Source organism: Niallia taxi (assembly GCF_032818155.1).
Classification (GTDB): domain Bacteria; phylum Bacillota; class Bacilli; order Bacillales; family Cytobacillaceae; genus Niallia; species Niallia taxi_A.
Map to the genome: position 1 here is coordinate 137,672 of NZ_CP102589.1, position 115,343 is coordinate 253,014.

The following is a 115,343-nucleotide window of genomic DNA, read 5'->3' on the forward strand; positions in this document are numbered from 1 at the left end:
CAAAGCCTTTATCAACATCCCCAACAATATCAAGCAATGTCACCGTTCCACCTTCAGAATCTGCTTCGATAGAATGATCGACAGATAAAGCTTGATAGCTTTTGCCCATCTCCATTGCTTCTAGCACTTCTTCTTCAGATACTTCAAGATAATCGGCAATTTCGTTTACCTTTGGCGATCTTTGCAATTCAGTTGTTAAATGTTCTACAGTTTTCTTTATTTTCGGACCAATCTCTTTTATTCTTCTAGGAACATGAACACTCCATGTCTTATCTCGCAGGAATCTCTTTATTTCACCAATGATTGTCGGCACAGCAAATGCTTCAAAGCTTTTGCCAAAACTTTCGTCATATCTTCGGATAGCTCCAAGCAGTCCGATTATACCGACCTGACTTATATCTTCATGGAACATCTTACCCTTCGAGTACTTTCTTGCCAGCACCTCTACTAAGTCTCGATAGTTCATCACCAAAATATTCTGAGCTTCCTCATCCTGATCATTCTGGTATTTCTTAATAAGTTCATTAACTTCTTCTTTAGTTAATTGGCGCTTAGGTTGAGATTGTTTCGGCATCACTCTCCACCTGCTCTCCTTCAAGGTATTTCGTCATCAAGACTGTAACACCGTCATTATGATGAATTTTCACTTCGTCCATTAGTGTTTCAATCAGATAGAGTCCAAGGCCTCCTTCTCGAAGGAACTCAATCGACTCATCTTGATCGTATGGACCAATTTCTTTCGTTGTGCTGTCAAAGTCAAAGCTTTTTCCATTATCCGCAACAATAACCTCCAAACGGTCATTATATAAACGGAAGCCAATCAGCACTTCTCCTGCCTCTTTATTTTTATAGGCATGCTGTACTGCATTCGTACAAGCTTCACTTGTAGCGATTTTTAAATCCTCAATTTCATCATAGCTGAATCCCATTCTGCTAGCGATTCCGGAAAGGGTTAACCGGATTATACCTACATACTCTGGTTTAGAAGGGATTTTCATTTCGATATATTCAAAATGCTGACTCATTTAATCCCACCTTCAATCTTACTGTTTATGTCGATAATATCTGCCAAACCTGTGATTTCAAACAGCCTGATTAATCGTTCAGATAAACCAATTAGCTTAAATTCCCCATCGTGTGAACGGACATTTTTAAAGAGTCCCACAAAAACACCAAGGCCTGTGCTGTCCATATAATTCACATCTGATAAATCTATAGTCATCCTTACACCGTCTTTTTCAGAGAAGGAATAAATTCTTTCTTTTAATTTAGGCGCTGTATATGCGTCAATTTCACCAGCAACTTTAATCTCCACATCTAACTCTTTTTCGTTTACATCTATTACAATATTCATTAACGACCCACCTTTAACATTCTAATGTCTTAGATAAATACCCCATGCGCAGAAGGTTTAAACTTCTCTTTTAAAAATAATTAAAGTAAAATCATCTCTTAGCTGAAAATCCTGTATTTTAACAAGTTCTTTATAGACATTGTCAACAATTTCCTGCGCCTTCAAGTGAATATGTTTTTTTATGTAACCGATTAAAGTTTCCTTTTCTATAAAACCTTCTTCTGTCCTGCACTCAGTTACACCATCTGACATAAGGATAATCATATCGCCTATATCCATTTCTTTTTTGAACTGTTTATATTCGGCTTTTTTATCAACACCTAAAAGAAGGCCTTTTGCCTCTAAATCACTGAATTCCTCAGTTTTCGCCTCAAAAAAAAGTCCTGGCTCATGACCGGCAGAAGCATAATGAAAAATATGCGATTGCATTTCATAAACACCATAAAACATTGTAATGAACATGCTTGGATCAACATTTTGCTCGACTACACGATTCAGATTTCCCAACACCTTGGCAGGAATATTGCGGTTTTCCGGCAGACTGTCCATTGCGTATTTAATCATAGACATGCAAAGTGCTGCAGGGATACCTTTGCCGATAACATCGGCAATCGCAATATTAATATACTTATCCTCATCCTGTACAAAGTGATGATAATCACCATTCATCATTTTCGCAGGAACACTTATTGCACCTATATCAATGCTTTCCACATTCGGTATCTCCGTACTCAACAATGTCTGCTGAACATTAGAGGCAATCTCCATCTCACTTCTTAACTCCTGTTGGACATGACGTAGGCTTTGGTGCTCTCTATAGGCAAGACCATAGCCCATCATGACCTCCAGCAATATATCAAAGGATTTGACTACATGCTCCGGTAAATCCGGATAAAGATCAATCATTAAGTACTTATGTAAGCTAATGATATCTTCTGGTGAAATTTTATGTTCAATTGATTTCCTGCTGAACTTCTGCCCTTGATAAAGGGCTTGCTCAGATTCGTCTTTAATGTAACTGACAAGAAGATCTCGATATTTAGAATCCATCATTTCACGGAAGTCCATGGTCTCCCCCCTTATCTGAGCCACTTAATCGCTTGAATATCTGTTCCCTTTCCGACTTCTGTTTCAATTTGGAACTCATCCATCAGCCTTTTTACTCCAGGCAAACCAGCACCTAAGCCACCTGATGTAGAGAATCCGTCCTGCATGACCTGTCGCAAATCTTTAATGCCGGGACCACTGTCCACTGCACTTAATTTCAGGCCAAGCTTACCACTTTCAGAAAGCTTACTTATACATATTTGCCCCTGGCCGGCATACAAATATATGTTTCTAGCTAGCTCACTAATAGCCGTAGTTATTCTCGCCTGATCTACGGTACCGAACCCTAGCTCTTTTGCTACATTTCTTCCTAATTGACGAGCAGCTACGATGTCCCACTCGTTAACAATCTTTACGCAGGATTGGTCTCCCATAGGTCAATCCCCCAATTCCTGTTGTAATTTCTCCAAACCTTTTTCTAGATCTAGGGCAGTCAATACATCATTTAGACTAATCCCTAGTTCTACTAATGTAATTGCAACAGCAGGTTGAATTCCAGTAAGAACAACCTTAGCACCCATCAGCTTAGACATGCCGATAACGTCACCTAGTACCTTTGCAATAAATGAATCGATAAAATCAATCGAAGTTAAATCGATTACAACACCATTTGCGCTTGTTTCATGGATTTTGTTCAGCAAGTCCTCCTGAAACTGAAGGGCTGTTTGGTCATCTAATTCCCATTGAATAGAAACAAGCAAACAATCATGCAGCTTTAATATTGGTATTCTCACCTTATTCACCAATCCCAACCAACTTTCTGTTTGTATATTCTAAAGCTTTTTCCATGCCTTTTTTTAATGTGTTTTTTGTTTCAATTTGATCTAATTTAATGCCGAGATTAACAATGGTTTGCGCAATCTCTGGTCTTATACCAACAATCATGCTTTTTGCCCCAACTAAACGAACAGCTTGAACTGCTTGAATGATATGATGGGCAACCATCGTATCCACGACAGGAACGCCTGTAATATCTATAAGCACTACCACTGAACGATGCTTTACTACACCGTGGAGCAAATTCTCCATAATTTGTTTTGCTCGCTGTGTATCAATAGTACCAACAAGCGGCATTATCGTAATTCCGTCGAATACAGGGATTAATGGTGCAGACAATTCCTGTAACGCTATTTTTTGCAAGGAAAAGGTCCTCTCCCACGTATCGGAATATACTTCAACAATCCTTTGGCAAAGTGGATGAAGCCATTCATTCAAGACTTCCACCTGCTTATAAACATCTTCTGTACCTGGCGCTTTTATTTTCAGGTGATCCAGAATTACCTGTTCAAGCACCTGTATCCCCCGCACTAAAAAACTAAGCGGCCAATTATAACTGACAGCCTTTTCGATAAAAACAGGAAGATTGACATATCGCTCAGCACTTGGGGAATCCCCAAGAAGCAGGTTAGTAAATTCTTGACCCATTAAAAAAAAATCATTGTCGGAGATGATTTCGTGTAACTTCGTATCACCAGTCACCTGTAACTTGTTCAGCCAGTCAGAATGAATTTCTTTATGATTAGATTTCAAATAATCTATTAGTTCTTTTTTCAAGGTTCATCCTCCATTTTAACATATTTGGACGATAGTAATGGGGGTTTTTGCATATCAATCATTAGCAAATTTTTCATTACTTAATCCCTAGGACTGCAGATGTACCATTTTCATCATACTTTATTTTTTAAAGCGCTAATTACCGCTCCACACATCATTTAAAAAAGTCTATTTGACTTTTTTATTTACCCTTTATGTATTTTTCTAAACCAATTTTCTTAAAATACTTCGATTTTAACACAAAAAAAATACGCTCTTAAAAAAGAGCGCAACTATCCCTATTAAAATTCAATGAGACCCAAGCTTATTTGCAGAGCTTCATCTACTTTTTCCATCATTTCTTCATCAAGATGGGTGATTTTGTCCGTTAACCTCTGTTTATCTATCGTGCGAATTTGTTCTAAAAGAATTACTGAATCTCTCTCAAAACCATAGCGCTTCGCGTCAATTTCCACATGAGTCGGCAATTTAGCCTTTTGTATTTGAGCCGTAATTGCTGCAATAATGACTGTGGGACTGAACCGATTCCCGATGTCGTTTTGAATGACAAGTACAGGACGGACACCGCCTTGCTCTGAGCCAACAACTGGGGATAGGTCTGCAAAATAAACGTCACCACGTTTGACAATCAAAGGATTATCCTCCGCTAACTAGACGTTCTACTGTATGCTCTGCCTCATATTCTGCTAGAAAGCTTTCAGATGCAATGGATAAATTTAATTTTGCCATCTCCATGTAACCTCTTCTCATTGATTCGCGGATATGTCTCTTTTTCCGTTCTCTAAGGTACATTTTCGTTGCTTGATAAATAAATTCACTACGATTCACATTTTCTTGCTTTACGAAGCCGTCCAATTCAGATAATAAATGCTTTGGTAATTTTATCATGATCTCTGTCGTTGCGCTGGATTCAGACACAAACATACACCTCCACCATCACTACACACCATTTTTAGCTCTGTTTTTTTAATCATACCATTAATAACCCAATCTGCAAAGTCCATTCAGCAATTCTAATGTATTATCCGCCAAAAAATATAGGTTTTATGCATCTCTTGCGAATAAAGTTTAGACATTTATATTTTTTGTCACCTGCACATAAGGAAACCCCGGCAGCCTTTATTATCCTATTCTGCCTCAAATCACTACATTACTTTAATTTAGAAGGTTATTCACAATGCTATCCACTGCTCCATCCTTGAGATAGATTCTCGGGACCCTATTCGCAATGGTACAGGTTACTTCATAATTAATCGTATCAAGCTTTTTGGCAATCTCATTAACGGAAATGCACTGTTCCTGCTGCGTCCCTATTAAGGTAACCTTCGTTCCAACCGCTATTTCATGAGGCAGCCTTATCATACACTGGTCCATACAAACTCTTCCTACAATTGGAACCCTGACTCCATTTACCAGAACCTCTTGGCCTTGCAGCTTTCTAAGCCAGCCATCTGCATAACCGATTGGCAATGTCGCTATCCACTCGTCTTCCTTTGCTTCATATGTGGCACCATAGCTTACTTTATCACCTTTATGAAGCTTCTTTACTTGCACGATTTTTGTATGAAGTGAAAATGCTTCTTTTAATGAAAATGGCAGCATTTCTTTAATTTCCATGGAAGGAGTCAGACCATACATGGAAATTCCCAGCCGTACTCCATTGAAAGCAAGTTCTGGGTAAAGCAGCCCTGCCGCACTGTTGCTGCAATGTATAATGGGAGGCTTCGCTTTAAAGGAAGCTAATATGTCCGCAAATTTCTTTGCCTGTTCATTCAAGTAGCTGGAATTTTTCTCATCTGCTGTTGCAAAATGTGTATAAATTCCTTCCAAGATGAATTCTTGATGACACATGAGGAATTCTTCTATTTCTTTGACTTCCTGTTCTTTTCTAATCCCTAACCTCCCCATACCTGAGTCGATTTTAACATGGATTTTTATCTTGTTTCCTTGCAGACGCTCTGTCGCTCTTGTTAACCATTCTACGTCAAAAACGGTTAAAATAATGTCTTGTTTAGCAGCTACGAGAATATCAGCGGGCCTGCTTGCTCCAAGCACCAATATCGGTGCATCGATACCTGCATTTCTTAAAGCAAGTGCCTCATCCAAAAATGCTACGGCCAAATAATCTGCACCTGCAAGAAGAGCAGTGCGAGCTACCTCTACTGCACCATGGCCGTAACCATTAGCCTTCACGACTGCAAATAGCTTGCTGGCTTCCGCCATCCTGCTTCTCATGTTTTTTACATTCTCTTCTATATCGTCTAAATTTATTTCTGCCCAAGTATCACGAAAATACTCATTCTCTAGCATCAATGCTGACCTTCCTTCTCTCTTAACACGAAGTATGATAATTAATTATTCTATTGTTACTTTTGCTTGTCAATAAATCAACAATAGATTAGACCAGACGTAACGAAAAAACAGCCGAGTGTGGTACCACACTCGGCTGTTTTTTCTTATTTAATTGCTTCTCCCTGTACTGAACGAGCTATTTCCGCCATTTCAGCCTCTTCTAGCTCTGTCGAAGCGATAATATAATCTACTCCTTCATAAGTCCAGGAGAGTTTATTATTGGAAAGCGCTCCGATTGCAAAACCTAAATCCACAGGATTTCCTGTCATATTAATTGGTCCTGCAGTTGCTGGTGCTACTTCCGCTTTTTCTTGAATAATGGTGTATGATTTTTGTCCGTCATACGTCAATACTATCCGTTCTCCATCATCAGTTGCGACCTTTTTCTCCTCTACAAGGCTTGCTCCAAGTAAAGTTTCTGGGTATTTGACAGAGAATGAATCATCTCCATCCACTTCAGCCATAACAGGTACTGCAAGCTTTGCTGCAGTCATGCTCTTCTGCAAATCAAAATCAGCTTTGTCAAAGTTAACGTCAAATTTCACGTTGGAGAATTTGACAGTGACAAGTGCTTTCCCATCTGTATCCTTTACCTTCACACTGACAGGTGAAAGATCCTTTTTATTTAAAGTAATTTCCTGTGTAGGAAGCATCTTATTGTTTTGATATCTTGTCTTTGTTTCGAATACATAATATTTATCTGTAGAGGAAAATTTAGCATCCTTGTCTTCCTCAATATCCTTCACTAAGGACTCATAAAGATATGCTTGGCTGCTGTTTTCTGGCCAATCACTTTGAAACTTGAAGCTTTTATTTAATGCCGGTGTTAACACATACACACCTTCATCATTTCTTAAGATCATCTGGCTTTGATCTTTTTTCGCATTTTTTAAGTTCACCCTGTAATACGAGGGATCCTTATGCCAGATTTGAACATCATAGGTTTGAGGCTCTGTCCCCATTTGCAAGGTCATTTCAGCATCTGCCTTATAACCTTTTGTGGCAACCTTCTCGTCCAGATCCTTCAGGACATCTTCCTTAGATTTTGTTCCACAGGCAGTTAACATTACCATGACCGCTAGCCCCACAAATAGCAACCATAACTTCTTGTTCATCTTTTCAACTCCCTTATTCTCATTTCATCGATTAAGGAAAACAAGCCTAAGATTGCTGAACTTGTCTCCTATTGCTCTATGAATATATGAGACAACCTAAGGGATTATGCTTACCAACAGAAACAAGCTCTTCATTTTTTATTCTTCTATCACCACTTGGGCAAATGCATAATTACTGCTATGTGTAATAGAAAGGTGAACACCGTCCGCATAAGGCTTGTTTATATAAGGCTTACCTTTCTCATCTTGTCCAACTTCTATATCTAGAAAGCTAAGCCCTTTGCCAATCCCCGTTCCAACTGCTTTTGAAAAAGCCTCCTTTGCCGCAAATCTTCCAGCCAAAAACTCTAGCTTTCTTTTCCTTTGCAGTTTTTCATATTTTTCCAATTCCCGTTCTGTTAAAATTCTGTCAGCAAAGTGCGGCTTCCGTTCGAGAAGCTCCCCTATTCTGTTTAATTCCACTATATCTATCCCTATCCCCTTTATCATTAGTACACATCCTTCTAAATTCTTTTTTCTTGCATAAATTATTTGTATCTTACCCTGGCCATTAGCTATTATGAAACTAAGTAAAAAGGAGGTTTTTTATTGTTTACAAGAAGAGAAAGCTTTAAAGAGTATATTACTTTCTATCCTATTGTGTCTCTTATCCTGCTGGTTAACTTGCTTGTATACTTAGCAACATTTCTACCTGTTTTGCCAAATCAGCTTATTATGGAATCAATGGTAGGTGTGAATCTCTATATTGTGCAAGGTGAATGGTGGAGACTGATTACACCGATCTTTCTTCATACCGGCTTTTCCCATTTTTTATTTAATAGCTTCAGTATCTTTCTTTTTGGACCAGCCCTAGAGCGAGCCCTCGGTAAACCGAAGTTTCTGGCAGTATATTTGTTCACAGGTGTCCTGGCTAATATCGCCACTCTTGTAACAGAACCGCTCACCTTTTCCCATCTCGGGGCAAGCGGCAGCATTTTCGGCATGTTCGGCTACTATATTGCTTTAATTGTATTCCGCAAGGATATTATATCAAGGAATAATTCACAAGTAATCGGAACAATTGCTGCATTGAGCTTGATTATGACCTTTATCCAGCCCAATATCAACATTGGCGCCCATCTATTTGGCTTCTTATTCGGAGTCGCAGCAGGAAGCCTGCTAGAAGCAAAGGGGAAAAAAATCATCCCTTCCTATAAGGAAGAGTTTCTGCAATTGAGGGGAAGAATTCGTTCAAACAGAAAACCGCCAGCAAAGACGCTGACGATTTGGGCAATTATTATAGCACTTGCTTTAATTGGCCTTTTCCGTTAACTATAAATGCATTGCCCTTTTTCTTATGTAACCAGTACTATACCCTTACCTTAAGGTAAAGGTTGATTGGTCACTAAATTCCGCCCTCCCTGTTTTTTGGAGGTCTTTTGCTAACTGAAAAAGGGCATTGTCCTTCGCTTTTGCTTCTATCATGCAATGAATTTCCGGCAGTGTACCATTTACAGTCTCCAAAAACCGCATAAACATATCAACATCTATATATTCAGCATGTGCCCGAAATTCTGTTTCGGAGCGCGGACTCGAAATATGCATCTTAAGCGGCAGCGGAGAATTCTCCCAAGTAGCAGTCATCCTTGGCCATTGCTCCTCCCATTGATTGTCCTCGTTATTAGCAAAATGATGATGTAAATCAAATACAAACGGTACTCCTAGTTTTTCACATAAATACAGAGTGTCATTGACAGTAAAGGTAGTATCATCATTTTCAAGGATAATCATTTTTTGCAGCTTTTCAGGAACAAATCCCCAGTTGGTAATAAACTGCTCAAGAGCTCCTTCCTTATCGTCATGCGCTCCTCCCACATGTAGCACACATCTGTGTTCTGTATCAATTTTCATCCCCTTAAGCAGCCGCTCATGAACAGACAGGGTTTTAAGAGAGGCTTTCAAAATATCTGCATTCGCATTGTTCAAAACAACAAAGTGATCTGGATGAAAATCTACCCGCATGGAATGTTTTTTCACCCACTCTCCCAACACCAATAAATTTTCCTTTAACGGACGCATAAAGTTCCAGCCCTGAAGCTCCGGATGGTTCGCTAAGGGAATTAACTTAGAGCTGAAACGGAAGAAATGAATATTATTACCTGCATTATGCTTTAAAAGCCTTAAGCAATTTTCCAAATTACTTATAGAAATTCTTTCAAGCTTTCGGATAGCAGCCTCCCTATTTGCAATTTGAGAGAATTGTTTATATGTCATCGTTTGGGACGGAGATGCATTTTGCAGATTTTGACTCATCGCCACATATCCTAATTTAAATATAGTCAATTGGCTAACATCCTTCCTCATAAGCCTTTTACTTAGTATGCACCAGAAAAAACATAAAAAACCCCTATGAAAAGCCTTCATAGGGGGGATTCTATTATCTATATGAGTTGGATTTGGAATAACTGCTGCTGGATTGACCTGATCTTTTATTACTGTAACCTTGTCTTTGGCGGGAATTAGAATTAGAACCTGAGTTACTATAGCTCTTCTTGCCTTTATATCCTCCACCGCTGTTGTTACGATCATTAAACTTACGGTCGCGTCTTTGTGGAAGCGGCTTTTCTTCAGTCAATCTGACAGGAGTTGTATCCGGCTCTTTTGTCAGCATTTTCAAGACAGCAGCTACAACAGTAGAAGCATCCTTCTGTTTTAATAATTCGTCTGCTGTGGACTTATAAGAATCAAGATTATTTTCATCAATAATGTTCATGATTTTTTCCATTACAGCTTTTTGTTGACCTTCAATTGCTTGATCAACAGTAGGCGGGATCAATTTCTCCATCTTTTTATTTGTCACTTTTTCGACAACTTGAAGATATGATCTTTCGCGGTATGTGATAAAGGTAATTGCCATCCCTTCTTTACCAGCTCTTCCTGTTCTTCCGATACGGTGAACATAACTTTCTGGGTCTTGAGGGATATCAAAGTTGTAAACATGCGTAACTCCAGAAATATCCAAACCACGGGCAGCAACATCAGTAGCTACAAGAACATCGATTGTACCTTCTTTAAATTTGCGCAAAACAGACATACGCTTCGCTTGGCTCAAATCACCATGAATGCCTTCTGCTGTATAACCGCGCAGGTTCAAAGCTTCAGACAGCTCATCAACACGGCGTTTTGTGCGGCCGAAAATGATTGCCAATTCAGGGGATTGTATATCCAATAATCTTGTTAGAATGTCAAACTTAGTTTTTTCCTGTGTCTCTACATAAAATTGTTCAATAAGCGGAGTTGTCATTTCTTTTGCTTTTACTTTAACAACCTGTGGCTCCTTCATGAAGCGTTCTGCCATTCTTCTGATTTGCGGAGGCATTGTAGCAGAGAATAATAATGTTTGTCTTTCTTCCGGAATCTTAGAAAGAATTGATTCTATATCATCAATGAATCCCATATTCAGCATTTCATCTGCTTCATCTAAAATAACAGTTGACACATTATCTAATCGAAGTGTTTTTCTGTTGATATGATCAAGTATTCGGCCTGGAGTACCTACAATAATATGCGGGTTCTTCTTAAGTGCACGGATTTGACGATTGATGTCTTGACCACCGAAAATAGACAATACTCTCGTACGCTTCCCGAAACCGATTTTATACAGTTCTTCCGATACTTGAATTGCTAATTCTCTTGTTGGCGCAATGATAATCCCTTGTACGACGTCACTGCTTATATCCACTTTATCCACTAACGGCACACCGAAAGCTGCTGTTTTTCCTGTACCAGTTTGCGCCTGACCAATCAAGTCCTTGTTTTGAAGGCTCAAAGGAATTGTTTCAGCTTGAATAGGAGTTGCTTCCTCAAACCCCATTCTATTTAATGATTTCATCGTCGCAGAACTGATCCCTAAATCTTGAAACTTAACCAATATATTCAAACTCCTTCTAGTCATTAAAAATATCCACGGTATAATGGTCTATCCCATTAATAACCATTGTATGTACCCCATTTTCCCCATCAATGAAACATATATAAATGGTTTGACCCTCCACTTTATCCGTTTTTTCCCCAAACAGTTAATGAATTACACTAAACTACGTATATTATTTTCATGAATGCATAAGTTTTTGTGGATTATAATCATCACTTGAAATTAATAAGGAGAAACTCCGAGGCTATATGCTTTTTTTCTCAAGTTATGAGATACTGTTCAACCAATTTAAATAGGAGAAATATTTCAAATGACTCTATAAATTTTTATAGCTAGCTACAACTGAAAAGTCAGCCAAAGACAGAGAAATTTTGAACACAATATGCGAACATTTCCCGTATATAAAGTGAGCAAAACAAGGAACGTCAAGCTGGATAATTTCTCTCTATTTGACTGCTTTTTATTCTATATAATCATTGTGCCTTTTTCAGTATATCCATTTAACCTTTTTTCATAATGCTTTTAAAAATAATCTTATCACTTACAATATCGGTTTGCAATAATGTGGAAGTTCAAAAGCCAAGTTTCTGTCTCGGTTTTAAAACCCTCCTCAAGGCTTGCTGTTAACAGCTGCAGCAGCATATTTTTATTGAAACCAGTAAAAAAATAGGATATTAATCCTATCATTTTTTCCTGCAGTAAACATACTTAAGATACAGAATAAAACAACTTCATTAAGATAAAAAATTTAATATTTGTGAAAAAAGAGCTTTATTATCCTCACAATGGCAGATTAAATGCTTAGAATTCTTCATATAAACAATTTCTTTCTTTTTTGCTTTAATTGTTTGATATAAGTAATCAGCGCTTTTTAGAGGCACTATACCATCGCAGTCTCCTTGTGCAATAAAGGTTGGAATTGTGACACTTTCCAGAAGCGGCTTAATATGTCGTACAAGTTTTCTAAACTGAATAGTGGCAGAAAGAGGCGTTGTTTTGATTTTATAGGAATAACGGTTAAACAATTCATTTTCAAACAATTTTCCGTTACAAAGATCTCTACACATATTGATTATATCTGCCCTTAATTGTTTAGGATTAATATAAAAGGCTGCAGCGCTCAACAGCACAAGTTTTTTGACAGGATAACGAGCAGCTAAATAGCTTGCAATCATTCCTCCCATTGAAAAGCCAATCACATAGACTTCCTCATGTCTTTCTAACAATTCCTCCAATGCCCTTTCGGCGCAGTGAATCCACTCATTAAAGGAGACCCCTTTTAATTGCAAAAGTTCACCGTGACCTGGTAACACTGGCATGGCACATTCCCAATCCGTATGTTCTCGCAGGTACTCAGCCAGCGGCTCCACCTCTTTTGGAGCTCCAGTAAATCCGTGTATACATAAACAAGCAGTCAATGTTAACACCACCAATAGTTTTTGTTTACATTTTACACTATTAAACTAAAAATTACACTTCCTAACCTAATCATGCTATTAACTCAAAAAAAGGGAACCAGAATCAGAAAGATTCCTCGTTCCCTTTGATGTCCATTAGACCGAAAACTTCATGATTATTGGAGAGCCTTTACGACTTCCTCCAGCCTCATTCCTCTTGAAGCTTTTACAAGAACCGCCGTGTCTGCATCAACAACCTTTTCCAGTTCGTTAATAAGTTCACTTTTGTCTAAGAAAGAGCGGACTCTATTTTCAGCAAGTACTGTTTTTGCTCCTTCAGCAATATGCTCACCCAATTTTCCAAATGTAAATACATAATCAATGGCAGCAGCATCTATCGCCTCACCAATACTGTAATGGAAGATTGCTTCATCTGGACCCAATTCTAGCATGTCTCCAAGAACAAGCACCTTAGATTTAAATCCTGGTAAGCTTTGCAGCACATTAATAGCAGCTCTCATGCTGGTAGGACTGGCATTATAGGCATCATTGATAATTTTCAAACCGCCCTTCCCTTCCACAAGCTCCATTCTCATATTAGTCAGCTTAAGATTCTCAAAGCCTTCATTCATTTGCTCATAGCTGATACCAAAATAATCTGCCACTAGCATACCTGCCAGTGCGTTCAGAATATTGTGTTTACCTAATATCGGCAGACTAAACTCCTGCTCACTAGTGTTGATTTTAAATTCGCTGCCAGTACTGCTTTCCACAATATCAAATGGAAACAGGCTGTTAGTATCTTCTAAACCAAAGGAACAGCTTTCCGAATCAGCCTTCTTCAAGCTTGGGATTTTGCTTAATAATGGTTCATCGCCAAAATAAACAATTCTGCCGCCTTCTTTTAATCCGTTAAGTATCTCCATTTTTGCTTCTGCAATGCCTTCCCTTGAACCAAGGTCCTGCAAATGGGATTCTCCGATATTTGTGATGGCAACAACATCAGGCTCAGCCAGCCTTGTTAAAAAATCAATCTCTCCCCTGCCGCTCATTCCCATTTCCAACACAGCAATATCTGTATCATCCTCTAAACTCAAAACAGTCAACGGAAGACCTAAATGATTATTATAATTTCCTTCTGTTTTCTGGACTTTATATTTCAGTGACAACAGATTTGTCGTAATATCCTTTGTGGATGTCTTTCCATTACTTCCTGTTATGCCGACAACCTTTATATCCAATTCATGTCGGTAACTTTTCGCAAGCTGCTGGATGCTAACAAGTGGGTCACTTACAAAAATTAGCGGCAAATGCTTAGGCGGATTTGGAACATCCTTTTGCCAAAACGCTGCAGCTGCTCCGTTTTGAATTGCAGCCTCCACATATTGGTGCCCGTCTGTCTTATCTCCTTTAAAAGGAATGAAAAGATTGCCTTTTTGTATCTTCCTTGAGTCAATCGTCACCCCGTTAATGACAATTTCTCCGATATCACTTGAACTCAAAGTCGCATCTGGTCCAATCATATGTGCTGCTTGTTGTAAAGAGCGCCGAATCATAGCAGTCTCCTCCTTCATTTATGTACGCTTTAACTCTTTTTATTTATATTGCCAAAAAAAAGAGGCAATTAAGAGATGCCTCTTTTTTTAAGAGTTGGCTCATTTTATCTCAAATATGCCTATACCCATTAAAAAGTATATTTAATGCTTTGTTTTTCTTGGTGTCGTTCCAAAGCCAAATCTACAAGCTTTTCAATAAGTGCTGCATATTCTACATCTGTATGCTTCCATAATAGCGGGAACATACTGAACGGTGTAAACCCAGGCATTGTGTTTACTTCGTTAATATACACCTCTCCTGCACTCGTTAAGAAGAAGTCAGCACGCACAAGACCAGAACAATCTAAAGCTTTAAATGCTTTTATTGCGTCTTCCTTTATAGCTGCATATTCTTGCTCTGAAACCTCTGCAGGGATAATTAGGCCTGTATTTCCGTCCTCATATTTTGCTTTATAGTCATAGAAATCTGTTTTTGGCAGAATTTCTCCAGCAACCGTTACTTCTGGATAGTCATTGCCAAGGACACCTACTTCAATTTCTCTTGCGATGACGCCTTCTTCCACAATGATTTTGCGGTCGAATTGGAAGGCCTCTTCAAATGCAGCATCCAACTCTGCGCGAGATGTACATTTGCTTATACCTACACTTGATCCTAAGTTAGCAGGTTTAACAAAGCATGGGTAACCAAGATTCTCTTCTACTTTAGCGTATGCAGCTTCCTTAGCGCCTTGCCATTCACTTCTGATGAAGGATGTATATTTCACCTGGTTCAATCCAGCTACTTCAAAAATATTTTTCATGACAACCTTATCCATACCAGCTGATGATGCAAGTACACCATTACCTACATAAGGAAGATTCAAAAGCTCAAGCAAACCTTGAACAGTCCCATCTTCTCCATTTGGTCCATGCAGCAATGGGAAGATTACATCCAAAGAGCTGTCATTTGTTTGGAACAAATCAGGAGAAAGTACTGTCGCAGAATGGCCATCCTGTCTTTTAAACTCTAATTCTTTCACTGTTTCTACAGGTCCTGTTAGCTGATTTCCTTTAATCCATTCACCCGTCTCCGTTATGTATATAGGATGAATATCAAATTTATCTGTATCCAAGGCTTTTATAACCGCCAAGGCTGTTTGCATACTAACTTTATGTTCAGCGGATTTTCCACCGTATAATAAACCGATTTTTTTCTTCATCATTCGTACCTCCATATTTTAAAGACACACACTTGTTATTCTACCACTAGAACTTTATCTTCAAAAGAGGAATCATGGACTAGCATTAGGCTTTTTATCAATTTGTAAAGTTTCTACACGATTTGTAATAATTTATGTTCAGAGGCGAGGAAATGCAGCTTATTCACACATTTTTTTTTAGGCATATTCTCCAAAAATTAACGTTCAATTCTATAAGCTAAATGAACCTTAATTATCAGGACCTTTTTCTCCTCGAATTGCTTTATCTACATGAAAAACCTTTGCGCTTCTCACATATTCAATATCACGCACCCCACTGCGAAAGTTCACGACTCGAGCTAATGCAAAGAAATAATCAGATAAACGGTTTAAGTATTTTAATGGCAAATCAGGAACGTTCTCGTCTTCTCTCATTAAAGTAACTACACATCTTTCTGCCCGTCTCGTTACTGTTCTGGCAATATGGATGGCTGCAGCAGCGTTTGTTCCCCCAGGTAAAATAAATCGTTCAAGCGGCGGCGCTTCTTCCGTTAACATATCTATACGCTTTTCTAAAAAAGTAATAGCTTCCTCAGACAATTTTAATTGCCTATCTTTTATTATGCTTGCTAAATCTCCACCACAATCAAATAATTCATGTTGGATTTTCTCCAAGTCTTCCCTTACATCTAAAAAGGTCTCATGCTCCAGCAAGGATATTGCTTGTCCGACAAAGCAATTTGCTTCATCCACTGTGCCATACGCTTCGACTCTGATGTCATCCTTGGCAATTCTTCCGCCAATAATGCTCGTCTTGCCTTTATCACCTGTTTTCGTATAAATCTTCATTTCATCCCTCTTCTCTAGCTTTTATGCTGCTTTCCCTTCTATCCAAAGCCTCTGTTAAACATTCATAAACACCTTTAGCAACTACTTTGCCTAAAGAAGTGATTGTGCCCGCAAACTCATGATGCTCTCCACTTTGGGTAGCTGCAATAAGTAAGCTGTCTGTTGGAGTACCTGTCGCTGTAGTTCCTGTAAGAGGATCAGCAACTTGTCTGTTACGAAGAACACTTGTCTTCGCCTCTGTCGCTGTCATCGCACATTGCAGAAATGCTTGTTCAGAAAGCTCGCCATTAATAAAAATCCACAGATTGATTGTTCCAGGTAAAATGTACGAGGGATGCTGCTCACTCAAAGCTGCATCCACCGCATGTCCTACACTTGCAGTGACAACAATAAAAACAGAGGAAGCACCTGCTTGATAGCTTCCATACGCAGCATCTTCAAGCTCAACTGCAGTCATCATTCCTACCGTCTCACTCGGCAGAAAACCATTGTTCTCAAGATAACTATTCATTTCCGCCTTATAATCATCACAATGATAGTCTTTATTTACATGTCGATTAACAAAGTATTTATGCCAGCCGACTCCAGCTCCTGTCACACCAGAAGACAGTGTTTTCAGTGGAAAGTTAGTGGTAATAGATATGTAGTCATGGGATATGTGCAAATGTTCTTCACCGATTACTTCTTGCCCTGATTTTTCAGCTGATTCAGGAGAAATAACTAGCTGAGCAGCAGGGACTTGCGGATGTAAGGTTCTCATTACATCTGTTTTATATACCTTTTTTATTGTATTCTCTTGCAGAACTTCCCGAGGATTAGCATCTGATTCTATCTGATTGTGATGGAGCAGCAAAAGCCTGTCACAGTACAAGCTAGCTAAATTCAAATCATGAAAAATACAGACGATAGTCAGTCCTTTATCCCTGCTCCACATTTTCAAAGTATCGAGCAGTTCTTTTTGAAAGGATAGATCTAGATGATTAGTAGGTTCGTCAAGAAGAAGAATCTCCGGCTCCTGTGCCAAGCATTGTGCTAAATACACACGCTGCTTTTCTCCTCCTGAAAGCTCTCCTATCAAGGAATCACTGTAATGACTTATACCCGTCTGTTCCATTGCTCTACTGATAATGGCTTTATCCTCTACAGTTAACCCCTGTATCCAGCCTATTTGGTGAGCATATCTGCCCATTGATACTATTTCTTTTACAGTATAAGAAAAGGTCTCTATTGTTTGTTGAGAAAGAGTAGAAATGATTCTCGCAAGTTCTTTTTGTTTATATTGTGTAAGCTTCCTCTCTTTAATGAATAAATCACCAGAATCCGGTTCGAGGATACCACTTATCAGTTTAAATAATGTTGTTTTCCCACTACCATTTGGACCAAGAATGCCAAGCATCTCCCCCTTTTGTACAGAAAAAGTGATATTCTCTAGCACCTTCTTCTTTCCGTAATGAAAGGAAAGTCCTTTTGCTTCAAGCATCGTTCTACCTCCCTTTCCTTCTATGATTTAATAGCAATACAGCAAATACAGGTGCACCTGCAAGTGCAGTAATGACACCAATTGGCAGCTCAGCAGGTGAAATGATTGATCTTGCCAGCAAATCAGCGAGAATTAGAAAACCACTCCCAACAATAATAGACAGCGGCAGCACATGACGATGATCAGGCCCAGTCAGAAGCCTGATTAAATGAGGAATAACAAGACCAACAAAGCCAATTGTCCCTGACACTGCAACAGCAGCTCCAGTCAGCATACTTCCAGCAAGCAGGATTAATATCTTTCTAAACCTTACTTGTACGCCTAAATGCTGTGCGCGCTCTTCTCCGAACGCCAGTATATTGAGTTCCTTTCCTTGCAGCAGCAAAAGCAGACAGCCGACAACAAAAAAAGGAAGAAACATTTGAATATAGACCCAGCCTCTCATCGACACACTTCCGAGCAGCCAGCCAATAATCTGTCTTAGCTCATCACCAGTTAATGCAATGAAAAGCGAGATGAATGCAGCTAGAAACGAACTAAAGATAATACCTGTCAGTATAATCGTTTCTACCTTCATTGCAGGGTCAAGTCTTCTTGCGAACAATAAAACACATAATATCGTTATAAAAGCAGACAGGATACTTAGTACAGGCAACGTGTACCCGCCCAAAACGGGGATTGAAATATGAAAGAACAATGTTGCAACAGCTCCAACCGAAGCGCCTGAAGATACACCTAATGTATAAGGATCTGCTAACGGATTTCGCAACAAACCTTGAAAAGAGCATCCTGCAATAGCAAGACTTGCACCGACAAGCCCAGAAAGAATAACACGTGGAAGGCGGATATTATAAACAATATTTGCCTGCATTTTGTCTACATCAAATATTTCTGTTGGACTGATTAAGTTGGCGAAGATTTTGACAATGGTCAAAAAGGGCACTGAAACGGTTCCAACTGAAATCCCTAGAAAAAGTGCGATGATGAGAAAAAAAGCGGCCAATAAATAAGCCGCTTTTCTATTATTTAAAAACATCCGGATATACTGCCTTCGCAAATTCCTGTATTCCTTGTGCAAGCCTTGGGCCTGAACGGGAAACAAGGTCTTCATCTACTTCTACTATTTGCTTGTCCTTTACTGCCGTTACATTTTCCCAGCCATCTCGCTTCGTTACTTGCCCAACAGGATCTGGTGAAATGCTGCCATATGTTGTAATAACTACATCTGGATCTGCCTCAATGACCGCTTCCTGGTCAACCTGAACCCAGCCAGTTTCCTTAATAACATTCGTTGCATTGATTGTATCAATCATTTCTTGCATGAATGTATCTTTTCCTGTTGTAAATGCATCAGGTGCAGGACTAACCTCTACATAAACATCCTTTTTGTCTTTAGCAGGGATGCTTGCAGCCTTATCTTTAATAGAAGCGATATCATCCTTCATACCTTCAACCACTTCTTCTGCTTTCGCTTCCTCCCCAACTGCTTCACCAATCATCTCAATGCTTTCGTAAACACCATCAAAATCAGACGCATCATTAACAACAAGCACATCTATTCCAGCATCTCTTATCTGTTGTAATCCATCTGCCCATGTACCAGCTACAGACTCATGTGCAAGAACTAAATCAGGATCTAATGAAATAGTTTTCTCCACATTTAGCTCCATACCTGCTACTTTTTCAATATCTGTTGTTTCTTTAGGGTAGTCATCACTTTCAGAAACACCAACTACCTCATCACCTACTCCAAGTGCAAAAGCTACCTCTGTATTACTTGGTATTAATGACACGATCTTTTCTGGCTTGTCATCAATAACAACCTCTTGATTGGCTGCGTCCTTAATAGTGACAGGGAAAGCCGCCTCTGTCTGTTCTGATTTTTTCTGGTCATTATTTTCATTGTCAGAAGCTTGTCCACACCCAGCTAAAACTAAGCACGCAAGTAATGCACCGCAAAATAATGAATAGTACTTTCTCATCTCTCTTCCTCCCTTTCATGTTCGGAAAAATAAAAAGGAGTCAGTCCTTTTGAACACATAAAAAAACACACTTATCAATAGCATAATGCATAAAAAAAGTGTGAGAGCTCATGTTTCCTTTTTTGGACAGACTCCGGGAAGGACCTTCATTATAAAAATCGCGCTCCACACCATCCTATCCTCGTAGGCATTTTAAGGTGCATAGATGAATGGCAGGTCTCCTGACTCATGACTATTGCTTATTTGCGCCTTCCCATACAATTACAGTGGCATATATGCTAAAAAAGCAGTCATTTACAGTGGCGGGACCGCGCTGGATTTCCACCAGCTTCCCTTTTAAGCTTGCTTTACAAACAACAAGCACCATTCTCTATCTTTTTCATTTTTCATCAACGTTGATTATACACTAATTCGAACGTTCACGTTAGCTAATATCAAGCATTTTTTTATCAAGCTGGACGGGAATTGGCCGGGAAAGCTGAATGCCCTCTAAGGACATATCACAAGTATATGCCATCAGCTTTACGCCAGCCTTTTCTGCTTGCTCCAAGCATTGTGCAAAAAACGGATCAATATGCGCTGCAGATGTAACCAGGTCGACATCCTCCCGCTGCACAACAAATAGAATTGCTGTTTGCCACTCTCCCTGCTTCGCAATGGACGCAAGCTCTTGTACATGCTTTGCTCCCCTTGCCGTGACTGCATCTGGAAACATTCCAATTCTGCCATGTGCAAGTGTGACGCTTTTCACCTCTAACAGAAGCCCCTTGCCTCTCTCATCCTCCAACATGAAGTCCCATCTTGAATGCCCATAAACAAACTCTGATTTCTTCCATTCGTATGAAGACAACTCTGGAAGTGCAAAATTTTTCAACACCCTTTCAATAAGCTTATTCGGGTATGTAGTATTTATAGAAACAAAAATTCCTTCATGCTCGACAAGAACAGCAGTCCACTTCGTTTTCCTATTAGGGTTTGTGCTTGGAAGCACATATACTGCTGTATCTTTTAGTAATAATTCCTTCAATCTGCCCGGATCAGCTAAATGAACAACTTCTATTGATTCCTTATATAGACAATGAAGAATAAAGCGGTTGGGCCTTTCTTTAAACACCATTTTGACAAGCTTTTGCGGAAAGGCTTCTGAAATATTCCTATTCAAACTGCTCACCTGTCTTTTTAATTAATGATTACTTCCCATTCCTTCGTCCTTTTATCATAAACAAGCTTTCCGTCCACATTGCCTTGTTTGCTTCTTTTCTCGTATTCCTCATACATGTCGTCCATATTCGCAAAGTCGCCGATAACCCAGATAGGTATTTCAATGCGCATCCTGTTTTGACTTGCCTTTTGAATGGAAAGTACCATTCCTTCCTTCATCATCTCCTTCAACAATAATACTCCTTGTTGACTTAACGGTGTGAAGATGCGTTTTTTCTTGACTCCGAACAGTGTTTTGTCTGCTTTTAGACGGTTTAATTTCTGACTTATTACCTCACCGAAAAAAGAATAAAACATAGGAAGATTTTTGTAATATGTCTTATTAAACCAGCCATCATCATGGGCCAGATATACAAATTGATTGTTGAGATGCTGATAAAAAGGAGCCTTCAAGTGATCTCTTTTATGAGCAAGAAAGAGGAGCTCTGCAATTGTCTGTCCATGAAGAACATCTAACGCCTCCGTTTCTTCAAAATCAATCCACGCAAAATCTCCATAGCCATAAACATCCTCTTTAGCGAGCTTCGCTAATTTCTGTTCGGGAACATAATCGAACATTGTATGTGTATGTAATTCACCATCATCAAACTGATGCTTCAATAGTAAGATAGACGAAATTGATTGAGCTAAAAAATGATAAAATTCATAAAATTCAATCCCATATGAGAGAACAAACCGTTCCTTTTCATGCAAATGGATATACACTACATCCCGGATATCATGATTGCCTTTTTTCATAAAGTACCCCCTAAACACTTTAAGCAATAAATAAATAGATACTTTTTATCCACTTCAGTTTATCAAAAACAAATTAAAATAGCTCCTAAATGATATTTAGCCCTTATGTAAACAAATTCGCAGCTATTATTTCTCCTGTATGCTTTCCAAATATAAGAAGAAAGATACAAACAGATGCCATTTTCCATTACATTATACAAGTTATCTGCAGTGTTTTATATAATTATCGGAACAATATAAAAAATGACATATGGTTGTAATCTTCATAAAAAAAACCGCCTCCTTTTTAAGACGGTTTTAGATCTTTGACAATATGCCAAAGACGAAGAGTTATATACTGTTTCTTTGTAAAAACTTTAAAGTATTCTATATTAGCATAACCCCCTACACGATATTTGTCTTTTTAAGTAATCTTCTAATACTAGTGTCTGCTTCTTTTAATATAATTTGTTTATCAATTGTTCGCATAATCTTGTTTTCCATGATGATTCGGCCATTAATAATGGTTGTAACAACGTCAGCTCTTGTTGCTGAATAGACAATTCTTGAAACTGGATCAACATCATAGGAAGGATACGTATGGAAGTTCTGTAAGTTTAAAATGGCGATATCAGCTTTTTTACCAACCTCTATACTGCCAATTTCCGTTTCTAGTCCAACTGCTTTTGCTCCGCCGATTGTTGCCATCCGAAATACTGTTCTTGCATCCATGGCTGTTGGTCCGTGGATGGGCTTTTGTATTAATGCAGCCAATCTCATTTCGTTGAACATATCGAGGTTATTATTGCAGGGAGCACCATCTGCCCCAAGACTGACAGAGGCATGATTATGCAATAAATGCGGCGTTTCTGCAATGCCTGAAGCAAGCTTTAAATTTGAACCAGGGCAATGACTTACATGAACACCTTTCTCTTTTATGATTCTTTTTTCTTCTTCATCCAACCAAATGCAATGAGCTAAAATAAGGCGATCATTCGCAAGACCCAAGTGGTCGAGATAGACGACATTCCTCATCCCTGTTTCTTGTTGGACGATTTCAATCTCCGTTTTATTCTCAGAGGCATGTGTATGAACAAATGCCTTATATTTATCGGAAAGCACCTTAACTTCCTTTAAAAGCTCCTCTGTACAAGACACGACAAACCTTGGGGAAAAGGCATATTGTATTCTACCGTCATCAAACTGATCCCACTTCTCTAGTAAATCAACACTCTGCTGGATAGAATCTGCTGTTTTTTCCTGAAGAGCTGCTGGCACTTCACTTCCCTTATCCATCATTACTTTTCCAGAAACAGCCCTAATTCCGCTTTCGGCAATAGCCTGAAAAGCAAAATCTGCATGATGAACGGTTTCCATATCAACGATTGTCGTTGTACCACTTTCTACCAGCTCGCCAATGCCAAGCATTGCCGAATAATAGATGGACTCCTGATCATGAGCCGCCTCTAGTGGCCAAATTCTTTTGCGAAGCCAATCCATCAGCTCTAAATCATCTCCTTTGCCTCTGAATAAGGTCTGACATAAATGAATATGTGTTTGTACAAATCCTGGTATTACTGTGTGATTTGCTGCATCAATAATTTTATCTGCACTAGCAGCATTAAGTCCTTGACCGATTTCCTTAATACGGTCATTTTCAATTAAGATATCCCCATTAATTATTGTCTCTTCTGCATTCATTGTAACGATTTGCGCATTTTGAATTAGTATTGTGGACATTGTCCCATTCCCCCTTTTAAACATAAAAAGCTACGAAAAAACAAGCATATAAAGCTTGTTTTTTCGTAGCTAGAAATTTACGGTTTCTAAGTAGAGACCCTTAAACCAATTATTAAGGATATACGAAAGTAACATAATTAAATTAATATTTATAAGATAATATTAACCGAATCTCATTTGACGGCAAGTTAATTGTCAGAAAACTTAACATACTTTTTACAGCAGTGCGTTATAAAAATATCCATTTCATTCTTGGTGTTTATTTCATATAATAGTACAGGGTATTAAACAACTATGACTTCGGCGGAAAGGAGTGGGAAGTATGATACAAAATATGTCAGTTAATCAAATCACACTTCACATCATTAAAACACTGAAAGAAAACAAAAAGGCAGAGTTTGAGACTATTATAGACGAGCTTCAGCCCTATGATATTGCGCAAATTTACGAAACACTCCCCGATAAGCATAGGACCCGCTTTCTCCTTTTTCTTAACACAGATTTATTAGCAAACCTGCTCGAAGAGATTAATAAGGAAGAGCAGCTTGATATATTAAATAAGCTTGGCGTTGAAAAAACTGGTAAGGTTCTTGATTTAATGGACAATGATGACCTTGCGTCACTTCTTAATGAGCTTTCACCAGAAACAACTGAGCAATTGCTTTCCGGCATGAAAAAAGAAGAGTCTATCATCGTCCAAAACTTGATGAATTATCCGGATGAAACAGCCGGTCGCATGATGACAAACCGTTTTGTATGGATACGCGACTATTACACAACAAGGGAAGCAGTTGATAAACTGAAAAGCTTTGCTGATTTCGCAGAAACATTAAGCTACCTTTATGTTATCAATCAAAAAAGACAATTGGTTGGCGTTGTTTCCTATCGAGACTTATTAATTGCTGAACCGCAGGATAAAATCATGGACATTATGTATGAGCGGGTCATCAGTGTTTCTGTTGCGGAGGACCAGGAGCAGGTTGCTCATATTATTCAAAAGTATGACTTTTTAGCCATCCCTGTCGTCGATGAAGAAAATATGCTGATGGGAATTATAACTGTCGATGATATCATTGACGTTGTTATTCAAGAGGCCGATGAAGATATTCAAAAATTATCTGCTGGTGGTAAGGATATAGACTTTGATACGAAAGCACATATTGCAGCATACCGCAGACTGCCATGGCTTATTTTGCTCCTGTTTATCGGCATAGTGTCAGGCAGCATTATCAGTTCTTATGAGGATATTCTCAGTAAAGCAGTGGCATTATCCTTTTTCATGCCGATGATTTCCGGAATGACCGGTAATACTGGAACACAATCACTCGCAGTGATTGTACGTGGATTAATTTCTAATACGATTAATAAGCGGATTGTTACAAAGGTAATTTTTAGAGAATTACTTGTCGGCCTTATAATTGGCGCAACATGTGGCATAATCATTACATTAATAGCATATGTATGGCAAGGAAGCCCTGTCTTAGGATTTGTTGTTGGATGCTCCCTTTTCTTTACACTTATTATCGGAACACTGTCCGGTACAATTATTCCGTTGATTTTATATCGCTTTAAGATTGATCCAGCTGTAGCATCAGGTCCACTTATTACTACATTAAATGATATTTTTTCTTTGTTTATTTATTTCGGTATTGCAAGTGCCTTCCTCAAGCATCTTATGTAAACACAAAAACGTTGTATTAGAATTCGATGAATTTGTTCTAATGCAGCGTTTTTCTTTTTTCCCTTCTACTTAAGTAAAATCTAAAACTTTTTCGATATTATCAAAAAATGGAAACTATTTTTCAAAACTATCCGTCTAAGTAATAGCACTTCATTTTTTAGTTATATAAGGAGTTATCTTATGCGAGGAAGAAGTAACCAATTTTCAGATAGATTCGATTGGACCCTATGTCTGCTAATCATGCTCTTTTGTTTGACAAGCTGTGTATCTATTTATAGTGCCAACAAAGCATACTTACCTACACAGATTATGTGGTATGGAATTGGAGCCATCGCCATTGCTGTTCTCACATACTTTGACAATGAACAATTTAGAAAACTGACTTGGATTTTATATGGGGTAGGTATCGCACTTCTTGTCGGATTAGTATTTGCCCCAATTACTGATTTTACACCACAAAGAAATGGAGCTCAAAGCTGGTATGTAATTCCAGGTATTGGCAGTATCCAGCCATCAGAGTATATGAAGGTATTCACTATTATGGCTTTGTCAAAGGTAATGCATGACCACCACGAAAAGACAATCTACACAACATTCAAAACAGACTTTATCCTTTTGTGCAAAATGGCATTAGCTGGAGGAATTCCAATTGCCCTTGTTATTGTTCAGGATTTAGGAACTACTTTAGTACTTATGGCAATTCTTGCAGGAATGATCCTTGTATCAGGAATCACTTGGAAAATTATCATCCCAATATACGGAACTGCCCTCTCACTTGGGTCCCTTATTTTATATTTAGCCATATACGGCAGAGATTTTCTGCTTAAATACTTACACATCGAAGACTATCAATTTAAAAGAATCGATTCATGGCTCGATCCTGTTGAATCTGGAGATTCAGGCCTTCAACTCGTTTGGTCCCTGCAGGCAATTGGGTCAGGCCTTATTTCTGGAAAAGGTCTTGGTAATATCGAAGTTTATATACCTGAAAGGCATACAGATTTTGTATTCACCATTATTGGGGAAGAATACGGCTTTATTGGCGGAAGCATTATTATTATTCTTTATTTCCTTCTCATCTATCATTTGACTCGAACTGCCTTTATATCAAATGATCCTTATAGCATTTATATATGTGTAGGTGTTATCAGCATGATAGCTTTCCACGTATTCGAAAACGTTGGAATGACAATACAGCTTCTTCCCATTACAGGAATTCCATTGCCTTTTATCAGTTATGGAGGTAGCTCACTAATGACAAACATGATGGCAATGGGACTCATCTTCAGCATTCGTTACCATCATCGTACTTATATGTTTTCTTCCCGTCTTGCTGTTTAATAAGAGAATGGGACATAAATAGGTGAATATCATAAAAAACGAGTTATTTAATCAACCTTCGATTAAATAACTCGTTTTTTTTTCGTTCTTAGTTTTAATACTATAATTAAAATGCTTAGTGGAATGGAGCGAAGGACATTCCATTACTAAGGGATATAGAGGACGAAATGAAACGAACTAATTATATAGTCACAAGCTTCAAATTTAGATGTAATTTTATTATTCGTGTTTAGAAAGGTTATCTTTTGTTTTGTCTCTTCCACTTTTTGATTGTTTAAGTACGACTGTTATCAGGGTATAGTTTTCTAACAGTTGCAGAAAATAACGAAGATATTTGAAAGATTTATGAACATTTGAGCTACTTACTAGTCTTCCATAACTTTCCTGTATATGATAGAAGTAGAAATAATTATCAACAAATTAAAATAAAAACTAAATTAAAATAATTATAAATAAGTATTGATTTTAAATTAAAACTTGTTATAATTAAAATATAAACAACCGAAGGGAGCTAATAATAATGGGATTACAAACTAAAGTAGAATTACAAAAAGAATTGAATGTACAAGTAGCAAACTGGAGCGTACTTTACACAAAACTTCATCAGCATCACTGGTATGTTAAAGGACCTTTCTTCTTTACATTACATGAGAAATTTGAGGAGCTTTACGATGAGGCAGCAGATGTAGTGGATGAAATTGCTGAACGCTTACTTGCAATTGGCGGAAAACCAGTTTCTACTTTGAAAGAATTTTTGGAGACTTCGACACTGGCAGAAAGTACGGAAAAATTATCTGCAACTGAAATGGTGCGATCTCTTGTAGAGGACTATAGCCAAATTAATACACAACTAAGATCTTTAGCTGAGCACGCAGACGAGCTTGGAGATACAGTAACACATGACCTTGCAATTGGATTAACAGAAAAAATCGAAAAACATCTATGGATGTTAACAGCATACTTATCAGAATAAAAAGCAGGCTTCTACCAATAAGAAATAAGGCATCCATTAATGGATGCCTTATTTCATTTATTTAAAAATCAGGTCGAAGCATTTTTATATGACTTGGGAGCACCTTCAGCTCGCTTGGTGTTTTTGTGTACACCTCTCCGTCCATATCGACATCAACAAAATGTTCAGAGCTTATTTTAATATGTTTTCCACTCATATACAGTACCTCTTCTTTAAGCTCTTCATCCGTTTCAAAATCTATTTTACGGAGATCATTAAGCTCCTTTAACAACTGTAGATTGGTATTTTTAACAATAAAAACATCTACTAAACCGTCATTATAGGATATTGTTGAGAATGGAAGTTGTTTTCCACCAATAAACTTGCCGTTCACAACCATTGCCAAAACAGCCTTTTCTCTTATTTCCTTTCCATCTATATTCATGACAAGCTCTTTCGGCTCGGTATTTTGAATAGTTCTGATGGCACTCAGTAAATAGCTGGCCCTGCCAAGGATGTTTTTTTCTTCTTCTCTAATATTGTTTGATGTTTCAGCTACAAGACCTATCCCCCAAAAATTCAGGAAAAAAGCAGAGTCTGTCTGAATAATATCTACAGGCTCCTCAACTCCGTATAAAACTAACTCTTCAGCCGCCCTTTGCAGGTTTTGCTGTATACCTAATGTACGACTGAAATCATTGCATGTCCCTCCAGGGAGAATGGCAAGCACCGGCCTTTTTTGTAAGCCAGCTAAACCGTTGACACATTCGTGGATAGTTCCATCTCCACCAAGTACAATAACAAGTTCTGTCTGTTCTCCATATTTCTCGCAAATCTCAGCAGCATGATTTGGTCCTTTTGTCTTAAATACCTGCAAATGATCAATTTCCTTCGCAAACACATGTAAACAGCTTTGAAGCTGTACGTCTATTTCCTTTTTCCCTGCATTTCCATTATAGATAAAAAGGGCATTTTTGTATTTCATATTGAGATAAACCCTCCTTTTTTTACCCTATACCCATAATTGCAGGAATTTCTAACTTCTTGTCCTTAATTTTGGAAAGATATAACATTGTGTTAGAATTAAATCCATAAATCTCGAAGCGTGGAGGAACCTTTGTGAAAAAACAATTTGTAGTTATCGGTCTCGGCAATTTCGGCGGAAGTCTCGTCAAGGAATTTTTTGATGCAGGTACAGAGGTGTTGGCAATAGACCAATCCTTGGAAAGAGTCGAAAAATACCGCCCGTTTGCAACACACTGTGTACAAGTCAACACCATGAGTGAAGCCACACTCACACAGCTTGGTATCCGCAACATGGATCATGCCTTTGTGGCATTAGGTGACGATATTGAGTCAAGTGTGCTTACAACACTTATTTTGAAAGAAATGGGAATGAAGCAGGTATGGGTAAAGGCCGCCGATGTCTACCATAAAAGAGTGTTAGAGAAAATTGGTGCAGACAAGGTTATTCATCCAGAACGGGATATGGCAAAAAGGATTGCCCATCATGTAATATCAGAAAAAATGATTGATTATATTGAGCTATCGGACAAACACGGTATTGTAGAGCTGGCAGCCTCAGACAAAGTGCATCAGCGATCACTTCTTGAGTTAAATATCCGGGCAAATTACGGCTGTACCATTATTGGAATCCAGCGAAAAGGGGATACAATAGTCTCTCCTGCTGCTGAGGAGAAGATTTTAAAAGGCGATACACTAATTGTCATCGGCAGTAATGAAGATATATATCAATTTGAAAAAGATGGCCTATAAACGGAGAACTATGCGGAGAACCTCCGCTTTTTTTTATGGTGAAAAATACTCAGCAAGATACTGATATGCTCCTATATTTCACCTCCTCCTCTATTCCATCATAAAAATCTTTGCGTTTATTCTTTTTCTTGGCGGGTAATAAGGACAATAAGTCAAGACAAGGAGGAATAATATGATAAATAACAGTGGAAATTGGAATGGATGGAACAACTATTTAGACAGATTGCCAGATTTTCTTTTGGCAGTAGTCGTATTAATCCTCGGTTGGATTATCGCGAAAATTATTGAAAAAGCAATTTATAAAGGACTTCAGAAAACAAAATTAGATGACAAAATATTTCCTGAAGGAGCTTCAAGGAAATACTCTTCCGAAAAAATAATTAGTAAGATTATCTACTTTATTTTACTCGTATATGTATTCAGTTTATTCTTTAACATCCTGAATCTTACTGTCATCACATCACCACTAGTATCCATGCTTTCATCTATTTTTGGGGCAATCCCAAATATCTTAAAAGCTGCAATTATTTTATTGGTTGCATGGCTAGTCGCTTCAGGCTTAAAATTCTTAATCAAAAAATCAGGCAACACATTGAAAGTACATGAAAAGCTAAATAAATGGAAATTATTAGACAATAATCAACAACAGCCTAACTTAATGGACAAGGTAGCTAATATTGCTTTTTACCTTGTGCTGCTTCTTTTCTTGCCTGCAGTATTAGGTGCTCTTAACCTATATGGAGTTTCTGAGCCGTTTGCTAATATGCTTCAAAACATACTAGCGTTCTTGCCTAAGCTTCTTGCAGCAGCAGTAATCATTTTAGTCGGCTGGTTTGCAGCAAAGATTGTCCGCACAATTGTTACAAGCTTCTTACAGAGCATTGGCTTAGAATCATTGGCGAACCGCTTCGGATTAACGAAGCTATTTGAAAATACATCGCTTGCTTCTATTATTGGAAATGTAATTTTCATTTTCATCATGATTCCTGTCGTTATTTCTGCGTTGGAAAAATTAGATATTGAAGGAATCTCACAACCAGCAATTAATATGCTTAATGATGTTTTAACAATGATCCCGAATATTGCAGTTGCCATTTTCCTTGTACTTCTAGGTGTTTGGATTGGTAAATGGATTAAACAAATGGTGACATCATTGCTATCAGGCCTGGGTCTTGACAACTATGTTCATAAAATGGGAATCGCTCCTACAACAAGCATTGCCAACCTTATTGGTTCAATCGCTCAAATATTAGTTGTCTTTTTACTAGCAGTCCAAGCATTAAATCTGCTCGGCCTTGAATTCTTAGTAACATTATCAACTGCTGTAGTAGCATACTTGCCGCAAGTCATTGCAGCTGTAGTGATTATTGGTGTTGGCTTATGGTTAGGAGTTCTTGTCAAAAACACACTTGGCGGCTTGCTTCACGGACCAGCGTTCAGACTTCTGCCGTCAATTGCAAAATACGCTATTATTGCAATAACAATCTTTATGGCTTTAGATCAACTAGGGGTTGCATCGTCTATCGTCACATCTGCCTTTGTTCTTATCCTCGGTGGATTGGCACTTGCCTTCGGACTAGCATTTGGTCTTGGCGGTAAAGATTTCGCAGCAAAAAGACTAGGGAAATTAGATGCAAAAATGGATGAATCTAAAATCAATAAAAATGATGGTAACAGCAGCATCTAAACCATTTCTCTCTCATATAAAGAAAACTCCGCATGAATATGGCGGAGTTTTTTTATTTTTTAGAATAACTGTATTTTTGACCATTATTTATTGATATGAAACCAATTTCATAGTATATGCTTAATGAAACGGTGCAGATATCAGCGTAATATGCTGTCTGGAGGCATAGCGTAATGATACTGCCCGCTGCTTTAACATGTCTTTACGGTAAATCTGTATCAAGCAGTTCATACCCGTCCACCAATGTGGATAATGGTACTATATCTGCGTCCTTTTGATAGACAGGGATATATTGTTTTAACACCGTAACAACCGCAGGACCTGATATACCAACATGGCCTATTGCGATATACTCCTTCTTATTATTAAGATTTTCTACAAGCTTGGTTGCCTGCTTTTGAATATGCTGGTTGGAATATATATGATCAAAAAACATATTGTTCTCTAAATAGGGAACCTGCAATTCCTCCGCAAGTTTTTTTACAACACTTTTCCCGGTCGTTTTACTATCCAAATAAAATAGATCATGCTTTTTACATTCCTCTAAAATAATCCTCATAACTCTTTCATCTTCAGTAGCCTTTGAACCCATATGATGATTCATTCCGACTGCATAAGGAATATTATCAATTGCTGATGACACTCTTTTTCTGATTTCTTCATCACTTAAATTTGTTGTAATAGCTCCGGGACCAAGCCAGCTTTTTTTACCGTGCTTTGGCTCGAGCGGCATATGAACTATTACCTCATGTCCTTTTTTATGTGCTTGGATGGCATCCTCTCTGCTTGTGGACATAAAAGGCATAATCGCAACGGTAATTGGCACAGGCAAATTTAACATTTCCTCTGTCCCTCTCATGTTGTTTCCGAAGTCATCAATAACGATCGCAAGCTCTTTTTTCACCTGATTCTCCTCATTTGCAGCATATACAGGCAAACAGGTAAACGTAAGCAAGCAACATAGAATAAAGGATTTTCCCATAAGCGCACCTCTTTTTTTCTTAGTATTTTCTTCTTAGCCTGACTTCATCCCCAGATTAAACAACAACAAAAAAAGTCGACTCAGCATTATAGCTAAGTCGACATTCATTATTTCCGATGCATTTTAAATTCAAGGAACAAATCATTATACTCAGCAAGCGAACGCTGCCCAAGGTTTTCATACACTTCGAGTTTAGAGATCATTTCCTCATCCAAGTAAAAGCGTTTATCACCGATAATTTCTTCAGGCAAATATTTCATTGCTGCCTTATTCGGTGTTGAATAACCAACATACTCTGTATTTTGCGCGGCGTTTTTTGCATCAAGCATAAAGTTTATAAACTTATGTGCTCCATCAATATTTTTCGCTGTTTTCGGGATAACCATATTATCAAACCAAAGATTAGAACCTTCCTCTGGAACGACATATTCTACATCTTCATTTTCCCACATGACTTCCGCGGCCATGCCTGACCATAATACACCAATGGCCGCTTCTTCATTTTCAATCAGCATTCGGATTTCGTCTCCGACGATTGCTTTGACATTAGGTGTCAAAGTATCAAGCTTCTCTTTTGCTTCTCTTAAATGGTCGTGATCTTTATCATTAAGAGAATAATGTAAGCTATTTAGACTCATCCCCATAATTTCCCTTGCCCCATCGATAAGCATAATTTGATTTTTTAAGTCACTATCCCATAAATCGTTCCAGGAGGTTATCTTTTTCCCTCCAAGCATTTTTGGATTATAAACAATTCCTACCGTTCCCCAAAAATATGGAATGGAATATTTATTATCAGGATCAAACGAAAGATTTAAATATCTATCGTCAATGTTTTTAAGGTTTGAAATTTTTGAATGATCGATTGGAAGCAGGAGATTCTCTTCCTTCATCTTATCAATCATGTATTCAGATGGAATGGCAACATCATAGTTTGTGCCGCCTTGTTCTATCTTTGTCATCATTGCTTCATTAGAGTCAAAGGTTTCATAAATTACCTTTATCCCTGTTTCTTTTTCAAACTTATCAATAAGGTCGGCATCAATGTAATCTCCCCAGTTGTAGACAGTTAACGTATTGCCGCCTGCATACCCTCTGCTGCTGTTTACTTGGTGAACAACTAACATAAGTACAGCTGATAAGATAAAGGCTGCTGCCAAACCTCTTATTAGCCCCTTCATTGGTTCACCCCCGTTTTATGTCTTCTGACTGCTCGCTTGGAAACGAAATAATAACCGATGACAAGTAACAGCGTAATGAAGAACAGCAGGGCTGACAGAGCATTTATGTTAAGGGAAATACCTCTCCTAGCCAGTGAATAAATTTCTACAGACAGAGTAGAGAAACCATTTCCTGTTACGAAAAAAGTAACCGCAAAATCATCCAATGAATATGTCAAAGCCATAAAGAATCCAGCATAAATACCTGGAGCAATATAGGGAAGAATAACTTTAGAAAGGACTTCCCTCCAGCTTGCGCCAAGGTCAAATGCAGCATCCATTAATGTTGGGCTCATTTCCTGAAGCTTCGGAAGCACCATTATAACCACTATCGGTATGCAAAAGGCAATATGCGACAATAGCACAGACACAAAGCCAAGCTTGATTCCCAATATTGTAAAGAAAATTAAAAAGGACGCACCGATGATAACATCAGGACTTACAATCAATACATTGTTTAAAGAAAGGATTGTATTTCTTAGCTGTTTTCTTCTCATCATAGAAATGCTGATGGCTCCAAAAACACCAATGATTGTGGCAATGGATGCTGATAAAAGTGCGATAATAACTGTGTTTAACACAATTACAAGCAGCCTTGTGTCTTGGAACAGCTCTTTATACCATTTCCATGTGAAGTTCTGGAAATTATTCATTGTGCCACCGCTGTTAAAGGAATAAAAAATCAGATAAAAGATCGGGGCATATAAAATGATAAAAACTAAAACTAAATATAGTACAGATATCTTTGACAGTTTCTTCATCTTACTCCCCTCTCCTTCTTACTTCCTGTCAACATCATGATAACAATCATAATAATGATTAGGAATACAGCAATCGTTGAACCCATTCCCCAGTCTTGCGTTATCAGAAAATGCTGCTCTATAGCTGTTCCTAGTGTAATAACCCTGTTTCCTGCAATTAGTCTTGTAATCATGAATAAAGATAGTGCAGGAATAAATACTGCCTGACAGCCTGACTTAACACCGTCAACTGTTAATGGAAAAATGACTTTCGCAAAAGTCGTCCAAGCGGATGCACCAAGATCCTTTGAGGCATCAACAAGAGTAGGATTTAACTTCTCCAGTGCATTAAAGATTGGCAATATCATAAATGGAATAAAGATATATACACTGACAAACAAGAAGCTAAAATCTGTGAACAGGATTTGCTGTTTCCCGATTCCAAGGAATTCAAGCACCTCATTTGTAGCACCATATGTTCCAAATATCCCTAAAAATGCGTAAGCCTTCAAAAGCAGGTTAATCCACGACGGCAAAATAATAAGCAGCAGCCATAATTGCTTATGCTTTGTCTTCGTCAATATATATGCAGTAGGGTAGGCAATGACTAAAGAGAAAAACGTTATTAAAAACGCATACCAGAAGGAATTCAGCGTCATTTTCAAATAGACTGGTGTGAAGAACTTAGCGTAGTTGCTGAGAGTAAGTTTGTCTTCAATATCAAAAAATGAATAATAAACAATTAATAGCACTGGAGCAATTACAAACAGCGCAATCCATAAGTAATAGGGAATCGTATACCATTTTGACTTATTCTTCATCATTTGCACCATCATCATCATATGCCTCAAGGCGTCGATCAAACTCTTCTTCTGTTTCTCCTATTCTCATAACGTGGATTGCTTCCTTTTCAAAATCCAGTCCGATTTCCTCTCCAACAACTACTTTTTTTGTAGAATGAACAAGCCATTCATTCCCTTCCTCATCATATCCGCCTATTTCATAGTGGACTCCTCTAAATAATTGAGAATCTACCTTTACCTTTAGCTTTCCTGCTTCTGGGGAAGTGATGTTTAAATCCTCGGGACGAATCACAACCTCAACCGTTTCATTATCATGGAAGCCTTGGTCAACACATTCAAATGTTTTGCTGGCAAAATGGACGACAAAGTCTTTTTCCATTCTTGCTGAAACGATATTAGACTCTCCGATAAAGTCAGCAACAAATCGGTTTATCGGCTCATCATAAATATCTGTTGGTGTGCCGCTTTGCTCGATTTTCCCTTTATTCAATACAAAAATTTCATCGGACATCGCCAATGCTTCTTCCTGGTCATGTGTAACAAATATAAAGGTAATGCCCAGCCTTTGCTGAAGCTCTCTTAATTCATACTGCATCTCTGTCCGCAGCTTTAAATCCAATGCAGAAAGAGGCTCGTCGAGAAGAATAACTTCCGGCTCATTTACAATTGCTCTTGCGATAGCAACGCGCTGCTTCTGACCACCAGACATTTCACTGATTTCTCTGTTTTCATATGAGTCCAGGTTTACGAAGCGCAAAGCATCTTTTACTCGCTTTTCAATTTCCTGTTTTTTTAGCTTTTTGATGCGCAAGCCAAAGGCTACATTTTCAAAAACATTTAAATGAGGAAATAGCGCATAGTCTTGAAATACTGTATTTACCTGTCTTTTGTTGGCAGGGATTTTATTCATTACTTTTGTATGAAAATAGATATTACCCTCTGTCGGCTCCATGAATCCAGCGATAAGACGCAGGATTGTTGTTTTGCCACAGCCTGATGGACCAAGAAGTGTATAAAATTTGCCTCTTTCTATTTCAAAGCTGACATTTTCAAGTACAGTCGTATTTTGGTCATAGGCTTTCGTTACGTTCTCAAACCTGATTATTGATTCACTTGGCATAATAATCTCCTTTACACTATTTTTAATTTTAAATAACAAGCTTTATAAGTAAGAATCGGTCGCTACAAGTAAAAGCGTTGATATACCGTCTGCAATATTAAAAAACTGGTGTTCATCTGTCGCGTGAAAATAAATGGACTCACCTTTTTTTGCCCTATATTCCTGTTTTCCAAGCTTTAACAAGACTTCTCCCTCTATCACATATGCATATGTTTCTGAAAGGGATGGCTCGAACTTCTTAAATTCTCCTTTTTTGTTAAAGCTGAGCCTAATTGGCTCCATTTCCTTCTCATTAGATTCCGGCACAAGCCATTGAATATGATATCCTTTTTCTTCATCAAAGAAATCAGTGACATCCTCTTCTTTATAAACAACCTTCTGCCTTCTCTCTTCATCATCAAAAAAGTCTTTTGGGGAACAGCCCAATACCTCCAAAATATCAAAAAAGGTTTCAATCGATGGGGAGCTCAAGTCCCTTTCCAGCTGTGATATATAACCTTTGCTTAAATCTGTCCTTTCCCCTAACTCTTCTTGCGTCAAACCCTTTTTCAAACGTAAGTTCTTTATCTTTTTACCAATATCCATATTTTTAACCTACTTTTTAGTTTAGAAATAGTAAACTCAAAGTCATAAAAGTTTATTCAAACTAAACTTTATGTTTAGTTTCGCAACGTCTATTATACATTATTTAAATTCCACTGCAATATTAAAACAAAAAAAAGAAGACCTTGCATATGCAAAATCCTCCTCAGCTAAATCAACTTATTCTTTTTCTAACGGCCTATACTTTCCATTCTCGACTTTTTCTATTTTCCCGAAGTGTATAAGCTTTTTTAATGAAGCATTGCAGTAAGCAGAGGCGTCATAAGAATCCCTACCAACTCTTATCCCTATCTCAGTTGGACCTATGCCAGCTTCCTCGCTCTTTTCCTTATACAAATCACACAAAGCGTTGTATATATTTTGATCTTTTTCGGTAATTCGTAGTTTGGAATATTGTTTCAAAATTTATTCCTCCTAATGCTGCTCCCTTTTTCGATAGTTTGTCAGGCTGACTTATATCCTATTTCTATCTATTATGATATAAAGACAGACCCCTTTAAAATAAGCATACTAATCATTAACGAAAATAACATTCATTTATGCATATTTTTCACAAAAATAGATATTAGGATTGAGAAATGAAATTGTTAATAGGTAAAAACTATCATTTCAATATATAGAACACCAGTAGTAATTACGTATAACAATGGAAAATAAATACATTAAATAACTTTGTATGGAAGTAGTTATACTTCCAAATACTCCCTTTATTAAAAATTTTCCATCTATTTTTCCGTTTCATAGTCCATTTATCATCCAACTGGCTACTGTATAAAAATACAGAGTACATTAAAATACTATGGACACTATAGAGACGCTGCCTGTAAGACAGCGCCCTTTCACTTTAGTTTTCAATTGCTTCTTTTCCTCTTTTATGATGTCCCATCATCGGTCCTTCATGAAATGGCAGCAGCTTTAGCTTTTTTACCTCATCTGGATGGTTGATCATCATTTCCTTCAGCAAATCCTTCGGTGTTTTATCCTTAGTATCTAAACCAAGCTTCTTTGCTGCATTTGTAATTTGCATTTCTCTTACTTCATTTGCAAGTGCTCTTAAATCTTTTCCGTCTGTTTTAATGTTCAATTTTTTTGCTTCTGATAAAATAAGCTGTTCCCTTACTTCTTTGCTGAGCTGTTCCAATGTTTTACCATCTGTCTTAATGTTCAGCTCTTTCGCTTTTTGCATGATTTTCGCTTCGTACAGCTCCTTCATCAAGGTACTTGGATCTTTCCCTTCTGTACTAATTCCAAGTTTTTTTGCTTCTGCCTGTAATCTTTTCTCATGTACCTCTGCAGCAATTTGCTTCATGTCTTTTCCGTCTGTTTTTATACCGAGATTTTTTGCCTCTTTTTTAATTAAAGCTTCATGAATCTCTTTTTTAAGTGCTTCTCCATCTTTTCCATCTGTTTTTATTCCTAAGCTTTCGGCCATCTTCTTAATGAATGCCTGGTCTTCCTCTGGAGCCTGATGATGGCTTGGCGGGTTTTCCGGGGCAGCTTTTGCTGTATGTATAAAGCTAGGCATCGCTAAACCAAGTGTCAATAATCCGACTATCACTATTTTTTTCATAATGAATCCTCCTTTAATATCTATCCCTCCTATCTTTTCCTTCGTTTCATAATTTATGTAATTTTTTTATCTTTAAATGAGACTTATTAGCATTTTTTTTACATGAACACAGTAAATTAGCATTAGACTTCCGGCCGTTCTTTTGCTATTTTACATATATGGTTTTTCGACTTAAAGGACAAAATATGGAGTTGATCATTTAATGAGCAAGTTTAATCAATCTTATGTAATTACTATGAGTGACATCGTAAGGGAAGGCGCAGATATATTAAGAGAAAAAACAAAAGAGCTGACATTGCCGCCATCTGAGGAGGATAAGGAAGAGCTTCTCTGTATGCTACAATATTTAAAAAACAGCCAAGAACCAAGCCTAGCAAAAAAATACAAGCTTCGTCCAGGGGTGGGCATTTCAGCAAACCAAATCGGACTAAACAAGCGAATGTTTGCTGCTTTTATTAAAGGCCAAAATGGCAATAACTTTGAATATATGCTTATTAATCCGAAAATAATAAGCCATTCCACAAGCATGATATACCTTCCTGACAGCGAAGGCTGCCTTTCCATTGATCGCCCTGTTATTGGCTTTGTGCCCCGTTATCAAAGAATAACAGTGAAAGCCTTCGACATTAATGGCAAGGAAGTAAAAATTAAACTAAAAGACTATGAAGCAATCGTATTTCAGCATGAGATCGACCATTTAAACGGGATTTTGTTCCCAGATCATATTAACAGCACTAATCCATTCCAACTGCCTGAAAATATTGATATCAAGCCCTTTAATTAAAAAAAGAGACTTACCTTAAAAAGGTAAGTCTCTCTTTTTTAATTAGCTAGCGCTTGAAGTGGTGTCTGTTTTGCTGCTAGTGTCTAATTTGTTATCGATATCGTATTTTGCTTGGATTTCCGTCAACCATGTGCTGTACTCTGTGTTCATTTGTGTCTCAAATAGTGTATCTTTAATTTCGTCTTTATGGTCGTCCAACTTAGCTTCAACTGCATCTTTATGACCTGTTACTTTAATGATGTGCCAGCCGTTAGTTGTTTCTACAGGGTTGCTAATTTCATCAACATCCATTGAGAATGCAGCTTTTTCGAATTCTTCAACCATTTGTCCAGATGAGAAGTAACCAAGCTCACCGCCGTTTTCTTTTGTTGCTGTATCAGTAGAGTATTCTTTTGCTAGGTCAGCAAAGTCTTCGCCGTCATCCAGCTTTTTCTTCACTTCTTTAGCTGTTTTTTCATCTGCAACAAGAATATGGCTTGCTTCTACTTGCTCAGGAGTATTAAAGCTTGCTTTGTTTTCATCGAAGTATGCTTGAATTTGATCATCAGTGATTTCAATTCTTGGCTCAAGCAACTTCTTGATCTTCAAGTAACGCAATAGTTCCTCTTCAATATCGGCTTTTGATGCGCCGTTTGCTTCTAATGCAGCATTAAAGGCATCCTCGCCGCCTGAAGATTCAATAAGATCATCAAGCTCTGCCTTTTTTTCTTTATCAGTAACCTTAATTTTTTCTTTTTCCGCTTCAAGGTCAACTACTTTATTTGCAATCAATGTTTGAAGGATAGAAGTACCATACTGCTTGTTCAATGCTTCATCCAAATCATTCTGCGTAATTTTTTCTCCCTCGACAGATGCCACTGTGTTACTCTTTTGTACTAGAATAACAGCAACAACGATCAATGCTATTAATACAATTCCTAAAATGGGTAAAATGATCTTTTTGTTTTTCATCCTGTTTCCTCTCTAAACAATATTTTAATCAACTAAAACTATCATAATTGATATGATAATTTTACTATCACATAAAATACATCATACCATAAAAATATTACAAAAATATTAACAAAAATAGAAAATCCCATCTGATTTTTATTATTTTTACCAGATGAGATTTTTAGTATTATTTCTTATGCTGCAAGTTTAGTTGGAGCTGCCGCTATTACTTGTTAAAGTCAGTTCTACAGTTTTCTTGCTTCCATCATGATACACGACTAATTTAACTTTATCGCCGATATCTACCTTTGTGTAAAGATATTTTCTCAAATCAGAGGAGCCATCTAAATCGGTTCCGTTTATAGAGATGATTACATCTTGTACTTCAAGGCCTGCTTTAGCAGCTGCAGAGTTGGAATCAATATTTGTTACCATAACACCTTTTGTGACAGAGTCAGGAAGATCTTGCAGGTACATTTGCGGAACTTCCTCTAAGCTTGCTAAACCGACGCCGATATACGGACGCTCCACTTCACCGCTTTCAATTATTTCATTGACGATTGGAAGCAAGTCATTACTTGGAATCGCAAAGCCAAGCCCCTCTACTCCATCTTCTGAAATCTTCAAGCTGTTGATACCGATAACTTGACCAGCAGAGTTAATTAATGCTCCGCCACTGTTACCAGGGTTGATAGCAGCATCTGTTTGAATAACATTGAACTCCCAATCGCCAGCAGATGTATTAACAGTTATGCTTCTGTCCACTGCACTCACGATTCCCTGTGTTACCGTTCTCGATAAATCAAGTCCAAGCGGGTTACCGATTGCCCAAACTTGGTCACCTGGGCGAAGTGTTGATGAATCTCCGAATTCAATAACATCTGTAGCATATTTCGCATCAATTCTGACAACAGCTAAGTCTGTCAGTGCATCTGCCCCAATCAATTTACCTTCTGTTTTATCACCATTATAAAGGGAGATTTCTAAAGAATTTGCCCCTTCAATAACATGATTGTTTGTAGCAATGTAAGCATATTTATCATCCTTTTTGAAGATGATACCAGATCCTGATCCAGATTCAACTTCAGAATCCGTGGTTGTGCTTTGTGAAAATTGATTTGTCGCCTGCTTTTGCACATTCACAATACCAACAATAGCCTTAGAAGATGTCTCGACCATATCTGCAATAGAGGGAGAGCTGCTGTCAGAGGCTGTCGCTGATGTTGTCTGTGCTGTAATATCGCTTGAGCTGCTATTGCTGCTTACTTTACTGCTCAAATCTTCCACCTGCTGTTCCAGTTTAGTATATTTTCCATCAAGTAAATCTGTATGAGGAATCGCTACAAATGTTAAAGCAGAGCCTACAACACCTGCAGCTAATAAGGAAAAGAAGCCTTTCCATTTAGGATTGCCTGATGATGGTCGTTCCTTGCCTCTTTTACCAGCAGGCTGTTGATCAGCAGTTGCAGCAGCGGCAGTCATCGTCTTATTCTCATGAATCTGTTGTTCAGCAGCCGCGCTCTCATCAGTGCCATCGCTCATTACTCTTTCGTAATCACGAACTAACTCATCTGCCTTATTAAAGCTTGCTGTTTGAGGATATTCGTTTGTAAATTCTTGACCCTCTGCTTTTACTTCTTGTTCTTCTGCTTTTGTCTCTTGCTTTTCTTCTAGCTTATTTATGCCATTTGCTTCGAATGAAGAACTTTCCTCTCTACTTTTTGAAAGGTCCGCACTGTTTAAAGTATCCTTTTCCGTTTCAAACTCATTTAATCCGTTCACATTATCTTTGTTTTTATCAAACTCATTCATCATATATACCTCCTATAATTATTTTCATTGTGTATCATCTATAAGAAGAAGTTAGTTATTTTATTTATCTCATGCTTATATAATAAAACTTATATATGAATAAATTATTAACAAAGTTTTAATAGACATAGAATAATCAGGGACGAAAAGGAGAAATTATAGCCAGTTTGCTGGCAGATAGAAAAAAAAGCTCTGTCATGCTGAGATAATTTATCCAGCATGATCAGAAGCAATTATTATTTATGCTCAATAGGAAAATAAATGGTGAATTTCGTTCCAGTTCCTTTTTGGCTGCTTACTTCAATTGTACCATGGTGGAATTGGACAAGCTGTTTGACAATGGACAAGCCCAACCCAAACTCCCCGTATGGATTATTTGTTCTTGAAATATCAGCCTTATAGAATCTTTTCCAAATGTTTTCGATTTCTGCCGGGTCCATTCCAATACCAGTATCTTCTATTTCTATAATCGTGAAGCCATCATCTGCTCTGCCCCTTAGCCAGATTTCACCTGCATCAGTAAACTGAATACTGTTTTTTGTTATATTCATGAGGATTTGGATTAACCTGTCATAGTCTGCATAAATGTAAACATTATCGGCAACATCCACATTAATAGCCAACTCCTTCTCTATTGCCTGCGTATAGAGCTGCTCCTGAATAATTTCAAGGACTTCGGCAAGCTGAATGGATTCCTTCATGAGCACAATCTGATTAGAACGTATCTTATCATAATCGAGATTTTCATTGACAAGTCTGATCAGTCTTTTTGTTTCCTGGCTTACGAGTGTAATCCCCTTCCCTTTTTCCGCTTCTGGGATCATGTTATTGTTAAGTCCTTCAATGACACCGCTAATGGTTGTTAAAGGTGTCTTCAATTCATGGGAAACATCTGACATGAATTGCCTTCTTCGGTTTTCTAGTGCATCTATTTCTTCCTTCGAAACACGGAGACGGTCAACCATTGAGTTAAAGTCACTCGCCAATTCGCCGATTTCATCAAAATTAGATGAGTGTACCCTAACGCTATAATCTCCAACCGCAACAAGACTTGTCGCTTCTTGAAGCTTCTTAATTCGTCTAACATGAATTCTAGATAATATAACACTGAGTAACAGCGCCACACCAAATGCAATAAATACAGAATACACAAGGTATTTGTTTATTTCATTGATGAGCTGCTTTGAATCACTTAAAGGGGCGGTAAGCAATATTCCACCTGCTACCTCTCCATTAACACTATAAGGAATGGCAACTAATGTAACTTCCTGATTGCCTCGTCTCGTACTGCTTTTAATAACTTTATTGTTTTCTCCATCCTTAATGGCATTCCATTCTTCATCCGTGATATTAATTCTTTTCCCAACAGATGCAATAACATTTTGCTGTGTGTCAAAAATGCCAAATGTCACACCTCTGCTTTTCAGAACATCTGCATAATTCAGCAGTGTGTCCTGAGCAGAAGACTGCATTTGGTTTCCTTGTAAATCTGTGAGAATATTAATGCCATAGTCATACAGCTCTTGTCCTTTAATAGTAAGTACTACCTTCTCAACAAAATGAGTCGAGGCAATGCTTACAACTAAAAATGCAACTACAATGACACTAATATGGCTGATCAGCTGCTGGTATAAGTACTTAATTCTCATTTATGACCACCGTTTCATCGTATTTATAGCCAACTCCCCATACAGTATGGAAGAATGGCTGGTTATCACGGCCAATTTTTCTTCTCAATCTTTTGATATGGACATCTACTGTACGATCATCTCCGTAAAATTGAAAGCCCCATACTCGCTCAAGTATTTGATCCCTTGAAAAGACTTGTTTCGGATGCTGTGCAAAAAAAGACAAAAGGTCGAATTCCTTTGGAGTAAGATTAGAAATGAGTTTATCTGAGATGAATACTTCCCGTGTTTCCTTATTAATCTTAATGATACTCGTTTCTATTGCGTCTTCCAAATTATTTTTTTCCTTTGCTTGTCTTCTTACAATCGCCTTCATTCTCGCAGTCAACGCCAATGGGCTGAAAGGTTTTGTCACGTAATCATCCGCGCCCATTTCTAACCCTAATACTTGGTCGGATTCCGTATCCTTTGCTGTCAGCATGATTATTGGCACATTTTTATCTACTTCTCTTATTTTACGGCATACTGTAATCCCATCCATACTCGGCAGCATCCAATCTAAAATAACCATATCATACTCATTATCTATAAAATGCTTGTATCCTTCTAAACCATCATGCAGGAATACTCCTTTAAAGTCTTCTTTTCCAAAAAACATTTCTAACATGGAGCAAACACCAACATTATCTTCTATTACTAAAACTTGCATATTTGCTGCCCTCCGTCACTTGCTTTTTTATTAATTAAACCTGCTTTCCCGTTTTACTGCAACAGTTCTCTGACATGTTTAAATGAATGTTAATGTTTAAGAAATAGTTTGTTCATAATTTCAAATTTTTTCACAAGCTGTATACTAGAAATAAACAAACAAGGAGAATCTATATGCTTAAAAGTTTACAGCAATCAGATAGATCAATTGCAGCTAAAATTCTTACATTACAAAAACAGTCCTACAATGTGGAAGCAGAAATAATCGGTTATTACGATCTTCCTCCTTTACAAGAGGATGTACACCATATCCAATCAAGTAAGGAAGTGTTTTTAGGATGGATGGTAAATGGAATTCTGACAGGTGTTTTATCCTACGAGGAAACAGACAAAAGCATACTCATCTGCAGACTTGTTGTCCATCCAGACTACTTTCGCCAAGGGATTGCTGCTAATATGCTGAGAAGTCTAATAGTCGATCAAGACAAACCAATTTATGTATGTACCGCAATGAAAAACACACCTGCTGTCAGGCTTTATCAGCAATTCGGGTTCGAAATAACAAACACTTTTACCCCTTGTGACGGACTTTATCTTGTTCAGTTAGAGAAAAAAATAAATAAGCCCCTATGATAGGGGCTTAACGTTTTTATTGGTTATTTACTTTCCTCATAAACTCTTTTCGCCAGCAGTAAACCGCCTGTAATACCAGCATTATCACCTAATCCTGGTCTTACAATATAGCTTCCCATTTCTGTTGATACTTGTGGAAATTCTAAATAGCCATTTAAAAATTCCTTCAGATACGTGTTAATGTATTCTAAAACCTGTTCTTGGTTCATGACTCCTCCACCGAGGATGATTTTTTTCGGGGATAGGATTAATATATATTGCATAAGGGCTTGAGCAATATAATAACCTTCCATTTCCCAAACCTTGTCGTTGTTGCTCAGTTCGGCTGCTTTTGTTCCCCATCTTTCTTCAATCGCAGGACCAGCAGCTAGACCTTCAAGGCAATCACCATGATATGGACATCTTCCTTTATAGCTATCTTCTGGGTGTCTTCTTACAAGGATATGGCCCATCTCAGGGTGCGTTAACCCTTGCAATAGCTCGCCTTGAATATATGCTCCTGCACCAATACCAGTTCCAACCGTTATATACAGGCAGCTGTCAAGACCCTTTGCTGCACCAAGAACTGCTTCACCCATAGCCGCTATATTAACGTCTGTATTAAAGCCGATTGGAATGGAAAACTCCTTCTGCACTGATCTTAATAAAGGGTAATCTCGCCATGCAAGCTTCGGAGTAGTCGTGATGTTTCCATACGTTGGACTATTTTTATCTACGTCAATCGGTCCAAAGGAGCCAATGCCGATCGCTTCTACTTTATGTTTATTAAAAAAAGCAATTACCTCTGGCATTGTTTCTTCAGGTGTTGTTGTAGCAATGGAAACTCTCTCTTTAATTTCCCCTGTTTCCGTACCAGCAGCACAAACAAACTTTGTTCCTCCAGCTTCTATTGCACCAAATAATTTCATGCATTTCTCCCCCATTTCATCTCTAATAAGAACGCTTTCAATTATTTCTCTTAAAACAGCAAAAGCCATTTTAAGTTTTTCCTAGCAACTGTTATTTCTCATCTGCTGGGAACACAATTCCCGTTTGTCTTCTCACTTCATCCATTATTTCAATTACTGCTACTGATAAATCAAGTGAATTTATGGCAGATTCTGACTTGCCAGCAAGAATAGTATCAATGAATTCCTTTGCCTCGTAATACATAGTCTCTTCTTTTTGCTGAATAGAAACATCAACTTTTTCCCCATTACGATAAGCTATTTCTATCTTTTGCGGTGTATTCATTTGATCGATAAGAATATTGCCATCCTCACCTTGAATTTCTGATGGGATAAGAGAATTTGTTATTTTTGAGTACATCAGCACAATATCCATTTCTGCATAGGACATTATGATGCTGCCTTCCCCATCAACGCCGCTGTCCAGCATGTAACTAGATGCTTTAACCGACTCTGGTTTTCCAAACAATGCGACCATTGGATAAATGCAGTAAACACCGATATCCATCAATGCACCGTTAGAGAATTCTGGTTTAAATGCATTAAGGATATTTCCTTCCTTGTAAGCATCATATCTTGATGAATACTGGCAATAGCTCGCAAAAGCTCGCCTAACTTTCCCTATCTTATGTAAATTTTCTTTTATCACCTTAAAGTTTGGCAGCATCGTTGTTTTTAATGCTTCCATTAACAGGACATTATTTTCCTTAGCAGCTTTAACCATTGCTTGAGCTTGCTTTACATTGGATGCAAAAGCTTTTTCAGTTAAAACATGTTTTTTGTTGTTTAGAAATAGGATGGACTGCTCTGCATGCAGTGAGTTGGGACTAGCAATATAAACTGCGTCAATTTTGTCGCTCTCTGCCATTTCAGTCAAACTTGTGAATATTTGTTCCGCATTATATTTTTGCGCAAACGCTGCTGCTTTTTCTTCTGATCTTGAATATACAGCAGCCAAGGTAAACTCCTCCACCATGCTTGCTGCTTGTATGAATGATTCTGTAATCCAGTTTGTTCCTATAATACCAAATCGAACACTCATGACTTTCCTCCTTGTCCATCTTACAACATACTTTATCTATTATATTTTCTATCTAAATTTACGAAAAAGCAACTCTATAGCCGTATTTTCATAAATTGCAAATGAAAAAACCCAATCTGCTTTTTAGCAAATTGGGTTACTTGTTCATAGCTTTTTATTTTGAAATGCCAGCATCGATTTCTTTTGCCATTTCTTCTGTTGACACTAGACCTCCACCTGACAGGTACCAATAGCTAGGATTCAAGTATATGATATGACCTTCTTTAGCAGCATCTGTACCATTAACAAGTTCATTATCTAACACTTTAGCTGCAGATGATTCACCGCCAACAACAGCTCCTCTATCCACTACGAATAGATATTCTGGATTTTTATCTGCAATATACTCAAATGAGATACTTTGTCCATGTGTTGATGCTTCAATCTTTTCATCTGCTTGTGCTAAACCGAATACATCATGGATGATTCCAAATCTTGACCCAGATCCATATGCGCTCACACTGCCGTCATTCACTAATACAACTAAAGACTTGCCTTCTACTGCTTTTGCTTTGTCATTAAGTGCTGTAATTGTTTCATCAATGCTTGCTAATTCTTCCTTCACTGCATCTTCTTTTCCGAAGATTTGTCCAACTAATTCCATGTTTTGCTTAAATGAATCCATATATTTAGTTGTATCAACACCTACATAAACAGTTGGTGCAATTTCGCTTAAGTCTTCATATGCTGCTGATTGTCTGCCAGAAATAAAGATAACATCTGGAGCTAGTTCGCTGATTGCCTCTAAGTCTGGTTCTTTAAGACCACCAACATTTGTATATTTGCTATCTTCATATTTTGATAGATATTCTGGCAGATTTTCCTGAGGTACACCTGCTACTTCTACACCTAATTTGTCTAATGTATCCAAAATACCCATATCAAAAACAACCACTTTTTTTGGATTTGCTTTTACTTTAGCTTCTCCAAGCTCATGTTTAACTGTTATTTCTTCTGCTGCTTTTGCTTCGTCAGATGAATTGCTGCTAGTAGATGTATTACCACATGCTGCCAAAACAGCCATAACTAATGCTAGAAAAAGAATCGTTAATTTTTTCTTCAATTAAGACACCTCTATTTATTATATTTAGATTATTTAAATTAAATTGATTGCAATGATAAACAGAATATCCTATGATTGAGATATTAGTAATTCATAATGACATTTTCCTAGAATGTCACGAAAGAATTACTATACTAATGGTAGTGTTATTATGGATCTTCTGGCGAAGAGACTTAGTGTTAAGTTTTCCATAGAAGCACTGCCTCCTTTCAGCTTTAAATATAACTACCATTAGCCTCGTTTGTTCTTTGCAGCCAACAATTTACAATTTTAAGCAAAATAGACACAGATTTTATGATTATTAATTTCCTCTATCTGCATGTCCATCTCATAAATATCCTTTAAGACAGCTTCATTAATAATGCTGTCTGCAGGTCCATCATTAACAAGTTTGCCATTCTTTAATGCCACGATATTGTCAGAATAGACAGAGGCAAAATTTATATCATGAATAACAATAACCACTGTTTTGCCAAGCTCATTAACAAGCCTTCTGAGAACCTTCATGATTTGCACTGAATGCTTCATATCCAGGTTATTCAGCGGTTCATCAAGCAAGATATATTCAGTATCTTGAGCAATAACCATTGCAATGTATGCTCTTTGCTTTTGGCCGCCGCTCAATTGATCTAAATATTTATGCTGTATCTCATCAAGCTCCATATAAGAAATTGCTTCTGCAACAGCAGCTTTATCCTCTTTCGTCAGTCTTCCTTGAGAATATGGAAACCTCCCGAAGTTAACTAGCTCCTTTACAGTTAACCGAATATTTATGTGGTTGCTCTGCTTGAGAATGGATATTTTTTTTGCTAGCACATTGCTTTTTGTCGTAAAAACACTTTGCCCATCAATTAAGACATCACCGCTGTCACCTTTAATCAGCCTGCTGATAATTGATAACAATGTACTTTTCCCTGCACCGTTCGGACCGATAAAGGAAGTGATTTTTCCTTTTTCAATGGAAAGAGATACATTTTCAAGGACGCTTTTTCCATTGTATTGTTTACTGACATTCTTGACCTCTACCATGCTCTTCTCTCCTTTAACAATAAATAGATGAAATAAACGCCGCCGACAAAGTTGATGATGACACTGATTGTTGTGGAGAATGTAAATACTCTTTCTACAATAAGCAAACCGCCGACGAGGGCTATAATGCTTAGCAGAATAGAACCTGCAATAAGCTGGCTATGTTTGTATGTTTTCAGAAACTCCCTTGCCAGGTTTACAACCAGCAACCCTAGAAAGGTAATTGGTCCGACAAGTGCAGTCGAAACACTGACCAAAATTGCCACGACAACAAGCATATTCCTAACAACACGATCATAATCTATCCCCAAATTGATCGCTTGCTCTTTTCCAAGTGACATTACATCGAAAAATTTACTATACCGCGACACATATAAAGCAACAGCTGCAATAATTACAATGCAAATAGTCAATATATCTGTATTTACGCTATTGAAGCTTGCAAACATTTTATCTTGGACAATCAGAAACTCATTCGGATCTATCAGCATCTGCATAAAGGATGACAGACTTGAGAAGAAGCTGCCAAGAATGATTCCAATAAGCAGAAGCAGCAGGATATTTTGACTTCCTTTCCTGAAAAACAAGTAGTACAGAGCAACTGAGAAAATAATCATCAACCCAACTGATAATAGAAAGTTGACATTACTATTCAGCATCGTTAAGCTTTGTGAGCCGAAAAAGAAAACCACAAATGTTTGGATAAATAAGTACAAAGAATCCAGTCCAAGAATGCTTGGAGTTAAGATTCGGTTATTTGTAATGGTTTGAAAAACCATTGATGAAAATGCAATACATCCGCCTGTCAAGCATATTGCTAATACTTTGGTTGCTCTCCTTGGCATCACATATTCCCAGTTCACACTACTAACCTTTATTAGCATGAATACTGCAATAAGCAGTACAGCTATTATGGAAAGAATTAAAAGTTTAGTCTTAGGCTGATTCATACGTTTTTCTCCTTACCAATAAATAAAGGAAGATAGCACTTCCGATAACCCCAACCATCACACCTATCGAGATTTCATATGGATAAATGATAACCCGTCCAAGTATGTCGCATATAAGAACGAAATTTGCTCCTAATAATGCTGTATGTGTTAAGCTATTCTTCAAGTTATCGCCCTTGTAAAGGGAAACTATATTAGGAATGATGAGACCTAAGAATGGAATCATGCCGACTGTAAGCAAAACAACTGATGATACAAGCGCCACAATGACAAGTCCGATATTAACAACTCTCTTATGGTTTAGACCTAAATTCTTTGAGAATTCCTCACCCATTCCAGCAATTGTGAATTTATTTGCATATAGGTATGCGACAATGACTACTGGAATACTTATGTAAAGTAACTCGTATCTTCCTTCCATAATCAGTGAGAAATCACCTTGGAGCCATGATGACATGTTTTGCACAAGATCATGCTTCATAGAAAAGAATGTTGTAATCGAGCTAATTATGTTTCCAAGCATTAAACCAACAAGTGGAATAAATATAGCATCCTTGAATTTTATCCGATTTAATATTTGCATGAACAAGAATGTACCAAGCAATGCAAAAACGAAGGCAACAAGCATCTTAACAATTGGGGTTGCAGTAGTGAACATCATTAGCGCAATAAGGATGCCAAATCTTGCCCAGTCCATTGTCCCTGCAGTCGTTGGGGACACGAATTTATTTCTAGTGATTTGTTGCATAATTAGTCCGCAAATGCTTAAGCTTATACCTGCAATAATAATACTTATTAGACGAGGAAATCTGCTGATTAATAAAATTTCTTTCTGATCCTCTGTTAATTGAAATATACTTAGAGGATTAATATCAATTACTCCTATAAACAAGGAGGCAATCGATAACAGTACTAACATGATGCTTAAATATCTTATCTTCATTGATGGTAGATTGAGTCAAGAGCCTCTTTCTATTCCCCTCCTTAGACACTGATTGTAGTTTAATAAATTCTCAACTGATTTTCATTATCACTTAGATTTATAAATTGATTTTAACACTTTTTTTATTAACGTCAATGGGATTTATAGAACAAAATCCCAATTTTTTATAGATTTCCTCCGAATTAGTTCCATTGAACTAGCATAAAAACAACAAAAAAACCTCCGATTTCTCGGAGGTTTTTCTTATTAGTAATGAACATGTCCAGATGTCATTACCCAAATTGTTCCTGCAGCGACAACAATCGCACAGAAGAACGCATAGAAAATATTGATTAATTGCATTTTGCCTTCCCCTTCAGTCAAATGCATGAACATGAAAAGTTGAAGCAATGCTTGAATTACTGCTAAAGAACCAATAATCCACATGATTGTCACAAACGGCAAATCTGTATATCTTACAGCACCTACTGTTGCAAAAGTCAGCAATATAGAAACGATGAACCCTGCAACGTGGCCAGTTGGAAAACTGCTATTATGTTTAGCCATAAATTACACCATCCTTGCTAGATAAACGAATGTGAAGATGAAGATCCACACAACGTCTAAGAAGTGCCAATATAAGCTGATAATAAACGTTTTACGCGCAGTCGTAGGTGTCAATCCACGTTTAGCCAATTGGATAATTACCGCAATCGCCCAGCCAATACCGATAGAAACGTGAAGTCCGTGTGTTCCTAACAGAACAAAGAAGCTTGAGAAATATGCGCTTGTCTGCATTTTCGCACCTTCATGAACATAATGGATGAACTCAGTCACCTCGAAGAATACGAACCCAGCACCAAGCAATAAAGTAATGATAAGCCAAATTAACAAGCCTTTCAAATTATTGCGGCGCATATACCAGATAGCAATACCGCATGTGAAACTACTTGTTAATAGTAGCATTGTTTCAATCATAACGTCTTTTAATATAAACAAATCTTTAGGAGTAGGTCCATCTGCAAAAGCATTGTATAGAGAACCGTGTGCGGCGAACAATGATGCAAATAAGACTATTTCAGCACCTAGGAAGATCCAGAAACCAAAGATATTAAGACGGTTCTGTTCCGTTTGGTACTCCAACGGTAAAGAAGTATCTACTTTAGCCATTATTTTTCATCCCTCCATGCACGCTCAATTTTCTTGATGTCGTCGACTTTCACGTGGTAGCCGTCATTATAATCAAATGAACGAACAAGTAAGCCAACAAATATAAATGCAGCCGCAATTGCTGCTAGAGGAATCCACTCGAATACCATGAAGAATCCGGCAGCGCCAAAGATTACACACATGATAAATGGAAGCCCAGAATTGCTCGGCATATGAATTTCTTCTAATTCATTTTCTTTTAGTACTAACGCATCTTTGTCTTTCTTCTTCATGTGCCAGAAAGCATCTAATGTTTTAACTTCAGGCAATTGTGCAAAGTTATAGAATTGTACAGGTGAAGCTGTATGCCATTCTAGAGTTCTTGCATCCCATGGATCTGTAGAAATATTGCGTTTTGCATAACGTGCACTCCAGTAGATGTTGTAAACTAATACTGCGAATCCAGCCGCAAGAATCAATGAACCTACTGCGGAAAGTGCGAATAATGGTGCAAACCCTGACTCTACAGAGAATGTGTAAGAACGTCTTACTGCACCTTTTAAGCCTAGGAAGAACATAGGCATAAATGTTAAGTTGAAACCAATGTTGAACAACCAGAAATGCCATTTTCCAAGACGTTCGTTTAATGCGTGACCGAACATCTTTGGCCACCAGTAATAGAATCCTGCAAATACCGCGTATACTACCCCTGGAATCAACACATAATGGAAGTGAGCTACTAGGAATAAAGTATTATGGTATTGATAGTCAGCTGCAGCCATTGCAAGCATAACCCCTGTTACCCCACCAATAGTGAAGGTCGGAATGAAAGCAAGTGACCATAGCATTGCAGTTGTAAACTGGATGCGGCCTTTTCTCATTGTAAACAGCCAGTTGAAAATCTTAACCCCTGTAGGAACAGCGATTAACATTGTCGTAATAGAAAATACTGAGTTAACGACTGGTCCAGATCCCATTGTGTAGAAATGGTGAACCCAAACAACGAAACTCAAGATTGCAATTCCGACAATAGAAATAATCATAGATTTATATCCATATAATGTTTTTCTTGAGAAAGTCGAAATAATCTCTGAGAACATACCAAATGCAGGCAGAACAACGATATAAACTTCAGGATGTCCCCATAGCCAGAATAGGTTGTTCCAAAGCATTGCATTTCCTCCTCCTGAAACAGTGAAGAAATGTGTACCGAACATACGGTCAAAAGTCATCAATGCTAAAGCAACAGTAAGAATTGGGAATGCAAAAATGATTAAAACGTTTGTCAATAAAGCAGTCCAAGTAAACATAGGCATTTTCATTAATGTCATGCCTTTTGTACGCATTTTCAGGATTGTGACAACAAAGTTAATACCTGTCATCAATGTACCTGCCCCTGCAATCTGCAAGCCTATTGCGTAATAGTTATTACCTACTCCAGGTGTAAATTCTTTACCTGCAAGCGGGAAGTACGATGTCCAACCAGCATCTGGAGAACCACCGACTACGAAAGAAATATTGAAAAGCATTGCTCCTGAGAAAGTTAGCCAGAAGCTCAAAGCGTTCAATTGTGGGAACGCAACGTCACGTGCTCCAATTTGCAATGGAATAACAACGTTCATAAGACCAATTAAAGCAGGCATCGCCATGAACAAGATCATGATAACACCATGTGTTGTAAATACTTCATCATAATGCTGTGCATCCAAGAACTTCATGTCTGGTGCTGCTGTTTGTGCTTTCATCATTAAACCATCAATACCGCCACGGAAGAACATTAATACCGCAACAATAATGTACATTATACCAATACGTTTATGATCGACAGTTGTGATCCATTCATCCCATAGGTAACGCCATTTTTTCAAATACGTGATTAGAACTAAAGCACCAATCATCGTCAATGCGATACCGATTTGGGAGCCAAGGATCAACGGGTCTCCTTTAACAAGGATTTCATTCCACTTAATGTCCATCAATGCTCACCCCCATCAGTTTTCTCTTCGCTGTCTGCATCTTCATGATCGAAGATTTTACCTTGGTAACCATGAACTTTGTACAATTCAGGGTTCAAGTAATAGTTAGAAGTTCCGCCTTTACCATGATCAATCCATTCTAAATGTGTATTAGAGAATGTCATGCGTCCTAAATGCGTAGGCTTCAACAATTCTTTATATTTATCTTCTGTTAACTTAGGAGCAGTATCTTTTACTTCATCTACCCAAGCATTGTAATCATCTTGTGTTTCAGCTTCTACGTTGAATTGCATTTCTGCATATCCTTTACCGTTGAAGTTTGTGTTTTGGCCTAAATATTCACCTGTATGATCTGCAACTAAGTATAGCTCTGTTTCAGCTCCATACATTGTGTATTTTTGACCAGCAAGCTGTGGAACCCAGAAAGATTGCATTGTTCCAGCAGAAGTCAATTTAAATTCAATCGGAACACCAGCAGGGATTTTAACGTAGTTCACAGTTTCAATTCCCTCTTCTGGATAACTGAAAATCCATTTCCAGTCTGCAGATGTGACATTAATCACAACTGGTTCCTGATCTTCGTAATTCTTTGGAATATCTTCTACTGCATAAATTGTTTTGACAGTTGGAATTGTCAAAGCAATAATGATTAAGAAAGGAATAACAGTCCAGACAATTTCAAGCACTGTACTTCCGTGCTCCTCTGGCGGTTCATACCCTTCATTTTCAGGTTTAGCACGGTATTTCCAAACAATGTAACCGAACAAACCAAAAACAACTATTACGATAATTGCCATAAAGATAAGCGACCAGTTAATTAAATCCATAATGCTTTTAGCTACAGGGCCTTTTGGATCAAATACAACCATACTCTCACAGCCGCTAAGTACAAAAATTGGCAAAATCGCTAGAAGTGATAATAATAAGCCTTTTTTTGACTTCATTTAGTGCATCTCCTTCCAATTTAACTTTTAAATGTTAAAATATTCACAGAATGTTCAAGAATTAGACATAGAACATTCATTTTAAATAGGTAAAATACTATTATTACTACCTGTATGATGATATCATATCTCGAAGCATGTAAATGTGACAAAAATCGTAAGGATATTTTTTCCAATTAACACATTTGTTTTGCCATTAATCTAGCAAACATTTTCCAAGAAGATACCAACTCAGTAATTATAGCAGATGTGGCTATGAAAATCTATGTCCATAAACTTGTCACATCTACTTTTTTAAAAGGATATGTAACCATTATTACCCAAACAAAACGCTTCTATTATATATACTTTTTTTTTCATGAAAATCATATATAAAAGGCTGGAACAATTCGTTCCAGCCTTTTGTTTTTATTGACCCATTATTTCGTTCCATTTGTCTTTCAGCTTCCCGCTGATAACGCCTGCATCTTCCTTCATTTCATCTACTACTTGACTCCATTTGGAAGAATTCTCTTCAATCGTTGTTTGAATTTCTTTTGCCTTTTCCTTGATTGCTTCTTTTGTTTCTTCCACTTTCTGTGTACGCTCTTTTTTACCTGCAAGCTGGTCGCTCACAGATATAACAGAAAAGTTCTCTGGCTCCACATACTGAACTGCTTGATCCATGATTGTTTTGAATATTGGTACGACATCTCCTGAGCTTTTACTCTTAAGATAATGCTGATTATCTGTTTTGTCATAGCCGAGCCACATTGCTCCAACTAAGTTTGGCGTATAGCCGACAAACCACTGATCTTTTGTACCAGACAGATTAGCGTTAGCCAATTGTGTCGAACCTGTTTTTCCAGCTATTTCAAAACCGGTTACCTTTGCTCCTTGACCTGTACCTGAATCTATAACATCCAACAGCATGGAGGTCATATTCTCCGCGACAGATTTTGATGTCACTTTAGTCGAATTTGATTGATACTCTGCAATAACATTGCCTGTTGGCCCGACAATCTTAGTAATCAAATGTCCTTCCATCCGAACTCCGTTATTTGGGAATGCAGAATATGCTTCTGCCATCTGCAGCGGGGAAACCCCCTTCGTCATTCCTCCAAGTGCAATCCCTAAGTACTCATCATCCTTTTCATACGGAATTCCGAATCGATCTAAAGCATCGAGTCCTTTATCAAGTCCTATTTTATCCAATAACCAAACTGCAGGAACGTTTAGGGATTTCTCCAGTGCCTCATACATCGGTACATCCCCTTGGTAGGTTTTAGTAAAGTTTTGTGGCTCATAGTCACCTTTTTTAAACGGTTCATCCTTCAGAATAGAGGTAGTCTTATATCCTGCTTCTAGTGCCGGTGTATAAACCGCCAACGGCTTCATTGTTGATCCTGGCTGAACCTTAATTTGTGTTGCACGGTTATATCCTCTGAAAACCTGTTCTCCCCTTCCTCCAACAAGACCTCTAATACCGCCTGTCTCAGGGTCAAGCAACACAGCACCTCCTTGTGAAGATGTTCCATCACTGCTTGATGGAAATAAGGAGTCATTCGCAAATGTTTTTTCAAGTGTTGATTGCAGGTTTTGGTCCATTTCTGTATAAATTTTATAGCCTCTTGTTAAAATCTCTTCTTGGGTGAGCCCATATTGTGATATTGCCTCATCTATTACTGAATCAACAAAGTAAGGATAATCTCTATCAATGAACGAGCCTCCGCCGTCTTCCAGCACAATCTTTTCATCAATCGCTTTTTTATATTCAGCTTCCGAGATTACTTTTTCCTCCTTCATCTTGCCAAGCACTACATTTCGCCGCTTAATCGCACCTTCATAATTTTTATACGGATCAAGAGCAGACGGCGCTTGGAGCAAGCCCGCAGTCAGTGCTGCTTCGCTTATAGAAACATCCTTGATGTTTTTGTTATAGTACTTTTTAGCTGCTTGATCTATTCCCCATGCACCGCTCCCAAAATATACGTGGTTAAGATACATTTGGAGAATTTCATCCTTGCTGTAGTGCTTCTCTATTTCCACAGCTAAAAATAATTCTTCTGCTTTTCGTTTATATGTCTGTTCAGAAGATAACAGGGCATTTTTGGTAAGCTGCTGTGTGATTGTGCTGCCTCCGCCCGTTATACTGCCAGCAAGAAGGTTCTTAAAGAATGCCCGTGTTATTCCTTTTAAATCAAAACCATTATGACTGTAGAATCTTTCATCCTCAATGGAGACTACTGCCCCCGGCACATAGTCTGGCAGATCCTTCAGCTCTATTCCTTCCGTTCTTTCTGTTTTTATTTCCGTCGCCTCATCGCCGTCTTTGTCATAAATGACGGTAGCCTGGCTTAATCCAGCCTTCAACGTACTTACATTTGCTTGGCTTGCCAAATACATGAAATATAATATAGAAACTAGTACAAATAATAGCAATGCTAACAAAAGAATTTGTGTTAAGTGTCTTCTTTTCCAAAACCGCCAGAACATTCCTAGCAGAGATTTGATTTTCTCCATCATTTTACCCTTTCCTTTTCTTCATTCTCTATACTTTCTATTTAGACGTAATATTACCATAAATTGTTGCAGTTCATTCTATAAAAACTATATGCTCTTTCAGCAGCAAATACAATATATATTATAGCCAAAACACTTGACTTTCCCTCTTTTTGGCTTGTTTATCTATTCCTCTGGCTGGGAATAGATAAGAAAAAGGAGTGATTGATATGAAGAAAATGATAAGAACAGCTATTAAATGGGCTCCAGTCATTTATCCTATCGTCAAAAAACTGATGGAAAAGAGAAAGCAGTCTAAAGGCGGCTCTGCTTCACGAATGCCAAACTAAATAAAAAAGGCTGAAACTTAACGGTTTCAGCCTTTTCTAATAGAAAAAAAGCTGATTTTCATCAGCCTTTTTCATTATATGTTTTTTGCACTTGCTTCCTGCTCCAATCCAGATGCAGTCTTTTCTAAGTAATGATAATACGTCTTTTTATATGGATGGACATATCCCTTCAGCCATGGCTTTTCTTCCCCGCAGAAATGAACAATCGCAGGCTTACTGAACGCTTCCTGCTTTTTGATTTCATCAATAAATTCTAATTTCTTTTGTTTTAACAATAAATACGCTTGAGCATTCCACTTCGGATGAAGCTCGAGCCATTTATCACAAAGCAATGTGTTAAGAATATCTTGATCATGGTATTCTAGCTGTTCATCTGTTGCATTTTTTATATAATCAAAGGCTCTGTCTGTTATATTGTTGTCTCTCCAGCTTTTTAAGTCTATTAGCATAATGCCTGCATTAAAATAGTTTGCATCCTCGCTGACGTTAAGTGTTTGAAGTCTGTCATGAAGTCCGCAGTCAATTACTGCAGCAGCAATATTAGGTGAAATATCTTGATCATAGATTTTGGAAACATCATCTAGCACTACAGTGTCGCTGTCGATATAGAGGACCTTTGCAATATCTGGATCAGAAATTAAATCTGGAATGGAAATACGGTAATAGGAGGCTTTTGTGATATGTCTGCTTTCGATTGCGTTCTCATATTGTTTTGGATCAACATCCAAAAATTGTATGGAAGTTTGATATGGAGCTACAGTCTTTTGCAGCCATTGTTTATTCTTCTCTGTTATGCCACCATTCAGCACATATAGCTGCACCTTTCTGTGTTGATGGGTATTTTCTAAGAGAGAAACAAACATCACTCCTAGATGGGGAACATAATTATCATCTGTTGAAGAAACCACATGGATAGTCTTATTAGTATTCATTTTACACTTTCTCTCCTCTCTGTATGCTCCTTATCTACCCTTGTCCAAACCCCACAAAACTTATTGGAAAATAATACAAAAAAGAGCTGCCCTATTAAAGGACAGCTCTTTATACTAAGTTATTGAATTTCTTTGTAAGCAGCAGCTACAGCACTAACTAGCTTGTTGTCTGCTGACAGTCCAGAAACCTCGATGAATGCTTGTTCTGCTCCTTTTGACTGAATCAATTCTTTTAACTCAACTGATTCTTGATCCTCTGATGAGAAGAACAGCATCGCTGAAGCCATTACTTCCACTAATCCTGCAGGAATTTCCTTGAATAGTTCAACATATTCCATTGCTGGTGCAACTAAGCGGTCATTGCGACTTAATTTGCGTAGTGGAGAACGTCCCACCCTTTTCACATCGTCAACGATATGTGGGTTAGAGAATCTTCCGATGATTTTTTGAATATACTTTTGATGCTCTTCCTTGTCGAACTTGTATTTTTCAACAAGCACTTTTCCTGTCTCACCTAAGACTTGCAATACCTTTTCCTCAACAGCTTTATGAGCAATAGTTTCAGAAATTGTTTTATAATCCTTTATGTTACCAAGGTATGCTGTTGTAGCATGACCTGTATTAACAGTGAATAGTTTTCTTTCAATATAAGCAGTTAAGTTTTCAACGAAATGTGCTTCTGGAATCTCAGGCTTATCACCTTTGATTTCCGTTTCATCAATAACCCACTCAAAGAATGGCTCAACAAGTACGTCCAACAGCTTTTCATTTGACTGATTCGGAACAATGCGGTCTACTGCAGAATCAGGGAATCCAATATATTCTTCCGCCCATGTTTTTTCTTCATCATTTAGGTGCTCAAACACGAACTTCTTCAATTCTGTGCTACCGCCAATCATGTTTTCACATGCAATGATATTCAAGAATTGCCCATTTTTTGCTTTTCTTGCTTTCAATCCATCTGCAATTAATGGTGCAATGAACTTAAGGATATTTGGACCAATAGCTGTTGTAACTAAATCAGCAGATGCAATTTCTTCCACTGCCTTTTCCGGATTCGCTTTACTGTTAATACCTTTAATATTAGTTACAGTAAATTGGTCCTTCGCATCATTTGCCAAAAATACATTGTATGTGCCCTCTTGGTTGATTTCATCAATGACTTTTTCATTTACATCTACAAAGTGAACTTCATACTTTGATTGATGTAATAAAAGGCCGATAAAGCCTCTCCCAATATTTCCTGCTCCAAAATGGATAGCTTTCATATTAGTTAACCTCGCTTAGAATTGAAATAATTTCCTCTTCTGATTTTGCTTGAACAAGCTTTTCAACATTTTCTTCTTCTGAACATACGATTGCGATTTGAGACAGAATCTCTAAGTGCTCTCCGTCTTTACCTGCAATACCAACTAGTAATTTCACAATGTTTCCATCACCGAAGTCAACACCGTTTGGAACTTGTACTACTGATAGACCTGATTGTAGAACAGCTGCTTTTGCTTCATCTGTACCATGTGGAATCGCTAGGAAGTTACCCATGTAAGTAGAAGAAAGCTCTTCTCTTTGAAGCATTGCTGGAATATAATCTGCTGAAACATAGCCTTGGTCTACCAAGATTTGACCAGCTAATTTAATAGCCTCTGTTTTTTCAGACACATTACTGTTTAGGATGATGTTTTCTTTTTTTAATATAGACATTTCGTTGCCTCCTGATTTGTATGAATATAGTTTTTTAAGTATTGGTTGCTAATGAAATGCGCTAATTCATCTTTAGTTCCATTTTCAAACAGCTTAATGCTAGTTTGCGACTGAATAATCAAGGAACTAATAAAGCTTAATAATTCCAATGTTGATGAAGTCAGCTCGAATGGTGCCAGCAAAAGTAAAATTCTTGTTACTTTTTCGCTTCCTCCATTCATCGCCTTCAATTCATAAGCAGTTGTTGCATCTATTATATTAAAAGATGGGTATGACACTTTATCACTTCTTGTGTGATAAAGGGCAAGTGTTGTGTCTGGAATAGCTAAGCCGCCTATCTTTTCTCTATTCTGTAGAGAACACAACACTTCGTTAGCGTCTAAGATAGAACCTTTATACAAAAGCCTTTCCAGCCCATCCTGTAATACCTTGTTTAAATCAGCATCGCCTGCTTTCCATACCTCAAAATCCTTCAATAGGTCTGCAAGTACTGTTACTTGTTTGCCTAGTTGATCAAAGTGTTGAAAGCTGAGGGATAATATCTCAACCCCATCATTAGCCGGTTCTGCTTTTTCTGTTAATTGTCCGCCTTTTTTTTGCAAAAAGTTTTTGACAAGTTCGAGTTCATGATTCGTCAAAATTGGACTGACAACAAAATAATCTCTGTTCATATCCTCAATTGGGATTGTTGATAGGATGGCATCATATTCATCAAGAGAAATGTTTTTCATTTCAAAAACAGATGCCGTTTTAATTTCAGATAGACCAGGAATCTCATTGCCAATTTTTGCGGCAAGCATTTTTGATGTACCAATTCCACTTGAGCATATAATTAAAACCCTTAATTTAGTCGTAAGCTGTTTTGAATTTAATGCCGCTCCAAAATGCAAAACCAAATAACCGATTTCCTCTTCCGGTATATCTTGATTGGGCAAGGTAAGCTCTGCTGCCTTTTTTACGACTTTAAACAATTCATAATAGTCATCTTTAATATTACTCAGCAGCGGGTTGGAAATTCTCATTTTTTGCTTTAATCTGTATAACGCTGGCTGAAGATGTGCCAACAGCCCTTGAGATAAGGTTTCATCTAATAGTCTTGTATGGAGAAGATTCTCCACATTTTTGATTAAGCTCTGCACAATGACAGCAACCTCGATATTTTCATCCTTAATCCCTATATCCTTGTCATAGCGGATTTTTGCTCCCCGCAAATGCATCGTGATATAACCAATCTCTTCATCAGGGATGGTGACTTCAAATGTTCTTTCTAAACGAGCAGCAATTTTCCGAGCAAAACTAAACTCTTTTGTCGATTTCAACTCTCGCAAATAGTCTTCTTGAAGAGTAATATTTTCGCCCCTTTGGATTCGTTCCATCGCCAAGGCAATATGGACAACCAACCCAACATAAGAGCTGTCTGCCAGACTGTACGGCAGCTCTTCATTGATTTCCTCAATGATTCCCTCTATCAAGATGATCTTTTCTTTATGGACTAGGCCTAACAGCCTTTCTGAAATAGAATCTATTTTATTGGTGGATTTCTTTTGAATATTGTCTCTGACCATCTTCAAAAATTCTGGCACGTCAAATCTTTCCGAGATAAGACTTGTTATTGCCTTTCTTTTTGCATCCTCTGAACCTTCCAGTTCGATTCCATAACCCCGCTTACGCACAAGCTGCAGATCATATCGTTTAATAATCGGTTCAAGCTTATCCAAATCGTGACTGACAGTTGCTGTTGTTACACCCATATCGTTCGCAAGAGAAAAAAGCTTAACAGGCTCTTTATTATCCAACAGTGTACATAAAGCGACGATAAGCCTTTCATCAGGTGTATATTCTGTAAAATCCTGTTTAAGGATCGTTACTCTTAATTGGTAAATATCACCTTGTGCACCAATTACCTTTACTCCCACTCCTGCTTTTTTTTGAAGCTTTAAGTGGAATGCCTGCAAAACATCTTCAATATTTTTTAGGTCACGGTGGATTGTCCGCTCACTCACATTCACAATATCAGCAAGCTGCTTGATTGTGACATCCTCTTTCATATCTTCAAGCAAAAATTGTAAAATCAGTCTTTCTCTTGCAGAAATAACCATGCCATACCACCTTGTTTTCTTGACATAATTTAATTATAAATAAGAGTTTAACAAGACTCAAACAGTTGTTAAGGCATTTTTTTCACATCTAATGTTGCCATTATTAAATTACCATAGAATGGTTTAGTTGATGGTTTATTTTACCCGCTTTTAAGACTTTTACAACCTAAAAAGGAGCATTACCTAATTAAGGTAAGCTCCTCCCAACATTATTTCAAGTTATTGATAATCTCATCATATTTAGGGCTGTTCATAAAGTTTTCTACAGATACGTGTTGTGCGTTTGGAAGCTTAGCCACTGCACGGTCTGTCAAATCTTTATGTGTGATAACAAGGTCAGCATCATTCGGAAGGTTTGCGATAGATGTATTTGTTACATCAACACCTTCAACACCAGCTTTTTTCACTTTATTACGCATGATGGAAGCACCCATAGCACTTGAACCCATACCTGCGTCACATGCAAAGATAATTTTCTTCACAGTGCTATAGTCAAATTCTGCAGCTTCGTTAGTTGCTTCAGCAGCTTCAACAGATGCATCAGCGCCAGTAACAGCACCTGCAACAGAGCTCTTTTTACCTTTAAGCTCTTGCATTTTTTCAGCAGCAGCATTGATATCTTCTGCTTCGCCTTTGCTTGTTTTCAAAACAATTGCACCAATTACGAAGGAAACAACAGCAGCAACAATTACACCTGCTAATACTCCTAAATGCTCACCTTTAGGAGACAATGCCATAATGGCAATAATGCTTCCTGGTGATGGTGTTGCAACAAGTCCTGCATTGAATACAGTGAATGTGAACACACCACTCATTCCCCCCCCAATAACTGCCAACAGCATTGCAGGCTTCATTAGGATGTAAGGGAAGTAAATTTCATGAATACCACCTAAGAAGTGGATAATCGCTGCACCAGGTGCAGTTTGTTTTGATGTACCTTTACCAAAAATACTATATGCCAATAACACACCAAGACCTGGTCCTGGGTTTGCTTCTAGTAAGAATAGGATTGATTTCCCTACTTCTTTTGCTTGATCTACACCAATTGGTCCAAGAATACCTTGGTTGATCGCATTGTTCAAGAACAAGACTTTAGCTGGTTCAATAAGGATACTTGCAAGTGGCAGAAGGTTTGCATCGACAATAAATTCTACTCCACTTGAAAGCATTTGGCTTAATGCTTCAACAAGAGGTCCTACAAACTTTAATGCAAGAAGTGTAATAATTGCACCTAGAATACCTGCTGAGAAGTTGTTTACTAACATTTCAAAGCCTGCTTTTACTTTACCTCTGAACAGATCGTCGACTTTTTTGATCAAGTAACCGCCGAGAGGACCCATAATCATTGCTCCAAGGAACATCGGAATATCAGAACCGACGATAACACCCATTGTTGCGATGGCACCGACTACGCCCCCGCGGACATCGTAAACCATTTTACCGCCAGTATAACCAATTAATAATGGCAGCAAGTATTTGATCATTGGATCAACTAGTTGTGCAAAACTTTCGTTTGGAAAGTATCCAGATGGTATAAAAAGTGCTGTAATAATTCCCCAAGCGATAAATGCGCCGATATTCGGCATTACCATTCCGCTCAGGTGACTTCCAAAACGCTGTATTTTAACGCGAAAACCTTTATTATTTTCGTTCGACATTAATTGTTCACCCCTTATTCTTTCTACCTTCATGATAAAGCGGTTTCAGCTTCGTTACAATTTAAACTAAGTATAACTTTGACGGACACAATGTTGACATAATTAAATAGAATGATTCTTTTCCAATTATTAGTTTAAAAAAATACCTATTATTGGTTTTTTTGACTTTTTTAAACTATAAACTAGTTTATAAGGCATACCTTCCGTTTATTTTCCACAAAAAAAAGGACTTCATGCACAATGAAGTCCTCTTTTTTTAAATTGTTTCTTTTTTAATGGATGTTTTAAATACTTCGATGAAATGAATATGATGCTCCTCTATGCTTTTTAGTTTAAAAACATAATCTTCTTCTTCAATTTCATCGCCTTCGACAGCTTCAAAATTATTAGTCAAGAACCAACCTCCGATTGTATCCACTTCCTCTTCAGATAGATGGATGCCAAGAAGGTCGTTAACTTCACTAATAAGTACCTTTCCGCTCAAAATATAGTGGTTTTCTTTTATTTTGCGGATTTCCGCTACTTCATCCTCATCGAACTCATCTCGAATATCGCCGACGATTTCTTCCAATATATCCTCTGCAGTCACAATTCCCGATGTTCCGCCATACTCATCAAGCAGGATTGCCATATGGGTACGTTCCTTCTGCATCTTAATAAGCAAGTCACGAATAGGTATTGTTTCAATCACGCGGATAATGGGCTTCATATAATTCTCCAGATCCATCTGTTCCTGCTCTTGGATCCTTGCTGTTAAGAATTCTCTAATGTTGATTAAACCGATAACATTGTCCTTATCACCATTCACTAATGGATAACGGGTATAGTTTTCCTCTTCTAAAATGTCCATAATTTCATCAAAGGTATTGTCTAAACTGATTGTTACCATCTCTGTTCGAGGAACCATAATTTCCTTCGCTATTCTCTCATCAAATTCAAAAATATTGTTTACGTATGCTAATTCATTTTTATTTATTTCACCGCTTTTATAGCTTTCAGACATTAAAATACGGAGTTCCTCTTCTGAGTGGGCAAGCTCATGCTCTGATGCTGGCTTTAGGCCAAACATTCCTGTTAAAACACGAGCAGATCCGTTCAAAAGCCAAATAAATGGATACAACAACCTGTAAAACCAAATAATTGGTGGAGAGAAAAGCAAAGTAATCATTTCAGCTTTTTGGATAGCGACTGTTTTAGGAGCAAGTTCTCCGACAACCACATGGATAAAGGTAACAGACACAAAGGCTATCCCAAAAGATAAAATGGTCGAAACAGACCCCGATACATGAAACTTCTCGAATACCGGATGAAGAATTGCTTCCACCGTAGGTTCACCAATCCACCCTAAACCTAGCGCTGTTACTGTAATACCTAGCTGACAAGCTGACAGATATTCGTCAAGGTGGCTAGTTACTCTTTTCGCAGCTAACGCACCTTTTCTTCCTTCTGCTACAAGCTGATCTATCCTTGAACCCCTTACTTTAACGATTGCAAACTCTGTTGCAACGAAAAAACCTGTAAAAGCTATAAGTATTGCGAATAAAATTATATTAAAAATTTCCAATGAACAGCCTAAAAAGGCTTACACCTCCTGATATTATAAGAAAATTAGCTTAAATTAGCAGCAATGTCTGCAAAGAAGGAAATACTCTCATCTGAAATAGTATTTCTAACTTCCTTCTTTTTATGTTGGCACCCAAATGCATATTCACAGGACAATCCCCCACATATTTCTGGGTTGCTTACTGCGATTTGTAATGGGGGCAATATATCATTACATATCATAATCTCATCCAATTTAAGCCTTTTTTCTATGCATTACTTCATCTATATAATGAAACTTATTGCAGCATCACCGTAACACATAATATGCAGCAGAAATTCTGGATGGATAGACTTTGGTTCGTGTAATGAATATCACTTCGTTTTACCCTGTTTGTAATTTCCTTTAGTTGCACAGCCCCATTTCTTCCACCCCCCATAAAAACGTTTTAATTGAATGAAATAATTATATAGGTGAACACGAATAATATTCAAGAAAAAACCCTTTCTAAGCTAGTCTAAATGTTGGAATACAAGCATTGTTGCATATTGGAACGTTTACATTTGACTCATCTTCGGTAATACCCTATAATTAAGTTATGTTACTCAATACTATTATTTTTATATGTTGAGTTACATTATATCTAAAGGAGCAAAGAATATGGAAGTTGTAGAAGCAATAAAGGACTTAAAGCAGATAAACAGCATGAAGCGTTACTTAAAAAAACAATCTGAACGTGACTACTTGCTGTTTTTGCTTGGCATCAATACTGGTTTGACGATAACGGAGCTATTAGATATCCGTATTTCGGATCTTCTTGAGGGAGATGGAATCTGCGATTTCTACACGATTAAAAAGGATGATCTTCGGGATGAGCGTAAGGTTTATTTAAACCAAAAGGTAAAAAAGGAAATATTGCATTATGTCTCAACATGCAATCATGAACCTGACAGCTATTTATTCCAGTCGAAAAAATCCAAAAACCATCTTAGCAGACAGCAGGCATACAGAATCATTCACCAGGCTGCTGAAGCGTTAGGCATCGGCTCCAATATCGGCACTAATTCGATGCGCAAGACATTTGGCTATCATGCTTATAAGCGAGGTGTTGCTATTTCCTTACTGCAAAAGCATTTCCACCATTCTACAAAGCAAGAGACTTACAAGTTCCTTGGGATTAACAAAGAAGAGGTAACCATTCCTCGCATCGATGTAAATTTATAAAAAATATATTAAGGAGGAAAGAAAGATGAATATCAGAGAGACTGAACTCCCTGGCATTGGAAAAAAATTCGAACTAATAACAAAAAACAACGATAAGGTAGTAATTGTCATTCATGATGATGGCAGACGCGAGGTTTATCATTTTGATGATGATGACCATGAGGAAAGCATCTCAAGCGTTACTTTCAACGATTTAGAATCAAGACAAATTGCAGGTATCCTTGGCGGGATGGCGTACAAACCAAAAGCTCTAGAAAATATCGAAATGGCCTTTAATGATTTAATTATCGAATGGTATAAGGTGGAACGCGACTCTAAAGCTGCGAATCATACGATTGGGGATATGGATATTCGCAACAACTACAAAGTAAATGTTATTGCCATCATGAAAAAAGGCGCTGACAAGATGCTTAGCCCTGGGCCAGACACATTAGTTGAAGCAGGCGACACCCTTGTCATATCAGGAGAAAGGCAGCACTTAAAGAAAATAATACTTGAGCAATTGACTAAAAGCACTGGAGGTGACACTTAATGGATCACTTAGTTTTTGAAGTTGGTACCGCGTTACTTCTAGTTGCCCTTGCAGCCATTTTGGCGGGCAAACTGAAGTTCTCCATTATTCCATTTTTAATCATTGTCGGCATGTTGGTTGGTCCCCATGCACCCCATTTTGGAATCATTGACCTCAGATTCATTGAAAGTGCCGAAATCATTAACTTTATGGGCAGAATCGGTGTGCTATTCCTCCTCTTCTATTTAGGGTTGGAATTCTCCGTTGGCAAACTGATTAAATCAGGCCGCTCTATTGTCACTGCCGGCACAATATATATAATAATTAACTTCTCACTAGGGCTTATATACGGCTTCTTAAATGGCTTTGACGTAATCGAGGTCTTTATTATTTCGGGTATTATTACTATTTCCTCAAGCGCAATAGTAGCAAAAGTACTCGTCGATTTACGTAGAACTGGTAATGCTGAAACTGAGCTAATACTCGGTATTATCATGTTTGAGGATATTTTCCTTGCCGTTTATTTATCAGTCATTTCTGGTCTCGTTTTAGGAGACGCCACATCCATCGGCGGAACACTGCTTAGCATTGGTACTGCTCTCGGATATATGCTACTATTTTTCGTTATTGCCCGAAAAGGTGCACCTCTATTAAATAAACTGCTAGATATCTCTTCTAACGAGATTTTTATTATTGTCATCTTCGCAGCACTGTTTTTTGTTGCAGGCTTCTCAGAAACAATCCATGTTGCAGAAGCTATTGGCGCACTACTACTTGGACTTGTTTTCTCTGAAACAGAGCACAGCCATCGTATCGAACAGCTTGTTGTTCCTTTCCGTGATTTCTTCGGAGCTATTTTCTTCTTCAGCTTCGGATTAACGATTGACCCATTTGAGTTAGGCGGTGCAATCTGGTTTACTCTTGGCGCTGTCATTCTGACCATTCTCGGAAACTTTATCGCAGGTATGATTGCCGGAAGAAGAACAGGCTTGTCACATAAAGCATCCGCAAACATCGGCTTAACCATTGTGTCTCGCGGTGAATTTTCCATCATTGTCGCAAACTTAGGAATCGCTGGCGGTCTCATGCCAATGCTCAAACCATTCTCTGCCCTTTACGTATTAATACTGGCTATTTTAGGTCCTTTGCTGACAAAAGAATCATCAAAAATCTTCTATTTCCTGAATAAAATCTTTAAATGGAAAAAAGTTGACACAAAAAAGAAAAAAACTAGCCAAATATCATAACTTTTTGTTATGATATTTCTCCATTTAAGGTAAAATTAAGGTAAAGATGTATATCAATAAGGGTCAGGAGAAGGAGAATGGAGTTAGTAAATAAATTAATAGCAAATAAAAGTGCAAAACGAATTGTCATTTTCGGATTGCTTATTCTGGGGATTTACTTTTTAAGAAGTATGGTTAACCTAATGCTTTTTACCTTTATCCTTTCATTTTTAATGGATAGGCTAGAAAAAATTATTTCTAAAAAAATCCCAATCAAAAGAAACATTATCGTCAGCCTGCTTTACCTTATAACAATCAGTTTATTGTCGTATGGATTTATTAAGTATTTACCGATGCTCGTTGAGGAAATTACAGCATTGATTAGGCAGCTTATTGATTTTTACTCTCGCCCTCACGATAATGCCGTCTTGAATTATGTAGTAACAGCCATTCAAGCTAGGGACATTAACAGCTATTTGGAACAAGGACTTGGTTTTATTGTCGTATACTTTACGAATATCAGTGCATTTAGCATTCAGTTCTTGCTCGCGATTATATTAAGCTTTTTCTTCTTGCTGGAAAAGCCAAGACTCATTAAATACAAAGAAAATTTTAAAACAAGCAAGATTGCTGCTTTTTATAACGAGATAGCTTTTTTCGGAAAAAAATTCGTTTTAACATTCGGGAAAGTTCTTGAAGCACAGTTTATTATTGCGTTAGTCAATTGTATTTTAACAACGATTGGTTTATGGATTTTAGGATTCCCTCAATTGCTCGGCCTTTCCATCATGGTTTTCCTATTTGGTTTGATACCCGTAGCTGGAGTTATTATTTCTCTAATCCCGCTTTTAACAATTGGTTATACGATTGGCGGTTATATGTATATAATTATCCTCATCGTATTTATCTGCATAATACATGCGCTGGAAGCCTATGTTCTTAACCCAAAATTAATGTCTTCCAAAACAGATTTGCCTGTTTTCTTCACATTCATTGTGCTGATTTTCTCAGAGCATTTCTTTGGAGTTTGGGGCTTAATTCTCGGGATACCTGTATTTGTATTCCTGCTTGATATCCTCCAAGTTCAGAGTATTCATACGGAAGATAAACAAAAAAAGTCGATGGAGTAATTACCATCGACTTTTTTTGTTAGATTTTCATGATTCCGCCAGTACTTGCGGAAGTAACCAATTTAGAGTATCGAGCAAGATAGCCTGTTTTAACTTTTGGCTCAAAGCCTTTCCACTCCGATTTTCTTTGTTCCCATTCTGCTTCGTCAACGATAGCATCCATTGTACGATTTTCGATATCAATAACAATATGATCGCCGTCTTTTACGAATGCAAGCGGACCGCCTTCAGCAGCTTCCGGTGAAGCATGACCGATAGATAAGCCGCGGGAAGCTCCAGAGAATCGTCCGTCTGTTACAAGCGCTACTTTTGGTCCAAGACCCATCCCCACAATTTGCGAAGTCGGTGCAAGCATTTCCGGCATTCCCGGTCCACCCTTTGGACCTTCATAGCGGATGATTACAACATGGCCAGGCTGTACCTTGCCTTTTGAAATTCCTTCAAGGGCATCCTCTTGTGATTCAAAACAAATAGCAGGCCCTTCGTGTTTTGTGATACCATTTTGGACCCCGCCTGTTTTGATGATTGCACCATCTGGAGCCAAATTTCCGAACAATACTGCCAATCCACCTTTTTCTGTATGCGGATTATCAATTGGACGAATAACATCATAGTTCTGTACTTCACAGCCAGCAATATTTTCACCAAGTGTTCTGCCGGTTACAGTCAATGTATCTAAATGAAGGGCATCCTCTTTTTTCGACAGCTCATTAAGTGCTGCTGAAACACCACCAGCTTCATGTAAATCTTCAATATGGACATCAGAGGAAGGAGCCAATTTCGACAGATGAGGAACCCTGCTTGCCACTTCATTAATTCTTTCAAGCGGATAATCAATTCCTGCTTCATTAGCTAATGCCAATGTATGCAAGACAGTATTTGTCGAACCGCCCAATGCCATGTCCAATGCGAATGCATTATCGATCGCTTTTTCTGTTACGATATCTAACGGCTTGATGTCCTTATCAATTAATTCCATTAGTTGTTTTGCTGATTTCTTAACGAAATCTCTGCGCTCTGGAGCAACAGCTAGAATCGTTCCGTTTCCTGGCAAAGCAAGTCCTAAAGCTTCTGCTAAGCAGTTCATGGAATTAGCTGTGAACATACCTGAACATGATCCGCAAGTCGGACAGCCAAATTGCTCTAATTCCAGCAATCCTTTTTCATCAATTTTTCCTGATTGGAAAGCTCCTACACCTTCGAATACAGATGATAAAGAAATCTTTTTACCATCGCTTGTAACCCCAGCCTTCATTGGTCCGCCGCTGACAAATACTGTTGGAATGTTAAGGCGCATCGCTGCCATCATCATCCCTGGTGTGATTTTGTCGCAGTTCGGGATACAAACCATTCCATCAAACCAGTGCGCAGAAACTACTGTTTCAATAGAGTCTGCAATGATTTCTCTACTTGGAAGAGAATATCTCATCCCAATATGACCCATAGCAATCCCATCATCAACACCAATTGTATTCATTTCAAATGGCACTCCGCCCGCTTCTCTAATCGCTTCTTTCACGATTTTTCCGAACTCTTGTAAATGGACATGTCCTGGAACAATATCAATATATGAATTTACCACCGCAATAAATGGTTTATTGAAATCCTCTTCTTTTACCCCTGCTGCTCGCAATAGGCTTCGGTGCGGTGCACGGTCGAAACCTTTTTTGATCATGTTGCTTCTTAACTCTGCCACTTATACCCCTCCATTTTCCGATTAAAAAGAATTATCTGTATATTTAAACTTTAAATCATTGTAACACTATCATAGAAAAATTGGTATAATTTCTTCTCATCGTTTTCAGAAAAAATATATATATCAAATAAAACACGCTTTATCTTTTAAAATAAGGACCATCATCACATTTAACGTTAAGTATTCTAACATAATTCCACTTTTGTTTATTCTTCCCTTCTACTAGACTGTTGCCGATTTATTATTTCAAAATAGCTTTATTCTTATAAAAAAAGCACCCTAGCAAATTAGGGTGCACATCAAACTAATCAGGAAAAGATCCTGCTAATCCTTGCTGTTTCATCATCTGTCAAATCGACATCTAATGTTCTTAAGTTATTTTGCAGCTGTGCGACCGTTTTAGCGCCTGGTATAATTACATCCACTGCAGGCTGCTTTAAAAGCCACGCTAGCGCCAAGTGAGTTGCATCAAAGCCCTTTTCTTTAGCCAATGCTTTTAACTGCTCAACCTTTTCCAAGTTTTGCAGGAATGCATCTCCTTGAAAAAGCGGATCCTTCGCCCGGATATCATCAAATTTAGCATCCTTGGAGAACTTTCCTGTCAGCAAACCTGATGCTAACGGGAAATATGGTACAAAGCTTATGCCGTTTTCCACACAATATGGCAAAAAGGAGTTTTCCGCTTCTCTTTTCAAAAGCGAATATTCTCCTTGAAAGACTTCCAAGTAACCATCCTTGTTAAATTCCTTTAATTGCTCTGCATTTAAGTTAGATGCGCCAACTGCTCCAATTTTCCCTTCGTCCTTTAGCTCCTTAAGCGTACCTGCCACTTCTGCCAATGGAGTGGTACCATCTGGATAATGAACATAAAACAAATCAATATGATCAGTCTGCAGTTTTTTCAAGCTTTCCTCTACAGAGTCTCTTAAGAATTGACGGCTATTATCTAACACAATTTTTCCGTCCACTGGCTTATGCGCTGCTTTGCTGGCAATTACTACTTTATCTCTGTTTCCACGCTCTTTGAGCACTTCCCCGATCAATTCCTCTGACTTTCCAAGCCCATAAATAAAAGCAGTATCTAAAAAGTCTACTCCTGCATCCAAGGCCGCATTGACTACTTCCTTACCAGTTGCATCTTTTAAGTTAGGAAATAAATTATGTCCTCCAACAGAGTTTGCTCCATAACCTAGCTTTGTCACTTGCATTGAGGTTTTTCCAATTTGAACTTTGCTACTCAAAATAATCCATCTCCTTGTTTCCATATTCGGGATTGTAGGAAAATCAAATTCCTGCGAAGAATATTGCCCTTCTCTTCTATTATGGGAATCCTTGGATAAATAGTAAAGTAATCTGCACTTCTGCATTTTCGCCTTCTACTTTAATTTAAGAGACCATATATATATAATGTATTTATAACATGAAAGGATTTTGAGATTTGAAAGTGTACATACCGAAAAAAATCATCCTACTAGCTTTTCTGACTCTTTTATTTATCATATGGATTCAGACGGATATCGAATTGGCTCTCAACTTCCCAATAATCCTCCTTCTGCTTGTCCCAATGTGGGTTTACTACAGAATTTATCGTTCGAAGAAAAAACAAGTTATCAACGCGAAAAGAGAATTTCTCGTTAATATCTTTTTTCTTTATTTATTGATGGTCATGTATGTTACATTGACTCCCTTCCATTTCACTCCTTCTGGCAATAGAGGGAATATCAACTTGGTACCGTATGTGCAAATACTTTATCAATATGAAAATAAGCCTTCTATTTTTTGGATGCTTTATACACTAGGCAATATTATCATGTTTATTCCTTTTGGCTTACTAGTACCCTCCATTTATCGGCGCAGATTCAAATGGCTTGTGACAATCTTTCTAGGGGCCTTTGCTTCGTTAACAATTGAGGTTACTCAGTACTTTTTTACAGTTGGGCGTGCCGCAGATATTGATGACTTTATTTTGAATGTATTTGGAAGTCTATTGGGATATTTTTTATACAAATTTACAAAGATAATAAAAAGTAAATATCCGGAAAATATCCTGACAAACCAAGGACTAACTAAAAAATAATGAAAAAAAAAGCCACATTGCTTTACTAGGCAATGTGGCTTTTCCTTTTACAACTACTTATCTTCCCCAATTATTCTAACTTCTGTTTCCAAGTTAACGTCATAATTCTCTTTGACCGTTTTTTGTACATGTTTGATTAGGGAAATATAATCGTCTGCAGTCGCATTATCTACGTTTACGATAAAGCCGGCATGCTTTGTAGAGACTTGCGCCCCTCCAATTTTTGTTCCTTGAAGATTGCTGTCTTGGATCAATTTTCCGGCAAAGTAACCTGGCGGCCTTTTGAAGACACTGCCGCATGACGGATATTCTAAAGGCTGTTTTGATTCTCGAAGATAGGTTAATTCGTCCATCTTCGCTTTAATCACATCATAGCTTCCAGCTTGAAGCTGAAAGACTGCTTCTATCACTACATAGTTGTTTTTCGCAATATTACTAGTGCGATATCCTAGTTCCAAGTCTTCCTTTTGAACAGAGATAATTTCACCCTCAGCTGTAAGTACAGTGGCGCTTTCTAACACATCTGCAATTTCACCACCATAAGCTCCGGCATTCATGTAAAGAGCACCACCGATTGAGCCTGGAATTCCACACGCAAATTCAAGACCTGTTAAGGATTGCTCCAATGCAAATCTAGATGTGTCAATGAGGGCTGCTCCACTTTGAGCAAATACCTTATCGCCTTCTAGTCGAATATTCGCAAGCTTCGTCAAGTTGAACACAGCACCGCGAATTCCGCCATCCTTGATTAGCACATTTGAACCATTTCCTAAAATCGTAATTGGGATTTCAGCCAGTAGCGCTATTTTATAAGCTTGCTGAAGCTGTTCAAACGTAGTCGGGAACAACAGGTAATCTGCATTTCCGCCGATTTTTGTATACGTATACTGACTTAATGGCTCATCTATTTTCACTTCATCTTCTGTCATTATCTGCAGTAATTTTTCTTTCATATCATTATTTTTCATAATCTCAACCTTCTGTTAATATTTCGGTCTTTAAAAGCACTTTATCATTGTATAACAATCTTACTTATCCTAACGACAACAATTATCTTTTTTATATGAATTTTATATTTTTGTAACATTATATGAGGTAACCAGCTGCTTTATGTCTTTATAACTGGCCGTTATCTCAGCTTGGAGCTAACGATTTTTCTTTTCTAGGTTCCATTCCTACCAAGTCATACGATAAGCAAGCAGGCTTATTTGTTCTTGGGTCTGTCACTATTTCTGCATCCACATGAAAAACATCCTTCAAAACCGCTGCAGTCATTACCTCATTCGGTGTACCTTCTTTTATCAGCTGACCCTTTTTCATTGCAATCATCTTATCAGAAAAACGCGAAGCGTGGTTAAGATCATGGATCACCATCACAATTGTTCTTTGCTCTTCTTCGTTAAGCTTTTTAAGTAACTGAAGCACCTCTAGCTGATGGGCCATATCAAGATAGGTAGTCGGCTCATCCAGTAAAAGAAGCTCCGTCTCTTGAGCAATTGCCATAGCTATCCATGCTCTTTGTCTTTGTCCGCCTGATAAGGTATCTACTTCTTGGTATTTCCATTCAGACAAGCCTGTAACCTCAAGGGCCCATTCAATTACTTCTTTATCTCTTTCCCCTAATCTGCCAAAGCCCTTTTGATGAGGGGAGCGACCATAGGAAACAAGCTCATACGTTGTTAAGCCGTTCGGAGAATCTGGAGATTGGGGCAGCACTGCCATTTTTTTAGCGATATTTTTGGTGGGAATCTTTTGAATGGCTTCGCCATCCAAGTAAATTGCGCCAGCCTTCACTTTATTTAACCTAGCTAAAGCCTTTAATATCGTCGACTTTCCACAACCATTTGGTCCGATAATCGTCGTGATTTTCCCAGTTTCTATTTCCAAACTCAATTGCTCCACAATAATTTTTTCGTCATAGCCTATCTTTACATCTTTTGCTGAAAGGATATTCATTTAGAAGCTTCACTCCTTGCTTTTCCCTGCCTAACGCAATCATGCGCAAATGCTTGTCCTAAAAGTTATTTTACAGAATATATATAGCCTTGTTCTCGAAACTCTTTATTTATTTCGATATACACTCTGTTTCTGCCATTTCGTTTCGCTTCATACAATGCCAGATCTGCCTTTTCGGCTAGAACGCTTAACGCTTCTTCAGGATTACTAATATTCCTTTTAGCTGCAACTCCAAAGCTTGCCGTAATAGTTAGTGCATCTCCTTTTGAATAGAAACTCGACACTTCAAGTTTAGCTCTAATTCGAGCTGCTACTTCTGCCGCTGATTCAAGGGAGTAACCAGGAAGCAGCAGAACAAACTCTTCTCCGCCATATCTGCCAAAAAGCATGTCCTTCTCAAGCAGACCTTGTGTAACAGAGACGATATGTCGTAAAGCATCATCTCCAGCAAAATGTCCATACGTATCGTTAATTCTTTTGAAATGATCTACATCGAATAGAAGCAAGGATGTACAATCCTGAGCTTGGCTATCTTTCATAATTGCTTGCTTGGATTTCTCCATAAAATATGTCCGATTATATATTTTAGTAAGACCATCATTATAGGCCAATTCTCGCAACTGCTTCTGTACTTGCTTTAACTCTGTTATGTCATTGATAACAATTGCAGTTCCTACAACAATATGATTTCGCTTATGAATTGGCGAAATTCTTATTTGATAATATTTGTCTCTATCTTTCCATTCTAGCTCATTAACAGAATTCTCATTCACACTGTTATGAAACGGTAAGATATCACCGTTGTACATCATTATATCATCAATCCGTTTTCCATTCTTCAAAGCCGGAAATAGCTGGGATGCAAGTGGATTATATTCAACCACCTTTTTCGATAAATCCAGAACAATGACCGCGTCCCTCATGCTTTCAAACAAATAATCCTTAGCAACAGGAGCCACTGTCAGCATATGTGTGGACATAATCGCCCATAAATACAACAATCCTGTGATACACATAACAATTGGTACAGGGTCTATGCTATATGGTGTCATTCCTATTAAATACAGCAAGGATGTTGTGATCGGCAACAAAACGCCAATTAATAATGTTAAAATTTGTTTCCAATGCTTTGTCTTTGTCTTAATCCAATACCATATTAGAAAAAGTGCTGCGACAAACAATGTGCCAAATGTGTAGCTTCCGTGGACAACATACCATTGTCCAACTGTCATATCCAGTAATAAGGCCCCATGGTTCTGAACAAAATTAACATGTTTGTAAAATAAATGGTGGTAGTTATTTGTTGATATAAAAAGAAATGTGAGCAAAGGGATAAGATAATAAAGAAACAATGTTTTTTTATTGATATGCTTATCTAGGCCTATATACTGCAAAACAAGAATCAAGGTTGCTGGCGCAGAAAAAGGCATACCTAAGTACTGAAAAACAACCCAAAACATGACGCCTTCCCCTGTTGTACTCGTAAGTTCAAGTGCATGTCCAAAAGCATAAATGGCAGAAAACAGCGACAGCCAAGCAAATGTTTGGGTTCCTGCAAAAACATGCCTATTTGTATAGCCAATAAAAGCCAGTACAAGCTGCAATACGCCGCCTGTAGCCATTATTACAATATATGTCAATATAATTTGGTCCATCATTTTTAATAGCCCCTATTTAGGAATTCTAATGTCTTTTTTTCATTCAGCTTTCATTATAATAAATGTATGAAGTTGCTTTCTACAAAAAAATAAGTATATATTAAATCATTAGTATTGTTCTCCATCAAAGCAAAATCTTTCCTAATATTTTCATCAGATGATTATATGTTTCAGATTTGTGGAATAAGAATGAAAAAAAGGAGGGTTTGAATTGTCCTATCTCATTCTTAGCCTGTTGTTTTATGTGATTATGGTCATAGTAAACGCACTTGCCAATATTATCCCAATCAACGGTCAAACAACTGGTGAAATTTCAAATAAGCTAGAAGTGCTCATAACTCCTGCCTCCTATGCCTTTATGATATGGGGACTAATTTACGTTTTGTTGGCCATCTGGCTCGTACGGGGCTTCATAAAAAAGTACAGGGGAATTTCGTATACGAAAACAAGCAGTATTCTATTCGTGATTACATGTATCCTAAATGCTACCTGGATTCTCGTATGGCACTATGAGCTGTTTGCCATATCGGTAATTGTTATTCTATTATTGCTGTTAACACTGCTTATACTTTATAAAGCAATAAAATCTGCTGCTTATCGCTTTTTCGATGTCTTTCCATTCTCGATTTACATAGGCTGGATATCCGTTGCTTCCATTGTTAATATAAGCTATTTCCTCACATACATCGGATTAGGTCCACCTGAGCCACTTTGGACTGTCTCTTTACTTGCTATCGGCGGAATTTTGGGGATATTCTTCCGTGTTATGGAAAAGGATTGGGCTTATTCCCTCGTAATTATATGGGCATATATTGCAATCGGGATAAAAAATTGGCAGACTGAGCTTGCTGTATCTTACACAGCCTTCTTTATATCCCTGCTGCTGCTAATCCTAGTGTTCATTAGATTTAAGAAGAAGCGGTGATAAGAGAGGTGCTGGTTTACACCAGCACCCTTTCACCTACAGTAAAGGTTTTGCTAATTCAACTGCAATTTCCTCTCCATTTGCGATACATGCAGCAATTCCCACTCCATAATAAGAACTGCCTGCGAGCAGTATATTCGGGTAAAGCTCAGCCATCCCCTTATTTATTGAATCAATTGCAGATTTATGCTGCAGCGAGTAAACAGGCATTAAGTCATTCCATTTTGTCACTTCATAGCTTGTTGGCTTTTCCGTGATTCCGAGACTCTTTTCAACATCCTTAACCGCTACCTTTAACAGTTCCTCTTCTGTTAATGAATTAAGATGCTTGTATGCCGGATTCGACTTTTTATAGAATAATCTCAGTAACAGGCTGCTGCTTTTAGAGGTATGTGTCCACTTTCTACTTGTCCATGTACATGCATTACAGGTTAAATCACTGTCCTCTGCAACTATGAACCCAGTTCCGTCCTTAGGAAGCCGATCGTCTGGAATGTCGTAAGCAAGGTACATCGTAATGTTGGACGAGTTTTGAAGCTTTGCAAACTCCTCTGCAAGACCTTCTGTCGCAAGCAGCTTTTCAGCAACCTGATGCGGTGCAGTTAGCACAATATGATCGGCCTGTAGAATATCACCTGATGCAAGACCAATACTGTAGACCTGCTCCACTTTTCTAATGGATGTAACTGCAGCTTCCTTTTTGATTTCAACATCTTCCAACACTTCCTCAAGACGGTTAATAATTGTCGAGAGTCCATTTTGGAAGGATATAAATTTTTTATTCGAAGCAGACTGAAATTGACTTTTATTTTTTCCTAATCCGTGAATGATGCTGCCGTACTTCTCTTTATAATCAAGCAAATACGGTAAGGTCGAAGCCATCGTCAAATTATATAAGCCTCCAGAATATACTCCTGCCAATACAGGTGTAATTTGTTTTTCGACGATTTCCTTCCCTAAAAAGTATTCCAAGAACTCTCCTATCGAGGTTTCCTTCGTAAAGTGTTTATTTGTTTTAAACAAGTCCTTAAGTGCTTCTAGCTTTCCTTTTGTAGAAATTAACTCACTCGAAAACAAGGATTCTATCGTCATCGGGATACCGAATACAGAGTCCTTTGGTATTTCTAAAAGCTTATCCTTCGTATGAATATAGGAAATTCCAGTTGCATTATATACAAGCTCTTCCTCTAATCCCAACTCTTTGACGAAAGGGAGAACATTCTTGTTTCTCGCTACTATGGAATCCGCTCCGGTTTCCATAATAAAGTTCCCTTTTTGAATCGTATGAATCTTTCCACCTAGAGACTTTTCTGCTTCTATTAATATAAGCTTGATATCCAGTTTATGTTCTCTTTTTATTTTCTGTAAATAGTACATGGCAGATAAACCTGTTATGCCTCCACCAACAACGACTACATTCTTCAAAATAATTACACCGCCTCGCAAGTCTTTCCTGTATATATTATGCCATTATTCCCATTAAAAAAGAGAATATATATAATGACTTTTTTGTTAACAATTTAGTATAGCCGCTTAGAACTATTCATTATTTTAGCATTGTTTACCGAGAATCGCTTTTAACTAGCTTATTAATAAATGAAAGGAAGAGGAGGAACCAAAATAAATAACCCAAACCATTACGCGTAGGCTTAAAGTTCCACATAATGGTTTGGGCTTATAATAGTTGAGTTTTTTCTTTCATAGCTTTGTCATTTGTGCAAAGATACTGTTCCAATCCTTTGTTTTCGCTAGCGATATCCGTCTTTCTTCTATATTCTTTACCGCTTTATTTATCCTTATTTCCTCACAGGCTAATATAAAGCTGTCTGTATCACTGCCTTCTAGGCAAATATATACACCCTTTTCAGCATATCCCTGTGTGGATGGCAGATTCGTTCCAATGGCTGCTTTTCCTGCAGCAAGAAATTCAAAAAGTTTAAGAGGAAATATCGCTTTGTTATAAATGGATGGTTTGTATGGCATTATGCCAATATCGATTAAATTCATATAATGAGAAACTAGTGGCGGAGGTACGCTACCTGTCCATGTCACATTGGGAAGCTTCAACAGTCTTTGAAACTCTTCATTTCCATTCGTTCCGTCAGGCCCGACAAATAGGAACTGCCAATCCGGCCTGCTCTCTGCTGTTGCCTGAATGAGGGCGAAATCCAGCTTCGGCTTTATGCCACCAATATACCCTAACACAGGTCCATTACCCTTACCTATAACATGATCAGCCTTTTCCTTGTGTTGAAAAAGGGAAAAATCCACACCATTCTCATACGTGTAAACCTTTTCTCTGCTTGAGCCTTGCAATCTTTCCTTCACTTGCTCCTCTAAAAACACAGAGGTACATGTGATAATATTGGCCTTATTGATAATTGTGCTCTCGCCACTATGAATTATCTTATGCTTGAGCATTGATACTGCTGATTTACTGCCATTAATTGATTCAGCCCATAGATCACTGCAGTCATATATTATCTTGTTCCAAGAAAACATATTTGCCAAATTTGGAAATGCGGGGTATGTGTACCATAGCTTAATCTCATACATATCCTTTTTATCCCTTAAATATGCAATAAGTGAAGCTAGTTTATTTTTATAGAAAATAGAAATAAACCGACTGAAACGTAATAGTTTACTTTCTCCTAGGTCAGCAATTTTCCATTGTCTAACACCATTTTCCAACAGCTTCTCGGCATTAGTGTCCAGTGATTTCCCAGGACATAACCAAATAACTTCATGTGTATCCTCTTGTTTTTGTAAATATTCTGCCAAACGATGTCTTCTATAGCGCAATTGGTCGTTTTCCCATTCTCCAGTTGCTACAAGTACATGAATTGATTTCATCCAGACCACCTTACATTCTTTTTCTTATCGCATGGTAGGCATAATGCGAAAAACACCAAGCTGCTTTAGCTAGATTAAGTCTCTCAATTTCCCGATAGACAAACCATGTCTTCTGGGCTGACTTCCATTTGTTATTTGAGATAGAGTCATTGCCAACACGGTATTCTGCAAGTATCTCAGTCATTCCATAAGCGTTATGACCTTTTTTTAAGATGCTAAGCCATGTTGCCAAGTCCTGCCGAGTCCGTATGTTCGGCATCTGGAATGGTCCAACAATGCTTCGGTCAACAATAACTGTTAGACAGCCCACGATTGTATTTTTCAGCATATCTTGATAGGAGATGACCTTTGGTGCATGGACCCACTTCTTAAGTGATTCACCATCTCTTGATATATATTCATAGGAAGAGAATGTAAAAGCATAGCTGTTTTCCTGCATAAAGCCAAGCTGCAGCTCCAGCTTATGTGGCTTCCATCTATCATCACTGTCTAAAAAGGCAATATATCTTCCAGAAGCATTATCTATAGCCATGTTTCTTGCCATGGCTGCTCCACCATTTTCTTTTCTGTACTTCACATGTATCCTATTATCTGCTTGTTCCCACTCAGCCAAAAGTGCTTGGGTTCCATCCGTCGAGCAATCATCTACAATAATCAGCTCCCAATTGGAATAGGTCTGACTCATAACAGACTGAATACTATCAGAAATAAAATCCTTGCTGTTGTAAGACGGCATAATTATTGAAACCAGTTCTTTCACAAAGACACCTCATTATTTAGAATGTGCTCGGATGAATTCTGGGGTGATTAGGATTAGAACACTAGCGAGAATACCTAATAACGCACCTAAAACAACTCTATCCTTTGCAGAAGCCTCTTGGATCTGTCCCTTTAAATAAGCTTCCTTGATTAACATAGCTGGTTCTAAGCCAAGCTTTTCTGTTTTCAATTCATACAGAAAACGCTCTTGGTCAACAATCGCATCACTGCTCGCACTTGCTGACTCTAAAGCTTGTATGCTAGATTCAATTATTTCGCTTTTTTCCTCATAGGCAGACTGATCTAGCTTCATGATTGCATTCTCCATTTCAGAAAGTCTGTCTACTGTTTGTTCATCATTCCCTGTTATATTCAACACAACCAATTTACTTGGGGTAACAGAGACAGTTAGCTCTTCCGTAATGCCTTCCTCCCAAACATCTGGCAGAATTTTTTTAAATGATGTTTCATTTGATAACAAGGAAACAAGCTGATCGGCATTAGTTAAATAGCTGTTTTCATAGTTTCCCAGTTTAATTATCGCTTCTGAACTATATTCCGACTGCCCGTTGTTGTTACCTATAGGCATAAACCAGCCGAGAATTGGCATTGCTAGGCATATAATTAAAATTGCCCATCCATATTTCTTCAATCTGCCAACAATACGTTTCAAACTATCTTTCATGAATTTCAATCCCCTTATCCACGGTGTTAAGTCTGTTTTTAAATACTGACAGAACGGAAATGACAAAGCCCATCAATACCCAATGAAAATACAAATTACTGATTGTACTCGGGCTGATACTAGACGCCATAAATGCTGCCAGTCCGACCATACTTGCCTCTAAAAGCATTTTATAAGCCCGGCCGTTAGCCTTTCTGTAGATCCTGTACAATTGGATAAATAATGAAAGGATTAACCCGACATAACCGAGAAGAATAAAAACCCCAAAGTTGCCAGCTATTTCAGCCAGCCAATTATGTACTTGCAGTACACCACCTGTTGAAAAGGCTGGATTGTGCTTTAAATAATATGGAATATTTCCTGCTCCCACGCCTAATCCGAAAGTATCAAGGATATACTGAAGGGTGTTTCGCAGCAAATTTATTCTCGCTAAGTTGGAGGGCATTGTTTCAGTTGCACCATAATAGCTTGCTTGTGTGAAAGCGAGCTGGAGTTTGTCTAATATTCTTCCAGAAAGTAATAGAATAGCAATCCCTGCTACAGAGACAGAACCTATTAAAAGCAGCTTTTTCACTTTGTCACTTACCAGCAGGAAGACATATAAGCACAGCCCAATAATGACTGCAAGTATGCCTGCACGTGATTCAGTCAAATAAAGGACATAAAGGGTTAAAATACTCAAAAAAAGCGCAGGTAACCGTACCTTTAAACTACTGCTGTTTTTGGCTGCTGCCACGTAGAAAAAGAATGTAATGCTTAAAAACGTAGCAAAATCATTCTGGTTCGTAAACACTGCTGTTGGAAAGCCATTCCTATATTCACTAGCACCATATAGACTTGAGCTCGGCAGTTGAATACGAAGAAAATGATTTATTAATCCAAGCACCAACAAAAAGATGGTCATTCCCATCCAAATTCCGTAAAAGATTAATAGACGGGATATTCGCGTAAATATGACATTGGCCAAGTATACGAATAACACCCCCATCCACATGAGAGACATATACTTGAAGTTATCAATAATAGATTTCGACCAAAGCATTGATACTGTCCCATAGGCAAGCCAAATAGCTAAAAACAGCCATATACCTTTAACAGAAATCCCGTCAAAATCTGCTTTTAGGCCTTTTTCTGAAAGTGTATACAGGATATAAGTGGCTACTGCGGCAATGAGTAAAATTCTGTAAAGAAATAAACTAAAAAAACCAATGTTGACGCTTAAAATAGACTGGTTCAAAAAGGTAGTAACGAGGGTTGCATATACTGCTCCCCTCGCCATATCCTCCAAGCCAAACGTCGATTTTAAATATAAAAAAAGGAGCAGCCCCACTAAGCTCACAAGCAGAAGAAGCGCAAGCCCCATATCGGCTTCCCTCATCGCATAAAGAAGGGGGAGTAACACCATGACAACGATTAGCGCTCCAATTGTCTGGCAGACTAGTTGCTTGCTTTCCATTTACTGTTCAGACCCTTTCTTTCCGTTAGTCAATTTGTGCCTTGGAGTAGACTTCTCGTAAAAGCTAATGTATCCTTCAAACCATCCTCCAGGCTTGTTTGCGGGGCCCAATCCAATAGTTCTAACGTTTTTTTATTACATAAGGTACTATGCAAAATATCTCCCGGCCTAGCTTCCTGGTGCTCTGCCTTTAATTGAATATCACCTGCTCTAACCATTGTCTCCCATAACGCATTGACTGTAATTTGCGTCTGAGTAGAAATATTCACACATATATTACCTTGAGCCGTTAAGGCTTTAACATTTGCTTTTGCGACATCCTTTACATAAATGAAGTCCCTTGTCTGCTCTCCATCTCCAAATATAACTGGTGCTTTTCTTTCAGCTATCTTGTCAGCAAAAATAGAGACGACACCACCTTCTCCCTTTGCATCCTGCCTTGGACCGTAAACATTACTGTAACGAAGAATGCTGTATGGCAATTGATAAAACTTATAGGCCATTTGCAAATACCTCTCCACCGTCAGCTTTGTCAAACCATATGGAGATTCTGGCATTGTCGGATGATCTGTTGTAACAGGCAAGAAAACCGGATTTCCATAGACAGCTGCAGACGATGCGAACACGAGCTTTTTAACAGATGCTTTTATAGCTGCTTTAATAACATGCAATGATCCCTTCACATTAACATTTTCATCATGGAGAATATCATGGACTGATTCGGCCACACTCACTTGAGCAGCTTGATGGATAATGTACTCTGGTTCTAAAGAAGAAATGAAATCTATGCTGGAGGAATCGGTAATATCATATTCGTACAATTTAATTGGAAGATGGCTAATATTTCGATAATTACCTGTAGTTAAATTATCTATTACAATCACTTCATAATTATTCGCTAACAACTCTTCTGCAATATGGGAACCAATAAATCCTGCTCCTCCTGTTATAACTACTCTGCTCATCCTTACTCCCCCTTAATGCTTTGTTAAATGACTTTGACCCAATGCCAGTTTTCGATAGCGTTCTTCTAAGATTACGGCATTCCTGCCTACATGAAAGTTGTCTTGTACTGACTTAAACAAGTTTCCTTTAATAGCAGAAAGATCGTATTTACCTGATGTATAGTCCATTACTCTTTCAACAATGCTGTCGACCGATTTCGGCTGTATCAGCAAATGACTGTACTCACCGAAAAGGTCAGGGACACCTCCTACTGCTGTGCAGACAACTGGTACCTTCATAGAAATTGCCTCAATAACAACAGTTGGCATTCCTTCAGAATAGGAAGGCAACGCGAATATATCACTTGCCTGTAAGAAGTCTTTCACCTTATCATTACTAATTTGACCTGGCAGAAACAGCCGTTTTCCATAGTGTTCATGTTTTTTCAAATCATCCCTTGCCGGACCATCTCCGACCAACACAACAGCCATATCGTCTGGCAAACGGTTTAGACTATCCGCAAGCTCGTAAACTCCTTTTTCCTTCACAAGCCTGCCAATAAAGGTAATTAGCTTTTTGTCAGCAGGAAGCTGAAGCTCCTTTCTGACCTTCTCCTTCGGTATTTCTTCATAATTAAATTCAGAGAGATTTATACCAATCGGCAGAACAATGCTTTTCCTCCCCGTCTTTTTCTGGGCTGCTTCAGCGAGATTCCTTCCAATAGCTACTACTTCATCAGCAGCGTGAACAGAGCGCTGAAATGCACGGTTCGCACTCCTGCTGAAGGAGGGATAAACATGTACATCGCTTCCGTGCAGTGTAAGCAGCCATGGTTTTTCCAGCTCTCTTGAAACGATATGGGCAGCACCTCCTGACGGCATAGCAAAATGAGCGTGTATCATATCAAATTGGATTTGCTTATCTTGGATCGTCTCCAAAACTGCCTTAGCAATTCTTTTATCAGGCTGTGCCCATCTGAGTTGCCCTGGAAGTGCTGTGTAGATCGGCCGATAAACCTCCACTCCATTTCGCACTTCAAAGAACGGCAAGCTCTTTTGCTTATATGTTTTCTTTAACGTCCTTATAACGGCGTGATTTTGCGGTGTTGGACAGATTACCGTTATACTAAGCCCAAGTTTTTTTAAAGCTTGAACCTGTGTCTCATGGAATACGCCATTGCCAGGCTGTTCTTTACTTGGATAAACGCTCGTAATCCAAAGAATCTTCATGCTTCTCTTCCTTTTTCGTTTTATTTAAACCAACTGATAACTTCGGAAATAAAGCATACTAATAGGCTGAACATACACAAATGTATTTACAACAGCCAACTATTTTATCCTAATAAAACAGAATTTAACTAGCCCAAAGCGGGTAGACTAAAATCCGAAAATACACTTCCAAATATAAAAATAGGAGGTGCCTTTTTTAGTGAATAAAGCACGTCCTCTAACCACACAATGAGAAAAACCAGCTTGTCTTAAAAAGCAGCACTAACTACAGACTGCTATATGTTGAAAATGCTGATTTCTCCTGCGCGAATGTAAACAATTAACGGGCACCCTCTCCAGTAACCAATACTTTTACTGTCTTCAGCATGATTTTTAACTCCAGCTTAAACGTCAGGTTGGATATGTACTCAAGGTCATACTTAAGCTTTTCACCAGGAGTGATTTCATACCCACCACTTACCTGTGCGAGCCCTGTTAAACCAGGTCTTACTGCAAGCCTTTTTGCAAAGCCAGGTATTTCACTGTCAAACTGAGCTGTAAATACTGGTCTTTCCGGGCGTGGGCCAATAATGGACATGTCACCCTTCAAAACAGATAAAAGCTGTGGAAGCTCGTCTATTCTTGTTTTTCTCATAAAATTCCCAATCTTTGTTACACGTGGATCATTTGCTTCAGCCCATTTAGCGCCTTCCTTTTCCGCGTCATTATGCATCGAGCGAAGCTTTATTAAGTTAAAGTAATTTCCGTTTTTTCCAACTCGCTGCTGGATATAAAATGGTGAGCCAGGGCTCTCTAATACAACTAGGATAGCGAAGACAGCTATGATTGGTATCGCCAAGATTATTCCAATGCTTGCAAGCAGCAGATCTAAACACCTTTTCGTATACAAGTAGTATGCTGCTTCCTTTGGTACGGAGAAGTTTTCCCCTTCGACAATGGAATAATCGTGGTAGATATTCAAGCTCTTTTCACGCATTTATTGTCACCTCGTAGACTGTTTATGTGTATTTTGAACCTTTGTGTCAAGTATAGAATTAGATTGTATGGGAATCGTTTAGCGAAAATTAAATATTGGTAAATGTTTGTAAAGATAGTTTTAATAATGAAGAAAATTAGTGCTTTGGTTTTAGAAAAGCCTTCATAAAAAAGCATATCCAGTAGATTTGTCGACTGTAACTTAGAGAAATCCGTGGTAATTCTACAATTTTTGAAACAAAAAAAGCAGTCTACATAAAGTAGACTGCTTTCTTCTATTATTAATGCTTTGGTTTAACTCTTTTAATAAAGAAACTACAAGCAAATCCAATTGCTGCAACAATCAGTGCAAAAATAAAGGCATTTTGCACACCAGCAGTTAAAGCTGCCGGGATATTAGCTGGATCCGCTGGATTACTTACATCTGCCAAGAAGGTTTTCTGACCTGATGCCAAGATAGAAACACCAATTGCCGTACCAATAGCACCAGCAACCTGTTGTAATGTATTCATGATTGCAGTTCCATCAGGATATAGCTGTGGTGGAAGCTGATTCAACCCATTTGTTTGTGCTGGCATCATGATCATAGAAACTCCAATCATTAAACAGCTGTGCAGCACGATAATTAAAGCAACTGTTGACGTAGTTGTAACACCAGTGAAGAACCAAAGCACTACTGTACACAATGCAAGCCCTGGAAGGACAAGCCACTTAGGTCCATATTTGTCAAACAGCCTTCCCATAACAGGTGATAGGAATCCATTAATTAAGCCACCAGGAAGCAATAATAGACCTGCTGTAAAGCTAGTTAATCCCAAACCGCCCTGCAGGTACATTGGAAGTAGCAGCATGGTAGAAAGAATAATCATCATTGACATAAATACTAATAGAAGTCCTAATACAAACATTGGGTATTTAAATGTGCGCAGATTGATCATAGGCTGTTCCATTTTAAGCTGTCGAATAGAGAATAACAGCAGTGAAAGCACACCTACAATTAATGAGACAATGACAACTGGGCTTTCCCAGCCACCTGAGTGATCTCCACCTTCTCCAGCACTGCTGAAGCCAAACACAATTCCACCAAATCCTAATGTAGAAAGCAGGATTGATAATATATCTATTTTCGGTTTAGTTACAGTTGAGACATTTTCCATATAACGAATTCCGAATAATAAAGCAAATACTAAGAACGGTAAGGAAATCCAGAAAATCCAATGCCATGTAAGATTTTCAATAATCAAACCTGAAATCGTCGGTCCAGTAGCGGGAGCGAACATGATAACAAGCCCGATCATTCCCATAGCTCCTCCTCTTTTTTCTGGAGGGAAGATAAGCAGTATCGTATTAAACATTAAAGGCAGCAGCAATGCAGTACCAACAGCCTGCACGATTCTAGCCACTAACAAAAATTCGAAGGTCGGTGCAAGAGCAGCAATCAACGTTCCGAGAATAGAGAAGGCCAATGAAGCAAAGAATAGCTGTCTTGTTTCAAACCATTGCAATAATAACCCTGAAATCGGAACAAGAATTCCTAATGTCAGCAAAAATCCAGTTGTAAGCCATTGAACCGTTGTCGGCGCAATATTAAAAATTGTAATCAAATCATTTAATGCCATATTTAAGGCTGTTTCACTGAACATACCTATAAAACCGGCAATCAGGAAAGAAGCTACGATAGGCACTGTTCTAAACTGCTTGCCCTCCATTGACTTCCCCTTTACCGCGTCCATATTCATTTCCATTATTTAATCCCCTTCTTTCTTACTTTTCTTGAGACAGCAGCTTTGAAAGCTTTTCGGAAACAATTCTCAATGGTTTGCCTGACTGTTTTGTCAAACACAACACAATTGCTCCCTCTATCATAGAATTAATAACAATGCTTAAATCTGCAGCTTCTTCAGCAGGAAATCCGCTTTCTTTAAGCTTCTCCGTATAAACAGCTTGCCACTTTTCAAATGACACTACACACGCCTTTCTTATCGGCTCACAAGTCGATGCTGTTTCCGATGCGATGAGTCCGATCGGCATGCCCTGTACACTTTCCTTTTTATCAAAATCAGCGGCAATCTCATTTAGATGTAGCTGAAAAGCTACTATTGGATCACTTGTAGAAAACAGCATTTCCTTTGTCTTCTGAAGCAGTAGACTTTCTGTATATTTTATTGCCTCTATTGCTAATTCCTCTTTACCATTAGGGAAATAGTAATAAAGTGATCCTTTCGGCGTTTTGCTCTCTGCAATTATTTGATTCAAGCCAGTACCATAATAGCCCTGTGTCTGGAATAATCGAGAGGCTGTCTCCAGAATCAGCTCACGAGTGTTTCCCTTTTCACCCAAATTAATATCCTCCCTAAAAAAATTATAACGATTGGTCTATATAAAGGTAATCGTGTAAACGTTTACTTGTCAACAGCTTTATTTCATAAAAATTCCCTAAATAAAAAGGCTCCTTTTTCATATAGAAAAGGAGCCCTTTTTTACTAATTTACCTCGATATCACCATTGTTTGTTTTTAGGCTTACTTTCTTTCCGCCATTTCCGAAGATAAGGTTTGAATTGGAATTGTCGAACATTTCAATATCACCGTTTTCCGTTTCTGCCGTTATGCTCGTATTCTCAGGCTCCTTTTCAGTTGTTATCGAAATTTCGCCATTATTTGTTTCTAAGCGAATATCCTCATCCAATGTCTCTGTGTTCAGTTCTATACTTCCGTTCATTGTTTTTCCTTCTATCTCGCCTGAAACATTGTCCAGCTGGATTCGTCCATTGGCAGACCTAGCCTTAACTTTGTCTGCATTAAGATTAGCGAGGTCCAATCGGCCATTGTCAGTATGAACATCAACCTGTTTAGCAGACAGCTCCTGAATGGCAATTTTGCCGTTGCTAATTTCCGCCAATACTTTAGTATATTGTTTATCTGACAAGTATAGCTTCAAGTTAAGCTCACTGCCTTCAAAGAAATTCACTGAAAAAAGCTGACTTCCTTTTTCCTTAGCTGTCACCTTTAATGTGTTTCCATTAACATCAGCAGAAAAGTCCAGCTCTCTTTTCCCTCTTTTCGTTCCTGTTAACTCAGCATATGAAGAAGAATCTTCAGATGGATAAATTTCAATCGTAGCATTATCCGCAGAAACCTCCACATTTTCGAAATTTTCGCTTTCCATTGTCTTGTTTTCATTTATAGCATATTTTGCTGTGCTTTGCTTATAGGTAGCAACACTGCCAAGAAGTCCGATAACAAGCAAAATTGCTCCAGCCCAAAGTAGCTTTCGTTTGTTCATCGCTTAACGCCTCCTTTAACTAATGCTGCATTGTATGAAATATACCGGATAAATCCTCTTGTGAACCATTTTGTAATCCATTGCATTGCAATAAGAAGAAGCAGACCAACACCGCAATATCCTATTGCCATAAACCATTCAAAGGAGTCAAAATACCTGCCAAAAAGATTATTTAGAAGAACAAGAATCGGAGAAGCTATTCCAGCAAAACTAATAATCCATCCTGCAAATATAATCCCAACTAGCCCAATGAATGGGCCTAAAACGAAGACTAGATTAAAGAAGCTTAGCCCAATCACTGCCCATACTGCCCGCACGACATTTCCAGCTGTTTGAGCTCCTTTTGCATTTTCTATATGATAATTAGCGAGTATTTCTTTCGCAAGAATTTTTGGCGACCCTAATGATGCTGCAATTTCGTTCTCTGTTTTCCCTTCATCCATACCAAATTGAAAATGCTCTTCATAATCATTCAGTACCTCTTGTCTTTCTTGTGCACTTAAATCCTTCAATAATACAGACAGTTCTTTTATAAATTGTTCCTTACTCATCACTAGCACCTTCTTTAATTAAAGTATCAACACCGTCTCTGAATTGCTCCCATTCCAGCAGCAATGTTTGGAGGTATTCCCTTCCTTTTTCTGTTAGTGTGTAATATTTTCTTGGAGGGCCTTCTGTGGATTCCTGTAAATAGGTTGTAAAGTACTCTTCTTTTGTTAGTCTTCTTAACAGTGGATAAACAGAGCCTTCCGATATCTCTATCTGATCGGAAATTTTTTGCACAAGCTCGTATCCGTATCTGTCTTTTTTATCGAGCAGGACAAGAACACAAAGCTCAAGGACTCCTTTTTTAAATTGGACGTTCAAACACAAATCACCTTTCTTTCAGTACTGCACAATAAACAGTACTATTCTTTAGTTAATAATATAACACCAGCTATTATTCATTGCAAGGTACTAAATTATATTTTCTTTATTTTTTTTAAAAAAACTCCTCCATCACCACTTGGACGGAGAAGCTATTATTTTATGATGAATTTCTCTTGCTAAGCTTGTCTTTAAATTCCCAGAAGCCTGGGACATTATCTAAGTCATATAGCTGAATACATTTCATTAATAATATCTTCAGCTCCTGTGATAAATCATCCTTTTCATTTGCTGAAGTCTGAGCGATAGCTTTACTGACTTTAGGACCAAACAGTTCAATTACTTCCTCTAAAGCTTCAGGATTATTTTTTGACTCTTTTACTAATGAATACAAGGTAGCCATTATGCATTTTCCTTTCTGTCGTCTTTTGTTTTTTCTGCCAAGTCTTTTTTCAGCATGTCGAGCTTTTTATCTATTCTTAATAAAAGGTATAACGAAACACTGACAGGAAATGCATAATTACTTATAATCGACATCCATTGTGTCAAATCTCCGATACTCATCGGCTACATCCCTCCTTTTTTTCTCGCCATATAGCTGTAAATCTTTTTTAAAGCATTCTGATGTGACTTCGATACATTTTGCTGTGTTTTCTGGATGACTGCTCCTATTTCTGTATCATTTAGCTTTTTAATGTATGCATAATACAGAACAGTTTTTTGAGCATTTGAGAGTGATTGTATGGCAGCATATAAAAGTGGATCAGCAATATATTCTGTTATGCTTTCTCGTATTCCCTCGCTTTCTGCATATGTTTCGAAATTAGATGTTGGGTCTTCCATATACTCCTTATATGACTTGCCTCCATCCTCGGCATCTGAATCAAGCAGCAAAGGAAATCTTTTCTCGCGGAGGTTTATTTTCTTATAAAAATTCAATGCACTGAAATGGATAGAGGAGGAAATATAGGATGTGAAGCGGATTGTGAAATAATACTTCTTAAACGCTTCATCTACTTTGTCCTTGTTTTCCTTTGAAGGATGGCAAACTGCATCTGTAAACAGCTTAAAGTTCCTTTTTTCTTGCAAAAAACCTTGTACAATCACATTTTCCATAAAGTCTTTATTTTCTTCCATAAACCTCGCTACTTCATCAACAGATTCTTCATACATTAATTAAGCACCCCTTAACAAAGGAACATGTGTTCTGTTTTTAGTGTAAAAAAAGGGGCTAACTTTCATTAGCCAGTCTCATTATAGCATATCCTTCCAGGTTCGTATTTAATCAATCTTTCTTTCCTCCCTCTATTTAATAAAGAAAGATTTTCTAGAAAAATAACAACCTGTTTTAAAAGAAATTTATTAAATAACTGGCTTAATCCTCAGCTCAATATTAAACCGCACCTTTCCCTCTGCATGTTCCAATATATTTACGACCCAGTTTCGCGCAATATTTTTCGTTAAGTTCTCATAGTCTTCATGTGATAATATCAAGCCAGCAAGTATTTCACCTCTGTCTTTATAGTCTTTTCCTTCCTGTAAACCAAATTTGAATAATAGAAATCTTTTTAATGTACCCTTCGTTAAGAAGCTGATTTCATATTCTCCTTTTAACAGCTGCTCTAGCTTATTTCGATTGTTTTGATAGAATGTGAACAGCGCTTCCCAATCAGGCAATCCCCTGCCAAACTCTCTGAAAAAGGCAATATTTCCTTTTGCCAATGCCATAAGAATTTCCTCATCGTTAACGTTATTGCTTTTTACTTGTTCAATCATCAGAGCATAATTTAATGCGACCTTTTCTCCCAACTTTTAATCCCCCTCTTTTTTTCAGAAAAATAGTGATTTTCTGAATCCCCCCAGCTACAATAATTATAAAATATTATAGAAGGAGTGGAAATGATAATGTCTAATCCATTTATCCCATTTAGCATTGCAATGATTACCCCTTTCACGGAGGACGGCAATCTTAGCTTAGAAGGCATTCCTTCTTTAGTGGAACATTATCGAAAAAACAAAGTTCCTGCCCTTTTAATTAGCGGCTCTACAGGTGAACAGCACTCCATGACAATACGTGAGCGAGTATCCTTATTTCATGAAGTGAAAAAAGCAGCTTCTGATGATTTTCTATTATATGGAGGTGTTGCTGCCGTTCTAACAAAGGATGCAATAGAGCTTGCAGCTGCTGCAGAAAGTGCCGGACTTAATGGTATTATGCTCGGTTTTCCACCTTATTTAAGAATCAGTCAACAAGAAGCTTTTCATTATGTAGCAAAAATTTGTTCTCATACATCTCTGCCAATCATGCTATATAATAATCCTCCAAGAACGGGATTTAACCTAGAAACAGAGACATTGCTTTCTTTAGCAAGTCAATTTCCGCAAATCATGGCGTTGAAGGAAGCTGGTGATACGGCAGAAATCCTTCATGTTAAACAGCAATTAAGCAATAAATTCCTTGTTTTATCTGGATCCGACCTTACTATTTTTGAAAACAAAGATTACGGCTATGATGGCATTACAAGCATTATTGGCAATATTATTCCTAACGAGATGCAAGCCATATCAAAAGCTATCAGTTTCGGAGAATCAGATAAAGCGAAGGCTATCTTTGACAAGATTAAGACTTTATTGGAAACAATGCTAGAGTTAGGTATATTAAGATCCATAAAACACTTGCTTAACGAGCAAGGTATTCATGCAGGTTATTGTCGTGAGCCTATTTCTACTCTGTCTGTAGATGAAAAAGCTAAATTGGCATCTTCCTATAATACATTCCTCTCCGAAATTAAGAGCTGACTTCAAAACGATAGTTCAAGCATATTGCTTGGCAAAAGCGGCTAAACTATTCTAATCTAAATAGTGAAAATTAGCGTCATTATTAGAAAGCTAAAAAGAGGAGATGGTATGATGAAAATTACATATCACGGACAGTCAACAATTGTAATAGAAGCAAACGGAAAGTCACTTATTATTGACCCTTTCATTAGCGGCAATCCTGCAGCTAAAGTTAGTGTGGAGGATATAAGTGTGGATGCTGTGCTGTTGACACATGCTCATGGAGATCATATTTTGGACGCAGCACCAATCTCTAAAGCAAATAACGCACCAATTGTAGCAATCCCTGAATTGGCCGCATACATGTCCTGGAAGGGCGCAGAGACAATTGGAATGAATATTGGCGGTACATTGGATCTCCAATTTGCAAAAGCGAAAATGACTCATGCCTTCCACAGCTCAGGAATAATTGACGAAGAAAACAAAAACATTCTTTATGGCGGAATGCCTGCTGGATTTGTCATTGAGGCAGAAGGAAAAACAATTCTTCACGCAGGCGATACAGGCCTTTTCGGTGATATGAAGATTATCGGAGATAGACATGATATTGATGTAGCATTCCTTCCAATTGGTGACCACTATACAATGGGACCAGAAGATGCTGTTTTGGCTGCAGAATGGTACAAAGCGAAATTGATTATCCCTATCCACTACAATACTTTCCCTGCTATCGAACAAGATGGAGACGCATTTGTCAAAGCGTTGGAAGAACGCGGCATTAAAGGCAAGGTTCTTCAGCTTGGAGAGAGCATCGAACTGTAACATCCATAAAAAAGCTGTTTTCCTTAATAGGAAAACAGCTTTTTTTTATTATGCTAAGTTGCTTGAATGGTTAGCTTCCCATTCCGCAATTTCTTTCACTCTAGCTTCAACCTGCTCTGGTGTTAGCTCATTTGCTTTCACATATAGGTTTCTTGGATGTGTACGGCACTCATGGCTGCAGCTCTTCATAAATTTCTCTTCACTTTCTGGTGAAGCAAGGATTTTACGGTTACATTCTGGGTTTGCACAGTTCACGTAACGCTCACATGGTTCTCCTGTAAAGTAATCTTTACCAACAACTACATGCTCCACTCTGTTAACTGGGACGCTAATCCGTTGGTCGAATACATAGCATTGCCCATCCCAAAGCTTACCTTGTGCCTCTGGATCTTTACCGTATGTTACGATACCACCGTCAAGCTGTGATACATCATCGAATCCTTCACGCTTAAGCCATCCTGAAAATTTCTCACAACGAACTCCACCTGTACAGTAAGTCAGAATTTTCTTTCCTTCAAGCATTTCACGGTTGTCTTCAATCCATTGTGGCAGCTCACGGAATGTTTCAATGTCAGGCTTGATTGCCCCTCTGAAATGACCTAGGTCAAATTCATAATCATTGCGAGCGTCAATAATAACTGCATTAGGATCTTGCATTTGTTCAAACCACTCAGTTGGTTTCAAGTGCTTACCAGTCAATTCTAATGGATTAACATCATCTTCAAGACTTAAGTTAACCAATTCTTTCTTATGACGTACATGCATTTTTTTGAAGGCATGTCCTTCTTCTTCGTCTATTTTAAAAACAGTATCTGCCAAACGTGGGTCTTGTCTAAATGCTTCCATATATTTATCTGTCTGTTCAACTGTTCCAGAAACCGTTCCATTAATTCCTTCAGAAGATACAAGAATACGTCCTAACAAACCAAGCTCCTTACAAAACGCTAAATGTTCGCTAGTGAATTCTTCTGGATTCTCAATAGTTACATATTTATAGTAAAGAAGTACTCTATATGGTTTTTCACTCATAATTTCAACATCCTGTTCTATCAATTTTTTTTACATTTATATTTAACTATACAACAAAAGCGGAAACAGTAAAAACTCATTGCTCACTTGCTATATTCTATAATAAATTTTTATACAAACAAAAGGAGACTCCAATATATGAAATCCCCCCTTGCTTATGTGTACATATATTATAGTAAATTTCGACTAAAATAGGAAGAACTACTTTTTTCCATGCACGAATATTGTCGAATTCCCCTCTTCTAAATGGACCGAACTATCCTTTAATTGATGATCAGAAATTTTTTTCAGCTTTGTGAATAAGTAACAGCCGGCTATAACAACAATGCTGCCTATGGCCTGCATCCAACTCATTTTTTCATTAAGAAATATAAATGCCAGAATCGCAGTAAATATCGGATTGAAGTTAAGGAATAAACCTGCTTCGGTAGCACCGAGCTTTTGAACTCCAATATTCCAAAGCACCATACATATGACAGTTGAAACAACACCAGTATAGATGATTGATGTTATAAAGGAAGCATTCATATTCGTAATGGAGAAATCAACAGCATTAAACGGTAACAGCAGAATAACACCAATTGCCCCAGAAGCAAATGTTGCCATTAGCGGAGATGTTTTTCTCATTGCCCATCTGCTGCACACAGAATAAATGCCCCATATGCAAACAGCTGCAATCATGTATAGATCTCCTTTATTAAAGCGCAGTTCCAACAACAATCCTAGCCTTCCTTCTGTTAATACGAGCAGAACTCCAAAAAGGGATAACAGCATGGAAGCGACCTGCCAGCGATTAATTTTTTCCTTTAAAAAAAGGAAGGAAAACAAAGCAATTGAAATGGTATTTAATGTGGAGATTAAGCCAACATTGCTGGCTGATGTGTACTCAAGTGCACGAAATTGCAGGAGATTAAAAGCAGCCACTCCTGTTAATCCCATTAAGATTAAAGGTAGTAATGCTTCCTTTGGAGGGATAAGTCGTTTCTCTTGTCTCCAAATGATTGGCATTAAACATATAACAGCAAGCACCCATCTCAAGCTTGTCAGCGTGCCTGGGGATGCATGACCAACAAGTGATTTACCTAAAACAAAATTCCCCCCAAATAAAAAACTCGTAATCAGCAGAAAAACATACGGCATACTAACAGCTCCTTCGCACAAGCAACATGCGTTATTCTTGTTAATATCGTATCACCGCGTCTTCTATAACGGTATAAAATTTTGTATAATACAGTAAATACAAAATTTTATTAAGTATTATATAGGTTAACGTAATTATCTTCATTTTCAGCTACTTTCTGAAGGAGAATACTGAATAAAAGAAAGGTGGATAAATTCGATGGAAACCATTGTTAATAAAGTAATTGATGGAATTGACTTAAATCTATTGGACTTGTTGCAAAAAAACGCACAGCTCTCTAATGCAGAACTGGCTAAGCTTGTTAACTTGTCTCCACCTGCCACACATGCTCGCATTAAACGCTTGGAAAAAGAAGGGTTCATTGACAAGCAGGTTGCCATTCTTAACCATAACAAGCTGGGCTTTGATTTATTATGCTATATCTCTATCTCCACTAATATTCACCAGGAAGAGGCAATCGCAGAGCTTGAAGATGTCTTAAGCAAGATGGAGGAAATTTTGGAATGTCACTGTTTGACAGGCGAATATGATTACCTTTTAAAGGTTGCCAATAAAGACACAAGAGGATTAGAAAGCTTTATTAAAAAACTGAACAAGCTTGGTATTTCAAAAATCAATACTAGCCTTGCACTTAGGGAAATCAAGTCCTCCACTGTATTGCCCATTAAGTAATTTTTTTGGTACACCATGAGCCTTTAGTTTTTTAGCATAGCAAAGAGACCTCTTTATTATAGAGGCCTCTTTGCTTTTATTAAAAGGGATCACCAACAGCTTTTGCCGTAAAATGAAGTGCACAACCAAATTTAGATTGTTTAAAAACATTTTCAAGATGTTTTAACGCTTCCTGTGTAGAAAGCAATGTCTTCACTATGACTAGTACTTTTATTCTGCTGGTTTGCTCCACAGTTGTTGACACATAATTGTCCTCATATTCCGCAAAAAACTCTTTTACAAATCTGATTTGACCACAATAAAACTCAAAAGTATATTCGTTCATTTTATTATGCTGATTTCTCCGAATCACCAGAGCCAATATTGTTGTCAGCAGCAGCTTTGTTTGCTGCCATTACAAACGGAATATAAATGAGTGTCGAAACAGCCAAGCAGACAAATCCAACGACTAGTGCGAGCCAGTTTCCGCCAGTTCCTAGGAATGCAATCAGCGGCCCAGGTGTTGTCCACGGCACTGAATAAGCGATAGGCGGAATCAGTCCTGTAACAATAGCAGCATAGCCGATAATAATGTTTATAGCAGGAACCAATATAAACGGCAGGATTAAGATTGGGTTAAGCACGACAGGTAAACCGAAAATAACTGGTTCATTGATATTGAATAAACCTGGAGCTATGGAAAGCTTGCCAATATCTCGGTAATCCTTCCGTTTTGCGACAATAAATATCGCAATTAATAGACCTAAGGTCATACCCGAACCACCATAGTTAGCGAAGGCATCATTGATTGCCCATGTCACAGGATATGGAGCGCCCCATGCAGAACCATGCTCTGCCACATAGTTTAAATTCTCAAGACCTGCTTCAGCAAACATAGCCTCACGGATAGCAGCAATTGTATTAGGACCATGAATACCGAAAACCCATAAAAGGTTTGAAACAATTGCCAAAATGACAAGTGAAAAGATATTAGTGCCCAAATGCTTTAACGGTGTTTGAATGACAGCATAAATAAATTCATGCAAGCCTTTTGGATAAAAAGTATTAATAATAGCGTTTCCAATTGCGAACGCCACCGTAATAATAATGATCGGAATCAGCACCTTAAATGACCGTGCAACAGCAGGCGGGACAGATGCTGGCATATTTATCTGCAATTTCTTCGACTTGGAAAGCACACTGAAAAATTCCCCAACAAGCAAACCAACAATTATTGCTACGAAAAGCCCTTGTGCTCCCACCCATTGCGTTGTCAAGAAGCTTGTGCCTTCTACCGCAGTGTATGGCGGATAAATAATAAAGAAGGTGGACAATGCCGTTAAACCGCTCAGCAGTTCATCTGATTTAAGTGAGATGGCCATATTTCTTGCTACGAGAAAGACGATGAACATGGACAAAATGTTCGTTGATCCGTTTAGTACCGGAGAAAAAACGGATTGCAGGTCAGCTAAGCCTGGAAATAGCTTATGAAGAAATAATATTTTAGCGATAAATCCGTCTGGCGCCAAAACAGCAAAATTGAGCAAAACGATAAGTGAACCAGCAAGGGTAATCGGAAAAGATAAAATAAATGCATCCCGAATTGCTACAATATGCCGCTGTGAGTTCAATTTAGACGCAACAGGCACCAAAGCCTTCTCAGCAAACTTTTCAAAATTGGCCATAAAGCCCATATGTTACTCCCCCTATTAAATTATAATTCTGCACCCTTTAGATGTAGAATCTGTTTGACAGGCAGATGGATGTTTTTTCATGATGTACAGGAGGTCTTGCCTGACTTATTTTTCTATATTTTTATTCCTACAGCAGTTCAAGTGCTCTGTCTAAAACAGCTTTGCCATTCATCGTTCCATATGCTCTCATATCAATTACCTCTACCGGTACTCTGCCAGCAATAATGGACTCAACCTGTGGCTTTTGGTAACGAACCTGAGGCCCTAATAAAACAACATCGACTTGATCAGCAACACTTTGGCATTCTGATACTGGCAATGCAAAGATTTCAATGCTTATTCCTTTCTCCTCTGCCGCATCCTTCATCTTGTTAACTAACAAACTTGTAGACATTCCTGCTGCACAAACTAATAAAAGCTTTTTCATTATGAACCCCTCCTAATTTTTCTCCTATATATTCTTTGTTAACTCCTCCTTGTATTGTATTGTATACGCTTTCATTAATTTATCAATAACATTTCGTAACTTAGATTTTTGTTTCATTTTAAGGAAATTGTTTCAATTATGGCACATGTTGTTTTATAGTTATAATGTGGTTTGAAATAAATGCTAAAAAGAACAAATCCTAGCTTAGGAGGAGATCAACCTGTTTACAAGAGAGATGGTCCAAACATTTAATGAATTGGAAATGATTCTTTACAACTTCATCACGAAAAACAGCGATAAGGTCATTTATATGCGGATAAGAGAGCTGTCAGATCAAACCCATGTATCCACCTCAAGTATTTTACGTTTTTGCCGAAAGCTTAACTGTGATGGTTTTTCAGAATTTAAAGTGAAGCTCAAGCTGTTTTTGGACAGAAATGAGCAAGAGAATTTAAAATCTACAAAGTACTATCTATCTGAGTTTCTTGAACGGACGATGAAGGGAAATTTCGAATCACATATTCAAAAAATGGCAGAGCTTGTGCTGCGGACAGACAAAATCATTTTTGTAGGTACAGGGAGCTCAGGAATACTCGCTGAGTATGGCGCAAGGTATTTTTCTAGTCTTGGCAAATTTTCCTCTTATATTAAAGACCCTTTTTATCCGATAAACAGTAAAGAATTAAAAAACAGCACTTCCATCATTCTCTCTGTTTCTGGTGAGACAGATTTCACCCTTAATTTAGCTAACCAACTTAAAATGGAAGGCTCCAACATTGTAAGTATCACGAACAACAAAAACTGCCAGCTTGCAAAAATTTCAGACATAAACATTGCCTATTATGTGACAGAAGTGTTTTTGGGAGATTCTAATATCACCTCCCAAATGCCAGTAATGTACATATTAGAAGAAAGCGCTCACATAATTCAACAGCATTTAAAAAACCCTGCTACATAAATAAAGACAAAGCCATCACTTTTTGTGCAGGCTTTGTCTTTATTTTACTTTAATAGAAAGCATTCATGTTTACTCCGATTGCTTCTCTTTAATAAGTTTTTCCCTATCCGCTGTTGCTGGAGGCTGCTCAAGCCAGCTGTTTTTGATCATAATATTTGCCCCAGTCTTTGCATATTGAGCTATTTCGAAGGAAAGACGTTCATAATTGACGGCAATATCACTCCTTTGGCTCGCACCAGCAGCTGTTGCATAATTGCCGATTCCTGATGCGCTCAATAGGGCCATATGAAACATCATTAATTTATCTGAGAATGTTCTGATTGTTGATTGCGTTATTCCAATATCAGATGACATCGGACTCTGAATATTTCCATCAATTAAAGTGTCCGCAAAAATTTTTACATGTTTTTTCGAAATATCCTTACCCCTAACCATGTATTCCTGGACATCTATATTGTCAGAAGTTTGTCCAAAGGCAAGACTGATTTTATAGCCAATATTATTCGTTTGGATATTCATGAATAAATGAGATATCTCGATTGCATTTAATGGACGCTTTTTATGGAAGAAATTTAAACCGCTTAAGTAGCTGTTACTGTCAATATAATCTATATTTGAAGGCGGCAAAATGTAAGGTGACCGGACTAACAAGCCTTTCTTCCTTAACACATCATTGCTGTGTTGATAGAGCTTAACAGTTAATTGCAGGGATAAAATAAAGTGCTCAATGATATCTTCTCTATAGCTCATAGCAGTGAAACCACTATAGGCAAGCATCCCTGCTTTTGCCATATGATTTATATAAATTAAAGAGAAGGTATCTGTAAATAAAGCAGGGGCATCAAGATGAACATCTTTATCTGTAAAACCATATGGCTGTGCAAAATTCTCTTCATGAAAGATATGCTGAAGCTTATCCACTTCCTTGATGGAGATTGAATTCGCACTTTCCACAACCTCGGCTATCTCTTTATCTGTAATATACTGTTTCATATGGCTTAGCACACATTTACTCATCGTGTTATTCATATAAGAGGTCCATAACGAAGCTATCTCAGTCGAGGTAAGCTCTATCTTCTGTTCTGGCATGATTTTCCTCCCGCGCAAAGTTGATATACTTAATATTCTCCTTTTTCCTTTTTTTTATTATTAGTCTAGCTAATAAAATGGAGACTGTATTTGCGGAAGTTTTTAATTTAAGAAGTAGAGGTGTTTTTTTTGCGGTTCGCCCAAGCTAATGCCTTTTGCTCTAGAGCTGCTGTAACTTCATGCTTTCCCATTATATAAGCGTTTATATTATTGGGGTACTTTTGTGCTAATGCTGCTTTTAAATCACCGTATTGTTTAGCATCCTCCTTGTTTACACGCAAATAATCACGAAATGCAAGATGACGGAATATGTCCTTATTATCTTTCTCATAAATATGGAGATGATGTGTGCGTTCATCTCCGCCTTTTTGCAAATATCTTCGGCCGGAAATCCCATTCTCCCCCTTCGCTTCATAGCCCAATTCAGCCATTTCGTTATAGAACTTCTCAACATTATGTATATTTGTAACAACAGGCATTATATCAATAATGGGTTTTGCATTCATGCCATGTATGCTCGTGCTTCCAATATGATGTATTTCCAGTATTACCTCGCCGAAAATATTCTCAAGCTGCCGTTTTTCTTCTTCAAACAGAGAACTCCACTCTTCCTTATATGTGCACACCTCAACTTTTCGCATAAGCTCACCGCCTTTTATTAGTTTTCTAAATAACGGTATAACGTAGATTTGCTTATACCTGTGGCCTCTTTAATTTCATTTAAGCTATATCTTTTACTTTGATACATTTCAATGGCCTTTTTTACATTTTCATCTGCTTTACGGGGTCTTCCTGTCGATATCCCCTTTTTCTTCGCAAATTCCATTCCCTTTTTAGTTCGTTCACTAATGATTTCATTTTGAAATTCAACTAAATGTCCGACCATTTTCTTCAAGGAATATTCTTTTTGCTGCTCCATATCAATATCTTCATGCAATGTTTGCAAATAGGCTCCCTTTTGCTCGAGGATCTCCAGTAATTCAAAAAGATGCCTGCTAGAGTCTGCTAGTGTAAACAATCTGCATACGACAATTTTGTCTCCCTTATTTAACTGCTCTAGCAGCTGGTGAAGCACCGTTCTTTTTTTTGCTGAGGAGTGCCCTTCTTTTACTAACTTTGCGCATAAACCAGTAAGCTCCTGTTCCTGAAGCTTACAATCCGTATCCTCCTGGGCAGGCCGCATATAGCCAAATATCATCTTTATGCCTCCCTTGTTATTTCTACTATTAATTATTATAGATAGGAAAATGCCTTTTGTAAAAATCGTCCCAATATATATTCCCTTTTGGGAAAATTTCTGTTACAATTCTCCTTATTGAAACTTGCCAACTATAATGAGGTGAATAATTTTGATAGAAAAAATAAAACGTGAATGGTTTTTCAATGTCCGAGCCGATATTCTTTCAGGTATCGTCGTTGCATTGGCATTGATCCCAGAAGCAATTGCCTTCTCGATTATTGCAGGTGTTGACCCAATGGTTGGGTTATATGCTTCCTTCTGTATTGCCATAATCATTTCTTTTGCTGGCGGAAGACCTGCGATGATATCTGCGGCAACAGGGGCGATGGCATTGCTGATGGGGCCATTAGTAAGAGATTACGGGCTGGAATATTTGTTTGCAGCAACAATTCTTACAGGAGTTTTCCAGGTGGTTTTTGGCATTTTTAAAATTGCCAAGCTAATGAAGTTCATACCAAGAGCAGTTATGATTGGATTTGTAAATTCCCTTGCCATCTTAATATTTATGGCACAAATGCCCCATTTCCTCGGGATTTCCAATATGACGTATGTTTTCGTAGCAATCACTTTATTGATTGTTTATATTTTGCCTAGATATGTTAAAGTCGTCCCAGCACCTTTAATTGCTATTATATTGTTAACAATTGCATCTATTTTTGGGAATATGCAGCTTGAAACTGTGGGTGATTTAGGCAATATAACAAAAACCTTGCCATCATTTTTGATTCCAGATATTCCTTTCAACTTTGAAACACTTGCCATTATCTTTCCATATAGCATCGCCATGGCAGTTGTAGGGTTATTAGAGTCACTGCTCACAGCGAGTATTCTTGATGATGCAACAGACACAGACAGCAATAAGAACAGAGAAGCTAGAGGACAAGGGATTGCTAACATCATTACCGGCTTCTTCGGTGGTATGGCTGGCTGTGCTATGATTGGCCAATCTGGAATTAATGTAAGATCAGGGGGAAGGGGCAGACTTTCCACCTTTGTCGCAGGAGCTTTTTTAATGTTTTTAATCATTGTGTTAGGAGATCTTGTTGTACAAATACCAATGCCAGTGCTTGTTGGCATTATGATTATGGTTTGTATTGGCACATTTGATTGGTCTTCCTTCAAATACTTAGTAAAAGCTCCGCGAACAGACGCAATTGTCATGCTTGTTACAGTTGTTATTGTAGTTGCTACACATGACTTGTCAAAAGGAGTCATTGCAGGTGTTATTTTGAGTGCTGTCTTTTTTGCAGCGAAGATATCACATGTTAATGTCACGAAGAAATTTACGGAAAATGAGCATAAATTCTTTGTGCAGGGCCAACTGTTTTTTGCATCTGTTGACAGCTTTGTAGCCGCATTTAACAACGCATACCAGAACAAAAATATCGTTATTGATTTTTCTGAATCCCATATTTGGGATGACTCTGCTGTTGGAGCCATTGATAAAGTTGTTCTTAAGCTCCGTGAAAATGACAATACAGTCAATATCATTGGCTTAGATTCTGCCAGCAAAAATCTCGTTGATAAGCTGGCAATCTTCCAAAATCAAAACGCAAAACCATCTGGAAGCTAAAAATAATCAAACAAAAGATTCATGGATACATTACCATGAATCTTTTTTCTCTTTCAAGTGTTTCAGCCGCCAAAATAATTCCCAGGAAATCCTTTCACATCCATCTTGCATTTATAAAGCGCTCCTGCTAACGGGAATTTTTCCAGCTCCTCTGTACTCATACCTGTTCGTGCTGTTGTGATATACAGTTCCTGAGCATTTTCTCCGCCAAATGCACAGGAAGTGACATTTGGTGCTGGCACATTGATTGCCTCTAATTTCTTTCCGCTATTTGGATTCCACCTTGAGACCTGTCCGCCTCCCCAATGGGCAATCCACAGCATTCCTTCTTCATCTATCGTCATTCCATCAGGGAAGCCTTCTTCATCTGAAAAATCAATGATAGCACGCTTATTGTCAATATCACCAGAATCCAAATCAAAATCAAATTGATATACCTTTTGTACAGGTGTATCGATAAGATATAGGTACTTATTGTCTAAGGACCAGGCCAACCCATTAGAAGTGCTTAACTTATCGACCTTCTTCGTAATGGACCCGTCTTTCTCTAAACAATATAATGCTGCTTTCTCCTTCTCATCCTCTGTACTCATTGTTCCTGCCCAGAAACGACCTTGTGTGTCGCATTTTCCGTCATTAAACCTGTTAGCAGGCAAATGCTCCTCTGGATCAAATATAGCCTGCAATTCCCCGCTGTCCAGGTCTAAATAGTGAAAGCCATTTTCTAACGCAACAACTGCTTTATTCCCTTCAGGAGTTGGAATAATGGCACTGACTTTTTGTGAAAGTACTACTTCCTTATTTTCATTTTTGCCCGGATTATGGATACAAACTTTTCTGTTATCAATATCAACCCAATACAGCAGTTCCTTCTTATCATCCCAAAACGGTCCTTCTCCTAATTCTGCATTTGCATCAAACACAAGCTCTAATTTCCGAACCATACAATCTCCTCTTTCTGCAGTTTATTTTCTTTCCATATACCTCAATTCTTGCTCATAAAAACCGCTTCCATTTTTTTCTTTTCCCTTTTCAATCATGATAACCCAGCTAAGCCGCATACCTTAGAAAATAGAATATCGTTACCCGAGGTGATTACTTTGGAAACAGAACTGATTGTTATGGAACAAAAACGGAGAGTAGCTGAACTTGCGAGCCTCCAATTTAAAGACGGCTCCTTTCGCTTTCGTTTTCAAGGCAGTTTAATGACAGATGCCTTCTTTATCATTACATGCAGAGCGCTGGATATGAAAACAGAGGAAGAAAACATTAAGCTACTTGTTGACTCATTAAAAGCCTCACAACAGAAGGAAGGTTATTGGAAAGCATATCAAGATGAACCGAACGGTCATTTATCTGCAACAATCATCGCATATACAGCCCTTTTATATTCTGGTTATGTGAATCGTACTGATGAAAACATGAAAAAAGCAAAGTCCTTTATAGTAAAAAACGGAGGTATTTCTAAAGCACATTTTATGATTAGGTGGATGCTTTCAGTCAATGGGCTTTATCCATGGTCTAAAATGATTTATGTACCCATGACTTTTTTGCTGCTGCCGTCCTTTCAACCAGTAAATTTCTTTCAATTCAGCGCATATGCGCGTATTCATTTCATCCCAATGCTCCTTGCCTCTAATAAAAAATTCACCATCAAAGCCAAAAACAAACCAAACCTAAGTGACCTTCATATTAGAAACGACGAACCCTCCCCTGACATAGAGTATTTAGAAGATGAAAGATCTCCTTTCTCTTTTGTTTGGAAGGAAATGAAAAGGATTGGGAAATGGCCCAGCTACCTTCATCAGCTTGGCTATTACTATGCTGAGAAATATATATTAGACCGGCTCGAGGAGGATGGGACACTATACAGCTATGCAAGTGCAACCTTTTTTATGATTTATGGGCTCCTGTCACTCGGCTATCGTAAAGACTCACCTGTTATTCAAAAGGCTATGTCAGGACTCTCCGCCCTTATTGACAAAACAGGAACACATGCCCATTTAGAGAACTCAACAAGCACAGTATGGGACACAGCATTAATAAGCTATAGCCTTCAAGAGGCAGGCTGTTTGCCGAGCGATGATTTCATCTCCAAATCTGTTGACTATCTGTTAAAAAAGCAGCACACAAAATTAGGAGACTGGCATGTTCATAACAAAGGGACCTCTCCTGGAGGCTGGGGGTTTTCTGACATTAATACAAATAATCCAGATAATGATGACACCTCTGCTGCGTTAAGAGCCTTAACAAGATCAGCTGCCAATAATAAGGTCATTCACGAAGCCTGGCAGCGTGGGACTAACTTTCTTCTGTCCATGCAAAACAAAGATGGCGGTTGGGGAGCATTCGAAAAAAATACAGATTGGGAGCTTCTTCAGCATGTGCCAATTGAAAATGCCAAAGATGCTGCTGTCGATCCATCTACACCAGATTTGACAGGCAGAGTACTCGAATATTTAGGGAATTTTGCCGGTTTAACAGAAAATCACCCTCACTTAAAGGCCTCTGTTCAATGGCTCCTAGACAACCAAGAGAAGAACGGCTCTTGGTACGGGCGCTGGGGTGTTTGCTATATATATGGGACATGGGCAGCAATCACTGGCTTAAGGGCTGCTGGATTTTCCGAAAAACATGCGAGTATCCAAAAAGGTGTCAAGTGGTTGAAAGCCATTCAAAGACAGGACGGAGGCTGGGGTGAATCATGCCGAAGCAGTGAAAAGCGCATGTTTATCGCCCTTCCTTTTAGTACAGATTCGCAGACTGCTTGGGCAATTGATGCCCTGGTTGCCGCAGGTGAATCGAAAAGTGAGGCAGTTACAAGAGGACTAAAATTTCTTTTAACAGCAAACAAGGATACGCTGAGCAGCACCTATCCTACAGGAATTGGGCTGCCTGGACAATTCTATATTCATTACCATAGCTACAGCAAAATCTATCCCTTATTGGCAATTTCCCATTATTTACAGTCACTAAAAAACACTAATTCCGTATAGTATACTACTACAGCTATTATCTCTTGTATAAAGAGATGATAAGTGCTATTATATACAAAACATTCCAGAATTTATAAAAATCGATGAAGAGAACAAGTACGTCTTGGCATGAGTTTACAGCGAGCCGGGTATGGTGGAAGCCGGCAAATGAATCCAGACAGAAACATCATCTCTGAGATGCAAGGCTGAAATATGAGTAAGCCTTGCCGGGACTTCCACCGTTAACAAGGAACACGTATGATGGTACGTTGACTAAGAGCTGACTGCTTTTTGCAGCAGAATTTGGGTGGTAACGCGGGTATACAACACTCGTCCCTTTTTATAGGGACGAGTGTTTTTTATTTACTCAAGCTGTCATGTTCCGGTATTTTCTGGTAAGCATTCACCTTAAAGGAGGTTTTATCATGGAAAAAAGCCAACAGCAAACGCAAGCAGAAAAAGAGAAAAGGATACGCTTATTTTGGGAGCAAGAGCATATTTTTGAAAAATCAGTAACAGCAAGAAAGGATCAAGAATCCTTTGTTTTCTACGAGGGTCCACCTACTGCTAATGGTATGCCCCATGTAGGCCATGCACTTGGCAGAACAATAAAGGATATCATCGCTCGTTTCCAGACAATGGCAGGTAAGCAGGTCGTCCGCAAGGCTGGCTGGGACACACATGGTTTGCCAGTTGAGCTTGGTGTGGAGAAGGCTTTAGGCATCTCTGGTAAGCAAGCAATTGAGGACTATGGAGTAGAGGCATTTATTCAAAAATGCAAGGAGAGCGTCTTTTCCTATGAAAAGCAATGGCGGGATTTCACGAAGGAATTAGGTTATTGGGTGGACATGGAGAATCCTTATATGACAATGAGCAATGAATACATTGAGTCTGTTTGGCATATCCTCGGCACCATTCATGACAAAGGACTGCTATACAAAGGACATAAGGTTTCTCCCTACTGCCCTAGCTGCCAAACATCCTTAAGCTCCCATGAGGTTGCGCAAGGCTATAAAGATGTTAAAGACTTAAGCGCAACTGTAAAATTCAAACTAAAAGACAGAGATAACGAGTTTATCCTCGGCTGGACGACAACTCCTTGGACATTGCCAGCAAATGTTGCACTTGCGGTTAACGCAAAGCTTGAATATGTTCGGATACAGACAGGTACTGAAATCCATATAACAGCTAAAGCTCTTGCCCAAAAGGCTATGTCAGCTGACAGCGTTATTCTCGAAACAATAGAAGGTAGTGCATTACTCGGACTTCGCTATGAAGCACCATTCTCCTTCATCACTGTCGATAAGGGCCATTATGTCGTCAACGGAGACTTTGTTACAGCAGACAGCGGAACAGGCATTGTCCATATCGCACCTGCATACGGGGAAGACGATTATCGTCTTGTCCAAGAAAATGATCTTTCCTTTGTTCAGGTCGTTGATGGGAGCGGTAAATATACAAAAGCAGTCACTCCACTAGCAGGCAGATTTGTTAAAGACTGTGACGTGGATATCATCAAGCTGCTTCATGAAAAAGGCTTATTATTTCATAAAGAAAAATATGAACATTCCTACCCTCATTGCTGGCGGTGTGATTCGCCCCTTCTGTATTATGCACTTGAAAGCTGGTTCATCCAAACAACAGCTGTGAAGGACGCAATGATAGCAAATAACCAGCAGGTAAACTGGTATCCAGACCATATAAAGGATGGTCGCTTCGGGAATTTCCTAGAACAAATGGTAGATTGGAACATCAGCCGCAGCAGGTATTGGGGAACACCTTTGAATGTTTGGGAATGTCCTGCATGCAAGAAACAAACGGCTCCAAAAAGCATCGCTGATTTAGCGAACCTAACAGACAGTAATTTGGATGAGCTTGAGCTTCATAAGCCATATGTTGATAATATAACTTTCCCTTGTCCTTCCTGTAGCACGCTAATGGTGCGCACACCTGAGGTAATCGACGTTTGGTTCGACAGTGGCTCCATGCCTTTTGCACAATATCATGCTCCATTTGAAAACAAGGAACTATGGAAAAGCCAGTATCCAGCAGACGTAGTTGTTGAGGGAATTGACCAAACACGCGGCTGGTTCTATTCCTTATTAGCTGTATCTACACTTTATAATGGAGAACTGCCATATAGAAATGTATTAGCAACAGGCCATGTACTTGATGAAAATGGCCAGAAAATGTCTAAAAGCAAAGGAAATGCACTTGATCCGGTTGAGCTCATCCATGAATACGGAGCTGACTCGCTAAGATGGGCATTGATCGAAGACAGCGCTCCATGGAACCAGAAAAGATTTTCAGTTAAAAATGTCCAAGAAGCAAAGTCTAAATTAGTCGATACATTAACAAGCCTTCATCATTTCTATAAGCTGTACGCTGACATTGATGGATTTAATCCAAAATCATCTATTGAAGCTGGTTCGTTAACATTAATGGACAAATGGGCTAATTCCCGTCTTGCTTCGACTGTATCACAAGTAAACAAGGAAATGGAAAACTTCCAGCTGACAAACGCAGCAAGGCATATCGGCAATCTGCTTGAGGATGTTAGCAACTGGTATATCCGCCGAAACAGAGAGCGGTTCTGGAGTGAAGGAATGACCGCAGACAAAACATGCGCTTACCATACCCTTTATAATCTGCTTGTGCAAATAACAAAGCTGCTTGCACCATTTACACCTTTTACAGCTGAAGATATCCATTATAAGCTGACAGGAAAAAGTGTCCATTTGGAAGATTTCCCAAAAACCGATGAATTGACCATTGATTTAGAGCTTGAGCAAAAAATGAGCGCAGTCAGAGAAATTGTGGAGCTTGGTAGAAGCATTCGTCATCAGACTCAAGTCAAAACAAAACAGCCTTTGGCCATGATGGCAATCGTTTCAAACGAACTAACTTCTGATGTACTGCGAAGCTTTAGTGAAATCATCAAGAGTGAGCTGAATGTGAAACAGATAGATTGGGCCGAATCGAGTAAGGGATATATTCAGCATAGCCTTAAGCTTAACTTTAAAAATGCAGGCAAGCGCCTTGGCAAGCTGGCAAATCCTGTTCATAACGCCCTCTCCACTCTGACACAGAAAGAGATTGAGCAATTTCTTCATAATGGGCAATTAACTTTAAATCTTGATGGGCAGCAAGTAGAGCTTCAAAAGGAAGATGTGCTTGTTTATAAGTCTGCTTCTATGTCAGGCTATAGTGAGGCATCAAACAGAAACTTTACTGTTATAATAGATACGAGCATCACTGCTGAGTTGGCACAGGAAGGTTTCATAAGAGATTTTATTCGCTCTGTTCAAGACTTAAGAAAGCAGAAAAACCTGCCTGTTGAAAAGCGGATTGATTTAAAGCTTGGCGGGTCTCAGGAATTTCTTTCATTAGTAAGGGAACACGAGAGCCTTATCAGCAGTGGCATTCTTTTAAATAACATCTATTATCAGATGTCAGATAATATGGTTGAAATGCAAGTAGGCAACTATCAGGTTTTTGTTTCTTTTGAATGATAGTAAATGAATGACCTAGGTAGCATCCTTAGGTCTTCTCTTTTTATGTTCTAATAAGAAGAATTATTCGAGATAGTTGTTCTATTTTTTCCATATTAGATTATACTATTGGGCAGAGGTGAAAAAAATGTATAAATTATTATCGCATAACGACCTGGATGGAGTTGGCTGCGGAATCATTGCAAAGCTTGCCTTTGGAGAAAGCGTAGAGGTCCGCTATAATTCCGTTTCCAGCCTTAATCTAGAAGTGGAAAGATTCCTTGATCACAAACCTGAGGATACCTTTCTAATTGTGACAGACCTGTCTGTCAGTGAAGAAAATGCCATCAGGCTTGATGATTATTATAAGAAGGGCGGCAAGGTTCAACTTATTGATCACCATAAAACAGCCTTGCATCTTAATGATTTTGAATGGGGACATGTTTTAGTAGAGGATGCAGATGGGATATCCACCTGTGCTACTTCTTTATTGTATGAGTACCTTGTAAAAAACGGGCACCTAACTGCCTCTGACAGCATGGCAGAGTTTGTTGAGCTAGTCAGACAATACGATACTTGGGATTGGGAGAAGAATGAAAACTTTGACGCCCAAAAGCTTAATGCACTTTTTTACTTAATTTCTTTTGATGAATTTGTAGAAAAAATGGTGGAGAGACTAACAAACAGTGATCACTTCTTCTTTGATGAAGTTGAAAAACAGATTCTCGACTTAGAAGAAAAGAAAATTGAACGCTATATTCGCCGGAAAAGGCGCGAGCTAGTTCAAGCACAGGTCGACGGTTATTATGCCGGAGTTGTCTATGCTGAATCCTATCATTCAGAGCTAGGCAATGAGTTAGGCAAGGATTATCCTCATCTGGATTATATTGCAATTCTTAACATCGGCGGAAAAAGGGTCGGCTTCCGCACCATTCATGATCATGTCGATGTTTCCAAGATTGCTGGTACATATGGTGGAGGCGGACATGTTAAGGCATCCGGCTGCACAATGACAAATGAAGCATATAAAAGCTTTGTGACAGATACATTCCCACTTGAACCATTAAGGGAAGACCCAAGAAAGAACGATTATAACAAGAAAAACTCACCATTAGGTACGCTGTATGAAAATAAACACGATGAGTTGTTTTATTTATACCCAGTCGGCAAGCAGCAATGGGTCATTAACAAAAAGAAGACAAAGCTGCCTGAAACATTTTCTTCTTTCCAGGAAGGCGAAAACTTCTTAAAGAGAAATCACGGTGCATGGATGTGCAAGGATGACAAATATGTCCGTTATGTAATGGAATTTGTAAAAACTAAATAATAAACTATAGCCTGCCGCTAGCATATCGGCAGGCTTTTAATCGAAAGCAAAGCAAAAGAACCTCTAACATCCTCTCTTGTTAGAAGTTTTGGAAAATCTTCTGAAATTCCTTTCTTAACAAAGAGGACTGTCTATATTTATTATCTGTAATTTCCTCCAACAAACCTTTTTTATCTGCAGGAGTCAAATTGGCCTTTTTAATCATTTCCCGGGCATTAAACAGAAAATCCAAATATTCCCCCATGTCCTCTTCATACTCTTGTACCCAGCTTTCTTTAATTTTCTTTGCCAAGATCGGGCTTGCCCCCATTGTGGAGACACTTAATGTTAGCCTGCCCCTTTGAAGGCTAGCAGGTACATGACAATTTCCATTTGCTGTTGCTGAAACATCAGTCACCAGCATGCGGTCACTCAGCTTACTTGCAATAGTATGATTTGTTTGCGGATTATTTGTAGCTGCGACAACAAAAAAGGCACCTTCAAAATCCACATCTGTCACTTCTCTTTTTACTGCTGCAATTACTCCCTTTCGCTCAAGCTCCTCAAGCTCTGGGCATATTTCAGGGCTGATGACTGTAATTCTTGCATCTGCTTCCAGAAGTGCGCGCACCTTCCTTAGTGCAATATTGCCTCCTCCGGCAACGACACATTTCTTATCCTTCATATCAACCATTAATGGGAACATATTTATCAGCCTCTGCCGCTTCTTTAATTCTGTCTTTTAAAATGCTTGAGATAGATGGGTGATAGCCTAAGTAGCTGCAAAGCTCATACTTCTTTTCTTTATTCGAAAGGGAATTTATTGTTTTTTTCATCGTATTCATCAAAATTCCAGTGAACAGTAAATATGGGATTACGATAATATTTTCGTAAGAGGATTGGTTTGCAGCCAAAAGGGCATCCTCAAAGCTTGGAGAGGCTGCTGTTAAATAGCAATCCTCCACTTTTATTCCATTAAGTGAGCTCTCCACCATATCTCCTATTTCTCTTAGATCACGTTTGACATCTGGATCACTGCTTCCTCTGCCTACTAAAAGAACAAGAGCATCCTTTGCTTTATATGATTCTGACTGCTTAATTTTATGTGCCACAATCTCTGCCATTTTTTCATGAACACCAATTGGACGCCCATAATGCAATTGAATAGCTGGAAATTCCTTCACAAGCTCATCAAGGACTTCAGGAATATCCACCTTCGCATGTGCAGCTGTCAGTAAAAGAACGGGCACAGCATAAATAGTAGTTGCCCCTTTAGCTACACATGCCTTGAAGCCTTCCTCGATACTAGGCTCAGACAGCTCAAGAAAAGAATATTCCTGGATAGGGTAATTGCTTTCCTTCATACATTCCTTTATGAAGGTTATCGCCTGATCACTTGCTTCCTTTACTCTGCTGCCATGGCATATATATAAAACAGCTTCCATTATAAAACCACTTCTTTCGCCAATGAATCTTCAAAGGAATTCTCAAACCATTGGATTTTTTCTCGCATCCGGACAACCTCACCAATAATAATCATACACGGGTTCTCAATCTTTCCTTTTTCCCCATCCTCTACTACCTTGTCTAAAGTTGTGACAATCGTTTTTTGGCTGCTTGTTGTACCCCAATTAATTAAAGCAACAGGTGTATCTCCGCTTTTTTGGAAGGAAAGCAGCTTTGCTCTTATATTAGGCAGATTTCTCACACCCATATAAATTGCAAGTGTATCAATATGACATAGTGCTTCCCATTTAATGCTATCCTCTTCCCCATTTTTCATATGCCCTGTTACAAATGCAAAGGAAGAACCATAGTTTCTATGCGTTACAGGTATGCCAGCATAGCTTGGTGCAGCAATGCCTGCAGTAATGCCTGGCACAATTTCAAATGGAATTTGGTTTTTAGCTAGTTCTTCCGCTTCTTCTCCACCTCTGCCAAAAACAAATGGGTCTCCCCCTTTGAGCCTTGTTACGATTTTTCCTCTTTTAGCATGTTTCACAAGAGTCTGATTGATTAATTCCTGCTTCATCACATGATGATGCGGCAGCTTCCCGCAGTAAATTAGCTCTGCTTTCGGTTTTGCATAGTGCAGTAGCTCCTCATTGACAAGACGGTCATACACAATGACATCAGCATTTTTAATGCAATTTAGCCCTTTAACTGTAATTAATTCTGGATCTCCAGGTCCTGCTCCTACTAAATATACTTTCCCCACAATTTCACCCTCCCTCTGTTGCTGCAGTAAAGCCCTTAAAAACAGGCGATATTAACAGAAAGGAATTATAGGATTCTCACAAACGAGACACTATAATTCCTTTTTTCTATCATTTATATGTTTCTATAATAGCCTTTTTCTTTCAAAAATTGAACAATTTGTTCTACACAATCTTCAATAGAAGATTTTTCTGTATCTATCACAATTTCCGGATTTGCTGGTTCCTCGTACGGGGAGCTGATTCCTGTGAAGTCTTTAATAATTCCTTGTCTCGCCTTTTCGTAAAGACCTTTAGGATCTCTCGCCTCACAAGCCTCAAGGGAGCACTTCACATATACTTCAACGAACTCATCATCTTCAAGCAATGCTCTTACTTCCTCGCGATCATTTCGGAAAGGAGAAATAAATGCTGTCAGCACGACTTGGCCGCTGTCTACAAACAGCTTGCTGACCTCACCGATTCTGCGAATATTTTCCTTTCTGTCCTCTTCCGAGAAACCAAGGTCCTTATTAATTCCGAATCGGATATTATCACCATCAAGCACATATGTGTGTGTTTCATCCTGAAACAATCGCTCTGCAACTGCATTTGCTACAGACGATTTCCCTGAACCAGAAAGCCCAGTGAACCATAATACATAGCTGTGATGTTTGCTTTTCTCTCTTCTACGTCCTTTTGAAACTGTCTGGTCATGCCAAGTAATATTTGTACTTTTGCCGCTCATTTCCGTATCCCCCTGTATTATGAATGGATCTCTTGGTTCTTTAAGCCTCTTATCAGCACTTCCACTACCTCTTTGCGGCTGAATGTACTTGGCGGAATTTCACCGTTTCTTAGAAGCTCGCGTACCTTTGTTCCAGATAAAATTTCGTGATGTTCTTTGTCATGAGGGCATGTTTTCGTTGATGCCATATTTTCGCACTTTCTGCAATAGAAGCTATGCTCAAAGAACAGCAGGTTAATTCCTAATTCCTCTGATGTAAATTGGTCGAAAATTCTTTGTGCATCATATGTGCCATAGTAATTGCCAACACCAGCATGGTCACGTCCAACAATAAAATGAGTGCAGCCATAATTTTTTCTTACAAGGGCATGAAATACTGCTTCTCTTGGCCCAGCATAACGCATAGCAGCAGGGAAAACAGCAAGAAATACTCGATCCTCAGGATAGTAGTTTTTCA

113 protein-coding genes, 2 riboswitches and 1 other annotated feature (2 of these 116 running past the window's edge) are annotated in these 115,343 nt (G+C 38.2%); of the genes, 23 read left to right on the forward strand and 90 right to left on the reverse strand.

Going from position 1 to position 115,343, the window contains the following annotated elements:
• From sigB to acpS, 12 genes are all read right to left on the reverse strand, one after another.
• A protein-coding gene (gene sigB, locus NQZ71_RS00670) for an RNA polymerase sigma factor SigB (RefSeq protein WP_127740856.1) crosses the window boundary here: on the reverse strand, window positions 1-574 show its 5' portion. 224 nt of this gene lie to the left of the window's left edge; the window shows 574 of its 798 coding nt (coding positions 1-574); the start codon lies at window positions 572-574; the stop codon falls past the left edge of the window.
• Window positions 552-1,025: an anti-sigma B factor RsbW gene (rsbW, locus tag NQZ71_RS00675; protein WP_127740854.1), complete on the reverse strand. Its 474-nt coding sequence runs from the start codon at window positions 1,023-1,025 to the stop codon at window positions 552-554. Before rsbW ends, sigB begins: the two co-directional genes overlap by 23 nt.
• Complete coding sequence (locus tag NQZ71_RS00680) at window positions 1,022-1,354, reverse strand: anti-sigma factor antagonist (protein WP_144457326.1); 333 nt, start codon at window positions 1,352-1,354, stop codon at window positions 1,022-1,024. Before NQZ71_RS00680 ends, rsbW begins: the two co-directional genes overlap by 4 nt.
• 57 nt (window positions 1,355-1,411) lie before the next feature.
• Window positions 1,412-2,422 carry a PP2C family protein-serine/threonine phosphatase gene (locus tag NQZ71_RS00685; protein WP_144457328.1) on the reverse strand — a complete coding sequence of 337 codons (1,011 nt, stop codon included), beginning with the start codon at window positions 2,420-2,422 and terminating at the stop codon, window positions 1,412-1,414.
• 11 nt (window positions 2,423-2,433) lie between these two features.
• On the reverse strand, window positions 2,434-2,835 hold the full coding sequence (locus NQZ71_RS00690; protein WP_127740848.1) for an anti-sigma regulatory factor: 402 nt from the start codon (window positions 2,833-2,835) through the stop codon (window positions 2,434-2,436).
• A 3-nt stretch (window positions 2,836-2,838) separates the two neighbouring features.
• Window positions 2,839-3,195 carry an STAS domain-containing protein gene (locus tag NQZ71_RS00695; RefSeq protein WP_127740846.1) on the reverse strand — a complete coding sequence of 119 codons (357 nt, stop codon included), beginning with the start codon at window positions 3,193-3,195 and terminating at the stop codon, window positions 2,839-2,841.
• Window position 3,196: 1 nt separating this feature from the next.
• Window positions 3,197-4,015 (reverse strand): STAS domain-containing protein, encoded by an 819-nt coding sequence (locus NQZ71_RS00700; RefSeq protein WP_275009624.1) that lies wholly within the window; start codon window positions 4,013-4,015, stop codon window positions 3,197-3,199.
• Between the two features lie 281 nt (window positions 4,016-4,296).
• Window positions 4,297-4,647 carry a type II toxin-antitoxin system endoribonuclease NdoA gene (ndoA, locus tag NQZ71_RS00705; protein ID WP_016201246.1) on the reverse strand — a complete coding sequence of 117 codons (351 nt, stop codon included), beginning with the start codon at window positions 4,645-4,647 and terminating at the stop codon, window positions 4,297-4,299.
• 4 nt (window positions 4,648-4,651) lie between these two features.
• Window positions 4,652-4,933 (reverse strand): CopG family ribbon-helix-helix protein, encoded by a 282-nt coding sequence (locus NQZ71_RS00710; RefSeq protein ID WP_127740842.1) that lies wholly within the window; start codon window positions 4,931-4,933, stop codon window positions 4,652-4,654.
• Window positions 4,934-5,170: 237 nt separating this feature from the next.
• Entirely contained in the window at window positions 5,171-6,325 is a 1,155-nt protein-coding gene (alr, locus tag NQZ71_RS00715; protein WP_317011715.1) for an alanine racemase, read from the reverse strand.
• A 146-nt stretch (window positions 6,326-6,471) separates the two neighbouring features.
• Window positions 6,472-7,482: a LolA family protein gene (locus tag NQZ71_RS00720; protein ID WP_144457332.1), complete on the reverse strand. Its 1,011-nt coding sequence runs from the start codon at window positions 7,480-7,482 to the stop codon at window positions 6,472-6,474.
• 138 nt (window positions 7,483-7,620) lie between these two features.
• Window positions 7,621-7,971, reverse strand: a complete 351-nt coding sequence (gene acpS / locus NQZ71_RS00725) for a holo-ACP synthase (RefSeq protein WP_127740838.1) — start codon at window positions 7,969-7,971, stop codon at window positions 7,621-7,623.
• A gap of 99 nt (window positions 7,972-8,070) precedes the next feature.
• Between acpS and NQZ71_RS00730 the strand changes: the two genes are divergently transcribed.
• The gene (locus tag NQZ71_RS00730) at window positions 8,071-8,793 is read left to right on the forward strand and encodes a rhomboid family intramembrane serine protease (RefSeq protein WP_144457334.1); all 723 of its coding nucleotides are present in this window, start codon (window positions 8,071-8,073) and stop codon (window positions 8,791-8,793) included.
• Between the two features lie 45 nt (window positions 8,794-8,838).
• Here NQZ71_RS00730 and uvsE read toward each other — a convergent pair whose 3' ends face one another.
• The 12 genes from uvsE to NQZ71_RS00790 all read right to left on the reverse strand — a co-directional run bounded on the left by uvsE (window position 8,839) and on the right by NQZ71_RS00790 (window position 23,515).
• Window positions 8,839-9,804, reverse strand: coding sequence for a UV DNA damage repair endonuclease UvsE (uvsE, locus tag NQZ71_RS00735; RefSeq protein WP_275009625.1), 966 nt, complete (start codon window positions 9,802-9,804; stop codon window positions 8,839-8,841).
• Between the two features lie 94 nt (window positions 9,805-9,898).
• The gene (locus NQZ71_RS00740; RefSeq protein WP_317011185.1) at window positions 9,899-11,392 is read right to left on the reverse strand and encodes a degradosome RNA helicase CshA; all 1,494 of its coding nucleotides are present in this window, start codon (window positions 11,390-11,392) and stop codon (window positions 9,899-9,901) included.
• A 737-nt stretch (window positions 11,393-12,129) separates the two neighbouring features.
• Window positions 12,130-12,822 carry an alpha/beta hydrolase gene (locus NQZ71_RS00745; protein WP_317011186.1) on the reverse strand — a complete coding sequence of 231 codons (693 nt, stop codon included), beginning with the start codon at window positions 12,820-12,822 and terminating at the stop codon, window positions 12,130-12,132.
• A 146-nt stretch (window positions 12,823-12,968) separates the two neighbouring features.
• Window positions 12,969-14,348, reverse strand: coding sequence for a UDP-N-acetylmuramoyl-tripeptide--D-alanyl-D-alanine ligase (locus NQZ71_RS00750; protein ID WP_317011187.1), 1,380 nt, complete (start codon window positions 14,346-14,348; stop codon window positions 12,969-12,971).
• A gap of 128 nt (window positions 14,349-14,476) precedes the next feature.
• Entirely contained in the window at window positions 14,477-15,547 is a 1,071-nt protein-coding gene (locus tag NQZ71_RS00755) for a D-alanine--D-alanine ligase (protein WP_260054792.1), read from the reverse strand.
• Between the two features lie 228 nt (window positions 15,548-15,775).
• On the reverse strand, window positions 15,776-16,375 hold the full coding sequence (locus NQZ71_RS00760; protein WP_317011188.1) for a cob(I)yrinic acid a,c-diamide adenosyltransferase: 600 nt from the start codon (window positions 16,373-16,375) through the stop codon (window positions 15,776-15,778).
• 1 nt (window position 16,376) lies between these two features.
• A complete protein-coding gene (locus NQZ71_RS00765) occupies window positions 16,377-17,855 on the reverse strand; it encodes an adenosylcobinamide amidohydrolase (RefSeq protein WP_317011189.1) in 1,479 nt (492 codons plus the stop codon).
• 4 nt (window positions 17,856-17,859) lie between these two features.
• Window positions 17,860-18,912, reverse strand: a complete 1,053-nt coding sequence (locus NQZ71_RS00770) for a FecCD family ABC transporter permease (RefSeq protein ID WP_394374117.1) — start codon at window positions 18,910-18,912, stop codon at window positions 17,860-17,862.
• Window positions 18,878-19,837, reverse strand: coding sequence for an ABC transporter substrate-binding protein (locus tag NQZ71_RS00775; protein ID WP_144457349.1), 960 nt, complete (start codon window positions 19,835-19,837; stop codon window positions 18,878-18,880). The genes NQZ71_RS00770 and NQZ71_RS00775 overlap by 35 nt, the downstream gene beginning before the upstream one ends.
• Window positions 19,838-20,031: 194 nt before the next feature.
• Window positions 20,032-20,219: riboswitch (cobalamin riboswitch) on the reverse strand.
• A gap of 42 nt (window positions 20,220-20,261) precedes the next feature.
• Window positions 20,262-21,008 carry a DNA/RNA nuclease SfsA gene (gene sfsA, locus NQZ71_RS00780; RefSeq protein WP_394374118.1) on the reverse strand — a complete coding sequence of 249 codons (747 nt, stop codon included), beginning with the start codon at window positions 21,006-21,008 and terminating at the stop codon, window positions 20,262-20,264.
• A gap of 8 nt (window positions 21,009-21,016) precedes the next feature.
• Window positions 21,017-21,796 carry a hypothetical protein gene (locus NQZ71_RS00785; protein ID WP_260054775.1) on the reverse strand — a complete coding sequence of 260 codons (780 nt, stop codon included), beginning with the start codon at window positions 21,794-21,796 and terminating at the stop codon, window positions 21,017-21,019.
• A gap of 384 nt (window positions 21,797-22,180) precedes the next feature.
• The gene (locus NQZ71_RS00790) at window positions 22,181-23,515 is read right to left on the reverse strand and encodes a 5'-deoxyadenosine deaminase (protein WP_144457353.1); all 1,335 of its coding nucleotides are present in this window, start codon (window positions 23,513-23,515) and stop codon (window positions 22,181-22,183) included.
• Window positions 23,516-23,561: 46 nt separating this feature from the next.
• A riboswitch (purine riboswitch) is annotated at window positions 23,562-23,661 on the reverse strand.
• A gap of 176 nt (window positions 23,662-23,837) precedes the next feature.
• On the opposite strand from NQZ71_RS00790, the gene mgtE reads away from it, so the two are divergent.
• The 3 genes from mgtE (at window position 23,838) to NQZ71_RS00805 (ending at window position 27,510) form a co-directional block, all read left to right on the forward strand.
• Window positions 23,838-25,196, forward strand: coding sequence for a magnesium transporter (mgtE, locus tag NQZ71_RS00795; RefSeq protein ID WP_144457355.1), 1,359 nt, complete (start codon window positions 23,838-23,840; stop codon window positions 25,194-25,196).
• Window positions 25,197-25,376: 180 nt separating this feature from the next.
• Window positions 25,377-26,537: an FtsW/RodA/SpoVE family cell cycle protein gene (locus tag NQZ71_RS00800; RefSeq protein WP_144457357.1), complete on the forward strand. Its 1,161-nt coding sequence runs from the start codon at window positions 25,377-25,379 to the stop codon at window positions 26,535-26,537.
• Window positions 26,538-27,057: 520 nt separating this feature from the next.
• Window positions 27,058-27,510 (forward strand): Dps family protein, encoded by a 453-nt coding sequence (locus tag NQZ71_RS00805; RefSeq protein ID WP_144457359.1) that lies wholly within the window; start codon window positions 27,058-27,060, stop codon window positions 27,508-27,510.
• A 61-nt stretch (window positions 27,511-27,571) separates the two neighbouring features.
• Here the strand turns inward: NQZ71_RS00805 and NQZ71_RS00810 are convergent, their stop codons facing one another.
• On the reverse strand, window positions 27,572-28,474 hold the full coding sequence (locus NQZ71_RS00810) for a YegS/Rv2252/BmrU family lipid kinase (RefSeq protein ID WP_260054774.1): 903 nt from the start codon (window positions 28,472-28,474) through the stop codon (window positions 27,572-27,574).
• Window positions 28,475-28,608: 134 nt separating this feature from the next.
• On the opposite strand from NQZ71_RS00810, the gene NQZ71_RS00815 reads away from it, so the two are divergent.
• On the forward strand, window positions 28,609-29,265 hold the full coding sequence (locus tag NQZ71_RS00815) for a potassium channel family protein (RefSeq protein WP_144457363.1): 657 nt from the start codon (window positions 28,609-28,611) through the stop codon (window positions 29,263-29,265).
• A 172-nt stretch (window positions 29,266-29,437) separates the two neighbouring features.
• Window positions 29,438-30,952, forward strand: coding sequence for a mechanosensitive ion channel (locus tag NQZ71_RS00820; RefSeq protein ID WP_144457365.1), 1,515 nt, complete (start codon window positions 29,438-29,440; stop codon window positions 30,950-30,952).
• Between the two features lie 202 nt (window positions 30,953-31,154).
• On the opposite strand, the gene NQZ71_RS00825 is transcribed toward NQZ71_RS00820, so the two are convergent.
• The 8 genes from NQZ71_RS00825 to NQZ71_RS00860 all read right to left on the reverse strand — a co-directional run bounded on the left by NQZ71_RS00825 (window position 31,155) and on the right by NQZ71_RS00860 (window position 37,990).
• Complete coding sequence (locus NQZ71_RS00825) at window positions 31,155-31,934, reverse strand: divergent polysaccharide deacetylase family protein (protein ID WP_144457367.1); 780 nt, start codon at window positions 31,932-31,934, stop codon at window positions 31,155-31,157.
• 107 nt (window positions 31,935-32,041) lie between these two features.
• Window positions 32,042-33,115 (reverse strand): ABC transporter substrate-binding protein, encoded by a 1,074-nt coding sequence (locus NQZ71_RS00830; RefSeq protein ID WP_144457369.1) that lies wholly within the window; start codon window positions 33,113-33,115, stop codon window positions 32,042-32,044.
• Window positions 33,112-33,915, reverse strand: a complete 804-nt coding sequence (locus tag NQZ71_RS00835) for an ABC transporter permease (protein WP_144457371.1) — start codon at window positions 33,913-33,915, stop codon at window positions 33,112-33,114. Before NQZ71_RS00835 ends, NQZ71_RS00830 begins: the two co-directional genes overlap by 4 nt.
• Window positions 33,912-34,718 (reverse strand): ABC transporter permease, encoded by an 807-nt coding sequence (locus NQZ71_RS00840; RefSeq protein ID WP_144457535.1) that lies wholly within the window; start codon window positions 34,716-34,718, stop codon window positions 33,912-33,914. Before NQZ71_RS00840 ends, NQZ71_RS00835 begins: the two co-directional genes overlap by 4 nt.
• On the reverse strand, window positions 34,705-35,817 hold the full coding sequence (locus NQZ71_RS00845; RefSeq protein WP_144457373.1) for an ABC transporter ATP-binding protein: 1,113 nt from the start codon (window positions 35,815-35,817) through the stop codon (window positions 34,705-34,707). The genes NQZ71_RS00840 and NQZ71_RS00845 overlap by 14 nt, the downstream gene beginning before the upstream one ends.
• Before the next feature lie 42 nt (window positions 35,818-35,859).
• On the reverse strand, window positions 35,860-36,402 hold the full coding sequence (locus NQZ71_RS00850; RefSeq protein ID WP_144457375.1) for a helix-turn-helix domain-containing protein: 543 nt from the start codon (window positions 36,400-36,402) through the stop codon (window positions 35,860-35,862).
• 177 nt (window positions 36,403-36,579) lie between these two features.
• Window positions 36,580-36,822, reverse strand: coding sequence for a hypothetical protein (locus NQZ71_RS00855; RefSeq protein ID WP_144457377.1), 243 nt, complete (start codon window positions 36,820-36,822; stop codon window positions 36,580-36,582).
• A 442-nt stretch (window positions 36,823-37,264) separates the two neighbouring features.
• Window positions 37,265-37,990: a hypothetical protein gene (locus NQZ71_RS00860; protein WP_275009634.1), complete on the reverse strand. Its 726-nt coding sequence runs from the start codon at window positions 37,988-37,990 to the stop codon at window positions 37,265-37,267.
• 202 nt (window positions 37,991-38,192) lie between these two features.
• On the opposite strand from NQZ71_RS00860, the gene def reads away from it, so the two are divergent.
• On the forward strand, window positions 38,193-38,774 hold the full coding sequence (gene def / locus NQZ71_RS00865) for a peptide deformylase (RefSeq protein ID WP_275009635.1): 582 nt from the start codon (window positions 38,193-38,195) through the stop codon (window positions 38,772-38,774).
• A 42-nt stretch (window positions 38,775-38,816) separates the two neighbouring features.
• On the opposite strand, the gene NQZ71_RS00870 is transcribed toward def, so the two are convergent.
• The 4 genes from NQZ71_RS00870 to NQZ71_RS00885 form a co-directional block, all read right to left on the reverse strand.
• Window positions 38,817-39,725 (reverse strand): peptidylprolyl isomerase, encoded by a 909-nt coding sequence (locus NQZ71_RS00870; protein ID WP_317011192.1) that lies wholly within the window; start codon window positions 39,723-39,725, stop codon window positions 38,817-38,819.
• A 189-nt stretch (window positions 39,726-39,914) separates the two neighbouring features.
• Window positions 39,915-41,522 carry a S1C family serine protease gene (locus NQZ71_RS00875; protein ID WP_317011193.1) on the reverse strand — a complete coding sequence of 536 codons (1,608 nt, stop codon included), beginning with the start codon at window positions 41,520-41,522 and terminating at the stop codon, window positions 39,915-39,917.
• Between the two features lie 233 nt (window positions 41,523-41,755).
• Window positions 41,756-43,168 (reverse strand): sensor histidine kinase, encoded by a 1,413-nt coding sequence (locus tag NQZ71_RS00880; protein WP_317011194.1) that lies wholly within the window; start codon window positions 43,166-43,168, stop codon window positions 41,756-41,758.
• A complete protein-coding gene (locus NQZ71_RS00885; RefSeq protein ID WP_144457387.1) occupies window positions 43,158-43,856 on the reverse strand; it encodes a response regulator transcription factor in 699 nt (232 codons plus the stop codon). Before NQZ71_RS00885 ends, NQZ71_RS00880 begins: the two co-directional genes overlap by 11 nt.
• 173 nt (window positions 43,857-44,029) lie before the next feature.
• Between NQZ71_RS00885 and NQZ71_RS00890 the strand changes: the two genes are divergently transcribed.
• The gene (locus NQZ71_RS00890; RefSeq protein ID WP_275009639.1) at window positions 44,030-44,488 is read left to right on the forward strand and encodes a GNAT family N-acetyltransferase; all 459 of its coding nucleotides are present in this window, start codon (window positions 44,030-44,032) and stop codon (window positions 44,486-44,488) included.
• Between the two features lie 23 nt (window positions 44,489-44,511).
• Here NQZ71_RS00890 and NQZ71_RS00895 read toward each other — a convergent pair whose 3' ends face one another.
• From NQZ71_RS00895 to NQZ71_RS00945, 11 genes are all read right to left on the reverse strand, one after another.
• Window positions 44,512-45,396 (reverse strand): ROK family protein, encoded by an 885-nt coding sequence (locus tag NQZ71_RS00895; RefSeq protein ID WP_275009665.1) that lies wholly within the window; start codon window positions 45,394-45,396, stop codon window positions 44,512-44,514.
• 91 nt (window positions 45,397-45,487) lie between these two features.
• Window positions 45,488-46,477, reverse strand: coding sequence for a Gfo/Idh/MocA family protein (locus NQZ71_RS00900; RefSeq protein ID WP_317011195.1), 990 nt, complete (start codon window positions 46,475-46,477; stop codon window positions 45,488-45,490).
• Between the two features lie 154 nt (window positions 46,478-46,631).
• Complete coding sequence (locus NQZ71_RS00905; protein ID WP_275009641.1) at window positions 46,632-47,579, reverse strand: siderophore ABC transporter substrate-binding protein; 948 nt, start codon at window positions 47,577-47,579, stop codon at window positions 46,632-46,634.
• A 270-nt stretch (window positions 47,580-47,849) separates the two neighbouring features.
• A complete protein-coding gene (locus NQZ71_RS00910; RefSeq protein WP_144457396.1) occupies window positions 47,850-48,608 on the reverse strand; it encodes an iron ABC transporter ATP-binding protein in 759 nt (252 codons plus the stop codon).
• Window positions 48,602-49,558 carry an iron chelate uptake ABC transporter family permease subunit gene (locus NQZ71_RS00915; RefSeq protein ID WP_144457398.1) on the reverse strand — a complete coding sequence of 319 codons (957 nt, stop codon included), beginning with the start codon at window positions 49,556-49,558 and terminating at the stop codon, window positions 48,602-48,604. Before NQZ71_RS00915 ends, NQZ71_RS00910 begins: the two co-directional genes overlap by 7 nt.
• A complete protein-coding gene (locus NQZ71_RS00920; RefSeq protein WP_144457400.1) occupies window positions 49,545-50,501 on the reverse strand; it encodes an ABC transporter permease in 957 nt (318 codons plus the stop codon). Before NQZ71_RS00920 ends, NQZ71_RS00915 begins: the two co-directional genes overlap by 14 nt.
• Window positions 50,502-50,747: 246 nt before the next feature.
• Window positions 50,748-51,047 carry a cytochrome aa3 quinol oxidase subunit IV gene (qoxD, locus tag NQZ71_RS00925; RefSeq protein WP_144457402.1) on the reverse strand — a complete coding sequence of 100 codons (300 nt, stop codon included), beginning with the start codon at window positions 51,045-51,047 and terminating at the stop codon, window positions 50,748-50,750.
• Window positions 51,048-51,050: 3 nt separating this feature from the next.
• A complete protein-coding gene (qoxC, locus tag NQZ71_RS00930; protein ID WP_144457404.1) occupies window positions 51,051-51,650 on the reverse strand; it encodes a cytochrome aa3 quinol oxidase subunit III in 600 nt (199 codons plus the stop codon).
• A complete protein-coding gene (gene qoxB, locus NQZ71_RS00935; protein WP_144457539.1) occupies window positions 51,650-53,605 on the reverse strand; it encodes a cytochrome aa3 quinol oxidase subunit I in 1,956 nt (651 codons plus the stop codon). Before qoxB ends, qoxC begins: the two co-directional genes overlap by 1 nt.
• Window positions 53,605-54,549, reverse strand: a complete 945-nt coding sequence (gene qoxA, locus NQZ71_RS00940) for a cytochrome aa3 quinol oxidase subunit II (protein ID WP_144457406.1) — start codon at window positions 54,547-54,549, stop codon at window positions 53,605-53,607. Before qoxA ends, qoxB begins: the two co-directional genes overlap by 1 nt.
• Window positions 54,550-54,957: 408 nt before the next feature.
• Complete coding sequence (locus tag NQZ71_RS00945; protein WP_317011716.1) at window positions 54,958-57,051, reverse strand: transglycosylase domain-containing protein; 2,094 nt, start codon at window positions 57,049-57,051, stop codon at window positions 54,958-54,960.
• 209 nt (window positions 57,052-57,260) lie between these two features.
• Between NQZ71_RS00945 and NQZ71_RS00950 the strand changes: the two genes are divergently transcribed.
• The gene (locus NQZ71_RS00950) at window positions 57,261-57,380 is read left to right on the forward strand and encodes a hypothetical protein (protein ID WP_235856680.1); all 120 of its coding nucleotides are present in this window, start codon (window positions 57,261-57,263) and stop codon (window positions 57,378-57,380) included.
• A gap of 74 nt (window positions 57,381-57,454) precedes the next feature.
• On the opposite strand, the gene NQZ71_RS00955 is transcribed toward NQZ71_RS00950, so the two are convergent.
• From NQZ71_RS00955 to NQZ71_RS00980, 6 genes are all read right to left on the reverse strand, one after another.
• Window positions 57,455-58,312, reverse strand: coding sequence for a glycosyltransferase family 8 protein (locus NQZ71_RS00955; RefSeq protein WP_260054767.1), 858 nt, complete (start codon window positions 58,310-58,312; stop codon window positions 57,455-57,457).
• Between the two features lie 119 nt (window positions 58,313-58,431).
• Window positions 58,432-59,580: a mannitol-1-phosphate 5-dehydrogenase gene (locus NQZ71_RS00960; protein WP_144457410.1), complete on the reverse strand. Its 1,149-nt coding sequence runs from the start codon at window positions 59,578-59,580 to the stop codon at window positions 58,432-58,434.
• Window position 59,581: 1 nt separating this feature from the next.
• Entirely contained in the window at window positions 59,582-60,013 is a 432-nt protein-coding gene (locus tag NQZ71_RS00965) for a PTS mannitol transporter subunit IIA (RefSeq protein ID WP_127740751.1), read from the reverse strand.
• A complete protein-coding gene (locus tag NQZ71_RS00970) occupies window positions 60,001-62,112 on the reverse strand; it encodes a BglG family transcription antiterminator (RefSeq protein ID WP_317011196.1) in 2,112 nt (703 codons plus the stop codon). Before NQZ71_RS00970 ends, NQZ71_RS00965 begins: the two co-directional genes overlap by 13 nt.
• A gap of 209 nt (window positions 62,113-62,321) precedes the next feature.
• Window positions 62,322-63,770 carry a PTS mannitol transporter subunit IIBC gene (locus NQZ71_RS00975; protein WP_260054765.1) on the reverse strand — a complete coding sequence of 483 codons (1,449 nt, stop codon included), beginning with the start codon at window positions 63,768-63,770 and terminating at the stop codon, window positions 62,322-62,324.
• Between the two features lie 256 nt (window positions 63,771-64,026).
• On the reverse strand, window positions 64,027-65,334 hold the full coding sequence (locus NQZ71_RS00980; RefSeq protein WP_144457416.1) for a hemolysin family protein: 1,308 nt from the start codon (window positions 65,332-65,334) through the stop codon (window positions 64,027-64,029).
• A 639-nt stretch (window positions 65,335-65,973) separates the two neighbouring features.
• Between NQZ71_RS00980 and NQZ71_RS00985 the strand changes: the two genes are divergently transcribed.
• The 4 genes from NQZ71_RS00985 to NQZ71_RS01000 all read left to right on the forward strand — a co-directional run bounded on the left by NQZ71_RS00985 (window position 65,974) and on the right by NQZ71_RS01000 (window position 69,404).
• Window positions 65,974-66,537: a tyrosine-type recombinase/integrase gene (locus NQZ71_RS00985; protein WP_144457418.1), complete on the forward strand. Its 564-nt coding sequence runs from the start codon at window positions 65,974-65,976 to the stop codon at window positions 66,535-66,537.
• Between the two features lie 25 nt (window positions 66,538-66,562).
• Complete coding sequence (locus tag NQZ71_RS00990) at window positions 66,563-67,069, forward strand: cation:proton antiporter regulatory subunit (RefSeq protein ID WP_144457420.1); 507 nt, start codon at window positions 66,563-66,565, stop codon at window positions 67,067-67,069.
• Window positions 67,069-68,295, forward strand: coding sequence for a cation:proton antiporter (locus tag NQZ71_RS00995; protein WP_127740739.1), 1,227 nt, complete (start codon window positions 67,069-67,071; stop codon window positions 68,293-68,295). The genes NQZ71_RS00990 and NQZ71_RS00995 overlap by 1 nt, the downstream gene beginning before the upstream one ends.
• A 77-nt stretch (window positions 68,296-68,372) precedes the next feature.
• Window positions 68,373-69,404 carry an AI-2E family transporter gene (locus NQZ71_RS01000; protein ID WP_144457422.1) on the forward strand — a complete coding sequence of 344 codons (1,032 nt, stop codon included), beginning with the start codon at window positions 68,373-68,375 and terminating at the stop codon, window positions 69,402-69,404.
• A gap of 19 nt (window positions 69,405-69,423) precedes the next feature.
• On the opposite strand, the gene ilvD is transcribed toward NQZ71_RS01000, so the two are convergent.
• Window positions 69,424-71,100, reverse strand: a complete 1,677-nt coding sequence (ilvD, locus tag NQZ71_RS01005) for a dihydroxy-acid dehydratase (protein WP_127740735.1) — start codon at window positions 71,098-71,100, stop codon at window positions 69,424-69,426.
• Between the two features lie 308 nt (window positions 71,101-71,408).
• The gene (locus NQZ71_RS01010; protein ID WP_275009666.1) at window positions 71,409-72,308 is read right to left on the reverse strand and encodes an aldo/keto reductase; all 900 of its coding nucleotides are present in this window, start codon (window positions 72,306-72,308) and stop codon (window positions 71,409-71,411) included.
• A gap of 236 nt (window positions 72,309-72,544) precedes the next feature.
• On the opposite strand from NQZ71_RS01010, the gene NQZ71_RS01015 reads away from it, so the two are divergent.
• Window positions 72,545-73,177 (forward strand): VanZ family protein, encoded by a 633-nt coding sequence (locus NQZ71_RS01015; protein WP_275009667.1) that lies wholly within the window; start codon window positions 72,545-72,547, stop codon window positions 73,175-73,177.
• A 53-nt stretch (window positions 73,178-73,230) separates the two neighbouring features.
• On the opposite strand, the gene murB is transcribed toward NQZ71_RS01015, so the two are convergent.
• The 3 genes from murB to NQZ71_RS01030 form a co-directional block, all read right to left on the reverse strand.
• On the reverse strand, window positions 73,231-74,145 hold the full coding sequence (gene murB, locus NQZ71_RS01020; RefSeq protein ID WP_275009645.1) for a UDP-N-acetylmuramate dehydrogenase: 915 nt from the start codon (window positions 74,143-74,145) through the stop codon (window positions 73,231-73,233).
• Window positions 74,146-74,311: 166 nt separating this feature from the next.
• On the reverse strand, window positions 74,312-75,133 hold the full coding sequence (locus NQZ71_RS01025; RefSeq protein ID WP_144457428.1) for an ABC transporter ATP-binding protein: 822 nt from the start codon (window positions 75,131-75,133) through the stop codon (window positions 74,312-74,314).
• A 65-nt stretch (window positions 75,134-75,198) separates the two neighbouring features.
• Window positions 75,199-76,791, reverse strand: coding sequence for a histidine kinase N-terminal 7TM domain-containing diguanylate cyclase (locus tag NQZ71_RS01030; protein WP_275009646.1), 1,593 nt, complete (start codon window positions 76,789-76,791; stop codon window positions 75,199-75,201).
• A gap of 211 nt (window positions 76,792-77,002) precedes the next feature.
• Between NQZ71_RS01030 and NQZ71_RS01035 the strand changes: the two genes are divergently transcribed.
• A complete protein-coding gene (locus tag NQZ71_RS01035; protein ID WP_144457432.1) occupies window positions 77,003-77,716 on the forward strand; it encodes a tryptophan-rich sensory protein in 714 nt (237 codons plus the stop codon).
• A 36-nt stretch (window positions 77,717-77,752) separates the two neighbouring features.
• Here the strand turns inward: NQZ71_RS01035 and NQZ71_RS01040 are convergent, their stop codons facing one another.
• The 17 genes from NQZ71_RS01040 to NQZ71_RS01120 all read right to left on the reverse strand — a co-directional run bounded on the left by NQZ71_RS01040 (window position 77,753) and on the right by NQZ71_RS01120 (window position 92,578).
• Complete coding sequence (locus NQZ71_RS01040; RefSeq protein WP_317011197.1) at window positions 77,753-79,141, reverse strand: protoporphyrinogen oxidase; 1,389 nt, start codon at window positions 79,139-79,141, stop codon at window positions 77,753-77,755.
• Window positions 79,142-79,414: 273 nt separating this feature from the next.
• A complete protein-coding gene (tuaH, locus tag NQZ71_RS01045) occupies window positions 79,415-80,569 on the reverse strand; it encodes a teichuronic acid biosynthesis protein TuaH (protein ID WP_144457435.1) in 1,155 nt (384 codons plus the stop codon).
• 10 nt (window positions 80,570-80,579) lie between these two features.
• The gene (gene tuaG / locus NQZ71_RS01050; RefSeq protein ID WP_144457545.1) at window positions 80,580-81,305 is read right to left on the reverse strand and encodes a teichuronic acid biosynthesis protein TuaG; all 726 of its coding nucleotides are present in this window, start codon (window positions 81,303-81,305) and stop codon (window positions 80,580-80,582) included.
• Between the two features lie 36 nt (window positions 81,306-81,341).
• A complete protein-coding gene (locus NQZ71_RS01055) occupies window positions 81,342-82,013 on the reverse strand; it encodes a hypothetical protein (RefSeq protein WP_144457437.1) in 672 nt (223 codons plus the stop codon).
• Entirely contained in the window at window positions 82,003-83,469 is a 1,467-nt protein-coding gene (tuaE, locus tag NQZ71_RS01060; RefSeq protein WP_317011198.1) for a teichuronic acid biosynthesis protein TuaE, read from the reverse strand. Before tuaE ends, NQZ71_RS01055 begins: the two co-directional genes overlap by 11 nt.
• Window positions 83,470-83,498: 29 nt before the next feature.
• Entirely contained in the window at window positions 83,499-84,434 is a 936-nt protein-coding gene (locus NQZ71_RS01065) for an NAD-dependent epimerase/dehydratase family protein (RefSeq protein ID WP_144457441.1), read from the reverse strand.
• Between the two features lie 12 nt (window positions 84,435-84,446).
• Window positions 84,447-85,643, reverse strand: coding sequence for a teichuronic acid biosynthesis protein TuaC (tuaC, locus tag NQZ71_RS01070; protein ID WP_144457443.1), 1,197 nt, complete (start codon window positions 85,641-85,643; stop codon window positions 84,447-84,449).
• 319 nt (window positions 85,644-85,962) lie between these two features.
• Entirely contained in the window at window positions 85,963-86,619 is a 657-nt protein-coding gene (locus tag NQZ71_RS01075; protein ID WP_144457445.1) for a sugar transferase, read from the reverse strand.
• Between the two features lie 280 nt (window positions 86,620-86,899).
• Window positions 86,900-88,327, reverse strand: coding sequence for a lincomycin efflux MFS transporter Lmr(B) (gene lmr(B), locus NQZ71_RS01080; protein WP_260054788.1), 1,428 nt, complete (start codon window positions 88,325-88,327; stop codon window positions 86,900-86,902).
• 55 nt (window positions 88,328-88,382) lie between these two features.
• On the reverse strand, window positions 88,383-88,958 hold the full coding sequence (locus tag NQZ71_RS01085) for a TetR/AcrR family transcriptional regulator (protein WP_317011199.1): 576 nt from the start codon (window positions 88,956-88,958) through the stop codon (window positions 88,383-88,385).
• Between the two features lie 143 nt (window positions 88,959-89,101).
• Window positions 89,102-89,902 carry a DUF4097 family beta strand repeat-containing protein gene (locus tag NQZ71_RS01090; protein WP_317011201.1) on the reverse strand — a complete coding sequence of 267 codons (801 nt, stop codon included), beginning with the start codon at window positions 89,900-89,902 and terminating at the stop codon, window positions 89,102-89,104.
• On the reverse strand, window positions 89,899-90,453 hold the full coding sequence (locus NQZ71_RS01095) for an HAAS signaling domain-containing protein (RefSeq protein WP_144457451.1): 555 nt from the start codon (window positions 90,451-90,453) through the stop codon (window positions 89,899-89,901). The genes NQZ71_RS01090 and NQZ71_RS01095 overlap by 4 nt, the downstream gene beginning before the upstream one ends.
• Complete coding sequence (locus tag NQZ71_RS01100) at window positions 90,446-90,769, reverse strand: PadR family transcriptional regulator (RefSeq protein ID WP_144457453.1); 324 nt, start codon at window positions 90,767-90,769, stop codon at window positions 90,446-90,448. The genes NQZ71_RS01095 and NQZ71_RS01100 overlap by 8 nt, the downstream gene beginning before the upstream one ends.
• A gap of 160 nt (window positions 90,770-90,929) precedes the next feature.
• A complete protein-coding gene (locus tag NQZ71_RS01105) occupies window positions 90,930-91,172 on the reverse strand; it encodes a helix-turn-helix domain-containing protein (protein ID WP_144457455.1) in 243 nt (80 codons plus the stop codon).
• Window positions 91,172-91,333, reverse strand: coding sequence for a YvrJ family protein (locus NQZ71_RS01110; protein WP_127740697.1), 162 nt, complete (start codon window positions 91,331-91,333; stop codon window positions 91,172-91,174). The genes NQZ71_RS01105 and NQZ71_RS01110 overlap by 1 nt, the downstream gene beginning before the upstream one ends.
• Before the next feature lie 3 nt (window positions 91,334-91,336).
• Window positions 91,337-91,942 (reverse strand): sigma factor-like helix-turn-helix DNA-binding protein, encoded by a 606-nt coding sequence (locus NQZ71_RS01115; RefSeq protein WP_144457456.1) that lies wholly within the window; start codon window positions 91,940-91,942, stop codon window positions 91,337-91,339.
• Window positions 91,943-92,131: 189 nt separating this feature from the next.
• Window positions 92,132-92,578 (reverse strand): hypothetical protein, encoded by a 447-nt coding sequence (locus tag NQZ71_RS01120; RefSeq protein WP_144457458.1) that lies wholly within the window; start codon window positions 92,576-92,578, stop codon window positions 92,132-92,134.
• Between the two features lie 96 nt (window positions 92,579-92,674).
• Here NQZ71_RS01120 and NQZ71_RS01125 point away from each other — a divergent pair, with 96 nt between their 5' ends.
• A complete protein-coding gene (locus NQZ71_RS01125) occupies window positions 92,675-93,568 on the forward strand; it encodes a dihydrodipicolinate synthase family protein (protein ID WP_144457460.1) in 894 nt (297 codons plus the stop codon).
• Between the two features lie 108 nt (window positions 93,569-93,676).
• Window positions 93,677-94,369 carry a metal-dependent hydrolase gene (locus NQZ71_RS01130; RefSeq protein ID WP_144457462.1) on the forward strand — a complete coding sequence of 231 codons (693 nt, stop codon included), beginning with the start codon at window positions 93,677-93,679 and terminating at the stop codon, window positions 94,367-94,369.
• A gap of 48 nt (window positions 94,370-94,417) precedes the next feature.
• Here the strand turns inward: NQZ71_RS01130 and trhO are convergent, their stop codons facing one another.
• Together trhO and NQZ71_RS01140 are read right to left on the reverse strand one after the other, a co-directional pair.
• Window positions 94,418-95,398, reverse strand: coding sequence for an oxygen-dependent tRNA uridine(34) hydroxylase TrhO (gene trhO / locus NQZ71_RS01135; RefSeq protein WP_317011204.1), 981 nt, complete (start codon window positions 95,396-95,398; stop codon window positions 94,418-94,420).
• Window positions 95,399-95,599: 201 nt separating this feature from the next.
• Window positions 95,600-96,538 carry a DMT family transporter gene (locus tag NQZ71_RS01140; protein ID WP_260054755.1) on the reverse strand — a complete coding sequence of 313 codons (939 nt, stop codon included), beginning with the start codon at window positions 96,536-96,538 and terminating at the stop codon, window positions 95,600-95,602.
• 199 nt (window positions 96,539-96,737) lie between these two features.
• Between NQZ71_RS01140 and NQZ71_RS01145 the strand changes: the two genes are divergently transcribed.
• Window positions 96,738-97,211 (forward strand): Lrp/AsnC family transcriptional regulator, encoded by a 474-nt coding sequence (locus NQZ71_RS01145; protein ID WP_144457468.1) that lies wholly within the window; start codon window positions 96,738-96,740, stop codon window positions 97,209-97,211.
• Window positions 97,212-97,290: 79 nt separating this feature from the next.
• Here NQZ71_RS01145 and NQZ71_RS01150 read toward each other — a convergent pair whose 3' ends face one another.
• From NQZ71_RS01150 to NQZ71_RS01160, 3 genes are all read right to left on the reverse strand, one after another.
• Entirely contained in the window at window positions 97,291-97,455 is a 165-nt protein-coding gene (locus NQZ71_RS01150; protein WP_260054753.1) for a hypothetical protein, read from the reverse strand.
• Window positions 97,456-97,540: 85 nt separating this feature from the next.
• On the reverse strand, window positions 97,541-98,884 hold the full coding sequence (locus tag NQZ71_RS01155; RefSeq protein WP_144457470.1) for a PTS sugar transporter subunit IIC: 1,344 nt from the start codon (window positions 98,882-98,884) through the stop codon (window positions 97,541-97,543).
• Between the two features lie 127 nt (window positions 98,885-99,011).
• On the reverse strand, window positions 99,012-99,311 hold the full coding sequence (locus NQZ71_RS01160; RefSeq protein ID WP_127740681.1) for a PTS sugar transporter subunit IIB: 300 nt from the start codon (window positions 99,309-99,311) through the stop codon (window positions 99,012-99,014).
• A 220-nt stretch (window positions 99,312-99,531) separates the two neighbouring features.
• Between NQZ71_RS01160 and NQZ71_RS01165 the strand changes: the two genes are divergently transcribed.
• A complete protein-coding gene (locus tag NQZ71_RS01165) occupies window positions 99,532-100,269 on the forward strand; it encodes a MurR/RpiR family transcriptional regulator (protein WP_144457472.1) in 738 nt (245 codons plus the stop codon).
• A gap of 69 nt (window positions 100,270-100,338) precedes the next feature.
• Here NQZ71_RS01165 and NQZ71_RS01170 read toward each other — a convergent pair whose 3' ends face one another.
• The 3 genes from NQZ71_RS01170 to NQZ71_RS01180 form a co-directional block, all read right to left on the reverse strand.
• Complete coding sequence (locus NQZ71_RS01170) at window positions 100,339-101,358, reverse strand: DUF3231 family protein (protein WP_144457474.1); 1,020 nt, start codon at window positions 101,356-101,358, stop codon at window positions 100,339-100,341.
• Between the two features lie 107 nt (window positions 101,359-101,465).
• Window positions 101,466-101,999, reverse strand: a complete 534-nt coding sequence (locus NQZ71_RS01175) for a GrpB family protein (RefSeq protein WP_144457476.1) — start codon at window positions 101,997-101,999, stop codon at window positions 101,466-101,468.
• A 17-nt stretch (window positions 102,000-102,016) separates the two neighbouring features.
• The gene (locus NQZ71_RS01180; RefSeq protein ID WP_144457478.1) at window positions 102,017-102,556 is read right to left on the reverse strand and encodes a recombinase family protein; all 540 of its coding nucleotides are present in this window, start codon (window positions 102,554-102,556) and stop codon (window positions 102,017-102,019) included.
• A 151-nt stretch (window positions 102,557-102,707) separates the two neighbouring features.
• On the opposite strand from NQZ71_RS01180, the gene NQZ71_RS01185 reads away from it, so the two are divergent.
• Window positions 102,708-104,171 (forward strand): SulP family inorganic anion transporter, encoded by a 1,464-nt coding sequence (locus NQZ71_RS01185; protein ID WP_317011205.1) that lies wholly within the window; start codon window positions 102,708-102,710, stop codon window positions 104,169-104,171.
• A 62-nt stretch (window positions 104,172-104,233) separates the two neighbouring features.
• Here NQZ71_RS01185 and NQZ71_RS01190 read toward each other — a convergent pair whose 3' ends face one another.
• Window positions 104,234-105,115: an SMP-30/gluconolactonase/LRE family protein gene (locus tag NQZ71_RS01190; RefSeq protein ID WP_275009653.1), complete on the reverse strand. Its 882-nt coding sequence runs from the start codon at window positions 105,113-105,115 to the stop codon at window positions 104,234-104,236.
• Between the two features lie 177 nt (window positions 105,116-105,292).
• On the opposite strand from NQZ71_RS01190, the gene NQZ71_RS01195 reads away from it, so the two are divergent.
• The 3 genes from NQZ71_RS01195 (at window position 105,293) to NQZ71_RS01205 (ending at window position 111,964) form a co-directional block, all read left to right on the forward strand.
• Window positions 105,293-107,167 carry a terpene cyclase/mutase family protein gene (locus NQZ71_RS01195; RefSeq protein ID WP_375545237.1) on the forward strand — a complete coding sequence of 625 codons (1,875 nt, stop codon included), beginning with the start codon at window positions 105,293-105,295 and terminating at the stop codon, window positions 107,165-107,167.
• Window positions 107,168-107,241: 74 nt separating this feature from the next.
• Window positions 107,242-107,487 (forward strand) — a binding site (T-box leader).
• An 84-nt stretch (window positions 107,488-107,571) separates the two neighbouring features.
• Window positions 107,572-110,658 carry an isoleucine--tRNA ligase gene (gene ileS, locus NQZ71_RS01200; protein WP_317011206.1) on the forward strand — a complete coding sequence of 1,029 codons (3,087 nt, stop codon included), beginning with the start codon at window positions 107,572-107,574 and terminating at the stop codon, window positions 110,656-110,658.
• Window positions 110,659-110,785: 127 nt separating this feature from the next.
• On the forward strand, window positions 110,786-111,964 hold the full coding sequence (locus NQZ71_RS01205) for a DHH family phosphoesterase (protein WP_275009656.1): 1,179 nt from the start codon (window positions 110,786-110,788) through the stop codon (window positions 111,962-111,964).
• Window positions 111,965-112,043: 79 nt separating this feature from the next.
• On the opposite strand, the gene NQZ71_RS01210 is transcribed toward NQZ71_RS01205, so the two are convergent.
• From NQZ71_RS01210 to sat, 5 genes are all read right to left on the reverse strand, one after another.
• Window positions 112,044-112,649, reverse strand: a complete 606-nt coding sequence (locus NQZ71_RS01210) for a precorrin-2 dehydrogenase/sirohydrochlorin ferrochelatase family protein (RefSeq protein WP_317011207.1) — start codon at window positions 112,647-112,649, stop codon at window positions 112,044-112,046.
• On the reverse strand, window positions 112,630-113,388 hold the full coding sequence (locus NQZ71_RS01215) for a sirohydrochlorin chelatase (RefSeq protein ID WP_275009658.1): 759 nt from the start codon (window positions 113,386-113,388) through the stop codon (window positions 112,630-112,632). The genes NQZ71_RS01210 and NQZ71_RS01215 overlap by 20 nt, the downstream gene beginning before the upstream one ends.
• Entirely contained in the window at window positions 113,388-114,161 is a 774-nt protein-coding gene (gene cobA / locus NQZ71_RS01220; protein WP_275009659.1) for a uroporphyrinogen-III C-methyltransferase, read from the reverse strand. The genes NQZ71_RS01215 and cobA overlap by 1 nt, the downstream gene beginning before the upstream one ends.
• Before the next feature lie 113 nt (window positions 114,162-114,274).
• Window positions 114,275-114,886 carry an adenylyl-sulfate kinase gene (gene cysC / locus NQZ71_RS01225; protein ID WP_127740657.1) on the reverse strand — a complete coding sequence of 204 codons (612 nt, stop codon included), beginning with the start codon at window positions 114,884-114,886 and terminating at the stop codon, window positions 114,275-114,277.
• 17 nt (window positions 114,887-114,903) lie between these two features.
• Window positions 114,904-115,343, reverse strand: partial view of a sulfate adenylyltransferase gene (gene sat, locus NQZ71_RS01230; RefSeq protein WP_275009660.1) — the final stretch only. The gene runs 709 nt beyond the window's last position; only the last 440 of its 1,149 coding nucleotides appear in the window; the start codon falls outside the window, past its right edge; it ends in the stop codon at window positions 114,904-114,906.

What these genes read in the sequence shown, in the direction of transcription:
- rsbW (WP_127740854.1), bottom strand. Translation starts at nt 1,025, where the DNA reads ATGAGTCAGCATTTTGAATATATCGAAATGAAAATCCCTTCTAAACCA.
- NQZ71_RS00680 (WP_144457326.1), bottom strand. Translation starts at nt 1,354, where the DNA reads ATGAATATTGTAATAGATGTAAACGAAAAAGAGTTAGATGTGGAGATT.
- NQZ71_RS00685 (WP_144457328.1), bottom strand. Translation starts at nt 2,422, where the DNA reads ATGGACTTCCGTGAAATGATGGATTCTAAATATCGAGATCTTCTTGTC.
- NQZ71_RS00690 (WP_127740848.1), bottom strand. Translation starts at nt 2,835, where the DNA reads ATGGGAGACCAATCCTGCGTAAAGATTGTTAACGAGTGGGACATCGTA.
- alr (WP_317011715.1), bottom strand. Translation starts at nt 6,325, where the DNA reads ATGCTAGAGAATGAGTATTTTCGTGATACTTGGGCAGAAATAAATTTA.
- NQZ71_RS00720 (WP_144457332.1), bottom strand. Translation starts at nt 7,482, where the DNA reads ATGAACAAGAAGTTATGGTTGCTATTTGTGGGGCTAGCGGTCATGGTA.
- acpS (WP_127740838.1), bottom strand. Translation starts at nt 7,971, where the DNA reads ATGATAAAGGGGATAGGGATAGATATAGTGGAATTAAACAGAATAGGG.
- NQZ71_RS00750 (WP_317011187.1), bottom strand. Translation starts at nt 14,348, where the DNA reads ATGATTCGGCGCTCTTTACAACAAGCAGCACATATGATTGGACCAGAT.
- NQZ71_RS00755 (WP_260054792.1), bottom strand. Translation starts at nt 15,547, where the DNA reads ATGAAGAAAAAAATCGGTTTATTATACGGTGGAAAATCCGCTGAACAT.
- NQZ71_RS00760 (WP_317011188.1), bottom strand. Translation starts at nt 16,375, where the DNA reads ATGAAGATTTATACGAAAACAGGTGATAAAGGCAAGACGAGCATTATT.
- NQZ71_RS00765 (WP_317011189.1), bottom strand. Translation starts at nt 17,855, where the DNA reads ATGCTTGAAGCAAAAGGACTTTCCTTTCATTACGGAAAGAAGAAGGTG.
- NQZ71_RS00775 (WP_144457349.1), bottom strand. Translation starts at nt 19,837, where the DNA reads ATGAGAAAGTACTATTCATTATTTTGCGGTGCATTACTTGCGTGCTTA.
- NQZ71_RS00785 (WP_260054775.1), bottom strand. Translation starts at nt 21,796, where the DNA reads ATGAAAAAAGGCAATCATGATATCCGGGATGTAGTGTATATCCATTTG.
- NQZ71_RS00790 (WP_144457353.1), bottom strand. Translation starts at nt 23,515, where the DNA reads ATGTCCACAATACTAATTCAAAATGCGCAAATCGTTACAATGAATGCA.
- mgtE (WP_144457355.1), top strand. Translation starts at nt 23,838, where the DNA reads ATGATACAAAATATGTCAGTTAATCAAATCACACTTCACATCATTAAA.
- NQZ71_RS00800 (WP_144457357.1), top strand. Translation starts at nt 25,377, where the DNA reads ATGCGAGGAAGAAGTAACCAATTTTCAGATAGATTCGATTGGACCCTA.
- NQZ71_RS00805 (WP_144457359.1), top strand. Translation starts at nt 27,058, where the DNA reads ATGGGATTACAAACTAAAGTAGAATTACAAAAAGAATTGAATGTACAA.
- NQZ71_RS00810 (WP_260054774.1), bottom strand. Translation starts at nt 28,474, where the DNA reads ATGAAATACAAAAATGCCCTTTTTATCTATAATGGAAATGCAGGGAAA.
- NQZ71_RS00820 (WP_144457365.1), top strand. Translation starts at nt 29,438, where the DNA reads ATGATAAATAACAGTGGAAATTGGAATGGATGGAACAACTATTTAGAC.
- NQZ71_RS00825 (WP_144457367.1), bottom strand. Translation starts at nt 31,934, where the DNA reads ATGGGAAAATCCTTTATTCTATGTTGCTTGCTTACGTTTACCTGTTTG.
- NQZ71_RS00830 (WP_144457369.1), bottom strand. Translation starts at nt 33,115, where the DNA reads ATGAAGGGGCTAATAAGAGGTTTGGCAGCAGCCTTTATCTTATCAGCT.
- NQZ71_RS00835 (WP_144457371.1), bottom strand. Translation starts at nt 33,915, where the DNA reads ATGAAGAAACTGTCAAAGATATCTGTACTATATTTAGTTTTAGTTTTT.
- NQZ71_RS00840 (WP_144457535.1), bottom strand. Translation starts at nt 34,718, where the DNA reads ATGATGAAGAATAAGTCAAAATGGTATACGATTCCCTATTACTTATGG.
- NQZ71_RS00845 (WP_144457373.1), bottom strand. Translation starts at nt 35,817, where the DNA reads ATGCCAAGTGAATCAATAATCAGGTTTGAGAACGTAACGAAAGCCTAT.
- NQZ71_RS00850 (WP_144457375.1), bottom strand. Translation starts at nt 36,402, where the DNA reads ATGGATATTGGTAAAAAGATAAAGAACTTACGTTTGAAAAAGGGTTTG.
- NQZ71_RS00860 (WP_275009634.1), bottom strand. Translation starts at nt 37,990, where the DNA reads ATGAAAAAAATAGTGATAGTCGGATTATTGACACTTGGTTTAGCGATG.
- def (WP_275009635.1), top strand. Translation starts at nt 38,193, where the DNA reads ATGAGCAAGTTTAATCAATCTTATGTAATTACTATGAGTGACATCGTA.
- NQZ71_RS00870 (WP_317011192.1), bottom strand. Translation starts at nt 39,725, where the DNA reads ATGAAAAACAAAAAGATCATTTTACCCATTTTAGGAATTGTATTAATA.
- NQZ71_RS00875 (WP_317011193.1), bottom strand. Translation starts at nt 41,522, where the DNA reads ATGATGAATGAGTTTGATAAAAACAAAGATAATGTGAACGGATTAAAT.
- NQZ71_RS00880 (WP_317011194.1), bottom strand. Translation starts at nt 43,168, where the DNA reads ATGAGAATTAAGTACTTATACCAGCAGCTGATCAGCCATATTAGTGTC.
- NQZ71_RS00885 (WP_144457387.1), bottom strand. Translation starts at nt 43,856, where the DNA reads ATGCAAGTTTTAGTAATAGAAGATAATGTTGGTGTTTGCTCCATGTTA.
- NQZ71_RS00890 (WP_275009639.1), top strand. Translation starts at nt 44,030, where the DNA reads ATGCTTAAAAGTTTACAGCAATCAGATAGATCAATTGCAGCTAAAATT.
- NQZ71_RS00895 (WP_275009665.1), bottom strand. Translation starts at nt 45,396, where the DNA reads ATGAAATTATTTGGTGCAATAGAAGCTGGAGGAACAAAGTTTGTTTGT.
- NQZ71_RS00900 (WP_317011195.1), bottom strand. Translation starts at nt 46,477, where the DNA reads ATGAGTGTTCGATTTGGTATTATAGGAACAAACTGGATTACAGAATCA.
- NQZ71_RS00910 (WP_144457396.1), bottom strand. Translation starts at nt 48,608, where the DNA reads ATGGTAGAGGTCAAGAATGTCAGTAAACAATACAATGGAAAAAGCGTC.
- NQZ71_RS00915 (WP_144457398.1), bottom strand. Translation starts at nt 49,558, where the DNA reads ATGAATCAGCCTAAGACTAAACTTTTAATTCTTTCCATAATAGCTGTA.
- NQZ71_RS00920 (WP_144457400.1), bottom strand. Translation starts at nt 50,501, where the DNA reads ATGAAGATAAGATATTTAAGCATCATGTTAGTACTGTTATCGATTGCC.
- qoxD (WP_144457402.1), bottom strand. Translation starts at nt 51,047, where the DNA reads ATGGCTAAACATAATAGCAGTTTTCCAACTGGCCACGTTGCAGGGTTC.
- qoxC (WP_144457404.1), bottom strand. Translation starts at nt 51,650, where the DNA reads ATGGCTAAAGTAGATACTTCTTTACCGTTGGAGTACCAAACGGAACAG.
- qoxB (WP_144457539.1), bottom strand. Translation starts at nt 53,605, where the DNA reads ATGGACATTAAGTGGAATGAAATCCTTGTTAAAGGAGACCCGTTGATC.
- qoxA (WP_144457406.1), bottom strand. Translation starts at nt 54,549, where the DNA reads ATGAAGTCAAAAAAAGGCTTATTATTATCACTTCTAGCGATTTTGCCA.
- NQZ71_RS00945 (WP_317011716.1), bottom strand. Translation starts at nt 57,051, where the DNA reads ATGGAGAAAATCAAATCTCTGCTAGGAATGTTCTGGCGGTTTTGGAAA.
- NQZ71_RS00950 (WP_235856680.1), top strand. Translation starts at nt 57,261, where the DNA reads ATGAAGAAAATGATAAGAACAGCTATTAAATGGGCTCCAGTCATTTAT.
- NQZ71_RS00955 (WP_260054767.1), bottom strand. Translation starts at nt 58,312, where the DNA reads ATGAATACTAATAAGACTATCCATGTGGTTTCTTCAACAGATGATAAT.
- NQZ71_RS00960 (WP_144457410.1), bottom strand. Translation starts at nt 59,580, where the DNA reads ATGAAAGCTATCCATTTTGGAGCAGGAAATATTGGGAGAGGCTTTATC.
- NQZ71_RS00965 (WP_127740751.1), bottom strand. Translation starts at nt 60,013, where the DNA reads ATGTCTATATTAAAAAAAGAAAACATCATCCTAAACAGTAATGTGTCT.
- NQZ71_RS00970 (WP_317011196.1), bottom strand. Translation starts at nt 62,112, where the DNA reads ATGGTTATTTCTGCAAGAGAAAGACTGATTTTACAATTTTTGCTTGAA.
- NQZ71_RS00975 (WP_260054765.1), bottom strand. Translation starts at nt 63,770, where the DNA reads ATGTCGAACGAAAATAATAAAGGTTTTCGCGTTAAAATACAGCGTTTT.
- NQZ71_RS00985 (WP_144457418.1), top strand. Translation starts at nt 65,974, where the DNA reads ATGGAAGTTGTAGAAGCAATAAAGGACTTAAAGCAGATAAACAGCATG.
- NQZ71_RS00990 (WP_144457420.1), top strand. Translation starts at nt 66,563, where the DNA reads ATGAATATCAGAGAGACTGAACTCCCTGGCATTGGAAAAAAATTCGAA.
- NQZ71_RS00995 (WP_127740739.1), top strand. Translation starts at nt 67,069, where the DNA reads ATGGATCACTTAGTTTTTGAAGTTGGTACCGCGTTACTTCTAGTTGCC.
- NQZ71_RS01000 (WP_144457422.1), top strand. Translation starts at nt 68,373, where the DNA reads ATGGAGTTAGTAAATAAATTAATAGCAAATAAAAGTGCAAAACGAATT.
- NQZ71_RS01010 (WP_275009666.1), bottom strand. Translation starts at nt 72,308, where the DNA reads ATGCAAGTGACAAAGCTAGGTTATGGAGCAAACTCTGTTGGAGGACAT.
- murB (WP_275009645.1), bottom strand. Translation starts at nt 74,145, where the DNA reads ATGAAAAATAATGATATGAAAGAAAAATTACTGCAGATAATGACAGAA.
- NQZ71_RS01025 (WP_144457428.1), bottom strand. Translation starts at nt 75,133, where the DNA reads ATGAATATCCTTTCAGCAAAAGATGTAAAGATAGGCTATGACGAAAAA.
- NQZ71_RS01030 (WP_275009646.1), bottom strand. Translation starts at nt 76,791, where the DNA reads ATGATGGACCAAATTATATTGACATATATTGTAATAATGGCTACAGGC.
- tuaH (WP_144457435.1), bottom strand. Translation starts at nt 80,569, where the DNA reads ATGAAATCAATTCATGTACTTGTAGCAACTGGAGAATGGGAAAACGAC.
- tuaG (WP_144457545.1), bottom strand. Translation starts at nt 81,305, where the DNA reads ATGCCGTCTTACAACAGCAAGGATTTTATTTCTGATAGTATTCAGTCT.
- NQZ71_RS01055 (WP_144457437.1), bottom strand. Translation starts at nt 82,013, where the DNA reads ATGAAAGATAGTTTGAAACGTATTGTTGGCAGATTGAAGAAATATGGA.
- tuaE (WP_317011198.1), bottom strand. Translation starts at nt 83,469, where the DNA reads ATGGAAAGCAAGCAACTAGTCTGCCAGACAATTGGAGCGCTAATCGTT.
- NQZ71_RS01065 (WP_144457441.1), bottom strand. Translation starts at nt 84,434, where the DNA reads ATGAGCAGAGTAGTTATAACAGGAGGAGCAGGATTTATTGGTTCCCAT.
- tuaC (WP_144457443.1), bottom strand. Translation starts at nt 85,643, where the DNA reads ATGAAGATTCTTTGGATTACGAGCGTTTATCCAAGTAAAGAACAGCCT.
- NQZ71_RS01075 (WP_144457445.1), bottom strand. Translation starts at nt 86,619, where the DNA reads ATGCGTGAAAAGAGCTTGAATATCTACCACGATTATTCCATTGTCGAA.
- NQZ71_RS01090 (WP_317011201.1), bottom strand. Translation starts at nt 89,902, where the DNA reads ATGAACAAACGAAAGCTACTTTGGGCTGGAGCAATTTTGCTTGTTATC.
- NQZ71_RS01095 (WP_144457451.1), bottom strand. Translation starts at nt 90,453, where the DNA reads ATGAGTAAGGAACAATTTATAAAAGAACTGTCTGTATTATTGAAGGAT.
- NQZ71_RS01105 (WP_144457455.1), bottom strand. Translation starts at nt 91,172, where the DNA reads ATGGCTACCTTGTATTCATTAGTAAAAGAGTCAAAAAATAATCCTGAA.
- NQZ71_RS01110 (WP_127740697.1), bottom strand. Translation starts at nt 91,333, where the DNA reads ATGAGTATCGGAGATTTGACACAATGGATGTCGATTATAAGTAATTAT.
- NQZ71_RS01115 (WP_144457456.1), bottom strand. Translation starts at nt 91,942, where the DNA reads ATGTATGAAGAATCTGTTGATGAAGTAGCGAGGTTTATGGAAGAAAAT.
- NQZ71_RS01125 (WP_144457460.1), top strand. Translation starts at nt 92,675, where the DNA reads ATGTCTAATCCATTTATCCCATTTAGCATTGCAATGATTACCCCTTTC.
- NQZ71_RS01130 (WP_144457462.1), top strand. Translation starts at nt 93,677, where the DNA reads ATGATGAAAATTACATATCACGGACAGTCAACAATTGTAATAGAAGCA.
- trhO (WP_317011204.1), bottom strand. Translation starts at nt 95,398, where the DNA reads ATGAGTGAAAAACCATATAGAGTACTTCTTTACTATAAATATGTAACT.
- NQZ71_RS01140 (WP_260054755.1), bottom strand. Translation starts at nt 96,538, where the DNA reads ATGCCGTATGTTTTTCTGCTGATTACGAGTTTTTTATTTGGGGGGAAT.
- NQZ71_RS01145 (WP_144457468.1), top strand. Translation starts at nt 96,738, where the DNA reads ATGGAAACCATTGTTAATAAAGTAATTGATGGAATTGACTTAAATCTA.
- NQZ71_RS01155 (WP_144457470.1), bottom strand. Translation starts at nt 98,884, where the DNA reads ATGGGCTTTATGGCCAATTTTGAAAAGTTTGCTGAGAAGGCTTTGGTG.
- NQZ71_RS01160 (WP_127740681.1), bottom strand. Translation starts at nt 99,311, where the DNA reads ATGAAAAAGCTTTTATTAGTTTGTGCAGCAGGAATGTCTACAAGTTTG.
- NQZ71_RS01170 (WP_144457474.1), bottom strand. Translation starts at nt 101,358, where the DNA reads ATGCCAGAACAGAAGATAGAGCTTACCTCGACTGAGATAGCTTCGTTA.
- NQZ71_RS01175 (WP_144457476.1), bottom strand. Translation starts at nt 101,999, where the DNA reads ATGCGAAAAGTTGAGGTGTGCACATATAAGGAAGAGTGGAGTTCTCTG.
- NQZ71_RS01180 (WP_144457478.1), bottom strand. Translation starts at nt 102,556, where the DNA reads ATGATATTTGGCTATATGCGGCCTGCCCAGGAGGATACGGATTGTAAG.
- NQZ71_RS01190 (WP_275009653.1), bottom strand. Translation starts at nt 105,115, where the DNA reads ATGGTTCGGAAATTAGAGCTTGTGTTTGATGCAAATGCAGAATTAGGA.
- NQZ71_RS01195 (WP_375545237.1), top strand. Translation starts at nt 105,293, where the DNA reads ATGGAACAAAAACGGAGAGTAGCTGAACTTGCGAGCCTCCAATTTAAA.
- ileS (WP_317011206.1), top strand. Translation starts at nt 107,572, where the DNA reads ATGGAAAAAAGCCAACAGCAAACGCAAGCAGAAAAAGAGAAAAGGATA.
- NQZ71_RS01205 (WP_275009656.1), top strand. Translation starts at nt 110,786, where the DNA reads ATGTATAAATTATTATCGCATAACGACCTGGATGGAGTTGGCTGCGGA.
- NQZ71_RS01210 (WP_317011207.1), bottom strand. Translation starts at nt 112,649, where the DNA reads ATGTTCCCATTAATGGTTGATATGAAGGATAAGAAATGTGTCGTTGCC.
- NQZ71_RS01215 (WP_275009658.1), bottom strand. Translation starts at nt 113,388, where the DNA reads ATGGAAGCTGTTTTATATATATGCCATGGCAGCAGAGTAAAGGAAGCA.
- cysC (WP_127740657.1), bottom strand. Translation starts at nt 114,886, where the DNA reads ATGAGCGGCAAAAGTACAAATATTACTTGGCATGACCAGACAGTTTCA.